This is a genomic window from Acidimicrobiia bacterium (assembly GCA_036396535.1).
Lineage (GTDB): Bacteria > Actinomycetota > Acidimicrobiia > Spongiisociales > UBA5794 > DASWKR01.
In genome coordinates, this window is the sequence record DASWKR010000030.1 from 55,659 (window position 1) to 158,770 (window position 103,112).

Below are 103,112 nucleotides of genomic sequence, written 5' to 3' on the forward strand. Positions count from 1 at the left end.
AGCGGCTGATCGCCGAAACCGCCGTCACCGAGACGACGATTCGCTTGCTGTCGTCGATCGGCCATCCCGTGACCGACCCGCAGGCCGCCCACGTCGAGGTGGCCGGTGACGTCGACGACGCCGCCGTCATGACGATCGTCCGGGAGTGCTTCGCCGACTGGAGCGGCGTCCGGGATCGGATCATCGCCGGTCGGTACGAGCTGTACTGAGCCGACGGCGGTGGATCGCGCCGATGCCGCAGGCCTCGACGGCGACGACCCCCTCGCATCGTTTCGCAACGCCTTCGTCATCGCAGACGACGATCTCGTGTATCTCGACGGGAACTCACTCGGCAGGCTGCCGGTCGCCACCCTCGACCGGATCCACGAGACGGTCGCCGACCAATGGGGGGTGGGACTGGTTCGAAGCTGGCACGATTGGATCGCGCTGCCACAGCAGGTGGGCGATGAGCTGGCACCCATCATCGGTGCAGCCCCCGGGGAGGTCCTCATCAGCGATCAGACCTCGCTCAACCTCTTCAAGCTGGCGAGCGCCGCCGTGACGGTCGAGAGGCCCGACATCGTCACGGATTCGACGAACTTCCCTTCGGACATCTACGTGCTCGACTCCGTCGCTCGAGCAGCAGGGGGACGCCTGATCGTCGTCGATTGCGACGACGTCGAGGGACCGTCGATCGACCGCATCGAGCAGCACCTGAGCGAGAGTGTCGGCGTCGTCGCCCTGTCCCACGTCGCCTTCAAGTCGGCGGCCATCGCCGACATGGCGACCATCACGGCCGCGGCGCATCGGGCGGGAGCGCTGGCGCTCTGGGACCTCAGCCACTCTGCCGGCGCCGTCCCGGTCGCCCTCGACGACTGCGAGGCGGACCTCGCCGTGGGGTGCACGTACAAGCACCTCAATGGCGGCCCGGGGGCGCCCGCATTCCTCTATGTCGCCGAGCGCCTCCAGCGGACGCTCCGCCAGCCGATAGCGGGCTGGTGGGGGCACGCAACCATGTTCGAGTTCACGCTCGACTACCGGCCGGCCGCCGACCTGCGGCGCTTCGCTGTGGGAACTCCATCGATCGTCGCGCTGCGTGCCGCGGCGGTCGGCATCGGGCTGACCGCCAAGGCCGGCGTCGAAGCCATCAGGGCGAAGAACACCAGCCTGACGTCGCTCCTCGTCGAGAGGTACGACGCCCGGTTGGCGCGCATCGGCTTCACCCTCGGCTCTCCCCGGGATGCTGCCGCCCGCGGCTCACACGTGAGCCTGCGCCACGGTGAGGCGAGCCGCATCACCCAGGCGCTCATCGAACGGTCGATCGTCCCCGACTTTCGAGCTCCGGACAACATCCGGATCGGAGTCGCCGGCCTGTACACCACCCACGTCGAGGTCTGGGACGCCGTCGAGGCACTGGCGCAGATCGTCGAGCGCCGCGAGTACGAGCGGTTCGCCGCCGACATCTCCGGCGTCACCTAGGCAGGCTCAGATGCCGGCGATGGCGCGGATGGCCGTCCGCGGACCGTACTTGGGCGGCCTGATGCCGGAGCGCTTCACGAGGACGATCACCCGTCGCCGCACGCCGGCGAACGGGGCGAGCAGCTCGAGCATCCGCTCGTCCGTCCCGCGCGGCTCGCCGGCGAGCACCCAGGCCACGTCGTTCGGGAGGTGGTAATCGCCGACCATCACGGCGTCGCGATCTCCCCACGCGATCCCCATCGCCTGGGCAGCGGTCCACGGCCCGATGCCGCGCACTGCCAGCAACCGGCGCCATGCCGCCTCGCGGTCGAGCGACACGATCTCTTCGAGCCGCCTCGCTCTCCTCGCCACCTCGATGAGGATCGAGGCGCGGGATCGCTCGACTCCCAGCGGGTGCAGGTCGGCGTGACTCAGACTTGCGATCACCTCGGCGACGGGAGGCAGCAATGCGCCCGCCGGCCCCGGGGCCGGCTCTCCCCACCTGCGAACGATCCCCCGGTACGCCGCCTTCGCCTCGTGGCCGGTCACCCTCTGGCCGAGGACGGCCGGGAGGAGTGTCTCGAAGACGGTGCCCGTCCTGCCGAGGCGCAGCCCGGCGGCGCGCCTGTTGAGCTGGCGCACGATACCCGTCGGGTCGAACGACTCGACGTCGTCGTCGAGCCCGACGAGCTGAGGCAGCGAATCGAGACGCCACCGTGCTCCCGGTCCCCACGCCTCGGCGGCGAGCCTGCCTCCATCGAGCTCGAGGTGCACCGTCGCAGGCCCCTCCGGCGTGTGTCCCGTGAGCCAGGCCCGGCGTGGCGACGCTCGCGCCGTCCTGGCGGCCTTCATCTCCAGGGCGCGCACGGTCGCCTCGAGGTCGAGTGGGACATCGACCGGCAGCGTCCGCTTCACGACGCCGACGCTAGCCCAGGAAGGGGGCCGTGGCCTACCCGCCTCCTCAAGCCCACTCGTGCCGGAGCCGATGACTGCCCGAGACTTCCGGAGGGGAACCATGACCGACGGCAACGACACCCCGATGAGCAGCAGCGACCTGCTTCGCCAGGCCCGGGACGAGTTCATGGGCAGGACCGCCTCCGATCGAGAGGGCACCGAGACCACCGCCGCCGAGCCGGCGAGGCGGGTTGGCGCCGCCGACCAGGATGCGCCGGCGGAACCACTTACGACGATGGGCCGTAACCCCGCTCCCACTCCGGGCGCGACGGAGAAGCGCCAGACAGACCGGGTACCGGCGCCAAGCACGCTCGGCACTCCGGAGCAGGTTCCCGCCAAGAGTCGCACGGGGATGCGGCTCCTCGCCCGACTCATCGTCCCGGCCGTCATCTTCGGCGGGATATTCATCTACAACACGATCGACGAGACCGAGACCGTCGAGTCGCTCACGGCCGGTGACTGCCTGCTCGAGCCGGAGGCTGAGGAGATCACCACCGTCGAGGCGCGCGGATGCGGCGACTCGCACGCATACGAGGTCTTCTCCGTCGTCACCGACCCGTCACCCACCTCAGCCTCGTATCCCGGCGTCGAGGAGTTGCTCGAGTCGATCATGGTGCAGTGCCTCGACCGCTTCGAGGGATACGTCGGCACGGCGTATGCCGACTCCGTCTACTGGGCGAATGCCATCTATCCGACCGAGGAGTCGTGGCAGGACGGAGACAGGACGGGCACCTGCCTCCTCTTCGAGGCGAACGCCCAGGGCGACGCCGTCATGCGCACCGGAACGCTGCGCAGCGCCGGACGCTGACGCCTCCCCGGACGGGTGCCCCCAACGCCCCACGGCATACTTTCAATCCGACGGCCACCCGACGAACATGACGAGCCGACATGGCTGACCTTCTGATCGTCGGAGCGGGGACCATCGGCATCGCAGCTGCCCAGGCAGCACTCGAAGACCGGGTCGTGCTCGGCGTCAGCGGCGTCGTCGATCCCGATCCGGATGCAAGGGCACGAGGCGCCGCCGCCCTCGAGACCTCGGGCTACGCCAGCACCCTGGAGGTGCCACTCGCCAGGGAGGGCGACAGGGCCCTGCTCGTGTTCTCTTCTCTCGTGGAGGACGTCGCCCCGGAGATCCTCCGGCTCACCTCGGCCGGCTACCACGTCGTGAGCACTTGCGAGGAGCTCGCATGGCCGCCGAGGCACATCTGGGAGGCATTGCACACCTCGGCTAGATCGACGCGGCGGGTCATCATCATGACGGGCGCCAACCCGGGCTTCGTCATGGACCGGTTGGCCCTCCTCACGGCTGCGGCCAGCCGCCGGCTGAAGTCCGTGACGGTGCGCAGAAGGGTCGACTCGGCGACGAGGCGTGACACGTTCCTCCCGAAGACGGGTCACGGTCTCGACAGGGCTGCCTTCGATGCCGCCGTGGGAGCCGGCACCGTCGGACATCGAGGGATCATGGCCTCGGCTCGGCTCCTCGCCCATACGCTCGGGTGGCCCACGAACGATGTCGCCCAGGCGATCGAGCCGCTCCTCGGCGATGACGGCCTGGCGACCGGCTTCCACCAGACGGTCCTGCTCCGAGCCGACCGCAGGACGATCGACATGGAGCTCACCATCGGCTGGGAGCTCCAGGGAGCCGGGGACACGATCATCGTGGAAGGAGAGCCGCCGATCCTCCTCGAGATCCCGGGCGGCTACCTGGGCGACCAGGGCGCCATCGCCCAGATCCTCTCCGCATTGCGCCGATGCGCCGAGCTCGAGCCGAGCTTCTATAGACCCACGGACCTGCCGCTCCGCTTCGGGTGACCCGGGGCGGCCAGGAGCCGCCGGGCCGCTACCGTTCGCCGATGCGTTCCCGAGCCCTCATCGCTCCGGCACTCGGCGCCTTCCTGATCGTCTCGCTCCCGATCGCCGCATTGGCGCAGGACGCTCCGCCGCTCTGCGACGAGTACGAGGGCATCGTCTGCCAAGGCTGGTTCACGGACGACGCCGGCATCGTCGACGACGACCAGCGGATCGAGGACGCCATCGACGCGGTGATCGGGCGGTACGGCAACGAGATCGCGCTCGTCGTCGTCGACGACAGCAGGGGGCGGTCGACGGCGGAGCTCGCCTTCGGCCTCGGGGAGGCTTGGGGCGTCGGCTCGAGCGCCGACGACGGCATCGTCGTCCTCGTCGACCTGTCGGCGCGCCGCACCGAGATGGTGTACGGACCAGGGGTGTCACTCGACGCGGAGCGGATCACCGGCTCGGGCAATAGCTTCTTCGGGACGGGCGACTTCGAAGGAGGGCTCCTGGCGATCGTCGGCGGGCTCCAAGCGGGGCTCGCCGAGTTCCACGAGGGCGGCTCCGGCGCAACGACTACCGAAGGTGGCACGGTACCGCCGCTTCCGGAAGAGGAGCCTTCGAACGACGGACCCTCCAGCGGGACGGTGGCGATAGCTCTCGGCGCCGCCGCACTTCTCGTGGGAGGCGCAGGCGCCGGAATCGTCAGGCACAACAGGAACGAGCGCGTCGAACGACAGCGCCGCGAGATCGTCGACGGTGAGCTCGACAGGCTCGAGCCGGCCGGGCAGGAGCTGCTGCGGCCAGAGGACTACCGGATCCCGTACGCGGGAGGCCCTCCCAGCGCCTCGACGGGCGCCGTCCTCGACGTGCTCGCCTCGATCGACGGCGGAGGGACGTCTTCCGACGTGGTCGCCCTCCGGTCTGCGTGGGCTTCCGGTCTCGTCGGCGTCCTCGACTCCCCGCGCCTGCGGGCCGAGTCGGATACACCGCTCGAGCTGGCCGCCTCCCAGGAGCGGCCCATCCTCGAAGGCGCCGTCCAGCAGGCGTCCGAGGACGCCCTCGACGTGCCCTCGACCCAGGAGGAGCTCTTCGACGTGCGGCGGGCCGAGCTGCGGCGAATCGTCGACGCGCTGCGGCCACACAGGGTGGCGGCGGCCCGCCGTCGGGCCGGCGAAGCGCTGCTCGACCGCGCCGTGGAGACGCCGATCGGCACGGTCGCCCTGACCGACCTGGGTACGCGGTTTCTTCGGGTGGCTCCCGTCCTCCTCGCCGAGGCGTCGATCTCGGACTCCGTCGCCGAGCTGAACGAGGCATATCAGGCCGCCGAGGTGAAGGCAACGAAGCTGGAGACGCTCTACGGCAAGCTGCCTTCGTCGACGACCCGGCCGGCCGTGGCCGCCGCCCTCGCCGACCTCGAGGATGACCCGGAGAGCGCGGCGCGACGCTATGAGGAGGTGCGGCAGCGCCTCGAAGATGAAGGCGAGTCGTTGAAGGCGGACGGTCTCGCGGTACCGGCAATCGCCGCTCTCCTCCTCCTCAACAACGACAGCGAGAACATCGACGAGTTCCTGGCGGCCTACAAGTCCAATCGCAATGGTGGGCACGCGCCCGACGAGGCGGTCGAGCTTGCGCTCGCCGGCCTGACCCGTCCCGAGGACATCGACTTGGCGCGGCGCCAAGCGAAGCGCCTCGGGATCCCGATCTCGATCGCCGTTGCCCTGCTGCGGCGGCGAGACGACGGCCCCGAGGTGTACGAGGCGATCCTCGATGCCCTGGCTCGCGAGGGAGTGACGGGCGACACCCGCAAGACGATCGCCGGCATCCTGACGATCTCGCTCGAGCCGGCCCAAGCGATGCGGCGATGGATCGAGGCCCGCGCCGCACTGGGCGATCTCGGCTTGGAAGGCGCCTACGCCGACATCGCGGCGGCCTTCGGAGCTTCCGATCCGCGTGGGGCGCGCCCGTTCGCCTTGGCGTACGCCGCACAACGCCAAGCCTTGGCGCGCAGCTCGATCGACGACGCCGACCGCTTCGCGCCGGAGCTGGCACACGAGGGAACCCGGCGGCAGACCGACACATGGACGGGACAGCCGATACCGCCGGGGCTCTTCGACTTCGACCCGTTCACCCTCCTCTACTTCCACTGGGTGATCACGAGAGGGCACTCCGGGAGCTTCGGGTGGGAACCGATCTACCGTGACCAGTCCTGGTCGAGCGATCGCCGTTCCTGGTGGGGAGGCACAGGCGGATTCGGGGGCTTCGGTGGAGGCGGTTTCTCGGGCGGTGGCGGCGGAGGGTCGTCCTGGGGCGGCGGTGGCTGGGGGGGCTCGGGGGGCTTCGGTGGCTTCGGCGGGGGCGGGTTCTCCGGTGGTGGTGGCGGCGGGAGCAGCTGGTAGGCGAGTGGCCGATCGCATCACCAGCCCGTCGAACCCCCGCATCAAGTCGCTCGCCCGGCTGGCGAAGCGCTCGGAACGCGACGCCACGGGCCTCTTCCTCATCGAAGGAGAGCGGGCCGTTCTGCGCGCCATCGAAGCAGGCGTCACCATCGAGCAACTCGTCGTCTGCCGCGAGTTGATGCGAGGGCCGGGTGCAGTCCAGCCATCCTTGCCGGCACCCACGATCGACGTGGGTCGCGATGCCTTCGCCAAGCTGGCGTACCGGGCGCATCCGGACGGGATGCTCGCCGTGGCGAGGCAACCGGACGTCGCCATCGAGTCGCTGGCGCTGGGCGACGCTCCGCTCGTGCTCATCGCCGAGGCCCTCGAGAAGCCGGGCAACCTGGGGGCGATCCTGCGGGCGGCGGACGCGGCGGGCGCCGCCGTCGTGGCCGCAGACCCGGCGACCGATCTGTTCAACCCGAACGTCGTTCGAGCCTCCCAGGGAGCCCTCTTCACGGTACCGGTCGCGGTCGCATCCCCTCCGTCGGTCATCACATGGGCGGCCGGCTCCGACATCGATCTGTACGCAGCGTCGCCCGACGCGACCACCCGTCTGTGGGATGTCGACCTGACAGGCGCAACCGGCATCGTCGTCGGGAGCGAGCACCGGGGTCTGAGCCCGGCCTGGGACGGCGTCGCCACCCCGGTGTCGATCCCGATGGCCGGCGACGGCGACAGCCTCAACGCGGCGACCGCGGCCGCGCTACTCCTCTACGAGGCCGTCAGGCAGCGCGTCATCGCCTGACACGACCGAGATCGCATCGTCCCTCTCGCACCATCGGCAAACGACCCGTTCGATGCTCGACGCCAGCGTTTCCTCGTCCTCGAACGCGACGTCTCCACCCAACGTGAAATGGGCGAACCGCCTGCGCCGCACGGCGTCGTACACGTCGAAGCGCGTCCGGTTGCCGCAGGCGTCGCAGCGGTATGCGGGCAGCGAGCTCACAGTGGCGATCGTACCCGTGCCGCCCGAGAAGCCGGCAGACGCACCAGGGCCGAAGGCACGGTCCTTGCTATCGAACATATGTTCGATCTACGATTCCCGGCTGCTTCCCCATGGCGAACGGTGACGATCGGCATCCAGCGCACATTCGACGACCTGGGCGCACCACTCTTCGGCGTCCCGTTCTGTGTGCTCGACCTGGAGACGACGGGGGGATCGCCTGCCGAGTGCGAGATCACCGAGGTCGGCGCCGTGAAATACCGGGCCGGCGAGCTGGTCGGCACCTTCCACTCCCTCGTGGACCCCGGCATGCCGATCCCGCCCACGATCACAGTGCTCACCGGGATCACCCATGCGATGGTCGTCGACGCCCCCAGGATCGCCGAGGTCCTTCCTGCGCTCCTCGAGTTCATCGGCGAGTCCGTGATCGTCGGCCACAACGTCCGGTTCGACGTGTCATTCCTGAACGCCGCCGCAGAGCGACTCGGGTACGGGCGGCTCACCAACCGGACGGCGGATACCCTCGGTCTGGCGAGGCGGCTGGTGGGTGACGAGGTGCGCGGCCTCGGCCTGCAGAGCCTGGCGACGCACTTCCGCTCCCCGGTGCGCCCGGTCCACAGAGCGCTCGAGGATGCCAAGGCGACCGCCCACGTCTTCTTCGAGCTCCTGGAGCGGGCGGGGACTCTCGGGGTCACCCACCTCGAGGACCTGATGCGGCTGCCGACTGCGAGAGGGCGGCCCCACTACGACAAGATCGCCCTCACGGACGGCCTGCCTCGCCTCCCGGGGGTCTACATCTTCCGGGACAAGGACGGCGCCCCCCTGTACGTCGGGAAGGCCAAGAACCTCCGATCCCGGGTTCGGGCATACTTCTACGGCGATCCACGGCGCTCCGTGACCCAGATGCTCCGCAACCTGGCGAAGGTCGAGCATCGCGTCTGCGAGACGGAGCTCGAGGCCGAGGTCGCCGAGCTGCGGCTCATCCACGCCCTGACACCTCGGTACAACCGGCGATCGCGACGCCCCCGGTCGACGTATTGGGTCAAGGTGACCCGCGAGAAATATCCGAGGCTCTCGATGGTGAGGACGCTGCGATCCGACGGACTCGCCCACATCGGCCCCTTCCGTTCGAAGCACACCGCCGAAGCCGTGCTCACGGCGATCTGGGACGCCGTCCCGATCCGCCGTTGCATCGGGAAGTCGGGAAAGCGATCGGCAGCGTGCCAGTTCGGCCAGCTCGGAGTGGCACTGTGCCCGTGCGACGGGAACGTCGCCGACGACGTGTACTCCGAGGTCGTCACGACGGTCGTCGAGGGCCTCACCCGCCGGCCGGACCTCCTGCTCTCTCCGCTGGCGGAGAAGATGCTCGGCTACGCCAGGGGCGAGCGATTCGAAGAAGCGGCCGTCGTCCGGGATCGCCATCGGGCACTGGCGCACGCTCTCGACGCCAGGAGGCGCTGGCAGGCGCTCATGGAAGCGGGCAGGGTGTCTGCGGAAAGCGTCACGGGCGAAGGCGCCCACATCGAGCAGGGCAGGCTCGTGGCCGCCTGGCAGGCCCCCGATCCGCCTCCGCTGTTCACAGTGTCGGCGGACCTGCCGGCGGCCGCCGAGGTCGGCCCGTCCATCGCCGCCGCCGAGGAGGCCGCCCTGATCTGGGGCTGGCTCGACACTGCCGGAGTCCAGATGATCGACTCGACCCGTCCCCTGTCGTTGCCGAGCTCCCGTGTCGCCAGGCTCGGCGACTCCCGAGCGGGGTGAGTGAGGCTCCCGGGTAGCCTGCCCTCATGCGCTTCATCGTCCGTCAGGGCACCGACCCGATCGCACGGGCAGACGCCGCGCTGCTGACCGCCATGGGGCTTCCGGGCGGCGGCATCATCAACTGCGGCAAGAGCCACTGCCTGGTGCGGCCGGGCGACGTTCCATCGACGAACGCCATGACCCTGGGCCCACACACACTCGGCAACTGCGGCCTCGGCCTCGGGGACACGGTCGACGCCAAACGAGCCATGCTGCCGGAGGCGCATCGAGTGACGTTGTCGCGCACGGACACGCAACTCGATGGGCGACACCTCGCCCGCTCTATCCAGGGGATCCCCGTCACCAAGGGCGACACCGTCGTCGTTCGCACCGCCTACGGCGACGACCCGGGAGCGACCGAGGTCGAGCTCGTGGTGGTCGACGTCGAGCCTGACCGGGCGGGGACCGTCGGATCGGCGACCGTGGTCCACCTCGAAGGCGAGGAACCGCCCTCGCGAGCCGAGCTGGCTGACGGACGGCCGCCTGGTGAGACGCCGACGACTGCCGAGGCTCTGCTGGCGGGGCTCGATACCGAGCTCGAGGTCCTCACCGGCTGGATCGCCCTGCTGACGTCCCCGAGCGACCTCCCGGCCGCTTGGGGTCTCCCGAAGGTGGCAGGCGTGCTCCTCGAAGGGCCGAGCGGGGGTGGGAAGTCGGAGCTCGTGGCCGCAGCCGCCGAGCGGGTAGGGACACCCGTTGTCGAGGTCTCGCTCGAACTGGTGTTCAAGCCCGACAAGCTGCTCGAGCGCCTCGAGCAGACCGTGACGGCCACGACGGGCCCGGCCGTGATCTTCCTCGATCGCCTCGACTCCGTCGCAGGTGAGGACGCCATGTTCCGCACCCAGGTGTCCGCCGTGCTCCGGTGGTTCCTCGACGCCGTCGCCGCCAAGCCGAGGGTGGCCACAGTTCTGGCGATCTCGGCCGTTTCGAAGCTCTCACCGGTCATCGCCCAGTCACAGCTCGTACCGAGGACGCTTCTCGTGCCTCCCCCCGATCTGGATCGCCGCAGGCGGCTCTTCACGGCAGCCCTGGCGAGAGTCCCCTCAGGCGAGGTCGACTTCGAACAACTCGCCTCCCGCACCGCCGGATTCTCGGCCGCCGACATCATCGCGTGCGTCGTGCATGCCTCCGCCCTGATCGCCCCGAGCGGCGGGCGTGTGGATCAGGCGCTCCTGGAGCGCGCCATCCAGGACACGACTCCTTCCCTCGGGACGGCCTCACTCGGCGAGATCCCGAGCTACGGATTCGAGCGCGTCGCCAATCTCGACGAGGTGAAGGAGCGGCTCACCGAGTCCGTCATCTGGCAGATGACGGAGCCGGAGCGCTTCGAGCGCCTCGGCATCGAACCGTCACGGGGACTGTTGCTCCACGGCCCGCCCGGAACCGGGAAGACGTTCGTCGTGCGTGCGCTCGCCCACGAATCCGGCGCGGCGTTCTTCACGATCAAGGGCGCCGAGCTCCTCGACAAGTACGTCGGCGAGTCGGAGCGAGCCGTACGCGAGGTGTTCGCCAGAGCGCGCGCCGTCGCTCCCGCCATCCTGTTCTTCGACGAGATCGATGCCCTCGCCCCTGTCAGGGGGAGCTCGACGAACTCCGTCACCGACTCGGTCGTCGCCGCCCTCCTCACAGAGATGGACGGCGTCTCGCAGCGCGGCGACGTGTTCGTGATCGGCGCGACGAACCGCATCGATCTGGTGGACGCCGCCCTGCTCCGACCGGGGCGGCTCGAGACTCATCTCTTCCTCGGGCTCCCGGAAGCCACCGCCCGCAAGGCGTTCTTCGACATCCAGGACGTCCCGTTCGCGGAAGGCGTGGAGGTGGCTCGCCTCGTGGCGGCGTCCGAGGGGCTGTCGTTCGCCGACCTCAGCGGCCTGCTCCGCGAAGCGGCGCTCCAGGCGCTTCGTCGCGACTCGCGGGCGATGTCGGTCACCCCTGCCGATGTGGAGTTCGCGCTCGAGCGCTATGCGGGGGGAGCTGTGACTGTCGCCGGATCGCCACCGTCGGATGGTTGAGGCGTCGCCACGGCGTCGTCACCGGACGTCCCGCCTCCTTCGCGCCCTCGGCGCGCCAGGCGGAGGATCAGCCACGCCAGCGGCACGACCCACACGAACGGGATGACCCAAGCGACTATGACGATGGCCAGGCCGACGATGCTCGCCAGCACGGTCCAACCCGCGCTGATGCCCTCACCGAAACCGGGCAGGCCGCCAGGATCGACCGCGTCGACGGTGATCGACTGGGTATTGGCGACGTCGCGACCTTCCAGGGGCTGACCGTCTTCGTCGAGAGGGGTGGCGGACACCCTCGTCTGGGACCTCATGGTGCGCTCGACCGTGACCTGATGCGCGACGACGAAGCTCTGACCGGGCTCGAGCGGATCGTCCGGATCTCCGAAGACTGGGACGAGATCGCCGAGCTCGACGTCGAGCGCCGTGTCCCGTAGCTCGAAGCCACCCAGTGGGGTGTCACCCCTATTGACGACCTCGAAGCAAAGGGTCGCCTCTTCCCCCTCGTCGACCGTGATCGCGCCGTTGCCCGGGCACGACTCCCCGTCGTCGCCTCCTCCCGGGTAGGCGGTGATCTCGAGTCGGATCGACGGATTGCTGAGCGCCTGGGTGAGCCGGACGACGATGGTCGCCAATGCGACCTGGTCGCGGACGGTGCGGAGCTCTCCCCGCAGCGTCTCGAGCGTGGTCTCACGGGCCAGCAACTCGCTCTCGATCCGGGCGACTGCCTCGATGCCCTGTGCGTCCGCCAGCAGGGCCCTGAGGCGCTCGACGCTCGTCTCGGCCGTGCTGATTCGGCTCTCGAGATCGACGATGCGCTCGGTGACGTCGTCGGCGGTCACTGTCTGGTTGCGAACTTCGCCGAGCGATCCGAGCCTCGCCAGAGTCTCCTGGAAACGCTCGGGATCGACCTTGAACGTGAGGATGCTCTCGGCCTCGGCGCCGCCCGTCGTCTCCTGGCCGAATAGGAAGCCGTCGACGGACTCGATGATGCGAACCGCCTCGAGGCCGGCCGCTGCGACGTCCGAGGTGGCGATGGTGACCGCCGCTCTGTAGATGATGACGCGGCCGACGTCGCGAGGCTGCGATGCGAAGATGATCGACCCGTCCTCGGCCGTTTCCCCGCCGTCGCCGTCCTGGACGGCCCCACCGTCGTCGAGGGCTCCCTCATCACTGGGGGCCTCCTCGCCGCCTCCACTCGGTGCGCTCGTGGTCGCGCTCCCTGCGACTGTGGTCACGGAGGACGAGTCGCCCCCGGAACATCCGGCGAGGAGTGCGATGGGAAGGATGAGCAGGATCCCGATTCGGATGAGGCGGCCGTTCGATGATCTCGTCATGGATCCTCCTGCCATCTCAGCTGGGACGCACGCGGCTGCCGCCGTAGTTCCCGGCCCGCCGGCATCTCGGCCGATGGTCTTGGAGCCGCAGTAGATCCACCCACGCCGGTCCGTCCACGATGCGAGAAGATGGGCGAAAAGGACGCCGACAAGCACGGACGCCGCGACGTTCGATGCATGTCTCATTCTGCCATGCCCGGGTCAGGCTACCGCGGCCATGGCGTCTGCGAGCGTGAAGCGACCCTCGTAGAGCGCCCGGCCGACGACTGCGGCTTCGACGCCCGCGGCAGCGAGTGCTTCGAGGTCCTCGAGGCTGCCGACGCCGCCAGAGGCGACGACGGCAAGAGCAGGAGCGAGGCGACGGACGCGCTCGAGGAGCGCCAGATCGGGGCCGCCCATGAGGCCGTCGCGCTCGATCCCCGTCACCATCATGCGGACCACGCCCTGATCGGCGAGCCGACCGGCGATCTCGTCGGCCGGTCGCCCGTCGTCGAGCCAGCCGCCACCCTTGGCGCGGCCGTCCCGCACGTCGAGAGCTGCCACGACGGCTTCGCTCCCGACGGCCGCAACGGCCTCGTCGATGACGGCCGGGTCCCACACTGCCGCTGTTCCCATGACGACGCGCCCCGCCCCGGATGCGACGGCGCCGGCGGCCGCCGCCGCGGTCCGAACGCCTCCGCCGAACTGGAAGGGAACCCCGGCGTGGGCAAGCGATGCGATGAGAGCGGCATCGCAGATGCCACTGCGCGCCCCGTCGAGGTCGACGACGTGGACCATCCGGGCTCCGGCGACGGCCCAAGCCCTCATCTGGGCAGCCGGATCGTTCCCATACAAGGTGACGCCCCGGAAGTTCCCTTGCGAGAGCCGCACGACTCTGCCGTCGAGCACGTCGATGGCGGGCAGGATCTCCATGGACGTTCACTCGATTCTGTTATATTGTGTTAACATGCTACAACACCGCGACGGCTTCAGACACGAGAGCGCAGGCCGATGACGGCGTCACCCTCATCAGACGATTGGCGGAACGACGACACCGCAGCGCTGTTCGACGCCATCGTCGACCTCGCCGACCGCGACGAGGCCGCCGCCTTCTTCCGCGATCTGTGCACCCGCCGGGAGCTCGAAGAGATGAGTCAGCGCTGGGCGGTTGCCCGCCTGCTCGAGAACGGGCTCCCATACCGCGAGATCCACGAGATCACCGGCGTCTCCACGGCAACGATCACCCGCATCAACCAATGGGTGCAGCACGGCACGGGAGGCTACAGGCGGATGCTCGAACGCGCCCGAGAGGAGAGACGGTGACGCCCATCAGGATGGCCGTTCCCAACAAAGGGAGGCTCGAGGATCCGACGGCCTCACTGCTCGCCCAGGCAGGGCTGCGGTACGAGAAGACCGACCGAGCATTGAGCGTGCCGGTGCGCGGCGCCAACGTGGAGTTGCTCTTCGTGCGCGCCGAGGACGTCTGCGAGCTCGTCGCCGACGGTGTCGCCGCACTCGGTGTCACGGGCCTCGACCTAGTCATGGAGAGCGAGCTCGGGCTCGACGTCGTATGCGAGCTCGGATACGGGAACTGCACCCTGACCGCGGCGGCTCCCAACGCCTCGGAGGTGGCAGGCGTCGAGGACTTCGCAGGACTCAGGATCGCCACCTCTCACCCCAGGTCCACCAGCCGCTTCTTCGCCGGCAAGGGAGTCGACATCACCACCGTCCCGCTGACGGGTTCCGTCGAGGTTGCGCCCAAGCTCGATGTCGCAGATGCGATCGTCGACCTCGTGTCCTCGGGGAGCACCCTGCTCGTCAACGGCCTGCGCCCGGTCGTGACGCTCCTCGAGTCCGAAGCCGTCCTCGTCGCGACCGCCGATCGCCGGGCCGACGGCGGCGACACCGCCAGGGTCGTGACGATGCTGCGCGCCGTGGTAGCGGCCCGCCGCAAGCGGTACGTGCTCATGAACGCTCCGGCGGACGCCCTCCCCCTGATCGAGGAGATCATCCCCGGCCTCGACGCTCCGTCCGTGGTCCCCCTGGCAGGGAGCGACCACGTCGCGGTGCACTCCGTCGTCGACGCCGACCGCTTGTGGGACGTGCTCCCCCGCCTCGAGGCCGCCGGCGCCTCAGGGATCCTCGTGCTGCCGATCGAGCAGATGATCCCGTGACGATGGAGATCCGCCTCGTCGACCTCCGCTCGGCGACTCGCTCCGAGCTCAACGCATTCTTCAGCCGGGCCGCCGTGCCGGACCACGCCGTCCGGGCGGCGGCTTCGAACATCGTGTCGAGCGTCAGGTTCGGCGGCGACGCCGCGGTCCTCGACGCGGCAGAGCGCTACGGAGGGGGACGCAAGGACGGTTCGATCCGGGTGCCCGACGAGGAACTGCGGGCGGCACTCGACTCGCTCGATCCCAACGTTTCCGCAGCGCTCGAGACGGCGGCTTCCAACGTCCGGGCGTGCCACCTTCCGCAGCGCCCGACCGACTCGCAGGTCCAGGTGGGTCCCGGTATCTCGATCCGGCGCGTCTGGACACCGCTGCGACGGGTCGGGGTGTACGTCCCGGGAGGAGGAGCCGCCTATCCCTCGTCGCTTCTCATGGGCGTCATTCCGGCACGAATCGCCGGTGTCGGCGAAGTGGTGGTCGCCTCGCCGGCCGACCAGGGCGGCAGGCACCCCCAGGCGGTCCTGGCGGCAGCCGCCATGCTGGAGGTCGACGAGTTCTACTCGATCGGGGGCGCCCAAGCCATCGGTGCCCTCGCATACGGAACCCAGACCGTCGCCGCGGTCGACAAGGTCGTTGGACCGGGCAGCGTCTGGGTCACCGCAGCCAAGCTGGCCATATACGGCGAGTGCGCAGTGGACCTGCCGGCAGGCCCGAGCGAGGCTCTCGTCATCGCCGACTCGACCGCCGACCCCGTCGTGGTGGCCGCCGACGTGCTGTGTCAGGCCGAGCACGGCGAGGACTCGCCCGTCGTCCTGGTCACGACGGCCCCGGCGGTCCTCGGGCGAGTGCTCGACTCGATCGAGAAGCAGCTCTCCCGGCTCGAGAGGGCCCAAATCCTGCGAACCGCCCTCTCGAAGCACGGCGCCATCGTCCTGGCGCCCGACATCGACGCTGCCGTCGAGTTCGCCAACCGATTCGCCCCCGAGCATTGCAGCGTGCACACGGCCGACGCGCCGTCCGTCGCCGAGCGGATCGTCGCCGCCGGGTCGGTGTTCGTAGGGCACTGGTCACCAGAATCTGCGGGCGACTACGCCAGCGGGGCCAACCACATCCTCCCGACAGGAGGCCTCGCCAAGGCGCACGGTCCCCTCGGCGTCGAGGACTTCGGGTCGTGGCGCCAGATCCAGGAGCTCACCGAGCAAGGCCTGGCGTCGCTGCGCGGCACGATCGCCACCCTGGCCGCCACCGAAGGGTTGACCGCCCATCGAAACGCCGTTGAGATCCGGTTCGGAGACGGCACATGAACGCACCGAGATACGAGTGGCAGCCGACGTCGGAGGAGATCGCCGAGCGCGCCGGCATAGCTCCATCCGAGGTCGAGCGGATGGACCAGAACACGTCGCCCATCCCGACCGGGTGGGCACTCGACGTCGTCGCCGCTCCGAGCAGCCGCCTCAACGAGTATCCGGCGGCCAGCTACTCGGTGATATGCGAGGCGGTCGCCGCACTCACGGGCCTCGAGCCTGACAACGTCGTGCCGGGGGCCGGGGTCGACGAGCTCATCCTGCTGGCGGGACGGGCCTTCCTGAAGCCTGGATCGAGGGCGGTGATGGCGGCGCCGGCGTACCCGCTCTACGAGATCGCTTCGCTCCAGGTGGGCGCCACCGTCGTCGAGGTGCAAGCTGCCGGTCCGGGCTTCGACTTTCCGACGGGCGCCGTGGTCGAGGCGGCCCACCGGGCCGACGTCGTCTGGCTCTGCACCCCCTCCAACCCTCTCGGCAACCGTGTACCCGACGAGGCGGTGGACGCCGTCGTCACGGCAACCGAAGGCGTCGTCGTGCTCGACGCCGCCTACGCCGAGTTCGCCGGCGACGGGTGGGCGAGGCGGGTGCGCCGGCACGGCAACCTCCTCGTGATGCACACGCTGTCCAAGGCATACGGGCTCGCCGGGGCGCGAGTGGGGTACGCCATCGGTCATCCTGACCTGGTGGCGGCCATCGATGGTGTCCGCCCTCCGGGGAGCATCGCCAGCCTCTCGGTCGAGCTCGCCGTCGCCGCACTGCAGGACGGCAGACGTGTCACGGAGCTGGTCGGCCACGTCGAGTCCGAGCGCGAGCTGCTCACCAAGCGGCTCGAAGAGGTGGGGCTGCGGGTGCTGCCTTCCGTCACGAACTTCGTGCTGTGCGAGGTCGGCCGACGAGCGCATGACGTCGAACGCCTCCTCATGGACCGCGGCATCGTCGTCCGCAAGTTCCCGACAGGCGGGCCCCTCGCCGACTACCTGCGATTCACGGTCCGCACGCCGGCGGCCCACGACCGGCTCGTTGCCGCGCTGACCGAGATCCTCGACGCCGGAGGCGACACATGACCCGGAGTGCCGAAGTGTCACGCAAGACTCTCGAGACAGACGTGCGCGTCCGCCTCGATCTCGATGGGACGGGTACGGCACAGGTGGCCACCGGCGTCGGGTTCTACGACCACCTGCTCGGCGCCCTGGCCCACCACGCCATGTTCGACCTGGAGGTCACGACGGCCGGCGACCTGGACGTCGACGAGCACCACACCGTCGAGGACGTTGCGCTCGTACTCGGCCAGGCATTCGCCGAGGCGCTCGGCCAACGGGCAGGCATCGCCCGCTACGGCGATGCCACAGTGCCGATGGACGAGGCGATCGGCACCGCGGTCGTCGACGTCGGGGGGCGACCATACGCGGTGCTCGACCTCCGCTTCCACGGTGAGCGGATCGGGGCGCTCGGAACCCAGATGATCCCGCATGCGATCGAGTCGTTCACCAGGGCCGCCGGTGTGACGATCCACCTCACTGCGGACGGTGCCAACGACCACCACATCGCAGAAGCGGCGTTCAAGGCGTTGGCGAGGGCGCTTCGTGCTGCCACAGCTCTCGACCCGCGTCGCCACGGGGTCGCCTCGACCAAGGGCGCCTCGTGACTCGCCTGGCAGTCGTCGATCACGGGGCAGGGAACATCGTTTCAATCGTTCAGGGACTCCGGAGGGCGGGCGCAGACGTCGTCGTTGCCGAGCACCCGGGCGAGATCGGGGACGCCGCCGGGTTGGTCCTGCCGGGCGTCGGCCGCACCGGCGCGGCGATGGAGCGCCTCGAGCACGCCGGGTTCGTCGGAGTGTTACGAGCTTGGGAGCGTCCACTCCTCGGGATATGCGTCGGCATGCAGCTCCTCTTCGACGCCTCCGACGAGGACGGCACCCCGTGTCTCGGCATCGCACCCGGCGAAGTGGTTCGCCTCGACGACGCTCCACTGCTCCCCCACATCGGATGGAACGACGTCGCCCTGTCCGGCGACCGTCTGTTCACCGGGCTCGGCGAGACGGAGCCGTTCTATTTCGTGCACAGCTACGCCCCCGTGCCCACCACCGCGGGGATGGTCATCGGCACCGCCGAGTACGGAGCCCGGTTCGCGGCGGCGATCCGTCACGAGAACGTCGCCGGGGTGCAGTTCCACCCGGAGCGGTCCGGCCGGGCGGGCCTGCTGGTTCTCCGCAACTTCGTCACCGCCGCCGAGGAGGCTGCTGCCCGTGCTGCGTAGGAGGGTCATCCCGTGCCTCGACGTCGCCGCGGGGCGCGTCGTCAAGGGCGTCCGGTTCGTCGACCTCGTCGACGAAGGCGACCCGGTCGAGCTCGCCGCACGATATGTCGAAGAGGGTGCCGACGAGATCTGCTTCCTCGACATCACCGCATCGAGCGAAGACCGAGCCACCATGCTCGACGTCGTGCGCAGGACGGCAGGGTCGGTGTTCGTACCGCTCACGGTCGGGGGCGGCATCCGCAGCACTGCCGACATGCGGGCCGCCCTTCGAGCCGGGGCGGACAAAGTCTCGGTCAACACCGCGGCGGCCGACCGTCCAGACCTCATCGGCGAGTGCGCCGCCGAGTTCGGTACACAATGCGTCGTGGTGGCCATCGACGCCAAACGCACGAGCGGCGGGGGCTGGGAGGTGCACACCAACGGAGGCAGGACGCCGACCGGCAAGGATGCCGTGCTGTGGGCGGCGATCGCTGCGGAGCGAGGCGCCGGTGAGATCTTGCTCACCTCGATGGACCGTGACGGCACACACGACGGATACGACCTCGAGCTGCTCGACGCCGTCCGGTGCGCGGTCACCGTCCCCGTCATCGCCTCGGGTGGCGCCGGATCGGTGGCGCATTGCGTGGCGGCCCTGCGGTATGCAGACGCCGTCCTGGCCGCCTCGATCTTCCACAGGCGCGAGATCGGCATCGTCGAGCTGAAGCGCGGGCTCGCCGGCGCCGGAATCCCGGTGCGGGAGGTGGCATGACGAGCGAACGCATCGAGCCCGGCGCCGTGGCGCTCGTCCCGATGGTCGTCCAGGACGCCGACACCGGCACGGTGCTCATGGTCGGGTACGGCAACGACGAGAGCCTGGCGGCGAGCGTTGCCAGCGGGCAGGTCCACTTCTGGAGCCGCTCGAGAGACGAGTTGTGGCGCAAGGGGGCGACCTCCGGCAACACGCTCGAGCTCGTCGGGATGCTGCACGACTGCGACGGAGACGCCGTGCTCGTCCTCGCTCGACCGGCAGGACCGACCTGCCACACCGGTTCCACGAGCTGCTTCGAGTCTGACGGGCCACCATTCGCCGCCCTCGGCAGGCTCCATGCCACGATCAAGCAACGCCTCGTCGAGCAGCCCGACGACTCGTACACGGTGGGACTCGTTGCGGGCGGCGTCGACGCCGTCGGCCGCAAGCTCATCGAGGAAGCCACGGAGGTGCTGATCGCAGCGAAGGACAACGCCGCGGGTGACTCCGATGTCGGCAGAGTGGCCGAAGAGGTCGCCGATCTCCTCTACCACCTGCTGGTGCTGATGGCCGAGCGCGCCGTCGAGCCGGGGCTCGTCGCCAACGTCCTCGACGAGCGGTCGCGTTGAGTCATCGCAGAGTCGCCTCCCGGTGGAACCGCCCGCCGTGCCGCGACGTCTGAGCGTCATGCGATCCGTCGCCGCCCTCGTGGTCACCGCCGCGCTCCTCGGAGCATGCACAGTCGAGAGGACCACCGAGACGATCCCTGGCTACCCGGTGTCGGGCATGGTCTTTGCAGGTCCAACGTGCGCCGTCGAGACCGATCCGCCAGATCCCGCATGCGCGGCGCGCCCCGTGGCCGGTGCCCATCTCGTCATCATGCAAGGAGACACCGAGGTCGGCGAGGTCGTCACCGATTCAGAAGGTCGCTTCTCGCTGGACCTGCCGGAGGGTGACTACGTCGTCGTTCCTCAACCGGTGGAGGGTTTCCTCGGCACAGCCGACCAGGTGAGCTTCACGGTCGGGGCCGGGCTGAACCCTGAGGTCCAGATCGCCTACGACACCGGCATCCGCTGACCCGCTTAGCCTGTCGCCATGTCGACCCGAACCCGATACGTGGCGCTTCTGCGCGCCGTGAACGTCGGAGGCCGCAGGGTCGCCATGGCGGACATCCCCCACCTCTTCGAGTCTCTCGGCCACGCCGACGTCACGACATATCTGCAGAGCGGCAACGTGTTCTTCACGAGCGGAGCCGACGAGGAGCCCACCCGGCGTGCGCTCGAGATCGAGCTGGCGGAACGACTCGGCTTCACGATCGATGTCGTGCTGCGCAGGGCCTCCGAGCTGGCGGCTGCCATCGCTCGGAACCCGTTTCCGGGCGCCGCGGCCGAGCCGACGACGCTCCACGTGGCCTTCCTGGTCGCCGCCCCGACCGGAGAGGCCGTCGCCGCAGTCGAGCCCGACCGCTCCCCTCCTGATCGATTCGAGGTGCGAGGGCGGGAGATCTTTCTCAACTATCCACACGGCTCGGGTCGCTCGAAGCTCACGCTCGACTGGCTGGAGAGGCAACTCGCGGTGCGCGGCACGGCCCGCAACTGGAACACGGTGACGGCCATCGCCGACCGTCTCTGATCGAGGGGCTCTTGCCCCACAGCAGCGTCCTGACCTTGTCTCTCTGAAGGCAGCGGGGGCCTCCGCGTGCTGCCTCCGACCAGCGAGGTCGAGCTTGGCTCGCCGTACACTCCTCCGATGCGCCGCCTCACGCTCTCTCTCGTCGTGTTGCTCGCCGCCTGCGGCGCCAGCTCACAGAGCATCGACGACATCCCCGAGCTGCCTGCCGTCTCCACTGCGGACCTGACGAGCCTCCTGGCGGGCTCCGACCTCCCGGTGATTGTGAACGTGTGGGCGTCGTGGTGCACTCCGTGCCGCTCAGAGGCCCCGTTGCTGGCGGCCGCCGCCGACGAGTACGGGCCGGAGGTGCGATTCGTCGGCCTGAACGTCCGCGACAGCCAGACCCAGGCGAGAGAGTTCGTCGCCGAGTTCTACCGGGGAGCTGCCATCGAGAACGTCTACGACAGGGAGGGTGGCGTTCCGGTGGACCTCGGTGGCAGCCGCGCCGTGCCGTTGACCTTCTTCTTCGCCGCGGGAGGAGAACTGGTCGTCCTCCACAACGGCGTCATCGACGAACGAACGCTCGCCATCCAGATCGACGAGCTCCTCAGAGGCTGATGGAGTTCACTCTGCTCTTCGCCGCCGCGGTCGGCCCTGGTGCCGCCTGGATCGTGCTGCGCTTCGGGGAGCCCCACGACGAGGCCGAGGCTTCCCGGCGGGAGCTGTGGGACACGATGCTGACGGGGATCATCGCCGGTGTCTTGGTGGGCCGCCTGGCGGCCATGCTGACGGCAGGCGTGAACCCGATCACCCACCTCGGTGACGTCGTCGTGATTCGCGGTGGGGTCGCCACCGGATGGGCGGGGCTCGCCGGCCTCGTCACGATCGGCGTGGCAGCATGGCGACGGCGCCGGCCGAAGCTCCCCGACGCACTCGCCCCGGCTGCGCTCACCGGTTTGGCCGGGTGGCACGCAGGTTGCGTGTTGCGGAGCGCCTGTCTGGGCACGCCGACGTCGCTCCCTGTTGGATGGGCGCAGCCGGGCAGCGAGATCGTGCGGCACCCCGTCGAGCTCTACGCGGCCGCCTTGCTTTTCTTGGCTGCGGCGCTCGTCTCGATCTGGCGCCGCCGCGCACCTCTCTTCGCCCCGGCAGGCGCGGCGCTGGCGGCCGCCGGGATGGCGCGCCTCGTCACCGAACCGCTGCGCCCCTCATTGCACGGCGGGCCCGTCGCGTGGTACGCCGGGGCGCTGGCAGCGGGAGCGCTCGTGGCAGCGGTGGCGCTCGCCCGCAGATCGGCGAAGCACGACCGCGAGCCGCCGCCACCGCGACGGTGAGCGTCAGGGTCTCTCGGCGCGGTAGATGCGCACTTCGACGCGCTCGATGGTCACGAGGCCGTCTCCGATCATCGCCTCCAGCTCTGGAAGGATCGCCTCGATCTTGGGTGCGGTGTCGACGCACTCGATGACGATCGGCAGGTCCTCGGACAGCCGGAGGATGTGGGCCGTGTGCAGCCTGCTCGACTTGCCGAAACCCTCGATCCCCCTGAGTACGGTGGCGCCCGCCAGCCCGGCACGACGCAACGTGGCGACGATCGCCTCGTAGAGCGGACGTCCCTCGTGGCTGTCCGATTCGCCGATGAAGATCCGGAGAAGGCGGCTGTCGGATGCGTCGTTCACGTCGAGCTCTCTCTCATCGAGTCAAGTAATAGCCGAACGCGGCTGCCCCGACACCACTGACGAGCGGGACGAGCAGGTTTGCGAGTGCCGCAGGCCTCCAAACGGGGAGCGCTCCGAGGCGAACCGTCTCGACCATCCACGTCGAGAACGTGGTGAAGCCCCCGAGGAACCCTGCGACGACGACGAGCGGCAGCGAGCCGGAGTGGAGCCCGCCGGTCGCCAGTCCGATCCCGAGGGCGCCGAGTACATTGACGGCGGCGGTGCCGAGCGGGAGCGCCGACTGCGATCGTCTCTGGACCGCCCCGGTGAGGACATACCTGGACAGGGCGCCGACCGACCCGGCGACCACGGCAAGCACCGTGTTCATCTCGTCGTACGCCCGATCTGCTCGCCTGCAGCAGCCATGATCAGCCCGCCGGCGGTCGAGGCGAGGACATACCCGATCCCGACTGCCGACCGCCCCGCCTCGACGAGTTGGACGACTTCGACACCGAACGCCGAGAACGTCGTGAAGGAGCCGAGTCCGCCGATCGCCCAGAACCGCAACCCCCACCGTGAGCCGGCCGCACGCTCCCGCCTCGCCAGGTACCACCCGAGCAGGAGCGATCCCGCCAGGTTGACGGCGAGCGTTGTCGTCGGGAACGCTCCCGCAGGTGTCGCGGCCAACGCGCCGGCCGCCGTCCTCGCAGCGGAGCCGACCAATCCCCCACCGATCACTGCGAGCGGGATCGAGGCGCGCTCGAGAGTCGGTCTCCGTCTCTGCTGGTCCTCTGCTGGCATGGCCTCTGCGAGTCGACCTGGTTCTTGCAGGAGCCATCAGCCGTTCGGCGGTCGAAGGCGAGCTCCATCGCCTGGCGGCGAATGATAGAGCCGTCACCCCCGGCGCGTTCCCTCGTCAGCCCTTCCGCTTCCTCCGGAGCAGCTTGCCGAACGTCTCCTCCTCGGGATGGACCTCGCGGTGGCGCGGTGGCGCCGGTTGGTCCGGCGGGGCCTCCCGGGAAGGCTCGTCGGTTCGGATCGCCTCGACGGGTGCCCTGCTTGTAGGCGTGAGGGTTTCCTTCCACACGGCGAAATCTCCGCTCGAGACGATGAGCCTCCTGAGCACGATGTCGGCCATGAAGAGAACGAGGGCCGCCGCCACGAGCCACGACCAGATCTCCGTGGCTGCCGCGCCGGCAGCGGGGGCGGGGTCGAACACGTCGGCGGCGGCCGGATCCACCCGCCCCTCAGTTACGTCGGTCACGTCGAGCGCCAGGCCGGGGTCCGGATCCCGGAAGGCGAACTCGTCGGCGTAACCCGCCACGACGCCGTTGCTACCCGATGCGAGGGTGCCGCTGGCGTTCTCCACCTGCACCGCCACCCAGTAGGCGCCTCCCTCGGTGACCGGAACGCGTCCCGCGAACGTCGACTCGCCCGTGCGCTGCAATGCGATGCTCCTCACGTTCCCGGTCGAGTCGCGCACGTTGGCGATGGCGACGGCGTCGAGCGGGACGTCGGCCTCGTACGTGATGTCGAGCCCCCCTCCCGAGAGCCGCACTTCGGGCGGGTTGTCGAGGCCCGGCGGCAGCACGTCGCTGACGACCTTTCCCCAGAAGTCGACGAACCCCTGCCACGGCAGCCAGTCGACCGACCATCGCGCCGTAGCATCCGACGTCCAGGCGGTCGCCCTGCCGAGCCCACGCTGCCAGGAGGCGAGCAGAGGGTCACCCGGACCGACTTCGAGCGGGATCGATGCCGTCGACTTGGCCCGCGTCAGGACGTATCCGAGCAGCGGCGGCGCCTCGGTCAGCCCCGCCGTGACCTGGGAGGCGGCCCCCAGCGTCGGGAGAAAGGCGCCCTCTGCGATGAGGGGCCTCGACACTCGCAGCGTCTCTTCGACGAAGATCTCGGGCACGGATTCGAGGTCGCGCCCCGGGTAGAACTGGCCGCCACCGAGCGACGCCATGCGCCTGAGCGACTCACCGGAACCCTCACCGGTGCCGAGCACGGACAGCGTGATCCCCGCCTCGGCGATCTCCTGGGCCACCGTGAGCACCTCGACGTCGTCGCCCCACCCGTCCGTGAACAGGACCATGTGCTTGATCTCCTCGGGCGCATCCCGCAACTCCTCGAGGGCAACCCGCAGTGCCTGGGCGATCTCCGTGTCACCCTCTGGTGTGAGTGTCGCCAGAGCGGACGCCACCGTGTTGGCGTCCGGCCTCGGCGCAAGCGGCAGCGCCCAACGCGTGCCCGACGTGAACGCCAGGACGCCCACCCGATCCTCCGGCTGCAGCGCCCCGATCGCCAGTCCGGCGCCCGCCTGGGCTATCGACGTCTTCGTGTAACCGAGCTGTCCGTCGGGGTTGTGACCCAGCGCAGGGTCGCCGCAGTGGCAGTCCGCCATCGACCCGGACGTGTCGATCACGAGGACCTCGGCGATCGGCTGGCGCCTGATGAGATCGTCCGGATCGCTCGTGACGGGCAGCAGTTCCTCGAGGGCGCTGTTGTGGTAGTCGCCGAGGCCGTAAGACTGGTCGCCGCCGACGACGACGAGGCCCCTGCCGAGCTCCTCCACGAATGCAGCGAGGTCGGCACTCTGCTCGTCGCCGGGGTTGGGGACGTTCACGAGCACGATCCCGTCGTAGGTGAGGAGGTCCTCGGGACCTGGTATGGCGTTGAGGGTCACGGCCCGCATGCCGGACGCCTCGAGCGCTCTCGCCACGTCTCCCCCTTCGCCGATCTTGCCTTCCACCACGGCGACCCGGGCGGGCCCAAGCACCCTGACGAGCGCCTCGGCTTGGTCGTTCTCCGGGATCTCGTCTGCGGGCGTCTCGATCGACGCCCTGACGCGCAGCGGCCCGGATTCGGTCGCCGGGATCTCGACCGTGAAGCGGTTCGTACCCGGCACGAGATCGACATCGAGACGGATCGGCTCACCTCCGGCTTCCACGACGAGCACCGCCGGCCCCGCGATGGACGACTGCACGGTGATCTCGACCGGGACTTCCTCTCCCTCTCTGGCGGTGACGGGGGTGTCGACGCGGGTGATCAAGGCGTCCGAGGATCGACCGGTCTCCAGCGTCAGGATGTCGACCGCGATGCCCGACTCTGAGATCTCTCGGGCTGCCTCTCGGGCGTCGCCCGACGTCTCGACGCCGTCGGTGAGCACGACGATGCGCCGCGACCCCTCGGTCGGGAGCACTGCCGCAGCCCCCCGGAGCGCGACCCCGAGATCGGTGGCCGTGTCGTCGACGACCGTGTTGACGCCTTGGAATGCCGGGTCGCTCGAGAGCGCCTGGTCCAGGCGGATCTCCCTGCCGAAAACGGCCACCGCGGTCCGATCCTGCGGTCCGGCGAGTGCGAGCGCTTGCCGCACGTAGACCTCCTGCGCGGCGCGGGCCTCAGCCGTGATCGACGCCGACCTGTCGAGGAGGAACAGGACAGACTTCTCTCCCGACGTCCGGACGATGAGTGGTTGCGTCAATGCGAGAACGAGCAACACCACGCCAGCGGATCGGACGAACGTCGCCACACGGTTCTGCCTGCTCGGCACCGAGCGGCGACCGTGACGGGCGACGAGCACGACGGCCCCGAGCGCCGGGATGAGCACCAGGAGCAGCCAGGGCTGTTGGAGCCTCATACGGCCGCTCCCGCGCCGGAACGCCTGCGCCACGGGCTCGGCCTGCCGTAGGCGACCCACCACTCGACGAGGACGACCAGCAGCAACAGCGCCAGGATCCACGGCGCCCACTCCCGCAGCAACGTGGCGTCCTGCGCATCTGCCGTATCGTCGGCGGTCGTCGCGATCTGCCTGGCGGACCCGGGAGCCTCGGCCGCCGCGAACTGCCGGACTGCCCTCTCGTGTTCGACGAGCGCACCGGAGGCGTCGAGGTAGTCCACCTGGTACGTGCCCGGCGCCGCAGTGTCGGCGAACTCGACGACGTTCCCTTCGAGTGACACGGAGGTGCCGTCGGGCTTCGTCACAACCGTCGATCCGTCGGGAGGCGGCGCCAGGCTGAGCGGCGTGCCGGCCGTCGCCGTGGCGGCGCTGCCGAGCCGGTTGCCTCCCAGGAAGTCGAGGATCCTCGCACCGAGTATCGGGAAGGTGACGTCCACCGGGAGGTTCGATCGGACCACGTCGAAAGTGAAGTAGACGACCCGGTGCCCGTTGACCTCACCGAGCATGACGATCGGCACATCGCCTGCCGTCACCAGTCGCAGCCATCCGGGCCCGAGGTCGAGGAGTTGCACCTCGCCGATGGCGAGGCTCGTGAGGTCGACGTCCTCGAGGATCGGCTCGCCCGGACGCTGAAAGGTGATCACCGGGTTGTCGAGCCGGCCCGTGACCGTGATCCCTTCCGGCGGCGGGTCGGGGGCGATGATCCATGCCGGGCGGTCGATCTCCGCAGCCGAGCCACCGTCGATGACGACGACGTCGGGTGGCTCGCCCACGGCCGGGTGGACGCCGGGGAGCGCCCCGAGCAGCGCATCCAGGAAGGGAGATCCTTCGCCCGTCACTGTGACCGCCAGGTCGCCGGCGCCCGAGAGGATGAGAGCAGCGCGGTCGTCGAGCGGGTTGGCGTCGTCCGCCTCGACGATCACCGCCTCGACCGTCTGGCCGATCCCGGCGTCGACGGGAACGACGCGCTGTTCCCGCTCCGCCGCCGCCAACTCGATGTCGACCGACCCGACCTCGAGGCCGTCGACCAGCATCTGGACCGAGATCGATTCGGTCCTACGGGAGAAGCTCGACACCTCGAGGAACATGTTGGCGGCACCCTCCCCGGGCACGCCAGTTCCGAAGGCGGTGATGGCGACGTTGTCGCCGACCTGGTCGAACAGGATGTGACTGGCGTCGCTCACCGGCTCCAGGAGCGCCCCTTCGACCCCGCCGTCGCTCAGCAGGAGGATCTTCGTCGGGCGATCGGGGGTGGCGAGGCCCCGCGCCAGCCGCAGTGCTCCCTCGAGGTCCTCTCCGCCACCCCCGACAGCCAGGCCGTCGATGGCAGAGAGGACGGTTGCGGGGTCTCGGGAGAAGGCCGTCACGACACGGGGGCGCGGCCCGGCGTCGACGACGGAGATGAGCTGGGCGTCCGAGGCGTCGTCGGCCAGGCCTCTGGCCTCCGCCTGGGCCGCTGCGAAGCGGCCGGCCGTCGCCATCGATCCGGACGTGTCTATGACGAGCACGGTGTGGGGACCGAGCAGCGTTGCTTCCCTGAAGAACGGCCGGGCGAGCAGGAAGGCGAAGCCGAGCAGGGCGAGGATCTGGAGCACGAGCGCCGCGGTGACCTTGAGGCGCTGCCAAGGAAGGGAGGCGGAGACGTACTGTTCTTCGTCCTCCCACATGCGGATGCTCGGCACCTCGAGCCTCTGCCTCCTGCTCTTCAGCATGTACAGCACAACGAGCGGGATGACGAGTGACGCCAGGGCAAGAGCCAGGGGTGCGAGCAGGCTCACGTCAGCCTCCCAGCGGCGACGAGCTCACGGAGCGCCGCGGTCAACGCTTCCGGGCCGGCGAGGACTGTTACGTAGTCCATGCCCGAGCGCCGGGCCCTCGCCGAAGCCTCTGCAACGAACGACTGCATCCGCTCGCGGTACCGCGACACGGCGGCTTCGCTGATCGAGACGGGGAGCTCTGCCTTCGTCTCGATGTCCCGCAGCGTGAGGTCGCCGCTGAAGTCCGGGTCGAGCTCTGAAGGGGAGAGCACGTGGAGGACGACACCGCCGCCGAGGCTCCCGAGGAGGTCGACGGCCGCCTCCCAGCCGGGCGCCAGGAGGTCGCTGACGAGGACGACGGGACCGCGGTGGGCGCCGGCAGCCGCCATGAGATGAGCCGCTCCAGGGAGGTCGGTACCTCCCTCGGGGCTCAGCGATTCCAGGAATCCCTCCATCTGCGGCCAGCTCGACACGTGACGGGCCCATGGGCCGCGCAACGAAGGGCGGTCGGAAGCCGGGACGGTGACGAGGCGCACCCTCTCCCCGGCGGCCAGGCCGAGGAAGGTGATCGCAGCAGCGAGCCGCTGGGCGGTTGCGAACTTCTCGCCGAACTCCATCGACGACGACGTGTCGACGACGATCTGCAGTGGCATCTCGTCCTCGGCCTCGAAGAGGCGTACGAGCACCACGCCCAGCCTCGCCCACAGGTTGTAGTCGATGCGCCGGAAGTCGTCCCCGGGGTTGTACTCGCGGTAGTCGGCGAAGTCGAGGCTCTCGCCGAGCTGCTTCGAACGGTGTCTCCCGCTCCACATGCCACGAAGGCGCCTGCGGTTGGTGAGGCTCAGCCGCTCGAGGCGGGCACGTAGCTCGGGCTCGAGGAGCATCAGTTCGTAGGGATCGGGGCCGGATTCGCCTCGAGGAGCTCGTCGATGATGGAGTCTGAGATGACACCGTCGGCGGCTGCCTCGTACCCGAGCACCAGCCGGTGTCGCAGCGCCAGCTTGGCGATCTCGCGGACGTCTTCGCCCGACAGGTTGAGCCGCCCGTCGATCAGCGCCCGCGCCTTCCCGCCGAGCACCACCGCCTGCGCGCCGCGCGGGCTGGCGCCGAAGCGAACGTAGCGACGGACGAGGGGGGTCGCTGAGTCGTGCCCCGGGTGGGTGGCGGTGATCAGTGTGGAGGCGTATCGCAGCACGTGGGTGGCGGCAGGCACCTGTCGAACGAGACCGAGCATCTCCTTGAGCACCTGATCGTCTGCAAGGGCGCTCACCTCGACCGACTCGTCGGCAGTCGTCCGTTGCAGGATGCCGACCATGTCGTCCGTCGAGGGAAACGGCACGAGGATCTTGAAGAGAAACCGGTCGAGCTGCGCCTCGGGAAGCGGGTACGTTCCCTCCATCTCCAGCGGGTTCTGCGTGGCCATCACGAAGAACGGCCTCGGCAGCGGGTGGGTCGTCCCCCCGAGGGTGACGCGGCGCTCCTGCATCGCCTCGAGAAGGGCCGATTGGGTCTTCGGGGTCGCCCGGTTGACTTCGTCTGCGAGGACGACATTGGCGAAGATCGGGCCCTCGTGGAACCGGAACTCCCCCTCGCGCAGGACGTTGGTTCCGACGATGTCGGCCGGCATCAGGTCGGGTGTGAACTGGACGCGGCCGAACTCGACCGAGAGCGCCTCACCGAGCGTGCGCAGCAGCAGCGTCTTCCCGAGGCCGGGGACGCCTTCGAGCAGCACATGTCCCTCGCACAGCAGGCCGAGGAGAACGGCGCGCACCAGATCGTGCTGGCCGACGATGACCTTGCCGATCTCGGCCTCGATCGCTTCGACGTTTTGGGCGAACGTTTCCGGGTTCATTGGCCGCCTAACTCCGTGAAGTAGATCCGAACGATGTCCTGCAGGCTGCTCGGTATCGACATCCGGTCGAGAGCTCCGAGTGCCTGCTGCTGATAAGCCGTGAACCTGTCGGTGTACGGGACGAGCGGGAGGTTCTGCAGTCCTTGCCCGGAGGTGGTTCCCTCGACGTTGCCGGTCGGGTCGTTCCCGTCGAAGTCGACACGCTGCTCGTCGCCCTGCGTGAAGCCCTGGGGGTCCAGCACGTTGGAGCGCCCGGGATCGTGGGCCGCGTCGCCGTCGCCGGCTCCGAGATCGGGATTCCCTGCCGAGCCGGTGCCCCCGCTCACCGGGTTCGGGTTGTTGACGCCTCCCGCGCCCTGGCCTCCGCCACCTCCTTGGCCCTGACCCTGACCTTGGCCCTGGCCCTGACCCTGGCCCTGGCCCTGACCTTGACCTTGGCCCTGACCCTGCCCTTGGCCCTGACCCTCGCCCTGCTGGGCGTCCCGTGCATCGGCGAGCTGGCGCTGGCCGTCGCGCACCGATGCCTGGGCGTCGGCGGCATCGGACGCGGAGCCCACCCTGTTCTGTGCCCCCCTGAGCTGGTCGAGAGCAGCGTCGGCGGCGGCCGACGGGTCACCGTTGCCCTCGAGCGCCCTCGCCAGGTCTTCGAGGGATCCGGCGAGATCGGGAGAGGCGCCGGCCACTTGGTTGGCGAGCTCCCTGAGGCGCGCCGCCGTCGCCCTGCGCTCCTCGTCTGACATCGAGTCCGCCCGGCTCTTCACGTCCTCGAGCTGCGCCTCGGCGTCGCTGCCCTGGCCGATCGGGTTCTGCCGCAGCTGCTCGTCGAGTCCTGCCAGGGCTGTCTTGATGGGGAGCGCCTCCGGGTCGGCCGCTTCTGCGAGGTCCTGTCTGGCGTCACCGAGACGGCGGATCGCCTCGTCCAGGTCGTCGGCCTCCCGCAACTCTTCGGCGGTCCGCCTCAGCTCGTCGGCGATCTCCTCGTCGTCGATCTCCTCGGCGGCCTCCTCCAGTTGGCGGGCGACTCCGTCGACCGCCTCGGCGACCTCGGCCCTGCGCTCTTGCTCGGCATCAGCTGGCGACGCCGGTATCGCCAACACGAGGGCGGCGACGACGGCCAACACGGTGAGCATGACGAGGCGCCGGTTCGGGAGCACCGAACCGAACCCGGCGAGGGTCCTGGCCTCCGACCATGCCGCGCTGCGGCTGATCTGCTCCGTTTCGATGGCTGACAGCATCTGGCGGCGCGACAGCTCCAGTGCCGTGGCGAGCTGATCCTTGCCCCCGAGGCGCTGATCGGCGACGACGGCGGCGAGGTGCGTGCTCGGCGGTCTCGCCAACGTGTATCCGGCGGCGAGCAGGACGGCGGCGCCGCCCGCGATGAAGACGGCAAGCTCGGCCCAAGGGATGACGACCCAGCGAGCGACCCCGAGGATGAGCGCCCCGCCGGCGGCGACGACGCCGATGGCCGTAACTGCGCGGCGCAACAGGCGAGCTGCTTGCAGGCGTCGCCGCGCCGCTCCGACGATGCGGTGGATCGAATCAAGCGGCAACTTGGGTCCTCCTTCGGCGCACGGAGCGGACACGGCCCCGCGGGACCTTGACATGACGGGTGGCGAGGTACAGAGCCCCCGCCGAGACGAGCAACTCGAAACCGAGGGTGATTGGCCAGGCTTGCACCCTGATCCGATCGGGAGTGCGTGTCGTGATGGCACCGACGCCATCCCCGCCCGGGAACGGCAAAGGCTGGAATCCGCGGCCGAAGCCGCCCTCCACCGCGACTCCACCCTCGAAGAAGCCGCCCCCGAACGGGCTGGTCAGCTCGTTGAGCTGTGAGGCTCCGAACCCCTGTCGCTTCACGAGCACGGCCCGGAAGGGCAGATAGGGGGAGGTGACCGCCTCGGCTCGGAACTCGATCGGGTTCGACGAGGCGTCTACCAGCCCCACGATCGGGTTCACGAGCGCCGAGTAGAGCTCGCGGCCGCCATCGCGCGGTACGCCGTTCTCGAAGCGGGTGGCGCCGAGGTCTTCCGGGGCGAGCAGGAAGAACTCGGCGACGAGGAGGAACAAGGTGCCGAACACGATGCCGACGGTCCAGATGTAGGAGCCGAGGACGGCTCCTTGGACGCTGCGGGCTCTGGCGGACACCCACATCGAAACCGCCCCGATCATCACGGCGGTGGCGACCACCATGAGCATGCCCATCGCCACGTTCGTGAGCGTCACGCCTCCGAGCAACACCGGGATCACGAGCAACGGCGTGGTGGCGACGAGCAGGAGGAGCACGTATGCCAGTGCCGACATGAGCTTGCCGAGCACGATCCGCCAGGCGCTCAGCTGCGACACCTGGAGGAGCTGCAGGGTCTGACGCTCCCGCTCACCGACGATCGTCACGCCGGCCTGGCCGGGCACGACGAACACCACGGCGATGACGAGGCCGAGAAGCAAGGCGTGCAGGATGAACCTGCCCATCGAGGCCGAGGCGAAGATCGAAGACAAACCGCTGAAGCCGAAGCCCTCGAGCTGAGACTGCGAGGCGCTCCTCGCCGTGATGTACGCCAGGAACGTGAGGGCCCCGGCGGCGAGCACCCACACGCTGAGGAGTATCGGAGACCGCAGGGTCCGCCACCGCTCCTGGAGCTCTCGAATTGCCACCGGGTTCATTCGATGTCTCCCTCCTCGACCGGAGCCTCGTCGGGTCGCGCAGCCCCGGCTACCGGGACGTTGGTGAGCTGCATGAACAACTCCTCGAGCCCGGCGCTCTGGACACGCCACTCGACGACCGGGACGCCCGCTCCGACCACTTCGGAGAGAAGCGCCGCCGAAATCTCGTCTCCTCCGGAGAACGAGAAGCTCACCTGGCCGCGCTCGACGTCGAGATCGCTGAGGTCCTCCTTGGTCCGCAGCAGCGCCTCGGTGCGCTCGACGTGCATCTCCGCCACCCTGGCGATGACGCGGCGTTGGCCGAACAGCTTGGAGCGGATCTCATCGACGCTGCCCATCGCCAGGACGCGGCCGAGGTCGACGATGGCGAGGTGCGAGCAGATGCCCTCGAGCTCGGAGAGGATGTGCGACGAGATGACGACGGTGCGACCCATGCGGCTCAATTCGGAGATGAGCTCGCGCAACCCGACGCGCGCCCTCGGATCGAGCCCGGACGCCGGCTCGTCGAGGACCAGCAACTCGGGGTCGTGGATGAGCGCCCTGGCGAGCGACAGGCGCTGCTTCATGCCTCGCGACAGCGAGTTCACGTCTGCGTCCGCCTTGTCCTCGAGGTCGACGAGGGCCAGCAGGTCGGCGACGACGGCGGCTCTGGCGGCCGAGCGCACGTTGTGCGACGCCGCGAAGAACTCGAGGTACTCCCGCGACCGCAGCCCCTCGTACACGCCGAAGAAGTCCGGCATGTAGCCGACGTGGCGGCGGACGGCCCTCGGATCGCGCTCCGGGTCGATGCCACCGATCCTGACCTTGCCACCGTCCCGCTGCAAGAGCGAGGTCATGATGAGCATCGACGTGGTCTTGCCTGCGCCGTTCGGGCCGATCAGCCCGAGGGTGGCCCCTTCCGGCACCTCCAGGTCGGCGTCCTTGAGGGCGTGGACCTTGCCGTAGCGCTTCTCGACCGACTGGAACTCGACGATCATGCCGTGCTCCACGTGAGCTGGTAGCGGTTGAGCTGGATCGAGAAGTCCCCCTCGAACGGGTCTCTGTCCTCGGGCGCCTGCGCCCGGATCACGAGCTCTCCACCGGGCGACACGAAATGCGAGATGTCGAACGGCTCACCCCACTCGATCGTCGCGTAGTCCCCGGAGGTCCAATCGAAGGCCGACGCCCGCGGGAACTGCCCCGTCGCCGGGTTGACCGTGCCGCGGGCGGGCGCGCCGGTTGGGACCTCGTAGACGAAGTAGACCTCTTCGGCGCCGTATGCGTAGATGTCGTCGTAGTAGCCCTCGATGGACGAAGCGCCGACAACGTCGAGGAGCCTCGGTCGCACGCTCGTCTCGACGACGTCACCCACAGACACCTCGAGCCGTTCGACCATGAGGGTCGTGCCTTCGGCGGATCCCGACGACCCGTCGAGCGCCATGGTGTGCCGGGCATCGTTGGTGAACCCGTAGAAGTAGACATCGTCGAGCCTGATGCCCTTCTCGAGGTGCTCGGCGTACGCCGCCAGCGACGAGACGAGCTGGTAGCGGTTGTCGGAGAAGCCGTTGACGAAACCTGTTCGGTTCACGGCTTCGGAGATGACGGGTTCGTAGAGGACCCGGCGGTTGGACAGCCTCACGTCGACCGAGGCCGTGGCGCCGGGCGCCAGCTCGTCCTTTCCGGAGTATCCGGCGCCGTTGATGATGACCCCCCACGCCCAGTACGACTGGCGGCTCGTGTTCGTGACGCTGACGATCCGCTGGTTGCCCTCGCCCCCTACCGAGACCTCGAGGTCGGCGGGATCGCCGCCGTCCCACGACGCCTGCGCAACCCCGGCGCCGAGATCCTCGAGCTCGAACTCGAAGCCGTCTCTCCCGTCGTCGCGGCGCTCCGGGACCCCGGGCAGCCCGCCGACCTGCGCGGCGGCGGGCGTCGCCTCCCAGCCCTCCGGCAACGTCAGGTCCCTCGTACCGCCCGTTGCCACCTGGACGACGAGGGCGGTCTCGCCGCGGATGGTGGATCCATCGTCGACCACGACGGAGGCGTGGGTGATCGTGAAGTCTTTGAGCTGCGAGCGCCCGATCGCCCAGAACCCGGCTACGAAGGCCACACTCAGCAACGGCACCGTCACCCAGGCCCACTCGGGCTTGCCGAAGCTGCGCAGCAACAGGAAGTTGACCGGACCGACGAGGACGACGAACACGAGTATCCCTGCGAGCAGCCACGGGAGGGCGGGCACGGACGCCTCACGGCCGACCGCCGCCGCCGAGACCAGTGAGAACGGCGCGGCAGAGTCGGCCTCGTTCCGGACCAGCCCGAGCGGTGGCTCCGGGCGGAGCAGCACGCTCCACTCGTCTGCGGTCACCTCGGCGAGGTTCGGCGTCGCCCCGACTTCGCCCCGACCGACCCGGGTCACCTCGACAGGAGTCCCCGGCCAAACCACGCCGGCGCCTGGTGCTGCGAAGACGTCCGCCGAGGCCGACGCGGCGATGATCCGACCGCCGTCCTCGATCCACGACTCGATCTTCGAGAGCGCCGCGCTCGACAAATCGGCTGCCGCGTCGGGACCGATCACGAGATACGAGAGCACGCCCGGTCCCGCCTCGAGGGTCGCAGCCGACAGCCTCACCGGTGTCACGGTGCGTTCGACGGTGCGGGGCTCGGCCGACCGCAGCGTGGTCGCGATGTCGTCGGCGCCGAGAAGCCCCACGAGAAGCTCCTCGCGGGGCGCAGTGACCCGAACCGTCTCTTCGAGCAGGGTCTCGTCCTCGCCGTCGTCGTTCACCCTGACGAGTGCGACGTCGACCTGGGTGCGATTGCCCGGAGCGCCCCCCTCGATGAAGTACTGCTTGACGCCGCCTGCGGGGACTTCGATGTCCGTCCTCACCGTCGTCCCACCGGACGAGACGTCGATCCGACCGACGAGCAGTTCCTGCGACGTCAAGTCGACGGTGACGGGAAGCGTGGCCGATGGGTCGACGAAGCCTTCCATCCCGACAGAGAGCGCCATAGACCACGGGCCGGCGGGCTCCTGAGCGCCGGACACGGAGGTGGGAGCGGCGACGAAGGTGAGAGCGAGGATGAGCGACGAGAGCCTGACGAAGGTTCGCACAGGCATCAGACGCTTTGCGCCAGACGGCGGTTCCCACATTCGGGGAACGCTAGCGACGCGGCCGATGCAGACTCGCCACCGTGCCGGGCCTCGTCAGGTCGTCGATGCGACGACTCGATCGAGCTTCTGGCGCAGTTCCTGCTCGCCGAGCGCACCGAACCACATGTCGATGATGCGACCGTCGTGGATCAGGAATGTCGTCGGCTGACCGAACACCTCGTACAGCTCCCAGATCGAGTCGTCGTAGCCCCAGGCCAGATTGTCGCTGAACCATTCGGGAGCCCGCTCTCGGCTCGCTTCCTCGGTGCTCCGCCCCGCCACTGCGACGAACTCCACGGAGTCGAGATAGTCGGCTGCTACCTCATCGACGACGGGCAACTCCCGCCTGCAGGTCGTTCACCACTCAGCCCAGAAGACCATGTAGACCGGCCTCGCCTCCCGCGCCAGGTCGAACGTCGAGCCGTCGCCGAGGACGAGGGTGAAGCTCGGTGCAACCGGTCCGTCAGGCTCGGCGTCCGTCGTCGTATCAGGGGCAGGCGCCGTCGGCGAGGTCGACGAAATCGTGGCGGGGCCCCCGCCGCACGCCGCTGCGAGCAGGGCGAACACCGCCACGATCCTGACGAAACGGCTCATGCCGTGACCATAGGGACGGTTCATGTGCTCGACCCGCAATACGGTCGATGTTCAGGAAAAGTTCAGCGCCGCCAGCACCTTCTTCGCCTCATGGGGCACCGTTGTCGCCGCCGGGCCCTTCGTATGTCAGCGCCCGTTCGAGGACGGCGGCGGCGTCCCCGCTGTCGACCGATTGGGCGGCCAGGGCCATGGCCTCCGTGAAGCCGTCCGCCAGGCCACCCGCCACGATGGCGGGCGACGCGTTCACCAGGGCGATGTCGCGGTGAGGGCCCTTGGCTCCCTCGATGACCGACCGGGTGATCTCGACGTTGCGGATGACGTCCCCGCCCCGGATCTCGTCGAGTGTCGACCTGCGAACCCCGAAGTCCTCAGGCGTGAACTCGGCGTGCGTGATCTCGCCGTCTTTCAGCCGGTAGATGAAAGAGGGGCCGGTCGTCGTGAGCTCGTCGAGCCCGTCCTCGCCGTAGTACACGAAGGCGTACTCCAGGCCGAGATTGTCCAGCACCTGGATCATGCGCTCCGCCATCTTCGGATCGGACACGCCGATGGCGGACCGCGACGCCCGCGCCGGATTGCACATCGGCCCGAGGAAGTTGAAGACGGACCTGACGCCGAGCTCACGCCTCACAGGTCCGGCGTGACGCATCGCCGGGTGGTACGCAGGTGCGAACAAGAAGCCGAACCCGACGTCGCGGATCATCGCGGCGGTTGTCGCCGGACCGTGGTCGAGCCGCAGACCGAGCGCCTCGAGCAGGTCGGCAGACCCGGTGTCCGAGGATGCGGCCCGGTTGCCATGCTTGGCGATCTTGACGCCTGCTCCTGCTGCGATGAAGGCGGCCGTCGTCGAGATGTTGAACGTGCCCGCCCGGTCGCCGCCTGTGCCCACGAGGTCGACCACCGGCTCGCCGACGTCGATCGTGACGGCGGCGTCGTACATCGCCTCGACGAGTCCGGTCATCTCGTCCGCGGTCTCACCCTTGGACCGCAGCGCGACGATGAACCCGGCGATCTGAGCGGGTGTCGCCTCGCCTGACATGATCTCGTTCATCGCGGCGCGGGCGTCATGCCTGCTGAGGCTCTCGCCAGCAATGAGTCGAGTGAGGAGATCAGGCCAGGGGAAGTCCGACATGCGTCGAGCAAGATACCAAGTGCGGTCGGTCGGCGGCACGAGAGCGCCGACCCCACCACTCAGTGTTGCTCGATCGGAAGCACCATGGTGAGCGCGATCGTCATCCTGACGTCGTCGACAGCCACGAAGAGAGGATCGGACGGATCGAACTCGAACTCGATCGAGCTGATCGTCTCTTCGCTGCTCTGCGTGTAGAACGTGATCTCGGTGTCGATGCCGTCGACGCAGCCCTGGCAAGACCCCTCCCCGAGTCGGGCGCGCAGCTCGTCGAAGTCGGTGGCTGCGATGGCGGCTGCCAGGCGATCGACAACCTCCACCGGGATGGTCCCCGAGATCTCGGCGGAGTCGACGGGTGGAAGTCCTGTGGTGTTGGTCTCGTCCGATCGGTGCACGGCCACCGACCCGTCGTTCCAGATCACGTAGATGGCGCAGTTGGGACCCATCTGCACGCACCCGCCGGAGTCTCTGATCACTGCAACCGGTGCGGCGGTGACGGTAGATGTCGTCGTGACCGGCGGGACGGTCGTGGTGGCCGGCGGCTGGGTGGTGGTAGGAGCGGCGCCGCCGCCGCATGCCGTGATGAGGAGGGACACAAGGGCGAGGGTTCGTCTCATGCCGTGTCGGACGGCGCCCCGGCCGGTCTGGTTCCAGGACGCCTCAGCGCCGCAGCCTGCTCCGGCGCTCCTTGTCGGTGAGCCCTCCCCAGATCCCGAAGCGCTCGCGCGCCTCCAAGGCGTATGCGAGACATTCGGATCTGACCGGACAGGTGAGGCAGATGGAGATCGCCACGTCGGATTCCTCCTTCGTGGCTGGGAAGAAGATGTCGGGGTCCTTGTCGCGACAGGCGGAGAACACGACCCAAGGGCGCTCATCGGTGACCGGGGCCGCCAGAATGACTGGGGGGATCTCCAGCGTGTCTGTCATCGGGGTGGCACCTCGAGGTGTCGAGACTGAAGACACAGTCACCCATTAAGACGAACTGATCGGGGCTTTGGTTCCCGCGGGCCGAGCGGAAGCCTCTCCTCACGAAACGGGCTCGCTCCGCATCGCTACAATGCCCTGCTCAGACGGAACATCGGCACGGTTCGAACACGTAGCTAGGAGGCGGTCCTGCTCTACTTCGCCTATGACGCGCGCATCGCACCCGACCGCATGGCCGAGGTCGCCCCGGGCGCCACATTCGAGTTCATCGCCCATCTCCCGGAGTGGGGAATCGACTTCCCGATCAGAGACGCCCAGTGGGGCGGAGGGCTGCCGACGGTCCGCGCCGGGATGGGGAGCACGGTGTGGGGTGCCGTGTTCTCGGTGCCCGACCGTGAGTTCGGGGTCCTCGACCGCGTCGAGGCTACGGAGCAGCGGGTTTGCGAGACGGTCGAGGCGATGGACCGCAACGGAAAGCGCCACAAGGTGAGGGTGCACCTCCACGCCGAGACCGGAGAGCACTATTCCCCCTCGGTCGACTACCTCAAGCTCATGCTCGAGGGATCGAAGCATTGGGGGCTTCCATTCGGCTGGGTCGCCGGGCTCGAGGAGCACCTCCAGAACGGCTCCTGAGGTGTGGCGAGGCCGTTCGGCTTCATCGCCACACCCGATGCCCAGACCGATTGCTTCCGATCGTGACGGTTGATCGCTCGGGCGGATTCCCGAGCCTCTCCGGCGGCGCCCTCCTGATGGGCGCCATCACCGCCTTGGGGTTCGCCTTGTGCTCCTACCTGCTCCTGGGCGTCCTCGGGCTCGTGACGAGCGAAGGCGGGCGCGGAATCCTCGTCTTCGTGCAGTACGTCTCTCAGTTGCTGGCGGGCTACGTGGCGGGGAGGCTGGCTCCGGCGTGGCGATTGTTCCACGGCGGCGTGAGCGCCCTCTGCTTGCTCGTCGTCACCGTGGCGATCAGCGTCGCCCGCGATCCCGTGGGCGCCTTTCCCTTGTTCGTCCTGCTCGGGGTCGTCGCCATGGTCATCGGCGCTGCCGGGGGCGCACTCGCCGAGTGGCGGATCGTCGATCGTGACGAGGGCGCATGACACCGGGCTGGAACTGGCCGTACGTGAGTATCGTTTCGACGGTCGAGTCCGGGAGACGGCCGCGGCCGCGAGGCCGAGGAAAGTCCGGACTCCACAGGGCACGGTGCTGGCTAACGGCCAGGCGGGGCGACCCGACGGACAGTGCAACAGAGAGCAGACCGCCGATGGGCTTCGGCCACAGGCAAGGGTGAAACGGTGGTGTAAGAGACCACCAGCGCCTCGGGTGACCGGGACGGCTCTGTAAACCCCACCGGGAGCAAGGCCAAGCAGGGACAGGGTGGCCCGCCCGTCACGTCCCAGGTGGGCCGCTCAGATAGATGGCCGTCCTCGACAGAATCCGGCTTACACCCGGACTCGGCGCCGTGAGCCCGGAGCTTCGAGCTTCGGGCTCACCGCTTCCGGTCAGCCTTCGCTCACACCGGCGGTCGCCATCGGAGGTGCGTCGACCGCATCGTCCGACACGTACCACAGCGCCAGGTAGCCGGCGGGGGTGACCGCCCCGTTCGTGAGAGCAGTGATCTGGACGCGCACGTCGACGACGCGGCCGGCTCCTCCATGCATCCGCACATCGACCTCACGTATCGACGTTCCGGCGCGCCGCGACAGGATGGGTTCCCACAAGTCGACGTCGTCTGCGACAGTCAGATCCGTGACCTTCTGCCCGACGAGCCCTTCGCCGTCGAGGTGCATCCACTCGGCAAGCGACGGCTCCGCCAGCCTGATCGTCCCTGCGGTGTCGAGCACGGCGAGGCCAGCCGCCGACTGGGTCACCGTCGGCTGGGTCGGTTCGGCGTCCTGTCCGAGCTCCGTTGCCTTGCGACGGATGGCGAATCGAATCGACCTGGCGAGCTGGTCTGGTGTGACGACCCCTTTGGTGAGGTAGTCCTCGGCTCCCTCGTCGACGGCAGCCAGGGCCAGCGAGTCGTCCTCGTGGGCGCTCAGCACGACGATCGGGACGTCGGGGTAGGCGCCGTGGACGGCCTTGACACTGTCCAGGTGGTCGGCGTCGGGAAGGATGAGATCGAGCAGAACGCAGTCCGGCCGCTGCTCTCCGAGCTCCCGGAGGGCGGTGTCGAGCCGCATGGCCGTACGAACGGAGTCGCCGTCCGGCCAGATCTCGGACAGCATCGACTGCACGAGGCGAATGTGCAGCGAGTTGTCCTCGACGAGCAACAGATCGGGCATCGAGTCGTTCACACGATTCGAGTTCTCCGTCATCAACACCTACTCGTTCTGCGCTCCACGGGAGCGTGGGGCGGGTTCCATTGTTTGTCGGTTGCCGTCGCCGTCAGCTTGAGGTGCGATGAGCCGGAATGACGGCGGGCCCCTTCCGGGGCCCGCCGTCGATCTCGAGTGGCTCTGGTCCGCTCAGGTCAGTTCCCGCTCGCCGATCTCGACGGTGATCGCCTTGTACACGATCCAGCCGAGCGCTGCTCCGATGAACGGAGCCGTCACGTAGATCCAGAAGTCTCCGAACTCGCCGCCCACGAGAGCCGACCCGAGAGACCGTGCCGGATTCACGGAGGCGCCCGTGAGCGGAGCGGCCGCCAGGTGGATGGCAACCAGCGTGAGCGAGATGCCGAGGAATGCCGTGTTCCGGTTCGCCTCGCTGGCGGTCACCTTGAGGATCACGCCGACGAACAGTCCGGTGAGCAGTATCTCGAGCATGAACGCCCCTCCCACGGAGGCTGCCCCCGGCCTGGTGACAGTTCCGGCGACAGCGTCCTGACTGGACGCCCCGAGGATCGCCACCATCGCGATCGAAGCGCCCCCAGCCTGGCTGATGACGTATTGGATGAACGTGTTCGTGTCGATCCGTTTGTCGAGCAACGCCCCCAGGCTCACGGCCGGATTGAAATGACCGCCCGAAACCTCACCGAAGGCGTAAAGCCCCACCAGCAGAGCAAGTCCGAACCCGAGCGAGAGGACCGTCAGGTCCCCTTGTCCGGCGAGAATGCTGAGACCGCCGATGAACACGAGGGCAAAGGTGCCCATGACCTCGGCGATCCACGTACGAGTGCTGTCGGACATGGAGTTCTCCTTCTGTCCGTCGGGAGCAGCCGACCTGCTCCGATCTTCCCTCACACGTTCGACTCTGGTCGATGACAACTGGTTTCCCAAGGATCATGCCGAGTCGACCGCCTCCTGCAACACGTCGACGGCCTCTTCGACGTCGGCGGCCGCATCCGGCTGCGACGCGACCAGCTCGAGCGAAGGGAGCACCGCATCGGCGATGACCTCGAACAGCACGGCGCGGGCCTCCTCGGTTCCGGTCAACTCGGGGAGGGTCCCGAACTGCGTGCTCAGTGCGCTCGCGAGCGTTCCGACGAGGTCGACCTGCCATTGCCCGTTCGAGGCGAGACGGGTGACAATCCTGGCGGCGCCCTGCGTCCCGGTCACATCGACGAATGCGAAGCTCCTGCCGTCGGCAGTGATCTCCTCGAACTCACCAACCTCGACTGCAGCAAGGCTGCCTGCGTCGAACTCGTCGAACGCCTCGCGAAACGAGCGCCAGTACTGGTCGGCGAGGTCGTCGGGGAGTCCGCCGGTCGCCGCGGCTGCGAGCTGATCTGCGTCGAACCCGTTCTCGAGGGCGACGACGACGGCCTCGCCCCTCCGTTCGACGACCCGGTCGATCTCGGCGAGGTCTGCCTGCGCAACCGCCTCCAGCCAGACACGCACCGCAGCCGTCGGAAAATTGGCAGGGACTTGCGACGTCGTTGTCGGGCGCTCGGCGCCTCCGCACGCCCCGCTGGAGAGCGCCACAACGGCGACCACCGCAAGACGCCGGATCCGGCGCGTGCGAGGCACGTCTACGTGGGGGGTGCCGCGTGCTGCGCGCTGCAGCGTGGCGCCGGCTCGCATCGGCGCAAGGGTAGGAGGGTGCAGACGAACCTCCAATCGGTCGGCCTCCCGGCGTTCGAGCGCCGGTCATCGCCCGATAGGAACCGCGATGACGCCGTCCGCCAGGAAACGCCGCCTCACCTCACGGCCACCGAGACCTCCTCTCACGTACAACCACGCCAGGTATGCGGCGCCGAGCAGCTCCTCGATCCAGACGATCGGGTTCGTGAGGAGGCTCCCGAGATAGGTCCCGGCTGAGGCGGCGATGTTCGGCGAGAAGTCGAGTCCGAGCATCGGCCACCACAGCGTCTCGGGGTCGCTCCACATCCCGTCGAGGAAGAGGTGGACCAACATGCCGACGGCGAGCGGCATCCACCTCTTGCGGGGCCTCCCTCGCCTCGTCGCCATCAGCACGGCGATCATCGCTACGGTCGCCGCCAGCAAGCAGTGCGCGATGAGCCTGGTCGATCGGAGCGAGTCGAAGAAGATCAGGGCGACCGGCTTGTCGACGAGGTCGGGCAGGATGGCGCCGACGAAGAGGAGCCTGAGGTCCATTCGCTCGTCGCGGAAGGCGTATCGGACGATGGCGGTCGTGGCTCCGAGGTGCCAGAGCAGCATGTGTCAGGGGACGAGGATCCGCCTGCAATGGATGCAGCGCGGGGGGTCGGATCGTTTCGCCTCGAGCTGCTCCGCTTCGGTGAGCACCAGGTGGCAACCGCCGCAGGTGCCCTCGGTGAGCCGGCCGACGGCGACCCCCTCCTTCGAGCCACGCAGCTCGTCGTACAGCTCGAGCAGGTCGTCGGCGATCAGCGGGATGATGTCTGCCTTCTTCGCCTCGCGGTCCGCCAGCTCGGCATCGATCACTTGCCACACCTCCGAGATGGACGCCTCGAGGCCGGCCTTGTCTGTATCGGCAGCCACCTTGTGGTCGCCGATCTCGGCGACCAGCTTCTCGCCCTGGTCGCGCTTCTCCATCAGCTCGAGGATCTCGTCCTCCATCTCACCGTTCTTGCGGACGAGCATCGCCACCTGCTGCCTCAAAAAGTCGGCATCCCGGGCGCTGAGACCGCCTGCATACAGGCGGTTCTGCTCTGCCGCCAGCTTCGTCTCGGCAAGCTCGAGCTCTCCAGAGGTCTTGTCGAGCGCGAGCGTCGTGTCTCGGAGCGCCGCATTGGCTGCCTGGTGCTCCTCAGCGAGTGCCGCCGCCTTGGCCGCAGCGTTGCGATAGCGCTCGAGCTCTGGAAGCGAGGCACGCTCATTGAGTAGCCGGTCGATCTGGAGATCGACCTCCTGCAGTTCGAGGAGGTCGGCGAGGCTCTCCAGCTCCCGCATCAGGCCTGCCTCCACGGTGTCACTTCGATTCCTGTCAAGTCGACGACGTCGTCGTGCATCTCGCAGATGGCAGCGTACAACGCCGCGATGCCGGGTCTTTCTGTCTCGACGTGGCCCGGGTCGATGATCCTGAGGCCTCGATCGAGAGCGGCGCGGGCTCGGTGGTGGATGACGTCTCCCGTCACCAGGACGTCGACTCCCGGAGGCACCTGCGAGATGAGTGACGACCCGGACCCCGGGACCACTGCGATCGTGGTCACCACGTCTGTGGGGTCTCCCGCAACGCGAATCGCACCGCCGATGCGATCGGCAACGACGGCTGCGAGATCACCGAGAGTCGCCGGGGCGCCCAGCGATCCGCACCTGCCCACGAAGGAGGCGCTCGGCTTGACATCGACGACCCGGTACGCCGGATCGGCGTCGGGGTGTGCGGCTGCCATCGCGGTGACGACTCGATCGACTGCCGGCGCCTCGACGAGCATCTCGACGTTGACGGTCGGCTCGTCACCCCCGCCGGCAGCGGCCACCGGTGCGATGCCGAACGGGGCGGCCGGAGTCGCCCCGGCGTCTGTCATAGCCGCCTCGACGGCGGAGGCGGCGGGAACGGGGACGATCACCGTCACGGCGCACGAGTCCGCCGGCCACAGCGGCCCGAACCCGGTGACTTCCTCGAGGCTGAGAGACGCCGCCAGGGCGTCGGCGGCGCCGCCCGGAGCGACGTCGAACGCGGTGTGGACGACAGCGACGGCAACGCCGGCCCTCACGAGGCGAAACGCCCTGCCCTCAGGGCGCCGGCCTGCCACGAACGTCGCCACGTCACCGAAGAGCAGCGGGTGGTATGCGACGGCGAGGTCGACCGGATCGGACTCGAGCGCCGCCACGACGCCCTCCGTGAGCTCGTGGCAGACGGCCACCTTGGCGACCGGCGCCCCCGGGTCTCCGAGTTGAAGGCCAACGGGATCCCACCCCGCTGCCTTGTCGAACGGAACGACGCGTTTCAACGAGGCCAGCAGGTCGCCTACCGTCTGAGTCACACGGCCGATGGTAACGACGTCGGACGTGGCGCCGTTCACGGAACGTTCAGGAACACCGCGCCACCGGCGCCGGTTCTCGTGACCGATCACACAAGGAGCTGAACATGGTGTTTGGACGCAAGGCTGCCGAGATGCCGACGGCCGAGACCGCCCTCCCCGGTCGCCCGACCGAGATGCCCGTTCCGGATTCTCACTACGTGAACGGCAACCGCATCGTCCCCCCCTTCCCCGACGGGATGGAGATCGCCTACTTCGGGATGGGCTGCTTCTGGGGCGCCGAGCGCATCTTCTGGGAGACGGACGGGGTCTATGCAACGGCCGCCGGCTATGCCGGCGGGTTGACCCCGAACCCGACATACGAAGAGGTCTGCTCGGGACGAACAGGGCACACGGAGGCCGTGATCGTGGTGTACGACCCCATGACGGTTGGCTACGAGGAGCTGTTGGCGGCGTTCTGGGAGAACCACGACCCGACGACCCCGAATCGCCAGGGCAACGACGTCGGCACGCAGTACCGCTCGGCCATCTACTGGACGAACGAGCAGCAACGCAAGGAAGCGGAGTCCAGCAGGGACGCCTACCAGGACTCACTGACCGCAGCGGGCTTCGGATCGATCACGACGGAGCTCGAGCAGGCAGGACCGTTCTACTACGCCGAGACCTACCACCAGCAGTACCTGGCGAAGAACCCGAACGGCTACTGCAACCACGGCTTCTGCCAGGTGAGATACGAGAGGGCGGAGGCCTGATGTCGTCCGCTACGGGGGCGGAAACGCCTTAACCGCATTTCGACGGGTTCTGAACCTACCGTTAGTGTTTGTCCAGCTACTTTGGGCAGTAGCGCATCTCATGGGACGGTAGAGAAGCGCACCAGACCGTCGAGTGGGAGACGTTCGATGCGCCACCAAACCCGGGCCGGGGTGTCCACCGCGACGCTCGTCCTCACGCTCAGCCTGCTCACCGGAGTCCCCGCGGCCCAGGCCGGCGCCAAGTGCGCCGGACTCGCAGTCACCATCGCCGGTACGGCGGCCTCCGACACCATGATCGGTACGGCGGGAGCCGACGTCATCCATGGGGGCGGCGGGAACGACGTGATCGCCGGAAAGGGAGGCGACGACGTGATCTGCGGGGGCGCGGGCGACGACGAGATCTCAGGCGGCCGGGGCGACGACCTCCTCGTTGGTGGCGCCGGCGCAGACGCCATCTCGGGCGGAGACGGCGAGGACGACATCGCCGGCAGCGCCGGTCCCGACGTGTTGAACGGTGGCGGGTCGCCCGACACGATCGCCGGCGGCAAGGGCGCCGACATCGTCAACGGTGGCCGCGGCGCCGACACCGTCGCGGGCGGGTCGGGCAACGACACGCTCCGAGGTGACCGGCACAACGACGTCATCAGGGGCGGCGGCAACGCCGACAGGCTCGTCGGCAACGCCGGGTCCGACTGGCTCAATGGCGGCAACGGCATGGACAAGGCCATAGGCGGCCCGGGGGCCGACGATTGTCTCTCGGCGATCAGGCTCGACCCGTGCGAAGGCCCCGAGTACCTGAAGACGTTCGACAGCGTCGATCCGGCAGGCCCGAAACCGTTCGAGAACTCCGAGGAGTTCAGCGTCAGCATCAACTCCCGGGTCGGCTCGACTTGGGACAAGCTGGCGCCGATGCAGGCCCAGCACGGCGCCAACTGCGACCCGCCACCTGAGACTCACAAGGTCACGAAGTACGGCGACGCGGTCTACAACTGCCGCTTCCACATGATGACCGCCGTCAGCTCCGGTAAGAAGAGCCTCCACAACTATGCGGTGGCGATGTTCTCGCCGAACCGGACGCTCGACTTCTCCGGCGGTGAGGCGACGATCCGCTTCGACGTCTCGACGTTGCGAGCATCGAAGCGCGATTGGTTCGAGATCTGGATCACGCCCTACGAGGATCTGTTGCGCATTCCCGTTCAGAAGGATCGCCCGTCCATGCAGGGCACGCCTCGCAACGGGATCATGATCGCCCTCAAGTCGTTCACCGACATCGGGTCGGTCGACGTGAAGGTCGTGAAGGACTTCCAAGTGACGGACATCGACGGGCCGGTCGAGTGGGTCGGCTACGAGAACTTCCTGACCCCGTCGGCCACTGTTCGCTCGACGTTCGAGATCAAGCTGTCGAAGCAGCGGATCTCCGTCGGCATGCCCAACGAGAGCTTCTATTGGATCCCCAACAAGCAGATCCCTGGAGGCCTCGGCTTCGACAAGGGCATCGTCCAGTTCGGCCACAACTCGTACGACGTCTTCGAGTGCGACGACGGGTGCTCCGTAGGGCCGAACACATGGCACTGGGACAACATCTACCTGGCGCCTTCCGAGCCCATCACGGCGCTTCCGGCCAACCGACGCCACGTCGACTCCGACACCCCGTCCTACGTCACCTTCCCGCGTAAGGCACCGGCCGGCTCGCAGCTCCAGTTCACCGGGGTCGGATTCGACCTCGAGGTGAGCTTCGACAACGGGGCGACGTGGAAGGCGGCCAAGCTGGCCCACAACCGCAGCGCCGAGCATTGGAAGTACAAGAACTACTCCATGGGCGTCCCGAAGGGGACGAAGCGGGTGTACTTCCGGGGCGCCGACCCGTACGACGGCCATTGGCAGATCCAAGACATATCGATCCTCAACCGTGCAATCCCCCCTGGGGCTGCCGAAGCCGAGGCGCCGGTGGCAGGCGTCGATCGTCCTCCTGTGCCCGGGCTCGAGGTGGCGGCCTCCGCCGGGGCCTTCAGTGAGCTCCCGACGCCAGCAGTCACGTCACCGGCGACGGTCGATCGGCGGCGGACCGCCGTCCGCACCTGGACAGGACTGCTCAGTCCGTGAAGATGAGATCGTCGATGAGCGACTCCTCGACGTAGCCGCCCTTCGGGTGGAACCGGTAGTGGACGAAGTCCTTCTCGAACTCGAGGTTGATGCCTGCCGGGCCCGATCGGTTCTTCTCGATCGACACGACCACCTGGCGCTTGAACCCTTCGGCCCGCACCGGGTCGTACGCCGTGTGGCGCTTCGACACCGCCGCGTACTTCTCGTTGACGATGAGGATCGTGTCGGCCTCGTAGGTGAGCGCGGCCGCCGAATCGAGGTGCTGGGCTCGAACCCTGCGGTGCGCGAGCGACGCCTCAGCGCCGGCGACGACGGCGACCACGGCGACGTCGAAGTCGACTGCCATGTCCTTGAGGGCAACGGCTGCGACCGACGGGGCAACCGGGACCTTCTGCAGGTAGTCGACGAACAGCACGGCACGCTCTCGGCCGTAGGCGTCGAGGTGGGCACGGATGTCGTCGAGGCCGGTCCGAGAACCGGAGGCAGCTTGCAGCCACATGTCCTTGGCGTACTCACGGACCCTGGCGTGAGCGGCCCTGACGAGCAGGTTGCCCGCCGCCGCCTCACCAAGCTCGATCTCTCCGTTGGCGAGTGCCCAGAGCAGCGCCCTGATGTCGCGGGTCGAGCCGCTGCCTTCGGCTGCGGCGAGATCCCCGAGCTCGGAGAGCAGCAGCCTGCCGAGCATCGTCGCCTCGTCGTGCTCGTAGCACACGTACATCGCCCCGGCGCCACCGCCGGCGACGCGGCGCGCCCATTGCATGGCAAGGATCGTCTTGCCGACGCCGGGGAGGCCACTGAGAAGCGTGAGCGTTCCGGTGCGCAGCCCGCCGCCGAGCGCCTCGTCGAGCGGCTCGAACCCGGATGGAACGACGCTCGAGCGGGTCTGCCTGGCGGGCAGCTCGAGAAGCAGGTCGTCCACGAGGACGGCCTCGCCGCGCCTGTGGAGCCCGTTCCCCGAGACGTCGCCGACGATCTCTTTCAACTGAGCACATCCCTCCACACGCGAACGGCCGCCGGTCCGAGGAGCACGATGAACAACGAGGGGAAGATGCAGACGACGAGTGGGAAGACGATCTTGACCGGGATCTTGAGCGCCCGCTCCTCAGCGCGCTGCTTGCGTCTCATCCGCAGCTCGGAAGCCTGAATGCGCAGCACGTTGGCGATCGGCAGGCCGTATTCCTCGGACTGCACGACCGCTCCGATGAACGTGTTCAGGTCGAGCACGTCGTTGCGGGCTGCCAGGTTGCGGAGCGCCTGGGTCCGACTCGCCCCGAGCTGCATCTCCTGGAGTGCCCGTCGCAGCTCGGCCGCCATCGGTCCGCGCCCGGCGCGCGCCGTGCGGGCGATGGCTCCCTCGAACCCGACGCCTGCCTCGACACTCATCGTGATGTGATCGATGGCGTCCGGAAGCTCCCTGAGAATCTGGTCCTGACGCTTCTTGGCCGAGCCGTCGAGGGTGAAGTCCGGCAGCAGGTACGCCAGGCCGCCGGCTCCGAGAGCGAGCAACGGCCCCGCCAGGTACCACCCGGCGGTGGCGGCCGCCGCCGCGCCGAGCACCTTGACGACGAGAACCCGCTCGATCGGCCAACGGTCCTCGAGGCCGGCGAGCACGATCCGGTTCTCGAGCCTGTCGACCACTCCGGCAGGTGTGAAGGCTCTCAGGCGACCGGCCACGGCGGCGAGCGCCGGCCGCACGACTCGCTCGCCTGCGCCCTGCTCGAGGATCAGCGCACCGAGGTCGGTGACCCGCTTCTCGCCGCGACCGGCGCGGCGGGCGAAGATGCTGCTCGATTCGGCTCCCCGAGAGATCGAAACGAACAACAACGGGATGGAGAGCGCCACTGCCGCGGCTGCGATGATCACTTGGACTGGCGGCATGGCTCCTCCTCTCTCAGTACACGAGCCGAATGATCCGGCGCATCCACGCGATTCCGATGAGCATCAGCCCGACGCCGCCGGCGATGAGGATCTTGCCGATGCTGGAGTCGGTGAGCTCTGCCAGGTACGTCGGCGCGATCGCGGCGGTGACCACCGCGACGAAGATGGGAAGCACCACGAGGACGATGGCCGAGATGCGCCCCTCGGCCGACAGCACTTCGATCTGGCGTCGTATCGTCTCCCTCTCCCTGATCGTGGCCGCCACCTGCTCGAGGAGTTGGGCGAGGTCGCCACCGATCTCGCGGTGGATCGTGATCGCTTCCGACGCCCACGCCAGGTCCTCGCTGCGCACCCGCTTCGCCATGGCGTCGAGCGCGTCTTCGAGGTCGCGTCCCAGTTGGACTTCGAGGCGCACCCGGTTGAACTCGGTGGACGAGGGCTCGAGGTTCTCCCTGGCGACTCCCTCGATCGCTTGCAGGAGCCCGAAACCTGCCCGCAGGCCGCCCGCCATCAGCTGGAGTGCGTCCGGAAGCTGAGCTGCGAACGCCTTGGCCCTCCGGCCGGCGGCCACGCTGAGAAGCCCGAACATGGCCGTGACCCCGACGACGGTGACGAAGACGCCCCCGAACACCCCGGCCCACAGGTCGCCGAGCAGGTAGGAGACGAGGCCGGCCGCCACGACGAGCAGCGCGAACTCGCCGATGCGGAGGTTGAGGCCCGCTTGTTCGATCAGCCCGGTGAGCCGCGACGTGAAACCGCCGCGGCCGAGCGCCTGCTCGGCGAGGAGCGTCGCCCGGTTCGTGATGTCGGAGAGCATTCCTCCGCTGCGAGCCCGGGAGAGGCCGAGAGCCTGGATACCTGCCAGCCCTCCGGGGCGGGGCCGCACCAGGTAGGTCACTCCGAAGATCGCCAGGAACACGGCGGCTGCTCCCCCGAGGAACACGGGTGTGGACTGGAGGAACCCGATCGTCACCGGGACCCCGGGCCGCAGCGCCACGGGCAGCGTTGTCGGTGGTGCGGCGGTGACCGGAGGGCTCGGGTCCGTCGGCTCCACGACGGGCGGCGCAGCGGGGAACTGCGCAGGAACAACGGTGAGCGCCCGGAAGTCGCCGGCTCGCACCGCGATGTCGATCTCGGTGAGGCCGTGGCTCTGAGCCTGGAAGGACAGCCGGTACTGGTTGATGAGATCGGAGGCGATCTCCCCGAAGATCCCATCGAGGGCTGAGGAGTCGGTCGCCGGGACAATGATGCCGAGGGTCGAGGCCCGCAGCCTCTCCAGGGCGTCGTCGTCGTTCTCGTCTGTCTGCAGCTCGATGGCGACAAAGCGTGGCTCCACGCGCACCAGCCCGACGAGGGCCTGTTCGATCGTCGCCGTCGACACGGTGTCGCCGCCGTCCGACAGCAGGATCACCGTGCGTCGAGCCTGCGACGCGGTGTCGAAGAGCTCCGAAGCCGAGAGGAGGGCGTCGTACAGCGCCGTCTCACCGCTAGCGGTCACTGAGTCGACGCCCGCCTTGAGCTCCTCGGGATCCTCGGTGAACGGGACGATCACCGACGTCACACCACCAAAGCCGACGAGAGCCATCTCGACCCCGGAAGGCATGCTGTCTGCGAAGTCCCGGACCGCCGCTTGGGCGCTCACGAGCGGTGCGCCCGCCATGCTCCCTGAGGTGTCGAGCACGAGGACCACTTCGAGCTCGTCACCGGCGAGCTGCTGCACCGAGATGGGTCGGGCGTCGCCGTTCTCCCCGACGAACCAGTCCGCGAGCGGGATGTCCTGACCGATGAGCTCCTGCGGCACGGTGACCGTGATGACGACGTTCGGGTAGTCCGTGGCGTCGACCGACTCCACGGGGAGGTCCACGACCGGGCCCTCCTCCTGGGCAAGTGCGCTCGCCCCGGGAGACAGCACGATCGCTGCCAGCAATGCGGCAGCGGCGCAGCGCCTCACCGACGGCTCCCGAGCAGGTCTCTCAGGGCGTCGTCCGGCGTCCCGAACAGGTGCGGATTGACCTTGATGCCGTAGTCGAGGAGCTTGTCCGTGAATTGCGGCCGAATCCCTGTGGGCCGCAACGTCCCGAGGTAGCGACCTTCGTCGTCGGCGCCGGCGGCGTAGTCGAACTCGAAGATGTCCTGGAGCGTGACCACGTCTCCCTCCATGCCGACGACCTCGGCGATGTGGGTGACCCGCCTCGTGCCGTCGCTGAGGCGGCTGATGTGGACGATCACGTCGATGGCAGACGAGATCTGCTCCCTGATCGCCTTGTCCGGCAGCTCGACGCCCGCCATCAGCATCATCGTCTCGAGGCGGGCGACCGCGTCGCGGGGGCTGTTGGCGTGGACCGTCGAGAGTGAGCCCTCGTGGCCCGTGTTCATCGCCTGCAGCATGTCGAGCGCTTCGCCGCCCCTGGCCTCGCCGACGACGATGCGGTCGGGCCGCATGCGGAGCGCGTTGCGGACGAGGTCACGGATCGTCACCTCTCCCCTGCCCTCCACGTTCGGCGGCCTCGACTCGAGGCGGATCGTGTGGCGCTGCTGGAGCTGGAGCTCGACCGCATCTTCGATGGTGATGATGCGCTGGTCGTCCGGGATGAAGCTCGAGAGCACGTTGAGCAGAGTCGTCTTGCCGGTGCCGGTCCCGCCGCTCACGATGACGTTGAGACGACCTTCGACCGAGTTGCGCATCAGCTCCATGGAGTTCGGGCTCAGCGTGCCGAGCTGCAACAAGTCGTTGGCGGTGAACGGATCCTTCGAGAAGAGACGGATCGTGAGCACGGGCCCGTCGACCGACAGCGGCGGGATCACGGCATTCACTCGTGAACCGTCAGGCAGCCTGGCGTCGACCATCGGCGAGGACTCGTCGATGCGCCTCCCGACCTGGCTGACGATCCGATCGATGACACGGCGCAGGTGTGCCTCGGACACGAACCGGACGTCGGTCTCGATGATCTTGCCGTTGCGCTCGATGTAGATCGGGTCCTGGGCGTTGACCATGATCTCGGTGATCGTCGGGTCGTTGAGGAAGAGCTGGACGGGGCCGTACCCCAACAGGTCGTCCCGCACCTGGACCGCGAGTTGCTTGCGCTCGTCCTGGGTGAGCGGCGCGCTCTCCTCGTCGATGATCCTGCTCAGCTCGTCGGCGACGAAGATGCGGAGCTCGTCGTCCGTGATGCTCGAGTCGTTGATCCGCGAGCCCAGCTTGGCGAACAGCGCAGCCTGGGCACGGTTCTTGATGTGCGAGAGCGGGTCCGACGTACCGTGCCCCGTCCTCTCGGCACCGCGAGTCGTCAAGTCACGGTCGCCATCGAGCCCACCCGCCTTCTTGAGACGCTCGTTCAGCTTCATCCTGACCTCCTACGCCTGCCGAAGCCGCCCTGCACGGACGAGTCATCCGGCCCAGTCGAGAATCGATCCACCACATCGAGAAATGCTCGGGCCACCGGTGTCTTGGCGGCGCCCTCCACCAGAGGCACGCCTTCGTTCATGGAGCGCGGCACGAGACGTGAGCTCGGGAGCCTGGCGTCGATGCGCAGGCTGAGCGTCGCCTCGACGTCGCTCAACGTCAGCCCGACCTTGCTGTCGGCCCTGTTGATCACGAAGTGGCGCCGCCCCCTCAGCTGCAGGATGTCGAGGGCATCGATCACCTTCCTCATCCCGCGCACGGCAGACACGGACATGTCGCAGATGAGCACCAGGTCGTCGGCCATCTCGAGAGCAGCCAGCGTCACCTCGTTGAGGCCTGCGGCTGTGTCGATGATCACGTACTCGAACTCCTGGGAGAGGAGTTGCAGGGCCCTCGTGACGGTCGACTCTTGGATCAGGTCTCCTTCGGCGGGCGAGTCTGGAGCGCAGAGCACGTACAGGTCTCCGCCGGGTCGAGGTGTGAGGAACACCTTGAGGGTCGTCAGGTCGAGCCGTCCCGACGAGGCGGCGTCGCTGATGGTGTGCTCGGGCGTCAGCAGCAGCGCGTTGGTGACGTCGCCGAACAGCAAGTCGAGGTCGACGATGGCGACCCTGCCCGGATGACGCTCGGCGAGGCCCACTGCGAGGTTGACGGCCAGAGCCGTCTTGCCGCTGCCACCCTTCGGGGCGATGACGCTGATGATGCGTCCGGTCTTCGTCGTCGGGATGATGTCCTCGACGAGATTCGTCTTCGTCCTCGTTGCCTTGCCGGCTGCCCTGTCGAACACGGTCCGCAACTCGGACTCCGGGGCGTCCGGGGCGACGATGTCTCGCACCCCGGCACGTAGCGCCCTTTGCCAGATGTCCGGGGTCGGCTCGGCGACGACAATGACGCTGATCTCCGGCCTGTCCCTGTCGATGAGGGCCGCCAGATCCAATGCCCGATCGGTGTCGATGCCCGGCCCGAGGGCCACGACCTCGGGAGTACCCCTGGTCAGGTCGTTGACGAGGCGCTCGAGATCCCCGGTGGTGTCGCCGACCCGCGTGACCTCACCATTGACGGCGCCGCCGAGGAGGCGACGGACGCGCTGCTCGAAGCCGGAGCTGTCGCTGGCGAGAACGAAACGGCTCATCGGTAGATCGTGCCCCTTGTTTGCACTCGGGTGCCGGCCTCGCTCGCGGTCGGGCTCTCCCGTGCAAGCCACACGAATCCGAACTCGGACGTGAAGACGATCTTCTCGGCGTCGGGCGCCTGGACCGCGAGCGTCACCAACAGGTTACCGGTTGGCGCCTGCTCGGCTGACAGGTTCTGGCCGGTGGCCGTCGCGACCGTGGCCGGCTGCGCTTCGGCGGTCTGCACCCTGGCCACGAGGGCCTTGTGGATGACGATGTGGCTCGTGTTCGGCGTGTTCAGCACCACGGGCGGGACGCTCGGGTCCGTCGGCTGGATGAACTCGTTGAGGTCGTCTTCGCCGGGCTCGACGGCGTCGAGCGTGAAAGGGTTGAACGAGGCGATGAAGGCGACCAGGTCGCCGGCCCGGAGAGTGCCGCCGACGGCTCGCTCGACGGGGAGTGCGACCGTCACCTCGAGGAGCCCTTCCGGGACCTCCACTTGAGAGGTTCCTGCCGCGCTGAACTGGTCGACTGGGACGAAGCGTGCGCTCGTCACCTGCTCACCGACCACGAGATCGGATGCGGCAACCAGGTCACCGAGATCTGCGAGGTCGTCGACCGCCCCGGGGACCTGGGCGAACGCCGGATACTCGGCAAGGCTCACGTTCGATGCGATCGCCGATGCGGGGGTTCCGGCGACGATGGGCTGGTCGACGCGCAAGACCCTGACGACTTCGAGGTCCTCGCGGGCCCGATCGTCGGCACCCTGGACGTAGTTCACGATCAGGAACGTGCCTACCGCGGCGAGCAGCAGCGACACGATCACCCCTACCACACGTCTGTTCATCGAGCGAGCGCCCCCTTGGTCTCTGTCATCCAGTGAAGCCGAAGACGACCACGCCCTGGTTTGGCCCACCCGGCACGCCTTCGACCACTGCTCTGAATAGGTATCCGCCGACGCAGCGCACGCTGCCGTTGCCGCACGGCGAGTTCTCCTTGTACTGACCGCCGAAGTTGTAGCCGGTCACGAAGAAGCCCACGTAACCCTCGATGTGGTAGCGAGCATTGCTACCTCCGAGTCCGTTGACATCGTCGAACCACGGCACGAGGAGGAACTTCTGGTAGAAGTTGTCGCGGAACCAGCTGGCGGAGCACACGGTGTTGTTGCCGGGCACCCCCGGCGGCGAGGCGCCGGGGTCGCCATCCGCCCATCCGTCCCCGTCGGTCATGATGGCGCAATCGGGGGCCGATCCCGGGTCCGGGTCGAGCCAGCCGAACCCGCCGGGCAGCCTGCCGTCGCCGTCGGCGTCCTGTCCCGCCTGGGCATTGCAGTCGTCGGCGTTGTTGGTACCCGAATGGAACTGGTACATCACCGGTCCGTAGCTCGGAGGGGGTGATGGGAAGAACCCGGGCCACAGGTCGAGGTTGTTGACGTCGCCGTTCATCGGCGGCCGATTGAGCTCGCACGCCGAAATCACGAGCGGCAGTGTGTCGAGCCCTTCCGGACCGCCCCACGCCGCCGATGCCTCGGCAGTCACGGTTGCGCCGTTGAACCCGATGAACTGGGCGAAGATCGGCTGCAGGACCGTTCCGCCGCCGCTCGTCTCGGTCGACGTGATCACTCGGATCGTGCCGGCGAAGGCGTTGAGCTCCAGCTCATCGATGTCGGCAGCCCCATCGTCGGCGTTCAGGTCGGCATATGCTGCCGCCGTCGCATTGGCCGCTCCGAAGTTGCACGGCAGGCCGCGGGCGCAGTCCTCGGCGATGGCGATGACGGCGGCGTCGGCGCCGTTCTGGAGCGAGCGACGCTCCTCGTAGAGGGCCCCGGTGTCGATGGCGAAAGCGGCGAATCCGAGAAGCATCACCATGCTGAGGGCGACGAACAGGAGCGTGGCGCCGCGCTCGTCCCGCACGATCTGCGAGCTCACCCTCCGCATCGCATCGACCCTTGGCTCGACATGCTGATCGTCTTCGTTCCGAACACCGGGATGTCGAACGTGAACGGATAGGTCAGCGTCACGCTCGTGGGATCTCCCGGAACACATGCCGTCGAGGAGAAGCCGAGTGACGCCGCGTCGAGCCCGGTTGCGGCTTCCTCGGCGCGTGTCTCGGCCTGGCCGGCGTCGCCGGTGATGGCGAGGACCCGGACGCTCTCGCGGGCCGCGTGGGTGACGGTGACCTTGGTGTTGTAGGCGCGGCCGAAGGCGATGATCCCGAACACGAGCATGAGAAGCAGCGGGAAGGCGATGGCCGCCTCGACGAGCGCCGCGCCGCGCTCGCTGCGGCACAATCGTCCCGGCCATCCGCGCGATCGTGCGCCTCGCCGGCGCGTCCCAATGTCTTCCACGTTGTGCCTACTCTCCCCGCCGCCAAGCCCCTGCTGCAAGAAATCGATCCGAATGGTGACTGGATCAACCCGGCCCGTCATCATCATAATTGATGATTCCCGAACTGCCGATGGGCGCGGCGACCCATCCTGCCTTACGTGCCATGGCGATCGCCTCGACCTGACTCTTGACGCCGAGCTTTGTGAGTATGGCCCGGATATGGGTCCTGACCGTTGCTACGGAGACTACCCATGCCTCGGCGATCTCGGCTGCGGACCCTCCTTCGCAGATGGCGGCGAGCACTTCCGACTCGCGTTTCGTGAGCCGTTGGAACGGAGACAGCCGGGCGGTCTCCGCCGACCTCGATTGGCGCAGCATCGCCAGCAGCTCGAAACGCTCCGGCTCGCTGACGAGTGACCTGACCTTGTCGAGCGAACGGAGGGCGCCGACCAGCTGCGGCACCGGGATGTCCTTGGACAGGAAGCCGACCGCGCCGGCCTCGATGCACTCTGCAACCGTGCGGTCGTCCTCGTGTGCGGAGAGCATGACGACCCGGGCGCCCACCTCGACACCGGTCGTGATCAGGGGAAGGGCGCTGCCGAGCGTGCCGAGGTCGAAATCGAGCAGGCAGATCTCGGGTCGCACGTCGTACATCGCGGCTCGCACCGACTCGAGCGAGTTCCCGAAGACGGCGACCGCATCGAACCCGGCGGCCCGCAACCCGTCCACGAGCAGGCCGGCGACGAGGCCGTGGTCCTCAACGACCAGAACACTGGGCCCGCCTGCGCCTTCCATGTCGCGGCACACGGTACCGGCAGGCCACCCGACCGAGCGTGCACCGGGGCCGGACCGAGGTTCGCCCGCGGTATCGTGCGCCGCCGAGACCCGACCCAGAACCGCGAAGCCGGAGGCCGTGATGGCACAGATCTACTACGAGAGCGACACCGATCCGACGAGGCTGAACGGCCGCACCGTCGCCGTCATCGGGTTCGGCAGCCAGGGCCACGCCCACTCGCTGAACCTGTGGGACTCCGGCGTGTCGGTGGTCGTCGGGCTGCGCGCCGGCTCGGCAAACGAGCGGAGGGCCGAAGAGGCGGGCTTGCGGGTGATGTCGCCTGCGGAGGCGGCACGTCAGGCGGACATCGTCATGATGCTCGTGCCCGACCAGCACATGGCGGCGATCTACGAGGAGTCGATCGCTCCCAATCTCGAGGCGGGCGACGCCTTGTTGTTCGCGCACGGCTTCAACATCCATTTCGGGGCGATCACTCCTCCGGACGACGTCGACGTCGCCATGGTCGCCCCGAAGGGTCCCGGGCACCTCGTCCGGCGCACGTACGAGGAAGGGTCGGGCGTCCCGTGCCTCCTGGCCGTGCACCAGGACGCCACCGGGTCGGCACACGCCCTCGGTCTGGCCTACGCCTGGGGCATCGGTGGAGCGCGGGCGGGCGTGTTGGCGACGACGTTCCAGGAGGAGACCGAGACCGACTTGTTCGGCGAGCAGGTGATCCTGTGCGGTGGGACCGCCGAGTTGATCAAGGCAGCCTTCACCACCATGGTCGAGGCGGGCTACCAGCCCGAGTCGGCGTACTTCGAGACTCTCCACGAGCTGAAGCTGATCGTCGACCTCATGTACGAGGGGGGGCTGTCGTGGATGCGTTACTCGGTGTCGGACACGGCCGAGTACGGTGACTACACCCGGGGCCCGCGCATCGTCACGGCCGAGACGCGAGCGGCGATGCAGGAGATACTCGCCGAGATCCAGAACGGCCGGTTCGCCGAGGAGTGGCTCGCCGAGAGCCGCGCCGGTGCGCCCAACCTGCTGGCGATGCGCAAGGCAGAGCAGGATCAGCCCATCGAGACGGTCGGCAAGGACCTGCGCAACATGATGCCGTTCCTCACCCCGAGGTTCCCCGGCCGGGAGTGATCGCCCAGTCGGGCTCTCGAACTCTGGGAGCCGCCGATCGGATCATCTCCACCTGCAGACGCCGCCGGAGCCACCAACGAGCCGAGGGGCTCTCGACCTGTTGGTCGGGGGCCCCTCGTTCCAGCCGGGCTGTTCGGGTGCTCAGCTCGTTGGCGGAGTCTCGTCGAAGTTGTAGAAGGTGCAGGTGACGTCCTCGCCGGCCGCCGTCACGATGCCGTCGACGCTGTCGACGCCGTCGGAGGCACCGTTGTCAGTGGCTCCGGTGCACCCGGCGCCGAGGAGCGTCCACGGATTTGCCAGCGTCTCGACGAGGTCGATGGTGGCGTCGCCCGGCGTGATCGTGAAGGCGACCGTCCCGTCGGCCGCCGTGTCGCCGCTTGCCGGGTCGGAGGCGCCGCCCGTCACGTTCGGGGTGAAGGTCCAGCCCTCGCCCGGCGACTGATCGCCGGTCGTGCCGAGATCACCGTCGCCGTCGATCACCTTGTTGACGGTGATCGTGCTCGAGCAAAGCTCGCCGGCCAACTCGGCCAGGGTCTCGGCAAGGGTGTCGAAATCGGTGGTGTAGACATCGCTCGGGCTGCTGGCGATCGCCTCGAGCTTGTCGACTCGCAGACCGTCACCGATGCCGATGGCGATCAGGCGGATGCCGGCGGCCTTGGCCTTGTCGGCCTGCCTGATTGCCTTCCGGAGCGCCTTGCGGCGGTTGAACTCCTCGGTGCTGCTCACCTTGTTCGGCCGTCCGTCCGACGCGAACACCATGACGTCTGGAACGTCACCGTTGGGGAAGAGCCGCCGCGCCTTCCTGATGCCGTCCTGCCAGTTCGTCAGACCGCCTCTCGTTATGGCGTCGAGGGCGTCGCTGAGGGCAGTCGTGTCGCTCGTGAAGTCCTGCATCACTCGGCCGTCACGGTCGAAGTCGACGACGGCGAGCTCCGACGGCGTCGCCGGCAAGAAGGCGTCGATCATCGTGGTGAAGGCGTCCTTCATCGTCGCCAGCTCCGTCTGGTCGATGCTGCCTGAGCTGTCGAGCACCATTGCCAGGTCGGTCCCGCACGACCCGTCGTCCTGAGCGTTCGCGTCTGTGATCCGCAAGCCGCCATCGGCCACGATGAATATCGAGACCGCCACTGCCAAGGCCATGAGAATCAGCGCGGCGCTGCGGCCGCGCGTCGAATCTGGGCGCGCTCTGGAGTTCATGTGTTGCCTTCCTAGTCCTGCCCAGCGAAGCCCTTCGCCGAGTCACCCGCACCCAAGCGGTGCTGACACTACCCAGTGTGGCGACCTATGTGCCAGGCGTGTTCCCGAAGTTTTTCCCGAATCGCTGCGGAGACTTTGTCGCTCGCAGCATCGGCGCGCCCCGAACGGGACCCCCTCGCAGCCGCGCACTCGCAGGGTTACCGTGCAGCGCGATGGCACGGCTGCGAACCGCTCACGAGCTGATCGACCCCGACGCACCGACATCGCCGATCGTCACGAGCGAGATTCGCCGCCCGACTGGAGTCCCGTCGGCCCGCCGGAGCCGCCGAGGGAGGCAGCCAACCAGGCGGCGGCGCGGCACTGAGACTTCCCTGCGCACGCGGCGCTCAACGGTGCCGCGACGGTCGAGACACGACCGATGAGCGCCGCCCCAATCGTTGCCGACGCCTTCTCGGCCGGCCTGGACATCCTCGTCGCGTTCGTGGTGGCAGTCGTGGCCACCAGCCTCTCCCTGCGACTCCTCGCCATCCGCCGGGGATGGGTCTCGGCGATGCTGTCGGGCCTCATCGGTTGGGGAGTGGCCTGGTCCCTTGCTCTGTCTCTGTCCGGCTGGGATTGGGGCTCCGAGGATCTGCTGCTGCACACGATCGCCATCGGCATTCCCGCCACCATGGCGGCCGCCGTCGGCCTCGATCTCGTCGCTCGACCCGGTTCGCTCGCCGTCGGTGAGCGGGCCGCGCTCTTCGTCGTGCCCCGGCCGCTGCGGACTCTGCGCCGGAGGATCGAGGTCCTCAGGCGATACCGTGAGCTCCTCGGGCTTGCCCGCAAGGAGGGATTCGGCCCGTCTCTGTCCGGCGCCGACCGGGGACTGCCCGTCGATGCGATCGGCATCCGACTGAGGCGCGTGCTCGAAGAGGCGGGCGGGGTCTACATCAAGCTGGGACAGATCGCCGCGACCCGCGTCGACCTGATCCCGCCCGAGATCTGCGCCGAGCTGGCCGAGCTGCAGAATCGTGTCACTCCCGTCGCCGCCGAGCTGATCAAGCCGGTCCTCGAGGCAGAGCTCGGGACCGGAGTCGACGCCGTCTTCGCCGAGTTCGACTGGGAGCCGCTGGCGGCGGCGTCGATCGGCCAGACCTACCGGGCCCGCCTCCACTCCGGCGAGCACGTCGTCGTCAAGGTGCAGCGACCGGGCGTGGAAGACGTCATGGAGCGCGATCTGGCCGCCCTCGCCCTGCTGGCGGACATGGCCCAGCGTCGCACGCTCCTCGGCCAGGGGATTCGGTCGGGCGAGGTGCTCGAGCAGTTCGCCAAGAGCCTGCGCGCCGAAGTCGACTTTCTCGGCGAGGTGGACGCCATGATCGACATGGCCATCATGCTCGGTGAGAGCTCGCCTGTGCGGATCCCGAAGGTGTACGAGGGCCTGTGCACCCGCCGCGTGCTCGTTCAGGAGCGCTTCGAAGGCATCACACTCGCCGACACGGCGGAGCTCGACGCATCGACCATCGACCGCGATGCGCTCGCCCACCAGTTGCTTGCGACGACGATGGATCAGATCCTGCGCATCGGCTTCTTCCACGCCGACCCACATCCCGGGAACATCTTCGTGCTCGCCGACGGCTCTCTCGGCCTCATCGACTTCGGCGCCGTCGGCCGGCTCGATCCTATCCAGCGAGAGGCTGTTCGCGACATGTTGATGGCGATCGCCCAGAGCGACGTTCGCCTCCTGCGTGAGAGCCTCGAGCAGGTCGCCGACGTCCACGACGCCCTCTCGCCTGACCAGCTCGAGCGAGCTCTGGCTCGCCTCCTCGCCGAGACGATCCGACCGACCGGCTCGCTCGAGCCGACCGTGCTCCAAGAGCTCGTGAGGACCGTCTCGCAGTTCGGTCTGCGCCTCCCCGGCGAGCTCATCCTCATGTCGAGGGCGCTCGTGACGCTCGACGGCACGCTCCGGGTCGTCGCGCCGGGCTTCTCCCTCGGAGCGGCGGCGGCGGAGATGATGACGACCCCAACGGCGCGCCAGTACCTCGATCCGCAGGGAATGCTCCGCGAGTGGGTGCTGTCGGCGCTGCCCCATATCGGTCATCTGCCGGCCCGCGTCGACCGCGTCCTCAGCCTCGCCGGCCGGGGGGACCTTCGGGTCCGAAGCGTCATGGACGAGGACGGAGGCCGCCTGCTCCGAACCCTGGCCAATCGCGGGCTGCTCTCGCTGATCGGCTCGGTGTTCCTGGTGGCCGCTTCTCTGCTGCTCATCTCCGACGACCCAGGTCCGATCGTCGCTTCAGGTGTCGGGTTGTTCGACGTCTTCGGGTACGGCGGCCTCCTCGCCGGCAGCGTCCTTCTCCTCAGAGTGGTAGCGGCGGTGGTCCGCGACGGGACCACCTAGTAGTCCGGTATGGCTGTCCGGTCAATCGAGGGCGCCAGCCACACGGAGCAAGAGGTGGGCCTGACAGGACAGCTCTCGAACACCTTCGCGATCCGTGAGGCAGTTCCGATGGAACTGCAGACGGACTCGCCCCCGGCGAGTCTGTGTGGGCGTTGACGGACTCGAACCGCCGACCTCTTCCTTGTAAGGGAAGCGCTCTAGCCAGCTGAGCTAAACGCCCCTGGGAACGGGACATGGTACCCGGCAGCCCGTCCGTCCGTGTTCTGATCGGCCCGGCTCGGCGCGACCTGAGCGACTCCTCCGGGCGGCCCGCTGGCATACTGGCCGACCCATGCCGCCTCCCGTCGCCCGCGCCCTCGTCTTCTTCACCAGTGCTGCGGTCCTCGTTCTGGAGATCATGGCAGGACGACTCATGGCGCCGTTCCTCGGGGTGACCTTGGAGACGTTCACGGGGATCATCGGCACGGTCCTGGCAGGCATCGCCCTCGGGAGCTGGGTCGGCGGACGGGCCGCCGACCGTTACGACCCGCGGGGGCTCCTCGGACCGGTTCTCGTCGTCGGGGGGCTCGGGGCGGTGGCGGCGCCGCCGATCGTCGACGCCCTCGGGCCGGCGATGCGAGCCGGTGGGCCGATCGAGATCGTCCTGCTGACCGTGCTCGGCTTCTTCCTCCCCGCCGCGGTGCTGTCGACGGTGACGCCGATCGTCGTGAAGATCAGGTTGCACGACCTCGCCGAGACGGGCTCGGTCGTCGGGTCGTACTCGGCGACCGCCACGGCCGGCGCCATCTTCGGGACGTTCGTCACCGGGTTCCTGCTCGTGGCGACGCTGCCGAGCCGTCCCATCCTGTGGGTCGTGGGTGGCCTGCTCGTCGGAGGAGGGGTGGCGGTGACGGCCCGCCCCTCCAGGTCATCCGGACTTGTGAGGCTGCTCGTCGTCGCCGTGCCGTCGGTCGGGCTCCTCCAACTCGTTCCTTCGCCGTGTGACACGGAAACGGCCTACTACTGCGCCCGGATCACCACCGAGCCGGACCGAGCGACGGCCCGTGTGCTCTGGCTCGACACATTGAGGCACAGCTACGTCGATCTCGCCGATCCCACATACCTCGGGTTCCGGTACGCCCGCCTCTTCGGCGACGTGTTCACGACCCGGCTGCCCCAGGGGGCCGTCGACGGCCTCTACGTTGGAGGTGGCGGGTTCACCCTCCCCCGCTACCTCGACGCCCTCCATCCAGGGGGGCGCCACCTGGCGCTCGAGCTCGACCCGTCGCTCGTCGACCTCGCGCAGAACGAGCTCGGTCTCTCCCTCGACGGACCGATCGAAGTCGCCATCGGCGACGCCCGGCTCACCCTCGAGGACGCACCCGACGATGGCTTCGACGTCGTGATCGGCGACGCCTTTGGCGGCCCCTCCGTGCCGTGGCACCTGACGACCAGAGAGTTCGTCTCGGCCATCCGGACGAAGTTGCGCGACGGCGGCATCTACATCCTCAACATGATCGACTACCCACCGCTCGGTTTCGCCACGGCCGAGGCAGCCACCATCGCCTCCGTCTTCGACCATCTGCTGGTGCTCGCCCCACGCGAATATCTCGACGGAGAGGACGGGGGCAACTTCGTCATCGCCGGCTCGGATGCGCCGTTCGACGCCACGGCCATCTCCGCGCTGAGCCGCGACCGCCAGGAGCCGGCCATCGCATTGACCGGCCCCGACGCGGTGGCCTGGATCGGCGGAGCCGACGTGCTCACCGACGACTTCGCTCCCGTCGACCAGCTCATCACCACGCCGTAGCGTTCGAGCACTCCTGGGCAGTCCCTCCGTCGAGCGGGAGGAGCGTCGTCAGGCTCTGGCTTCTTCGATGGCGGTCCAGACAGCCTTGCCGAGGGTGAAGGGCATGCCGGCGCCCACGACCGCGGCGCCCACGGCCCTCACGCCGTCGAACAACTCGAGGACTGCGATGAGCACGGAGCCGCCCGCGATCTCGCGTACCTCGGCGGCGAGGAGCGTCGGCGGCGAGACCTCACCGATGATGCTGGCGACCGACGACACGATGGCGCCGTTGAGCGCCGACTGGCTCCCGTCGACGTGTACCTCGGCCGTTCGACCGACGCTGTCGATGGCGCGTACCGTGACACCAGTCGCCGTCTCTTCGATGGCGATCCGCTCGAGGCGGAGAGGACCGGAGGTCTCCCTGAGCGGAGTGAGGCTCTGCAGATGTGCCGGGGGCGGCGTGTCGTGAGCGTCGGGGATGAGCGTTCCGAGACCTCGGCCGAGGCCCGCCTTCTTGCCGTTGCCGGGGAGGGGGGGTGCGTCGGCAGGATCAGGTGTCTCCAGCCCGGCGTCGACGAGGAGGCGGCGAACCTCGACCGACACGTCGTCTGCGCCGCTCGTGCCGTCGAGCCAGACTCTGATGCGGGGTGCCCGTCCGTCGCGGGCGGTCACGAGCGCCCCTGCCACGCCCGGAACGGCCTGCAGTGCGTCCCGAAGCGCGGCGGCGCCTACGGCGGTGGACTCGAAGTCGCTCACAGGATGTTGAAGCTACCCCAGGCATCGAGGATCCGCACGTCGGGAAAACCGTCCTTCCGTGTGCTCGTCACGACTCGATCAGGCGGGAGCGCACCATGATGCAGGCGTTCGCCAGATAGTCGAAACCCTCTGTCTGCAGATATGTGAGCACGGCAGGATTCTCCGCCCCCGGCTGGACCCACGCCTTCGTGTAACCGAGTGATCGAGCTTGTCGGAGGACGTCGAGCGTGACGGGCGGCGGGACCACGTAGTCGACGATCGTCGGGGCGGTCGGCAGATCTGCCAGGGTCGGGTAGGCGATGTCGCCGTCGACGGTGGCCCGATTCGGGTTGACCGCCAGCACCCGGAAGCCCTTTCGCTTCAGATCGCGGTAGATGGTGTGCCCGTACTTCGACGGATCGTCCGTTGCGCCGACCACCGCCACCACGGCGTCAGGCTCATGCAGCAGCTTTGCGATGTCTTCCATGGCGGCCTCAACGTCGCGAGACGACAGAATCATCGGAGCCTAGGAGATCTAGGAGGGGTCGATCGGGGATGCTTCCTCATGCGACCGCTGCCGCCGCCCGATCATCTGTCCTGACGATGCCCATCCGTAGGATCGCAAAGACATGACCGAGCCGATCGACCCCGACCTCGTGCAAGAAGGCACAGCCGTGAGCCGCTTCGCATGGCAGTCTCTCGGCCTCGTCGTCGGCCGAGCCGCGGCCCTCGCCACCCTGTTCGTGATCGTGCGCCACCTCGGCACCGAGCGGTACGGCGTGTTCGTCGTGCTGCTCGCGATGCTGGAGGCGGCGATCCTCCCATGGAAGCCGACGGCACAGCAGGGCGCCTCGACCGCCCTGGCGCGCGGCGGGAGCCGCCGCAGCTGGATGGCGACGATGACCACCTGGTGGTTCGTCGGCTCGGCGATCCTCGTCCCCATCGCCTGGTGGTTCGAGAGCTGGCAGGCCGCCGTCGCGCTCCTGTTCGCCTCGGCGGCCAATGCCCTCATGACGGAGCCGACCCCCCGTCACATCCTGGCCGGCAGGCAACGCATCATCGCCTTGGCGGTCCTCGTCAGCCAGGTCGTCCGGCTCATCATCATGGTCGGCATGGTCACCGCAGGTGTGCTCACCCCGACGTGGGCGATCACCATCCATGGCCTCGGGTACATCGCGGGCGCCTTCGTGCTGCGCCTCGACTACCGGGGAGGCGGAGAGCCCGTCGGGCTGCTCGCCAAAGAGGTCGGCGTCGAGGCTCTCAGATGGATCGAGGCTCACGGGCCGATCGTCGTCGTCGCGGCGCTCCTCGGCCTCGACACGGCGGGAGGCTTCGACCTGCTCCTCAAGTCGGCGTCCGCCGCGGCGCTCGTGATCTCCGGCATCGGGATGATCATGCTGCCCGAGATGGTCCGGGCACGAGAGCCGATCGCACAGATCATCACCCGCGGCATCCGGTTGCCGACGGTGATCTCGATGGCGATCGGCGGCTTGTTCGCGGCGGCGGCCTTGCCGGTGCTCGAGCTGCTGTCCGGTGCCGATCTCGATCTCGGACCGGCACCTGCTCTGCTGGCGGTCATCATCGTTCTGGCGCCGTGGATGGGCGTGTCGGGCGCCGCCCTCGTGCCGCTCGGGGCGACGGGATGGCTGCTCCCCAGCCAAGCCGCCCTCGCCTCTGCGACGCTCATCGCCGCCTTCACGGCGTCGAGCGGCGTCTTCTGGGCGGCTGCGGCGATCGCACTCGCCAATGTCGCCGGAGCCTCCATCCGCTGGCTCGGGCTGCGGTCGCGCCACGCCGCTCCATCGCTCTCCGACCTCGTGAGAAGCCCGTCCGTCGAGAGGGCAGGTGGGTGACGAGATGGGCAGGCGGGCTCAGATCGCCGTGAAACATGGCCTCGACCGGGTCGCCGCCGCTGTCCTGCTCGTCGTGCTCTCGCCGCTTCTCGGGATCGTCGCCGCCGCGGTCAAGCTCGGAGACGGCGGGCCGGTGCTCTTCCGCCACTCCCGGCCGGGCCGAGGCGCAGCTCCCTTCGAAGTCTGGAAGTTCAGGACGATGGTGGTCGACGCCGACCGCCTCCTCGACGATTCAGGCCGGGCGACCGAGAACCGGGTGACCCCGGTCGGACGCATCCTCAGGGCGACGAGCCTCGACGAGTTGCCCCAACTGGTGAACATCGTGCGCGGCGAGATGTCGTTCGTCGGCCCCCGACCGGCAATCCAGGAGCACCTCACCCGGTACACAGACGAGCAGATGCGGCGCTTCAGGATGCGGCCCGGCATCACGGGGCTCGCCCAGATCTCGGGTCGCAACACGCTGCCGTGGTCGGAGCGGATCCGGCTCGACAACCAGTACATCGACAACTACTCGCTCGCCATGGACGCCAGGATCCTCCTGGCGACCTTGCGGGTCGTGACCACACGCGAAGGGATCGCTCCCGATCGCAACCCCGGCGAGGTGGACGATCTCGGCCCACCCCGCCCGGCATCAGATCAGCCGTAGAACATGCGAAGCGCCGCCTCGAGGTCGGCGAGGTGGCGGTGGTCGCGCAGCGCAGGGACGGCAGGCTCGAACCGTTTCGGCGGAGAACCGACGGCGGTGACCTCCGCCCCATTCGCTGTGAGGAGGTCGGCGACCGAAGCGACGACGGCACCGGGCTCGGCACACATCGTCTCGTAGTCGACGCGGAGGAGATTGCCGGCGCCGATCTCGGAAGCACCCTTCTCGATGGCCTGGTCGACGTGGAACACCTGGGCGGCCACCTGGACCCACCACGGCTCGGAAGCAAGGTCGGCGGCTGCCGCCGGCTTCATCGATACCCAAGCGTCGAGCGAGCCACCGTAGACCTGGCGCATCATCGCGATCGAGATAGCAGTGTCGCGCGGGTCCCGCCTGGTCCACAGGTAGCAACTCAGCGGCAAGGTCGCCGACATCTCGCGCATGTGCCACGCCACGAGAAACGCCTTGAAGACGATCGGCTCGCCTGCGGCCTCGAGCATGTTCGTGAGGACGAGCCTGACGCGAGCCCAGTCGACGACCCTGGCCGGATCCTCCTCCATCGCCTCGTAGCCGAGCAGCTCTCGCCAGAAGGCGCCGAACTCGTGAGGCTCGGCGATGCCGTCCGTCGCCCCAAAACGTGACTCGTAGGTGGATTCGACGCGCCTCCCGAGCAGCCGGCGTGAAAGCTCGAGGCCGATCGTCGGCGCCCGCCAGAAGACGGCCGCCAGCCGGTCGATCCGGGTGACGGTGAGATGAGAGGTGACGAGCTGGGTCGCCAACGTCGTGCCGGTCCTCGGCACCCCGATCACATGGAGCGGGGGGATCCTGTCGGGCAGATCCGGGGTATACGACTCCTCGACGGCGGGGCCGAGGATGTCATTGAGGCGGCGGACCATCGACTCGAAGCCAGGCTGCCAAGCCTCGTGGGGGTTGGTCATCGCAGGCCTGCCGCAGCGCTGCGGTAGAGCGGGAAGAACCCGGACGTCGACGCGTCGGCAGGGTAGATGCCACTTCTCCGCAGCAGCTCTTCGTATCGGGCTTCGTCCGCGACGATGCGAAGCGTCCGGAAGGCTGCCCTGCGAGGCGAGAAGCTCGCCTTGAACTCGAACAATGAGTCGTGCTCGCCTCCGAGGCCACCTCCGAGGTGCAGCACCTTGCGACCCTCATCGGCGAAGAGCCGGCGAGCGAAGTCGATCGCCACCCGCGTCGGCGAGGCAGGCCCTCCAGACCGGATCGCTGCAGAGAGGTGGTACTGGACGATGTCGCCGTGCACGAAGAAGAGCGCCCCTGCGGTGATCTCGCCGTCCGATTCGACCACGACGAGTCGTGCCAGGTCACCGAGGGCGTCGCGCAATCCGCTGAGATGCTCGAGCGTGAAGAAGTACTCGGATGCCGCCTCGAGGCGGTCCATGGTGGCGACGTAGATGGCGTGGAATCGCTCCAGGGCAGCGTGCTCCTCGGCGACGCGAGCAACGTGGCCGGCGCGGCTCGTCCGCCGCAGCAGGTTGCGGGTCGTCGACGACATCAGCTCGACCTGCTCGCCCTCCGGCAGCGTCAGGTCGAGCCACACCGTCTCACCGTGCTCGACTTCGACGACCGCCGCCCCGAGCGCACGTTCCGGAGTCAAGAGCGGATGGCCGCGGATGAAGGCGGTGCACACGTTCCGCTCCCGGAGCAACTCGACGAGGCGGCCGGCGAGCAGCGCTCGCCTTCCCGGATCCGCACCCGATGTCGTCACCGGGCCGGGATACCCGTACGGCGAGACGGCGTCGACGACACCGTCGGAATCGGGGATCTCCCTGATCACGAGGGGAAGCAGCAGCATGGCATCGTCTGCTTCGACGAGCGCCGCCGACGGGACACCGCCCAGGCGAACCGCCTCGAGCGTCACGTAGCCGGGGAGGTGGTAGACGTCGTGGTCGACGATGTCGAGCGCCTCCTGCCAGCGCCGATCGGCCGGCGTGAGCAGCTCGGCACTCATCGCCGCGGTCACCTTCGGCCCATCATCCGGTGGCGTGGGCCATCACCTTGGCGACGGCCGCGGCAGCGTCGCCCATGTCGCCCTCGGTGAGGGTCGGGTGGACGAGGAACATCAGGCTCGTCTCTCCGAGCTGGCGAGCGACCGGCAATCGTCGCGGTGGGCGCAGCTCCTCGGCGAACGCCGCTTCGAGGTACACCTCGGAGCACGAGCCGACGAAGCACGGCACACCCTCTGCATTGATGGCGGCCATGATCCGGTCGCGGTCCCAACCGGATGCGAGGCGGTCGCGCCTCACGTGGGTGTAGTACTTGTAGTAGGACGGTTCCACGCCTTCGGCCGGCGCCGCCATGCGCAGCGCAGGCTGCAGCTCGACGGCGGCGTCGAGAATCGCCGCGTTGCGCCTGCGAGTCGCCACCATCGTCGCCAGCCGGCGCAGCTGGATGCGGCCGATCGCCGCCTGGCTCTCCGTGAGCCTCCCGTTCGTGCCGAACCCGGTGTGCAGCCAGCGGAAGCCCGGGGGGTGCTCGGCGTAGACCAGATCGTGGTTCTTGCCGTGGTCCTTCAACGACCACATGGCGTCCCACAGGTCAGGGCGGCTGGTCACGACCATGCCCCCCTCGCCGGCCGTAGTGATGATCTTGTCCTGACACATCGAGAAGCAGCCGACGCTGCCGAACGTCCCGACGAGACGGCCGGCGACCTTGGCACCGTGCGCTTGGGCACAGTCCTCGATGATCTCGAGCCCCCGTTCCTCGGCAAGGGCTGCGATCGCCGGCATGTCGGCCGGCCACCCGCCGAGGTGGACGACGACGATCGCCCGTGTCTCAGGTGTCAGGGCTGCCGCGATCGTCTCGGCGGTGAGATTGCCGCCGATCGGCTCGACGTCGGCGAACACCGGTCGAGCCCCGGAACGCGCCACGGAGGAGATCGTTGCCACGAACGTCCTCGGTGGGACGATGACATCGTCGCCCGGCCCCAGCCGGAGCGCTTCGATGGCGACCTCGAGGGCGACGGTTCCATTGGAGAGCGCGATCGCGTACGGGAGATGGTGATATGCGGCGAACTCCTCCTCGAAGGCACGCCCTTCGCCACCCGTCCAGTAGTTGACCCGCCCGGAAGCGAGGACTTCCCCCGCCGCGGCGATCTCCTCCTCGTCGTAGCTCGGCCACGGCGGCATCGCCGAAGTCCGCACCGGGGTTCCTCCGACGACGGCCAACTCGTCGAGGGCAGCGCGCCGCGTCACGACATCATCCCCGGCGTATGAGCATCGATACCCGAGGCGACGATTCGCCGAAGTGCCTCGACGACATCGTCGCCGGAGCGCGCCGTGCCCAAAGCCGACAGCTCGGACGGATCGAGCGGCGGGACCCGGTATCGCCACAGCAGCTCGTGTGGCTGGTCGAGCTTCTCGTCGTCCGCCGAGAACAGGATCTCATGGAGCTTCTCGCCGTTGCGCAGCCCGGTGTACTCGATGCTCGGCGGGATCCCGGGTGAGACCTCGGCGGCGAGCAGGTTCGCCAGCTCCACGATCCTGACCGGCTCGCCCATGTCGAGAACCATCACGTCTCCGGCCGAACCGATCGCCCCTGCCTGCACGACGAGCTGCACCGCTTCGGGGATCGTCATGAAGTAGCGGGTCACGTCCGGGTGGGTGACCGTGATCGGCTCACCATTGGCGATCTGCTCTCGGAACGTCGGGATGACCGACCCAGCGCTCCCGAGCACGTTGCCGAACCGGACCGACATGTAGATCCCGGCACCGCCGTCTCCGTAGTGGGCGGTGAGGCGCTCGGCGACGCGCTTCGTCAGCCCGAGGACGCTCGTCGGGTCTGCCGCCTTGTCGGTCGAGATGTTGACGAACCTGGTGACGCCGGCGGCCCTCGCCGCCTCGAGGATGTTGCGCGTCCCTGTGACGTTCGTCTTCACGGCTTCGAACGGGTGGCGCTCGAGGAACGTCACGTGCTTGTGGGCTGCTGCGTGGAACACCACATCCGGCCTGACGTCCGTGAACAGCGCTTCGATCGTGTCCCGGTCGCGAATGTCGGCGAGCAGGAGATCGGGCGAGTCGAGGAGTGCCCGGCCCTCGAGGCTGAGCTGCAAGGCGTGGAGGCTGTTCTCGGCGTGGTCGAGCATCAGGAGCTCAGCCGGCTCGAAGCGGCGCACGGTTGCACACAGCTCGGACCCGATCGACCCTCCGGCGCCCGTGACGAGGACCCGTTTGCCGGTCAGGTACGAAGCGATCTGGTCGAGATCGAGTGCGATCTCGGCTCGGCTGAGGAAATCGCTCAACGTGACGTGTCTGATGTCCTTGACGGCGACCGGCTCCGTCAGGAACTTGCCGAGGCGAGGGAGGATGCGGACCGAGAGTCCGGCACCCCTGCCGATGTCGGCGATCTCGAGCGCGGCGGCATGGGTCGCCGACGGCATGGCGATGAGGAGCACCCCGGCGTCGTGCCTCGCCGCGGCGGCGGCGATGGCGTCGCGCCCACCCTCGACCCTGAGGCCCATCAGCCGCATCCGATGTTTCGTCCGGTCGTCGTCGAGGTACGCCATGGGGAGGAGGTCGGACTCGGGGTCTTCGCGAAGCGCTCTCACGACCTCTTCCCCGGCCTCACCGGCTCCGAACACGATCACGCGCTGCGACCGCACGTGCGGCGACCGGCGCCGCTGCTCGACGAGAAGCCTCACCAGGTACCGGAAGGCGAGTGCGCCGACGAGCTCGTAGGCGCCCGCCGCCAGGATCGTGCTGCGTGGAACGAGGAAGTCACCCGGGATGAGCCACACCGCGACGATCAGGGTGAGGACGACGACCCCCGTCGTGAACGCCACCCAGGCGACTTCGTCGAACGAGCCGAGCTTGCGGCGCCTCCCGTAGATGCCGACGGCGTATCCGGCGACCACGTGGATGACCACAGCTCCGACGACGGCGAGGCCGATCGGCGGCCAGTCGATTCCTCCGGGCAGGAACTCGAGCCTGGCGAAGGCGGCGGCCGGCATGACGACGACCCACAACAGCACATCGACGAGCGGGATCAGCGCGTAGCGATGCTCGAGGGCCCAATCACCGATCCGGGACCTTCCCGAGGCGGCGGCGTGCCCATGGCCGGCTCTCGGTTGCTGTTCTGTCATCCAACCACCATCGGCGCTTTCGGGGTGCCACCGAAGGTTAACGAGGGCGAGCGCAACCGCCTGTGATGGCGGCGAGCGGTTCAGTCTGCCGTCGGACCGTACCGCTCGTAGTAGTGCTCCGTACGCGGCTCCTCGGCATAGGCCGAGTCCTCACGGAGATCGATGACGATCTCGATGACGTCGTCGTCAACCATCCCGGTCGCAGACGAGGGGCGGGTCTCGTACTTGCTGGCGCGCTGCGCGGGGGTTTCGAAATACTTGCCCTTGGTGCGGCGCGGGGCGACGTCGATCGGATCCGACAGGTGCTTCACCGATCGGTCGATCGGCTTCTGCGGTCTGACCATCACCACTCCCCTAGTGCCCGATTGAATCGTAATCACGAGGGCGGGCCGTCACCAGCGGTTCCTTCCTCGTCTTGGGTGCGCGTCGTGCGTCTCGCCGCGGCCACGAGGAGCACTCCCCCGCTGAGGAGGAGGAACGCCGGCCACAACCATTCCTGTTCGAAGATCGAGCCGTCGGCGATGACGAGCCGCAGCCCCACCGCCAGGAACCCCATTCCGAACACGAACGAGAACGGGTCGAATTCGTGTCGTTGCATCATTCCTCCTCGACGTCTATCTGACCGATACCGACCCTGAGGTCGAGCACGACGTCTCCGTCGCCTCCGAGATCGATCGTCCTATCGAAGTCGAACCCGTTCCGGGAGAACCAGTCGAGCTCCAGAGCCCCGACTCCCACCCGCGTTACGAGGACCGGGTCGAGTCCCTCCGGGAGCAGAACGAGCAGCTTCCCGAATCCCAGCGAGGCGTGCACGACGCCTTGCGACTCGAGATCGAAGTCGCGCAGGTCGAGCCGCATCTCGCCTGCGAGCTGCTCGTATACGGGGCTCGTCTCGGCCGAGGGCACCCGGTACGTCAGGTCGCCGACGTTCCCTCGCAGCGGAACCTCGACGATGAAGGCGGCGGCCGCCACCGGCAAGAGGACGAGGCCGAGTGCGATGAGCGACCTGGCCCGCCCGAACCACGTGCCGACGAGGAGTCCTGCTCCGAGAACGATGAAGCCGGCGCCGATGAGGTCGCGCAGGTCACGGTCGAGGTCGGTGTTCGCCGCCACCGCGCTCATGATCCCGAACACGATGAGCACGATTGCGACGGTGTAGAGACCAAGCGGCGACCTCGCTCTCGGCGGGCGCGCCGGTTTGGCGCTGCCCGATGGTGGGGTCGGTCCGGCCGGCCCTCCGTCGGACCCATCGCTGCCCACCAAGGGCTCGACCGCCAGGCGACCCACGGCATCCGGCTCGTCCGGGGCCGACCCTTGCTCGGCGTTCGAGTCGACGCCTTCCTCGTCTGGGCCCGTGCCGGGACTCGGGGGACCGTGGGTCGGGGGACGCCGCAGCGGCGCTTCCCCGCGATACAAGAGGAGCCCCGCCAGTACGAGCACCCCGGCGAACAGGAGCTCGCCGCGAACCAGGCCGGTCCAGCCGACGACGATCAAGGCTGCCGTCGCGATCAGCCCGATCCCAACCCAGCGGCCAGGTTGATCGATCTCGCCGATGGTCCGGTCGAGGATCGACTGCCGCTCCCCTTCGTCGGGAAGCGTGAGCCACCCGGCGGCGTAGAGCACGATCCCGAGGCCACCTGCGAACGTCAGCAGGGTGAACGCCAGCCTGATCCAGCCGACGCCGATGTCGTACTTGACGGACAGCCCGCGTGCCACGCCGGCCACCCAGCGGTTCTCGTTCGGGCGCTCGAGCCGAGCCACCGGTGAGTGGCCGCTCCGCGATGTTGATTCGGTCATCATGTCCCGATCGTGCAACACGGGCGGCCATGGAACCATCGGGTGATCCCCTGAAGCCACCCTGAGAGGGGGCGGAGATCTCAGGGACAACCCTGGTTGTTGCCCTGCTGGGCCTGTGACAACATCGGAGCGATGCTTGGCGACCCACCGGCGACGATCGACCGGGCAACCCGCTGGTTCCGAGACGGACCTCGACTGCCCCTGTACCGCAGCCACGACGACAGGATGTTCGCAGGGCTCGCCGGCGGCATCGCAGCGGCCCTCGGGATCGGGTCGAGCTGGGTGCGCGCCGCCTTCGCCGTGTTGGCCGCGGCCGGCGGGGCCGGGCTGTTCGTGTACCTGCTCGGCTGGGCGGCGACGGTCGGCACGACCTCCGAGGCGGTTTCCGCGGCTGCCTCTCCTCGCAAGAAGATGGCGCTCGGCCTCATGTTCCTCGGTCTGCTGCTGCTGCTTCGCGGCGTCGGGGTCTGGTTCGACGATGCGGTCACGCTGTCCGTGGCGCTCATCGCCTTCGGGACGGCCTCGGTGTGGGCCCGCTCGGCGCCCGGCTCGAGAGCGAGGGGCGGTTTCTCGTCGGCTCCGACGCGCAGCAGGGTCGTCGTCGGGCTGTTCCTGCTCGTCGGGGGCATCGTCGGCTTCTTCGCATCGGTCGAAGCCCTCTCAGATGCCACACCGGTTGTGATCGCCGTCTCAGCAACCGCAGGCGGCACCCTGCTCCTGTTCGGCCCCTGGCTGTGGCGGATGGCCGGCGAGCTGACGGACGAAAGGCGCGAGCGAATCCGCAGTCAGGAGAGGGCCGAGATCTCCGCCCACCTTCACGACAGTGTCTTGCAGACTCTCGCCCTCATCCAGCGATCGGACGACGCCAAGAGGATGGTCACGCTGGCAAGAGCCCAGGAACGTGAGCTGCGGAGCTGGCTGTACGGGGGGCCACAATCGGGGCCGGACGGGTTCCGAGCTGCTTTGGAGGACGCCGCCGCCAGGGTCGAGGGTCTCTACGACCTGCCGGTGGAGGTCGTCGTCGTCGGCGACACCCCGCTCACCGGCGGGCTGCGGGCGGTGATCCACGCCGCAACGGAGGCGGCCAACAACGCTGCCCGCCACTCGGGCGCCCAGAGGATCTCACTCTTCGCCGAGGTACTCCCGTCCGGCATCGACGTCTTCGTCACCGACCAGGGAAGAGGCTTCGATCCGGCAGCAGTTCCCAAGGATCGCAGGGGCCTCACCGAGTCGATCGTGGCGAGGATGAAGCGCCACGGCGGATCGGCGACCGTGAGCAGCGCGGCGGGGGAAGGAGCCGAGATCCACCTCCACATGCCCCTGGAGGTACACCCATGACTCGCATCTTCATCGCAGACGACCACGAGCTGTTCCTCACCGGCGTCAAGACGGAACTCGGATCACAGTTCGACGTCGTCGGGTCGGCGAGCGACGTCGACGCCGCAATCGACGGCATCCGGACGCAGGCGCCCGACGTGGTGCTCGTGGACGTCCACATGCCGGGTGGCGGCGGGCACGCCATTGTCAGGAATGTCATGGAAAGCAACCCGGGCGTCCGGTTCCTGGCGCTCTCGGTCTCCGATGCGCCCGAGGACGTCATCGCGATGATCAGGGCGGGAGCCCGAGGCTACGTCACCAAGTCGATCGCCCCTGCCGACCTGGTCGATGCCGTTGCGCGGGTCGCGGCCGGCGACGCGGTGTTCTCGCCCCGCTTGGCGGGCTTCGTGCTCGACGCCTTCGGTTCGGCCATCCCCCGACCGCTCGATCCGGAGCTGGATCTCCTCACGCCCCGTGAACAGGAGGTGTTGCGGCAGATCGCCCGCGGGTACGCATACAAGCAAGTCGCCCGGAGGCTCTCCATATCGGTGAAGACCGTCGAGAGCCACGTCTCGTCGGTACTCCGCAAGCTGCAGCTCTCGTCACGACACGAGCTGGCACGCTGGGCGAGCGACCGCCGAATCGTCTGACTAGTCCGTCCGGGCGCCGCGCCAATGGCGTTCATCGCCGCTCGGCGCCGCGCCGAAAACCTCTGGATGACCGTCGGTGAGACCTCGAAAGTGGGCCGGACCGCCCACTTGGGCCGGACCTTGGCCGCAGTCGCCGTGGCGGCCGCCATCGCGGTGGTGCTCTTCTCTTTGGCGCTGGCGTTCTCGAACGCCAATGCCGCCAGCCTCGTCGCCCGGAACTCCGAGCGGCTCCACTGGGCGAACTCGGCGGCCGGCTCGGTGGCGATAGCGAGGGCGTCGCTCAACCAGGCGCTCGTCTTCGCCGTCGACAACGATCTCGGCGTCGCATCCAACCGGGCGAAAGGCACCGCCATCGACGAGGCGACCACATCGATCGCCGCCCTGGACAGATGGATCACATCCGCTCCTGTGGAGCTCGAGTCGGCGCAGGACAGGGTGGCAGCCCTGAGGTCATCGGCCGAGACGGTTCTGGCATCGATAGGGGTCGGCGACCTGCGGAAGGCGGCCGACGAGCTCGAGGCCGCCTTCGAGCCGCTCTACGCCACGACCGTCGAGGCGCTCGAGGAGGGCCAGGCCCGATTCGCCGCTGAGGTCAAGGAAGCGGAGTCGGCGGCCGGCCGCACCGGGCGCGCCACCCAGCTCCTCGTCACGTTGCTCATCCCTTCTGCAGCGATCGTGCTCCACCAGGTGATCGTCCGCAGGCAGTACAAGCGGCGCAAGCGGGAGATGGACCTGCGCCTCGACGGTGAGCGCCAGCTGAACAAGGCGAAAGACGAGCTGATCGCAGGCCTGTCACACGAACTGCGCACCCCGTTGACCTCGATCTTCGGGTTCAGCGAATACCTGCTCGACAGCGAGGAGCCGAGCCATGAGGAGGTCGCCGAGCTGGTGGGCGTCATCAACAAGGACTCCGCCGAGCTGCAGCGGATGGTCGACGACCTGCTCACGGCGGCAAGGATCGACGCCGGAGCGCTTGCGATCGCTCCGGAGGCGACCGACCTCGCCGGCGTCGGCGAAGCAGTCGCCACCCGCATGCGCCGGTCGGGCACCAACGCCACGGTGTACGGCAGGGGGGCGATCGCCTGGGCGGACCCGAGCAGGGTGCGTCAGATCCTTCGCAATCTCACATCGAACGCCCTGCGCCACGGCGGGCCGCGCATCGAGATCAGCGTCGACGACGGCGACGGTTCCGGGTTGGTGTCGATCACCGTGTCGGACAACGGCGACGGCATCGACGAGGCGGCCGAGAAGAGGATGTTCCAGCGGTTCGTCCATGACGGCCACGAGACCCTGCTCTACGGCAGCGTCGGCCTCGGCCTGGCGGTCGTCAGGACCCTCACCGAGATGATGGGGGGCAGGGTCGAGTTCGCTCGAGACCACGGGTGGTCACGATTCACCGTGCGCCTCCCTGCTGCGCCTCCGGACGCCGTGCCAACCCACGTCGAGGCGTTCCGGACCGGGACACACGCCGAGCGTGACGCGCCCGCCACGAGCGGGCCGGCCGATCCATACGACACGGAGCGGCTCGTCGCCAGCGCCAACCGGCCCGCCGCCCGAGAATTGGTGGTCTCGTTCGATGAGGCCTGAGAGACTCGCAGTCTCGGTCGTCCTCACCTTGGCGTGGCTGACCACGGCGGCCGCCTTCGCTTCGGCGTCGTCGCTCACGACCGAGACGATCTGGGTGAAGGACGACTTCGACTCGCAGGGGTACTCCGGCAGCGACGGTCCCGACTCGTGGGGCCCGAACTGGGAGGAGCTCGGCGAGTCGAACGGTCCTGGCAACGGCAGCGTCGGAGTGTGGTCGGACTCCCCCTGCTGGGACACATACTGCCTCAAGATCGGCGGGCCGGAGACGGTCGTCGACGGTTTCGGGGTCTACCGCCCGATCGACTTGGGCGGGATGGACCACGGCAAGCTCTGCTTCGACCTCAGGCGGTACATCCTCGACGACGACGACGACGAAGACGAAGAAGAAGATGTCGACTCGCTGTTCGACCCGCGCCGCGGGACCCTGTACGCCAAGATCTCAGGTGATGGGGGCATGTCCTGGTCCACGTTGGCCACCTTCAACATGCCACCCACCGACGGCACGGCGCTCCACCTCATGTACGACATCGATGAGTACCTCGGCGAGGACACGGTGATCAAGTTCCTCGCGAGCGGGACTGTCGACGGCTATTGGGCGATCGACAATGTCGAGATCCAGGCCGAAGGCGACGGCAACGTCACCACGACGACCATCGCGAGAACGACCACCACCACCATCGCGAGTACGACCACCACTACCACCATCGCGAGTACGACCACCACGAGGCCGCCGGTCACGACGACGACCAAGCCGCCCCAGGAGACCACCACCACGACGACACCACACGAGACGACGACCACGGAGCCGCTGGTCACGACGACCACCAAACCGCCCGCCGCCTCGACGACGACCCAGGCGCCGGAGAGCACGACGACGGAACCGCCCGCGGACACGACCACGACTACCGCCGCCCCACCTCCCAGCCAGCCACCTGGCGATCCCGGCGACCCCGGCGGGGGTGACGAGGTCGTCACCAACCCCGTCGAGGGCGAGATGCCTCACATGCTCGCCGGACCGGCCACCGGCCCGGTCGACCACCCGGGCCCGATCACGCAGCTCATGGCGACGATCACGTCGAGCGCTGCGACCCTACGGACCCACCTCGTGCCTGCCCTGGTGCTCGGCATCCTCCTTGCGCTCGCATCGGTCGCCGGAATCGGCGGCCGCGAGAAGCGAGTCGACGAGCAGCCGGAGGCCTGAGGTCGGCTGCCGCTGGGTCCGATCCATAGAATCGGATTCATGACCCGGTCGTTGCTCGATCACCTCGCTGCCGAGACCGACGCTCTTCGCGACCGGGGGCTCTTCAAGGAGGAGCGGGTGATCGCCTCGCCGCAGCGGGCCGTCATCCAGCTCGAGGACGGCTCGACCGTGATCAACTTGTGCGCCAACAACTATCTCGGCTTGGCGGACGATCCAACTCTCGAGCGGGCCGCCCAAGACGAGATCGCCGAACATGGATACGGCATGGCGAGCGTTCGATTCATCAGCGGCACGCACACCGTGCACAAGGCGCTCGAGCGGCGCATCAGCGAGCTGCTGCGCACCGAGGACACGATCCTGTACTCGTCGTGCTTCGACGCCAACACGGGACTGTTCGAGACGATCCTCGACGAGCAGGACGCAATCATCTCGGATGCGCTCAACCACGCCTCGATCATCGACGGCATCCGGCTGTGCAAGGCCCGTCGCCTCCGATACGCCAGCGACGACATGCGAGATCTCGAGGCGAAGCTGGCAGAGGCGGCGGACGCCAGGTATCGCCTCGTCGCCACGGACGGGGTGTTTTCGATGGACGGGAAACTCGCCGACCTGCCGGCGATCTGCGACCTCGCCGAGGAGCACGACGCTCTCGTGATGGTGGACGACTCGCACGCCGTGGGGTTGATCGGCCCGAACGGAGGCGGCACGCCCGACCTCTACGGGCTCACCGATCGCGTCGACCTCGTCACCGGGACGCTCGGGAAGGCGCTCGGCGGAGCTTCCGGCGGATACACGTCGGGCAGGCGCGAGATCGTCGCCTGGTTGCGGCAGCGCTCCCGGCCGTACCTCTTCTCCAACTCGCTCGCCCCGGTGATCGCGGCGACCTCGGTCGTGGCGCTCGACATCGTGCGCGACCGGCCCGAATTGCGAAAGCGCCTGGCGGACAACTCGGCGTACTTCCGCGCCGCCATGGGAGCCGCCGGCTTCGAACTGGCGGGGGCTGGGCATCCGATCATCCCGGTCATGCTCGGCGACGCGGTGCTGGCGACCGAGATGGCGTCGCGGCTGCTCGACCGGGGAATCTATGCCGTCGGGTTCTCATTCCCGGTCGTACCCGAAGGGCAGGCGAGGATCAGGACGCAGATGTCGGCGGCGCACACCGCGGAGCACCTCGACGCGGCGATCGCAGCATTCGTCGACGTGGGCCGCGACCTGGGAGTCGTTGCCTGATGCGGGCGCTCGTCAAGGCGAAACCCGAGCCCGGCATCTGGATGGAGGACGTACCCGAGCCGGCCGTCGGCCCGAACGACGTGCTGATCCGGGTGTCCAAGAGCTCGATCTGCGGAACCGACCTGCACATCGTGGCTTGGGACCCGTGGGCGCAGCGCACCGTCCCGGTGCCAATGGCGATCGGCCACGAGTTCGTGGGGGAGATCGTTCGCTTCGGGACCGAGGTCGAGCGTCTCGCGGTAGGCCAACGCGTCGCGGGCGAGGGACACATCGTGTGCGGCGTATGCCGAAACTGCCGAGCAGGGAGACGGCATTTCTGCCGCAACACCGTGGGTGTGGGCGTCAACCGGCCGGGGGCATTCGCCGAGCTCGTGTCGATCCCGGCGACGAACGCCTATCCCCTCCCGGACGACATCCCCGACACGATCGGCAGTGTGCTCGACCCACTCGGGAACGCGGTGCACACCACCCTCGAATACGACCTGGTCGGCGAAGACGTGCTCGTCACGGGAGCAGGGCCGATCGGGATGATGTCCGTCGCCGTCGCCAGGCACGTCGGCGCCAGGTTCGTCGTCGTCACGGACGTCAACCCATACCGGCTCGGGATCGTGGCCTCGATGGGAGCCGACCGTGTCGTCGACGTCCGGACCGACGAAGTCTCGGCGGTCATGTCGGATCTGGGGATGGCGGAGGGCTTCGACGTCGGCCTCGAGATGTCCGGGGCCGGGCCCGCCCTGCGTCAGATGCTCGACGTCATGAACAACGGCGGAAACGTCGCTCTTCTCGGCATCCCGACCGAGCAGCACGCCATCGACTGGAACAGCATCATCTTCAAGGGGCTCACCCTCAAGGGCATCTACGGGCGGAAGATGTTCGAGACCTGGTACAAGATGATCGCCATGCTGCAGACCGGCCTCGACATCCTCCCCGTCATCACGCACGAGTTCCCGGCCGACCACTACGAGGAGGCGTTCGCCGTGGCCTCCTCGGGCGAAGCCGGCAAGGTCGTGCTCGACTGGACGTGAGCACCGGGCCGGCCGAGTAGTGGGCTACGCCGGGTTGCCGACCCCGCCCTGGCAGTTGGCGGCCGGCTCGGGAGCGGTTCGGTCCGTGTAGTACCGGATGAACTGGCGCAGAGTGACGTCGTCGTAGGCGTCGAGCTTCAGGTTGACGCCCCACGCCGTCGCCCTCAGCTCGGTGTCGAGTCCGGGAACGAGGCTGACGATGAGTTGCGGCCGGTTGCGCGTCAGGCTCCGCAGGGCGTCGACGTCGGCTTGCGCCACATCGTCGCGGTAGGTGATCCACACCGCCCCGTGCTCGAGTGCGTGGACGGCGTTCTCGGCGGGCACCTCCGAGTCGTAGAAGCCGCAGTTGAGCCAAACGGGGTTGTGCGGTCCGCCTGCAGGAACGGCGTCGTCGTACGGGATCTCGCCTTCGACGTGCTCGCCCGTCCCTACCGCAAGCTCCTGCACGCCTGCGGGCGGGCCGTCCGGGAGGTCCTCGTCGCCCCCGCCGAGGAACACGCCCCCGAGGATGACGAGCACGAGTCCGAGCCCACCGAGGTATGCCAGCCGCTTCGGCCACGGATTGGGTCGACGCGCCGTCTCGACGGTCGGCAGCTGGGTTCGCCGCTTCTGGGTGGTCGTGGGCGTGCTGCCCTTGCGCTTCGGTGTGTTGCTCACGCTCGATCCTCTGCCTGGTCGTCGACGGGACACAAATTAGTGGCTGACACGAGATGTTCCTGCTGTCGACATCTGCAACACGACTTTCCCCCTGGCGCGGCGCGCCTCGATGGTCCCCAGTGCCTCCCTGAAGTCCTCGAGCGGGTAGACGTCCGTCACCCGCGGCGACAGCCGGCCCGAGTCGACCATCGTGAAGAGCTCCGCGAAGTTCTGCCGAGACCGGTCCGGCTCCCGGCCGACCCACGCCCCCCAATAGACGCCGACGATCGAGGCGCCCTTCAGCAGAGCGAGGTTCAGCGGGATGCGCGGGATCTCCCCGGCGGCGAATCCGATGACGAGGAGCTTGCCGTCCCATGCCGTCGCTCGAAGTGCCTGCTCGGCGAGCGAGCCACCGACCGGATCGAAGACGACATCTGCGCCATGACCTCCCGTGAGCTCCTTGACGCGATCGCGCAGGTCGTCTTTCGTGTAGTCGACGGTCTCGTCTGCGCCGACTTGCCGTGCGAATTCGAGCTTCTCGATCGTGCTGGCGGCCGCGACGACCCTGGCGCCCATCGCCTTGCCGATCTCGACGGCGGCCGCGCCGACGCCTCCGGCCGCGCCGAGCACGAGGAGGGTCTCGCCCGGCTGCAACCCCGCCCGCTGCTTCAGCGCGTAGTACGCGGTTCCGTAGGCGATGACGAATCCTGCCCCCTGCTCGAACGACATCGAGCGGGGCATCGCGAGAAGTTGGTGGACGCCTGCCACCGCCTTCTCGGCAAACGCCCCGCTCATCGACGTCCCGTCCGAGGCCGTGGTGAGCATCACCGGATCGCCCGGCGCGAACTCGGTGACCCCGTCGCCGACCGCCGAGACGACGCCGGCAGCCTCGCCGCCGGGCACGAACGGCGGGTCGAGCTTCTCTTGGTAGAGGCCTTGGATCATGAGCAGGTCGGGAAAGTTGATGCCGGCGGCGCGTACGTCGACGAGCACCTGCCCCGGTCCGGGCTCCGGGTCAGGCAGATCTTCGAGCATGAGGAGGTCCGGCGGACCGAGCTCCCTGCAAACGATCGCTCTCACGCCGTGACGATCATCGTCAGCCAGTCGGCCGCGAGAGCCGGTCGATCCTCTCCCTCTATCTCGATCGTGCAGCCGTACGTGACCACGACCCGCCCCGGGTCGCGCTCGGCGACATTCTTGACCGTGGCCGCCAGCCTGATGCGCTTGCCGACCTTCACGGGCGCGATGAACCGCAGCTTGTCGAAGCCGTAGTTGACGCCCATCACCGCTCCCTCGACGTCGAGCCCGATGTCGTCGATCAGCGGCACGAGGAGGGACGTCGTCAGGAATCCGTGGGCGATCGTCGATCCGAACGGGGTCAGGGCGGCGCGCGCCGGGTCGACGTGGATGTACTGGTGGTCTCCGGTCACGTCGGCGAAGCGGTCGATCATGCCCTGGTCGATCGCGAGCCAGTCGGAATGCCCGAGGTCGGTGCCGGCCAACCCGGCGAGCTCGTCCTTCGTGACCGCCCGCCCCATGAGGCTCCTCCCGTCGCTGTCCGGGGAGGATACCGGAGCTCCCTCTTCCCCGTTCTTGCGTCCCTGCGTCGCACATGTGCGACGGCGGGACGCAAGAGCGGAAGGCGGCGCCTCGCCGTCAGGCCGTCAGGGTGGGTGCCGCCGCCTCGAAGACCGCTCTGGCGTACGCAAGGACGTCGGCGGCACCTCCCGGCCGCCCGGCGACCTGGTCGAAGTACAGGATCGACCCCTCCCAGCCGTCGCGGTGCCAATCCGCTCCGGACGGCAGCGCCACTTCCCCGAGGGCCGACTCGAAGGGCCACGGGTTCGAGTAGAAGTAGGCCCGACCCTCCGGATAGAACCCGAGATTCAAGGTGGCCGGGTGCGCGGAATCGTCGGCCCCGGCATCCGAGCGAACCGTCCTCGTCCCGATCCAGTCGAACGCCAGGTCGAATCCGTGTGGCCAGAGATGGATCGGGGAGACTGCGCCCGGCAGCTCCGCCAGGTGTCGCTCGAACACGTCCCGCACACCGAGCAGCGTCGTGAAGCTTGCGGCGGCCACTTCTGGGTCGTACGCCCTCGGGCCGTCGTTCGTGAACCTCTCCCTGTCGTAGTCGCCTTCGAGGCCGAGATCGGCCGCGGAGGCGAGGATCGCCTCTGCCATCTCGGTGCCCGTCATCCCTCGGCGCATCGACCACCTCCCCGCCTCGCCTGTGGAGGTCGCCAGGACGACGTCGTCGCTGGTGAAGTCGATCCTCGCCGCGGCGAACCCGCCACCGGGAAGAGCCATCTGCGCCGTCGTGAGCCCGGTCGGGCCCAGGGCCAGTCCCGTGTGCCACCACAACGGATGCGGATTGGCGTGGACGCGGGGCAGCGCTCCGACCGCCCTGGCGTAGGCGTGCAGCGAGGCTCTCGTGGGTTCCAGGTCGCTCGGCAGAGACGGTAGGGCGTCGATCGCCATTTGCAGACTCCCTTTCCATCGGCGTCGCCGTCTTGCAGCGCCCCGGGAGGGCGCTTCATTCCAGCGCACATCGCAAGGAGGCATGGCAGCATTGCTCCGTGACCGATCCAAGCACGACGCCCCGCCGGCTACGCCGGGCGATCGCTCGCCCAAGGGTCGCGGTGTCCTATGTGAGGCGCTCACTGAGGAACAGGCGGATCAGGAAGCGCACCGCGAGTCATCCGGAGTTCTATCGAGCCGTGATGGCCGACGACGTACGCAGGAAGACGGCGAAGGGAGCAGTCGGAACGGCGGACCCGCAACAGTGGCTGGCACTCGGCCAGAAGCAGTTCCAGTTCCTCACGTCTCACGGCCTGGAAAGGCACCACCGGCTGCTCGAGATCGGGTGCGGCAACCTCAGGGCAGGCTGGCGGCTCATCGAGTACCTCGATCCCGGCAACTACACCGGGGTCGACATCTCGCCCGAGATCCTGCTCGCCGCATACGAGACGATCGCCGAGCGCCAACTCCAGGAACGCTGGCCGCGGATCTTCGTGGTCGACGGCACCAACCTGGATTTCCTGCCCGACGCCTCCCATCACGCGGCGCACGCCCACAGCGTGTTCACGCACACCCCGATCGACGTCGTGAAGTCGTACATCGAGTCGGTCCGCCGCATCCTCGAGCCGGGCGGCTTCTTCGACTTCACGTACCACCACACGGACGGTCGGATGTCCTCGAAGCTCGACGAGGACTTCTACTTCCCGACTGCGATGCTGCTCGACATCGCCGACGACCGCGGCTTCGACGGATCGCAGCTCACAGACTGGGACTACGTCCAGGAGAAGATCCGTCTCGTGAAGCGCTGACGGGCAGAGTCGGGGCCGTGGTTTACGCTTTCCGTGTGCCTCCTCGTCGCCTCTTCCCGATGCTCTTGCTGCTGGTCGGCGTCGCTTGCGCCCCAGGCGAGGCGGTGACCCTCCCGCCCGAGGCGTCGACCACGTCCCAAACGACCATTCCCCCGACGACCACGACGACCACCACCCTTCCGCCGACGACCACGACGACAGTGCCGACCTACACGTTGACCGGCGAGGTGCGAGGAGGCGGCTGGCCGCTCATCGACACCGTCGTGACCGCCGGAGGCAAGTCGGCGACGACGATCTGGGACGGCTCGTTCTCCCTGGCCGGCGTGCCGGCCGGGCCGGTCACGATCTCGCGGCACGGCTGGATGCCGGAAGAGGTCGAGTGGAACGGCACCGTTGAGCTCGACGTCGTGCTCGAGCAGCGCATCGTCAAGGCGGTCCGGGTCGTGCGAACCACCGCCGCCAGCCGGGACGAGTTCGACGCGCTGCTCGACCTCATCGACGGCACCGCAGTCAACACGCTCGTCTTCGACACGAAGGACGAGACCGGGTACGTGCTGTATGAGTCTGACGTGGGGTTCGCCCACGAGATCGGGTCGATTCGCGACCTCTACGATCCGAAGGAGTTAGTCGCCCGAGCGAAGGACGCCGGGCTCTACACGATCACCCGCATAGTGACGTTCGAGGACGAGGTGTGGTCGAGAGCGAGGCCCGAGGACAAGATCGCCGGCATCTGGATGAACCCCCTCAGGAAGAGGAACTACGAGTACCCCATCCAGCTCGCAGAGGAGGCGTGCGCCCTCGGTTTCGACGAGATCCAGTTCGATTACCTCCGCTTCCCATCGGGAGAGTCCGCCAAGATCGCCAAGCGTGACCACCCAACGACGGGTGAGGAGCGGGTCGCCGCCATCCGGGCCTTCCTGGCCGCCGCCCGGGAGCGAGTCCACGCCGCCGGGTGCGCCTTGTCGGCCGACCTCTTCTCCATCGTCATGTCGGCGCCGGACGAACAAGGAATCGGCCAGAAGCCGGAGGAGCTGTCGACCGTGCTCGACGCGGTCAGCCCGATGATCTACCCGAGTCACTACTCGGACGGCTGGCTCGGATTCGCCGACCCCAACGAGCACCCGGCGGAGGTGACCGGCGAGGCCCTCGACACGGGCGGCCCGCGGCTGGCACCGGGCACCGTCCTCCGCCCTTGGATCCAGGGCTTCTGGTGGACCGACGCCCAGATTCGCGAGGCAGTGGACGCCGCCGAGGCACGCGGGCTCGGCTGGCTCATATGGAACGCCGCAGGAAACTACGAACGAGAGTGGCTGGGAGAGGCCGAGCAAGACGAGTGACGGCCACCGGCGTTGAGCCGGAGGATCGACGAGCGTCCCGCCGGGACCGAGTCGAGGGGGCCCAACGGTCGGGGCAACCGGCGCCCACCCCACCGCCCGGCCGGCTTGACGGTTCAGACGGTTCGGTCGGCGATGAGGTCGCGGTACCAGCGGAAGCTCGCTTTCGGGGTGCGCTCCAGGGTGGAGTGATCGACCCAGACGATGCCGAAGCGCTGGCTGTAGCCGAGGGCCCACTCGAGGTTGTCGAGGAGACTCCACACGAAGTAGCCGGTGACCGGAACACCGAGCCCGGCGGCGGACTCGACGGCTGCGATGTGAAGTCGCAGGTACTCGGAGCGCCGCTCGTCGTCGACGACGCCGTGCTCGTCGGGGCCGTCCGAATAGCTGGCACCGTTCTCGGTGATGACGATCGCCGGGGGCGAGTACACGGTGTCGAGGTGCGACAGGTAATCGGTCAGAGCCGACGGAGTGATCGCCCATCCCATCTCGGTGTGACCGGGAGGAGGATTCGGACCCGGAGGCACGCCCGAGTCCTCCGACTCGTCGTCGGGAGCCGAGATGCCGATGCTCGTGTAGTAGTTGAGCCCGAGGAAGTCGATCGGCTGAGCGATCGTCTCCATGTCGCCTTCGACGACGAAGGGCAACTCGCCGACGAACCGGCCTCTGTCGCGGTATGTCGCGACGATGTCCTCCGGATACCCCAACCCGAACACCGGGTCGAAGAACCAGCGGTTGCGGAACCCGTCGAAGTGCCGCTGCGCCGTCCGATCGGCCTCTGAGTCGCTCGCCGGGTACGACGGCCTGCAGTCGATGGCAATGCCGATCGAGGCGTGCGGCACCGTCGAGCGGAGGGCCTGCGTGGCGAGGCCGTGCGAGAGCAGGATGTGGTGGCCCGCCGCCAGAGCGGCTCCCCAGTCCCGGATCCCGGGGGCGAAGACACCCTCGAGGTGCCCCAGGAACGTGGCGACCCACGGCTCGTTGTGCGTGATCCACGTCCGCACCCTGTCACCCAGCGCCTCGCCCACGACCGCGGCGTAGCCTGCGAACGCCTCGGCCGTGTCTCTCGCAGGCCATCCGCCGCGGTCCTGGAGGACCGCCGGTAGGTCCCAGTGGTACAGCGTCGGCCACGGCTCGATCCCGTTGTCCAGCAACGCGTCGACCAGGCGCTGGTAGAAGTCGAGGCCATCATTGCTCACCTCGCTCGCTCCTGCGGGGAGGATCCGGGTCCATGCGATCGAGAAGCGGTACCCGGTCACCCCGAGGTCGGCCATGAGCGCGATGTCGTCTCGCCAGCGGTGGTAGTGGTCGCATGCGACATCGCCTGATTCGGGGATCCTCCCCTCGTCTGCGAAGCGGTCCCAGATCGACTCGCCCTTGCCGCCTTCGTTGCGCCCGCCCTCGATCTGGTAGGCCGAGGTGGACACGCCCCACGTGAAGTTTCCGGGAACGGACATGCGCGGCGACGGTAGCGGCTTCCCGCGAGTCGACTGCGATCGCCCTACGAGGACCGTCGATCAACTATCGTGCAGCCGTCCGCAGCCGTCGTGATGCGTGCACGGCGCCGCGGCACAGTCCTCCGACCCTCAAGGGAGACATGGCTACAACTGACGACGTATTTCGCGCCCAAGGCACGGTGGTCGAGACTCTGCGAAACGCGACGTTTCGGGTGAAGCTCGACTCGGGACACGAGGTGACGGCCCGCGCATCCGGGAAGATGCGCAGGGGAAGGCTCATACGCATCATCCCCGGCGACAAGGTCGAGCTCGAGGTCTCGGTGTACGACCCGACGAAGGGTCGAATCGTGTGGCGCCACAAGTGACGGCCTGAGCGAGCCGCCGAGGGGAGATTCCGTGTACGTCGTCAAGCGAGTGTGGAAGATCAAGCCGCGCGAGGGAAGGCTGGCGGCGACGATCGCCAAGGAGATCGGCGACCTCTACGTGAGGGCAGGACGCCGCTCCGACGTCAGGGTCTACTTCAACACCACCACGATGCCGGGGAAACGCAACCGGATGTACATGGAGTGGACGACGGAGACCCTCGAGTCGCCGTACCGGGGTGACCTCGAGCCGGTCCCGGGCGTCAGTGAGCTGGGCGCCAAGCTGCGGGACCTGACGACGGACACGTGGATCGAGATCTACGAGTTGATGACGCCCGACAAGGCCGCCGAGCTGACCTGACATGCCGTCCCCACTGGCGTCGCTGTGGGGCCTCGATCCCGGGATCACGTTCCTGAACCACGGCTCGTTCGGAGCTACGCCCCTCTCCGTGCTCGAAGCGCAGGTAGCCCTCCGGACGAGGCTCGAGAGCGAGCCGGTCCGCTTCTTCCAACGGGAGCTCGAAGGCCTTCTCGACGGCGCCCTGAGCGCCATCGGAAGCTTCGTCGGAGCGCAGGCGAAGGATCTCGCCGGCGTCGCCAATGCCACGTCGGGCGTCAATGCCGTGGTCAGATCGCTGCTGCTCGAAGAGGGTGACGAGCTCCTGGTCACGGACCACGCGTACAACGCGTGCCGCAACACACTCGACTGGGTGGCGGCCCGGTCCGGGGCACGGGTGGTGGTCGTGTCGATCCCGTTCGAGTCGTGCGACGACGATTCGATCGTCGCCTCGATCGTCTCCGTCGCCACACCGAGGACCCGTCTCGCCCTGATCGACCATGTCACCAGCCCGACGGCCGTCGTGCTTCCCGTTGCCCGCCTCGTCTCCGAGCTGGCAGCGCTCGGGATCGACACTCTCGTCGACGGAGCGCACGCCCCCGGGATGGTGCCGGTCGACCTCACGTCGATCGGGGCGGCGTACTACGCGGCCAACTGCCACAAGTGGATGTGCGCTCCCAAGGGAGCCGGGTTCCTTCACGTGCGAGCGGATCGCCAGGATGGCCTGGTGCCACCAGTCGTCAGCCACGGCTTGAACAGCGACCGGTCGGACAGGTCCCGCTTCCGGCTCCTCTTCGACTGGACCGGTACCGACGACCCGACGGCGCTGCTGGCCGTCCCGGCCGCCATCGACGCCGTGGCTGCGATGAAGCCGGGAGGCTGGGACGTAGTGCAGGTCGCCAACCGGGACCTGGCGCTCGCCGGGGCGGGACTCATCGCCGAGGCGGTCCCCGGCGCCGGGAGCCCGCCGCCGGCGTTGGTCGGGTCGATGGTCGCGATGACGCTGCCGATACCGGCTGCGCCGGGATACGCTCCCCATCCACTCCACGACCGGCTCTTCGCCGACCACGACATCGAGGTCCCGGTGTACTCGTGGGGCGGTGCGACCGTGTTGCGGATATCGGCGCACCTCTACAACGCCATCGACGACTACGAGCGACTCGCCGCCGCCGTCGGCAACGAGTTGGCGACGACCGCGGCTCGAACGGCGTGACACGCCCGTTGCGCGTCGGGGTGCAGCTCCCGGAGGTCGAGCGAGTAGTTGCCTGGCCCGAGGTCCGCGACATGGCGTTGGCAGCCGAAGCGGTCGGGTTCGACTCGCTGTGGGTCGGCGACCATCTGTTGTATCGAACGGAGGACGGCACGCAAGGACCGTGGGAGGCGTGGACTGAGCTCGCCGCCATCGCCGCCATCACGACCGGCGTGCAGCTCGGCCCTCTCGTGGCCGCCACCAGCTTCCACGCCCCTGCGATGCTCGCCAAGAAGGCGGCGACCGTCGACGAGATCTCGGGGGGCCGACTCATCCTCGGCCTCGGCGCCGGGTGGAACGAGACCGAGTACGCGGCATTCGGCTTCCCGTTCGACCACCGGGCCGCCCGCTTCGAAGAGGCGTTCACGATCATTCGCACCCTGCTGCGTGACGGCTCGATCGACTTCTCGGGCGAGTACTACACGGCACGCGAGTGCGTGCTCTACCCGAAGCCTCGGCCGGGCGGCCCTCCGCTGATGGTCGGCTCGATCGGGCCACGGGTCCTGCGGGCCACACTCCCCCACGTCGACATGTGGAACACATGGCATGCCTGGTACGGCAACACCGTCGACGGCCTGCGCTCCGTGGTCGTCGACGTCGAACGGGCGGCGACCGATGCAGGCAGGCGTCCTGGTGAGGTCGAGATGACGGCGGCGATCATGGTGCAGATGCCGGGTGGGACCGGCCGCAACCACGGCAGCCCTGGGAGGCCGACGTCTGTCGCCATCGCGGGACCGCCTGCCCACCTCGCCGAGCAGATCGCCGCCTTCTCGTCCATCGGAGTCGGTCACGTCCAGCTCGTCGTCGATCCGATCACAGTGGCATCGATCGAGGCGCTCGGCGACGTGCTCGCCCTCCTCGACGACTGATCCCGTCCGCCTTCCGTTCTTTCCGTTCCGGCGTCCCCACATCGCAGTGACGCGACGGGGGGACGCAAGAACGGATGAGGACCGAGCGGGCACTACCCTTCGGGTGTGACATCCTTCGAAGAGGAGCGGATCGCTCTGTTCCTCGACTACGAGAACCTCGCCATCGGGGCTCGCGATCAGCTCTCCGGGCTCAAGTTCGACTTCAAGCCGGTCGCCGACGCCCTCGCCGAGCGCGGACGCGTCGTCGTGCGCAAGGCGTATGCCGACTGGTCGTACTTCGACGAGGACAGGCGCATGCTGACCCGCAACCACGTCGAGCTCATCGAGATCCCGCAGCGGATGGGCTCGGTCCGCAAGAACGCAGCCGACATCAAGATGGCGGTCGATGCCATCGAGCTGGCGTTCGAGCGCGGCTACATCACGACGTTCGTCATCTGCACCGGGGACTCGGACTTCACACCGCTGGTCGACAAGCTGCGCGAGCTCAACAAGCGGGTGATCGGTGTCGGCGTCAAGCTCTCCACCTCGACGCTGCTGCCCCCGGCCTGCGACGAGTTCCTCTTCTACGAGTCCCTCGAAGGCGTCGACATCCCGGAGAGGCGCGCCGAATCGCGCCCGAAGCGAAAGGACGACAGACGGCCGAGGCAGGAGGAACAGCCCGCCGAGGCCGTCGAGACCGGCTCGCGGAGCGTCGACGACTTGGCGGTGACGATCGCCCAGACGGTGTCGGGCCTCGACCGCTCGTCCGGCGGCACGGTGCTCGCTTCGACCCTCAAGCGCACCCTCCTGCGCAAGGACCCGACGTTCAACGAGGCCGACTACGGGTTCAGGGCGTTCGGTGAGCTGCTCCGTCACCTCGAAGAACGCAACGTGGTCGAGCTGAGTGAAGGACCCGCCAAGGGCGACCCAGAGGTCGCCCTGCCCGAGAAGGGCGGCGAGCAGGAGGCGTTCGCATTGCTTCGCGACGTCGTCGCCAAGCTCGAGAAGGGCAACGGCAGGCCGATGCTCTCCGGGTTGAAGAACCAGATCCGCAAGCAGCGCCCCGACTTCAGCGAGAAGAAGTTCGGTTACCGGGGATTCCTGCAGTTCGCCAAGGCCGCCCAGACCCAGGGAGTCGTCGACCTCGAGTGGGACGACGACGCAGACGACTACGTGCTGTCTGCTGTGTGACCGGCGAGCCGCGCCGGCGAGAGGTTGCCCGCGGTGAGACCGAGCTCGACGAGGTCGTCGGGCAGCTCCCCGCCGGCAACGAGAGACGCAGTCGCCCGGCCGAGTGCCGGGGCGGTCTTGATCCCGTACCCCCCTTGGCCTGCGAGCCAGAAGAAGCCGGGCGCCTCGACGTCGAAGCCGGCGACGGGGCGACGGTCGGCTACGAACGACCGGAGCCCCGCCCACGCACTCTTCACATGCCTGATCTCGAGCGTCGTCACGGCGTTGATCCTGTCGATGCCGAGCGCCACGTCGAGCTCGTCATGCCGTACGTCGTGTGGCTCCATCGGCGTCTCGTCGGCGGGCGATGCCAGCACGTGGGGTCCCTCGGGCTTGAAGTAGAAGGCATCGCCGATGTCGACCACCATCGGCCAGCCGCCGTGGTCGACGCCGGGATCGAACGTGAACACGGTACGCCGCTTCGGCTGGAGACCCAACGGGCCCACCGAAGCGAGGCGGGCGACCTCGTCACACCAGGCGCCTGCGGCGTTCACGACGACCGGGGCGGCGACGTCGTCGCCTCGACCGATGCGCACGTGCCACTCCGCTCGTCCCGATTGGATCGCTTCCACGCGAGCCGACGTCCTGATGTCAGCGCCCCGGTTCCGCGCCCCGGCGAGGAACCCGGCGTGCAACGCGTGCACGTCGATGTCCATCGAAGTCGGGTCAACGACACCACCGACGACGGTGTCGCCGCGCAGGACGGGGCACATGGCCGTCAACTCGGCCCCGTCGATCGAGAAGACCTCCGTGACCAGCCGTTGAAAGTCCTCCGTCTCGGCGTCGATCAGCGGACGCTGCGCCTCGGTGGCGATGAACACAGTCGGGCGCGGCGACAGGATCGGGGACTCCGTGAAGCCGGAAGGAGGCGAGGTCATGAAGGGCCTTCCCGCTCGGGCAAGTCGGCGAACCACGTCGTCCCCGTAACACTCGGTGAAGAGGGCAGCGGAGCGCCCCGTCGAGTGGCGGCCGCACGTCGCTTCCATCTCCAGGAGCACGACCCGGCGGGACGCGGCCAGCTCGAAGGCGGCCGCGGCACCTGCGATTCCCCCGCCGATGACTATGGCGTCGAAACGGTCGGCCATCTCACCAGGCTATTCGGCCGGCACGGTCTGGAAGCAAATCGACAGGGGTATGGTGAACGTGTGAGTGCGCAAGCTCGTGTTCCGGGCCGAGCCGCGGTCGCCGCACTCGCCCCCACCAGGCGAGGTGCACTGTGAACGTCCCGAAGCCCCAATTCGCTCGACTTCTCATGCTGTCTCTCCACGGGTACGTCGCTGCCGAGCCGGAGCTCGGCAAGCCGGATACCGGCGGCCAGGTGGCGTTCGTGCTCGAGCTCGCCAAGCAGTTCGTCGAGTTCGGATACCACGTCGACATCGTCACCAGGCGGTTCGAGGGCCAGCCCGAGGTCGACGAGATCGACCCGGCTCTGCGGGTCCTTCGCATCCCGTATGGGGGCGACGACTTCATCCGCAAGGAAGACATGCACGAACATCTCGACGAGTTCGTTCGCAACTTCCTGGCCGCCGTCGGCGACATGCAGCTCATGTACGACACGATCAACTCCCACTACTGGGACGCCGGGTGGGCGGGCCAGATGATCGCCGAGGAGCTCGGCATCCCCCACGTCCACACGCCGCATTCGCTCGGGGCGTGGAAGAGGGAGGAGATGGAGGGCGACCCTGAGGACATCGAGTCGAACTACCGGTTCGAGGAGCGGATTCGCAAGGAGTTCCTGGTGTTCCGCCGTTGCGACCACGTGATCGCCACCACGAACCTCCAACTCGAGGTCCTGCGAGACCATTACGAGGTGCCCGACTGGCATATGACGATGATCCCACCCGGAATCGACGAGTCCCGTTACACCCCCGTCACCCAAGCGGAGATCAAGAAGATCCGCTCCGCGGTCGGGTTCGCGGACAACGACGTCTACACGGTCGGCCGCGCCGCGGCCAACAAGGGCTACGACCTGCTCATCCAGGCACTCCCCGAGCTGCAGGAGGAGACCCCTGACGCCCGCCTCCAGCTGGCGATCGGGGCCAACAACGCCACCGATCGCGAGAAGGTCGAGAAGTGGAAGTCCCTGGCCGGCGAGCTCGGCGTCGCCGACTCGGTCGTTTGGGTCGGCTACGTCGAGGATGACGAGATGGCCAACTACTACCGGGCGGCACCGGTGTTCGCCTTACCCTCCAGGTACGAACCGTTCGGGATGACCGCCGTGGAGGCGATGGCGTGCGGAACTCCTTGCGTCGTCACCATCCACGGAGGGCTCGAGGAGATGTTCGACTTCGGGTCTCACGCCCTCTTCGCCGACCCCACCAGGCCCCGCGAGTTCGGGATGATGCTCAGCATGCCGCTGCGCTACCCGCAGCTGCGGGAACGACTGTCGATCGCCGGAGCGAGGTTCGCCCGCCGGATGTTCGGATGGAAGGGCATCGCCAGGAGGACGATCGCCGTGTTCGATCGTTACCGAGGCGGGGTGTGGCCCGAACAGGGGTGACCGCCTTCCCGCCAAGTGGGCTCGGCGATGGGAACAACAGCACCCGTCTGCTGGCTGCCGACCTCGACGGCACCTTCCTCGGTGACGATCGCGCCATGCACGAGCTTTGGGAGGACCTCGATGCGTTCGGCATCACACTCGTGTTCGCCAGCGGGCGACACCTCCCGGCGATCGAGTCTCTCTACGACGAGTGGCGGACCGACCGCAGGGCCGACGTCTGCCTGTGCATGGTCGGAACCGAGGTCTGGTGGCTCGAGGATGGCGAGTACCGTTTCGACGACGAGTGGGATGCCCACCTCGACGACGGCTGGGACCGGGCCGCCATCGGAGCCGCTCTCGTCGGCCTGCCGCGCCTGCAACCGCAGCCCGACGAATGGCAGTCGCAGCACAAGCTCAGCTTCTTCGTCCCGTCACACGTCGAGGCGGCAGAGGTCGAGCAGGCGCTGACGGATGACGGCCACCACGTGAAGGTCGTCTGGAGCTCGGACTGCTACCTCGACATCCTGCCGCACGACGCCGGAAAGGGTGGGGCGCTCACCTACGTCGTCGGCCGCCTGGGGATCGATCCGCAACACGTCGCCGCCGCAGGCGACACCGGAAACGACCTCGACATGATGCGAGCGGAGCTCGGCTTCAACGCCATCGTGGTCGCCAACGCCACCCAGGAGCTGCGGGCGATGGGCGGCTCGCACGTATACCGCGCCGCGGCGCCTCACGCTGCCGGCATCAGGGAGGGTCTTGCCGCCCTCGGCTGGCTGGCGTGACGCCCCGGCCGGTCGATGGCAGCTCGAGCCGAACGAAGGGCCGGTTGCCGAATCGAGCCACCTCGACGAAGCCCGCCGCCTCGAACATGTGGAGCGTCCCGACGTAGAGCCCGGCTGCGCCCGGATCGGTGACCGCCAGGTCGATCGGGTAACCCTCGAGGATGGTGGCGCCGTTGTCCCCGGCGAACTCGATCGCTGCGTCGAGCAGCACCGTCCCGACCCCGTGGCCTCTCGCCTGAGGATCGATGTAGAAGCAGTTCACGACCCACGATCGGCGGTCGTCGATCCGACGGAAGGTCCTCGCTCGGTCGCTCATCATGCGCAGGTATCGCTGGCGTGGGCCCACGGCGCACCATCCGACGGGCGTGTCGTCGTCGAGGGCCAACAATCCGGGGGGAGGATCCTCACGCTCGACGAGGTCGTGGAGCATGGCGCGACGCTCGGCGGGCGGTGTCGCCTCCCACGGCCTGCTCGTGAGCAGCCACCACGTGCACCAGCAGTTCGAATATGCGCCGTTGTCGCCGAACAGCTCGAGGAGACGGCCCCAGCGGGACCGGTCGACGGGCACGATGGTCAACTCGCTCATCGGCCGGGCAATGTACCGGCTCAGAAGACGGAAGTCGTCGCTTCGTCGGGAGGGAGAGCGGCGAACAGGCCAGTCGATTCGCCGATCAGCGAGGCCCCGCACCGAACCGTCGACCCGATCTCGATCCTGCCTACGCCTCGCCGCGCCAGCGCCTCGCCGAGCCTCCTCCACGATTCGTGATCGATCGTCGCTTCCGCCTCGAAGTCAGACCGTCCCGGAAGGAGATAGCGATACTCGTGCCTCTGGACGACGACCCGGTGGGCGAGGCCCGAGTCGTGCAATGCGAGGACGATGACCGCGAATCCTGCGGTGATCGCCACGCCGGCGAGCGATCCCCCGAAGATCGTCCCCTGATGGTTCACGTTCGGGAGCAACGGCGCCGCCAGAACGACACGGCGCGATCCGGCTGAGACGACCCGGATGCCCATCGCCTCCGATATCGGGATCGATGCGTGCAGGTACTCCGTCAGCTCCTGCGGCGTCATCGGTGCAGTCAACCAGAGAAGGCCCCAACCCGGCGACACGGCGCCCGCGCTCGGCGTAACGTTGACTCGGCGGGTCGGGTGTCGACGTGGGAGTGTGTGCATGAGACCTGGACAGATCGTTGCGGCCGTGTTCGGAGTCATCATCGGGCTCGTGGCCTTGGCGCTGGTGGTCGGCGGGGCCGTCCTGGCGTGGGCATACGGCACGCAGCGTGACGCCGACGGATTCCTCACGAGCCCGCGCTACGAGCTCCATACCGACGGCTATGCCCTGACGTCGGTCGACATCGACCTGCACGCCCTACCGACGGCGGGACCGTGGTCGCCGAGCGGCTCGCTGGCGACCGTCCGCGTCGACTTCGATGCGGCGGACGGCGCCCCCGTTTTCGTCGGCATCGGGCCGAGCGACGACGTCTCCGACTACCTGGACGGCGTTGCTCGCGGCGTCGTGGTGGACCTCGGACCCGATCCGACGGACGCCGACGTTCGTGAGGAGCAAGGCGGGGCACCGGTGGCGCCTCCCGCCGACCAGGCGTTTTGGGTCACGGAGACCGAGGGTGGCGGGGCCCAGCAGGTCACGTGGGACGTCGAGTCCGGTGACTGGACGGTCGTCATCATGAATGCGGACGCCTCGGCCGGCGTCACGGGCGATGTCCGCGGCGGGGCCGAGATCGGTTTCCTCGGCGGCCTGACTGTTGGTGTGCTGGTGGCCGGCGCCCTCTTCGCCCTTCTGGCGACCGTCCTCCTCGTGACGGCGACACGCTCTCGTGAGGCCGTGCCTGCGGCCGAGCCGGGTGCCCCGCCTGCCGGGGCCCTGGCTGCCGGTCCGTACCCGGTCACGCTCCAGGGCGACCTCGACGCCGAGCTGAGTCGCTGGATGTGGCTCGTGAAGTGGTTCCTGGCGATTCCCCACTTCATCGTCGTCGGGGTGCTCAGTGTTGCCGCGGTTGTGCTCACGATCGTTGCGTGGTTTGCGATCATCTTCACCGGCCGGTACCCGCGGGCGATATTCGACTTCAACGTCGGAGTGATGAGGTGGGGCTGGCGCGTCGGCTTCTATTGCACGTCCGCGATCGGCACCGATCGGTACCCGCCGTTCACGCTCGATGACGACCCGAGCTACCCGGCTCGCTTCGACGTCGCCTATCCGGAGAAGCTCTCACGGGGTCTCGCACTGGTGAAGTCGTGGCTGCTCGCCATCCCTCACTACGTCATCATCGCGATCTTCACGAACGGGATCTTCTGGTGGACGAGCGACGTCGGTCGCGAGGGTGGAGGCGTCCTCCGATTCGGCGGAGGGCTCATCGGGCTGCTCGTCCTCGTCGCCGGCGTCATCCTGCTGTTCTCCGGGAAGTATCCCCGTGGGCTCTTCGACTTCATCATGGGCCTGAACCGCTGGGTGTACCGGGTGGTGGCGTACGCGGCCCTGATGCGGGACGAGTACCCGCCGTTTCGACTGGACACCGGGCCATTCGAGCCTGCAGGCGAGCCGGCCGCCACCCGGGCGGCTCCCTGACGGACACGAGCGAGGTCGCGGGCCGCGCACGCGGCGGGCCGATCACGAACAGGCCGGCGCCACGGGCTCGGTGACGCCCGCCCGATTTCCGAAACGAGAGGAGCGTGAGCATGGCAGGTCGGAACGACCCGTATGGCGGGTTCAACTTCCTCGTGGAGATCGACGGGATGGTTGCCGCCGGGTTCTCCTCGGTCTCCGGCATCGGAGTGGAGATCACTCCCATCGAGTACAGGGAGGGATCGGACAAGAGCCACGGGGTGCGCAAGCTCCCCGGTCTCGCCAAGTATCCGAACATCACGCTGAAGCGGGGCGTCACCGTCAGCCGCGAGCTGTGGGATTGGGCGAAGACGGGGATGACGGGCCCGGTGCAGCGCCGCAACGGATCGATCATCCTTCTCGACGAGTCCGGACAAGAGGCCATCCGGTGGAAGTTCGTTGAGGGCTGGGTGTGCAAGTACGAAGGGCCGGCGCTCACCGCAGGCAGCAACGAGGTCGCCATCGAGTCGATCGAGATCTGCCACGAGGGCATCGAGCTGGACCAGTGACAGAACCCCTGGTTCTCCTCGATGTCGATTTCGGGGAAGGGGTCTTCGAGATCGTGCTCGTCAACGTCGGCGATGCGGTGGCCTATGACGTGAGTGTTCGCTTCTCGACGAAGCTCCGCGGCGTCGCCAGTCGGGCTCCCCTCAGTGAGCTCCCGATCTTCTCGGGACTCGGGATGCTTCGACCAGGCAAGGAGATTCGGGTGCTCTTCGACACCGCGGCACGCGTGTTCGCCGGAGAGCGAATCGTGTTCACGGCCGCCGTGACGTGGTCGGACGGCACAGGCTCGAAGTCGTCTGCCGAATACACCCACGACCTCGACGTCTACCGAGACCTCCCGCAAGTCGTCACCAGGTAGCCGGCTGGCCGATGGGTGAGAGGCGGATCAAGGGAGCTCGAGCGTTACCGGCTCGCCCCGGAACCTGAGGGAGATGCGCAGACGCTCCCACGCCGCAGGCAGCCGCGGCTCGGTCCTGATCTCGTCGCCAACGACACGCACTCCTGCGAAACCGCTCGTCACCGCCAGCCAGACGCCGGCTGCACAGGCGAGGTGGACCCCGTCGCCCGCATTGCCGGCCAGGTCTGCGAGGTCGAGGTCCGCCGAGCGAGCGAAATACCGCCACGCATCGTCGGCGAGACCTATCCGCGCAGCAACGGCTGCCTGGACCGCCGCCGAAAGGGACGAGTCGCCCGTCGTGAGCGGGTCGTAGTAATCGAAGTCGGCCCGCTTCTGCTCGGTGGTCGATTCCTCGGGCAGCACGAAGTGCGCCATGACGACGTCTGCCTGCTTGAGAACCTGGTGTCGATAGATGACGAGAGGGTGGAAGTGGAGCAGCAGCGGATACTTCTCGGCCGGCGTCGACCAGTCCCACGATTGGCGCCCCATGAAGTCGGCGTCCTGAGCGGTCACGCCGAGGTCGTCGTCGATAGGGACGAACATGGCGTCGGCGGCCGCGGCCCAGGCGGCGAGCTCCTTGCCGTCGAATGCGACGTCGGCCGCCAGGTCGGAGAACCGCTCCGGCTGCTCGGCCTTCATGCGCTCGACGACCTCCACGGCGAACCGAAGGTTCATGCGAGCCATGAGGTTGGTGTACGCGTTGTCGTCCACGAGGGCGGTGTATTCGTCCGGGCCTGTCACCTGGTGGATGTGGAATATCCCGTCTCGATGGAATCCGAGCCCGGCCCACATCCGGGCGGTCTCGATCGCCATCTCGACGCCGCACTCCCACAGGAGCTCGTCGTCCCCTGTCCAACTGAGGTAGGTGCGCACACCTTGGACGACGTCGGCGTCGATGTGGTACTGCGCCGTGCCCGCCTCGAAGTAGGCGGACGCCTCCTCGCCCGAGATGGTCCGCCACGGGTAGAGCGCTCCGGGGACGCTCAGCGTCTCGGCCCGCCGGCGCGCCTCGGGGAGGATGCTGTGCCGATAGCGGATCACTTCACGAGCCGCTCCCGGGTTGGTCGCCGACAGGAATGCGAGAGCGAACACGTCCATGTCCCAGAAGTAATGGCCCTCGTAGGCCTGCCCCGTGAGACCCTTCGCTGGGATGCCGAGGCCGCTGACGAGCGCCGAAGCCTGGATGAGCTGAAAGATCGCCCAACGCAACGCCTGCTGGCCGATCGGGTCACCGTCGATCTCGATGTCGGCGGTCGACCACAACCCGGCGAGGGCCTCGACCTGCTCGCGCAGCAGAGCCTCGAAGGAGCCGGGTTCCGGCAGGGAAGAGACGGCGGCGGCACCGACGTCACCGCGCTCGTAAGCGGCGGCCACCGTGACTGCGACGGTGTCGCCGGGCGCCACATCGAGCTCGCCCCGACGGATCACATCGTCGGCGTCGGCGACCTCCCACGGGCCTGCCTCGAGGTCGCCTTCCACGCGCACCGCCGTCGCCAGACTCATCGACGACCATGTGGTCCGGTGCACCATCGAGACGACGTCTTCAGTGACGGATGCCTCGATGCGCTCGAGGATTCGCCTGTTGAACGAGCGTCCTCTGCGCGGGTCCGTCTCGACAGCCTCGATGACGAAGTGCTCGCGGTCCTGCCGATTGATGACGTGCGACGTCACGGCGATCCGTCCTGCCGCTCGAGGCGTGACCGAGACCCTCTGCGCCATGACGCCCCGTCTCCTCAGCGACACGATGCGCTCCCAGGTGGCAGCCAGCTCCGGCCACGCCGCTGTGGTCGTGAGCACGCCCGTGCGGAAGTCGAGCCGCCTCACGATATCGGCGTCCCCGAGGTCGAGGAGCTCGCCGTTCCAGGCCACCGTGAGCACCGTCGCGTCGGGGATGTACACGATCGTCTGGCCGACGTGGGCGTAGCCGTACGCAGTCTCCGGGTAGACGATCGGCCAGGTCTCGTAAAAGCCGTTGAGGAGGGCGCCCGGCTCGTGGGCTGGATGCCCCTGCTCGAAGCCACCGCGCACACCCAGGTTGCCGTTGCCGAGTGCGAAGAGCGACTCGTCGAGCCCTGCAACGGTGGGGAGACCCACCCTCGTGATCGCCCATTCCTCGGGTTCGAATGGATGGTCGGGCCACGAAGCCGAGGTCACGGCACGAGCTCGCCGAGGTCGGAGACGACGATGTCTGCCCCGGCGGCATGAAGCGCATCCGGGTCGCCGTGCCTGTCGACACCCACCACGAGCCCGAAACCACCCGCCCTTCCTGCTTCGACGCCGCTGATCGCATCTTCGACGACGACGCACCCGGCCGGAGGAGTGTCGAGACGTCTCGCCGCCTCGAGGAACGGATCGGGCTTCGGCTTCCCCCGCAGGCCCACCTCGGCTGCGACGATCCCGTCCACCCTGGCGTGGAACCTGTCGAGGATGCCGACGGAGCGCAGGACCGCTTCACAGTTCGCAGAGGCGGACACCACGGCGATCGGCATCTCGAGCTCGGCGAGGTGGTCGAGGAGCGCCAGCGAGCCCGGATACACGTCGGCGCCCTCGTCCTCGAGCACCGACTCGAAGAGGTCGTTCTTCAGGTTGCCGACCGCGCAAACGGTCTCGTATCCAGCCGGATCGCTCGGTTCTCCCCACGGGAGGTCGATCCCCCTCGAGTCGAGAAAGCTGGACACACCGTCGAAGCGGGGCTTGCCGTCCACGTAGCGGCGGTAGTCCGAGTCGATGTCGAAGGGCTCCAAGCCCTCCTCGTGCTGCTCCAGGAATGAGTCGAATGCCCTCCGCCAAGCTGCCGAGTGCACCTTGGCTGTAGCGGTGAGCACGCCATCGAGGTCGAACAGCACTGCTCGGTATCTTTGCCAGTCGACGATCGCCATGGTCGGCCGCAGGCTACCGGGCCGCGCCCGACCGGACCGCGCCCGACCGGACCGCGCACGACCGGTCGGTACGACGTGCCGGCGGACTCCTCGGCTCGACTCGGACCGCGATACCCGTCGATCCACGGCTCACGGATATGGGGCGAGCGACCCTTGACCACTCTGCGTGGTGATCCATACACTCCCACACGAGAGAAGGGACGCCGGTGCGACGAGCGCTCATAGTCACCGCAGCCGTGCTGCTGGTCTCCTCCGTTTCCGTGGCGGCTGCCTCCGCCAAGCCGAATCCGGAACGATCGTGGATCGTCACGCTCGCCCCGGGTGCCAAGGGCAACCGTAAGGCAATGGTCGACGCCGTCGACGGCGAGGTGGACCACGTCTTCAAGAAGGTCCTGAACGGCTTCTCGTTCCGCGGCACCGAGGCGGCAGCCCGTGCCATCGCCCGCAACCCGGCGGTGCAGAGCGTCACGCCGGACGGCGTGATGCGGATCGCAGAGCCCGCCCCGGACGGTATCGCCAGGATCGCGGCGAGCGCCGCCCACGCCGCCGGGTACGTGGGTGAGCAACCAGACGGGACGCCCGTGCGGATCGCGATCGTCGACACCGGGATCATGGCCACCCACCCGGACCTCGCCGCCAATGTCGACGTCGACCAAGGGATCAACTGCATCGACCAGACGAAGAGCCCGGCGGACGACCACGGCCACGGCACACACGTCGCCGGCACGGCCGCCGCCGCCCTCAACGGCGTCGGCGTTGTCGGCGGAGCGCCGAGCGCTTCGCTGGTCGCCGTGAAGTCCATCAACGCCGCAGGCTCCGGCACGGACGCCGAGATCATCTGCGGGCTCGACCACATCCTGGCTCTCTATCAGGCGGACGGCATCCCGACCGTCGTCAACATGAGCCTCGGTGAGGCGAGAGCTGAAGGGGCGGGATGTGACTCCTCTCCCCTCCACCAGGCGATCTGCCGGCTCGAGTCGGCGGGGATCGTTGTCGTCGCCGCGATCGGCAATGACTCGTCCGACGGGTCCAACTTCTTCCCAGCCGCCTATCCCGAGACGATCGCCGTATCTGCTTTCGTCGACCTCGACGGCACCCCTGCCGCGACCGGCTGCGACTTCCGGATCGACGTGTTCTTCCAATGCGACGAGACCCTCGCCTCGTTCAGCAACTACGGGTCCCGCGTCGACGTGACCGCCCCCGGAACCTGGATCACTTCGACGACGCTTGGTGGCGGCTACGGGGACAACTCCGGGACGTCGATGGCTTCCCCGCACGTTGCCGGTGTGGCTGCCCTTCTCCTTGGAGCCAATCCCGGGCTGCTCCCCGGTGAGGTGAAGGACATCCTGCGCGACACGGGCGAGTGCCCGGACGGTTCCGAAGCGGGGGCTGCCACGTGCGCCGGGCACGGCCAGTGGCAGATGAGCGCCTTCTTCGGGGGCACCAACCCCGACCCCGACGGGATTCCCGAGCCATTGGTGAACGCCATGCGCGCCGTGGACGCGGCCGCCGGAGCCGTACCCGGCGACGCCCGCCCGACCGTCGCCATCGCATCGCCTGCTGGCGGAGCCGTCGTCTCCGGCGCCGCCTCGCCCATCACGGCGACTGCCACGGACGACAACGGCGTGTCGCAGGTCGAGTTCCTCGTCGACGGCGCGTCGATCGGGGTCGACACGTCCGAGCCATACGAAGCGACCTGGGACACGACGGCGGCACCGGACGGGCCGCACACGGTGGCCGCCACTGCGACCGACACGGTCGGCCAGACGAGGACGGCCCAGGTCGAGGTCGTCGCCGACAACGCTCCGCCCGCCGTCGCCATCACCTCACCGGTGCCCGGCGAGGCCGTCTCGGGGACGTTCACCGTGACGGCTGACGCGTCCGACCCCAGCGGAGTCGCCCGGGTGGACTTCGCCGTCGACGGGCAGGCCATCGGAACGGACGACGCGGCGCCGTTCTCCGCTGCGTGGGACACGACCGGCTTGCCCGACGGGCCGCACGCCGTCACGGCAACGGCCGTCGACAACACCGGAGCTCAGGCGTCGGATCAGGTTTCCGTGACGGTGGACCAGAGCGTCCCGTCGCACGCTGCGGTTGGGTATCTGGGGTTTGGGTCTGATGGGCGGTGGGGTCAGGACGGGTTCTCTGCGTCGTCGGCTGCGAAGTCGTTCTCGTGGCCGGGCGCCGACAGCTTCGAGGTGTCGATCGACGTCGAGGTGGGTGCCC

103 protein-coding genes, 1 tRNA gene, 1 other RNA gene and 1 riboswitch (1 of these 106 only partly in view) are annotated in these 103,112 nt (G+C 68.4%); of the genes, 49 read left to right on the forward strand and 56 right to left on the reverse strand.

Annotated features, from left to right (window positions below):
* Positions 1-209, forward strand: partial view of a methionine adenosyltransferase gene (locus tag VGC47_05000; protein HEX9854652.1) — the 3' end only. It extends 943 nt beyond the left edge of the window; the window shows 209 of its 1,152 coding nt (coding positions 944-1,152); the start codon falls outside the window, past its left edge; the stop codon is at positions 207-209.
* A 10-nt stretch (positions 210-219) separates the two neighbouring features.
* On the forward strand, positions 220-1,458 hold the full coding sequence (gene kynU / locus VGC47_05005; GenBank protein HEX9854653.1) for a kynureninase: 1,239 nt from the start codon (positions 220-222) through the stop codon (positions 1,456-1,458).
* 6 nt (positions 1,459-1,464) lie between these two features.
* On the opposite strand, the gene VGC47_05010 is transcribed toward kynU, so the two are convergent.
* Positions 1,465-2,352 carry a DNA-3-methyladenine glycosylase 2 family protein gene (locus VGC47_05010; GenBank protein ID HEX9854654.1) on the reverse strand — a complete coding sequence of 296 codons (888 nt, stop codon included), beginning with the start codon at positions 2,350-2,352 and terminating at the stop codon, positions 1,465-1,467.
* Positions 2,353-2,452: 100 nt separating this feature from the next.
* On the opposite strand from VGC47_05010, the gene VGC47_05015 reads away from it, so the two are divergent.
* The 4 genes from VGC47_05015 (at position 2,453) to VGC47_05030 (ending at position 7,368) form a co-directional block, all read left to right on the forward strand.
* Positions 2,453-3,199 carry a septum formation family protein gene (locus tag VGC47_05015; GenBank protein ID HEX9854655.1) on the forward strand — a complete coding sequence of 249 codons (747 nt, stop codon included), beginning with the start codon at positions 2,453-2,455 and terminating at the stop codon, positions 3,197-3,199.
* 80 nt (positions 3,200-3,279) lie between these two features.
* The gene (locus VGC47_05020; protein ID HEX9854656.1) at positions 3,280-4,203 is read left to right on the forward strand and encodes a hypothetical protein; all 924 of its coding nucleotides are present in this window, start codon (positions 3,280-3,282) and stop codon (positions 4,201-4,203) included.
* 41 nt (positions 4,204-4,244) lie between these two features.
* The gene (locus tag VGC47_05025) at positions 4,245-6,581 is read left to right on the forward strand and encodes a TPM domain-containing protein (GenBank protein HEX9854657.1); all 2,337 of its coding nucleotides are present in this window, start codon (positions 4,245-4,247) and stop codon (positions 6,579-6,581) included.
* Between the two features lie 4 nt (positions 6,582-6,585).
* Positions 6,586-7,368, forward strand: coding sequence for an RNA methyltransferase (locus VGC47_05030; protein ID HEX9854658.1), 783 nt, complete (start codon positions 6,586-6,588; stop codon positions 7,366-7,368).
* Here the strand turns inward: VGC47_05030 and VGC47_05035 are convergent.
* Positions 7,327-7,569 (reverse strand): hypothetical protein, encoded by a 243-nt coding sequence (locus tag VGC47_05035; protein HEX9854659.1) that lies wholly within the window; start codon positions 7,567-7,569, stop codon positions 7,327-7,329. The genes VGC47_05030 and VGC47_05035 overlap by 42 nt on opposite strands.
* A 120-nt stretch (positions 7,570-7,689) precedes the next feature.
* Here VGC47_05035 and VGC47_05040 point away from each other — a divergent pair, with 120 nt between their 5' ends.
* Both VGC47_05040 and VGC47_05045 read left to right on the forward strand, forming a co-directional pair.
* Positions 7,690-9,324 (forward strand): DEDD exonuclease domain-containing protein, encoded by a 1,635-nt coding sequence (locus VGC47_05040; GenBank protein ID HEX9854660.1) that lies wholly within the window; start codon positions 7,690-7,692, stop codon positions 9,322-9,324.
* 26 nt (positions 9,325-9,350) lie between these two features.
* Positions 9,351-11,375 (forward strand): AAA family ATPase, encoded by a 2,025-nt coding sequence (locus VGC47_05045; GenBank protein HEX9854661.1) that lies wholly within the window; start codon positions 9,351-9,353, stop codon positions 11,373-11,375.
* Here VGC47_05045 and VGC47_05050 read toward each other — a convergent pair.
* Together VGC47_05050 and VGC47_05055 are read right to left on the reverse strand one after the other, a co-directional pair.
* Positions 11,324-12,706 carry a DUF4349 domain-containing protein gene (locus VGC47_05050; protein HEX9854662.1) on the reverse strand — a complete coding sequence of 461 codons (1,383 nt, stop codon included), beginning with the start codon at positions 12,704-12,706 and terminating at the stop codon, positions 11,324-11,326. The genes VGC47_05045 and VGC47_05050 overlap by 52 nt on opposite strands.
* Before the next feature lie 201 nt (positions 12,707-12,907).
* Positions 12,908-13,618 carry a HisA/HisF-related TIM barrel protein gene (locus tag VGC47_05055; protein ID HEX9854663.1) on the reverse strand — a complete coding sequence of 237 codons (711 nt, stop codon included), beginning with the start codon at positions 13,616-13,618 and terminating at the stop codon, positions 12,908-12,910.
* A gap of 78 nt (positions 13,619-13,696) precedes the next feature.
* Between VGC47_05055 and VGC47_05060 the strand changes: the two genes are divergently transcribed.
* The 12 genes from VGC47_05060 (at position 13,697) to VGC47_05115 (ending at position 22,091) form a co-directional block, all read left to right on the forward strand.
* Positions 13,697-14,008 (forward strand): YerC/YecD family TrpR-related protein, encoded by a 312-nt coding sequence (locus VGC47_05060; GenBank protein ID HEX9854664.1) that lies wholly within the window; start codon positions 13,697-13,699, stop codon positions 14,006-14,008.
* Entirely contained in the window at positions 14,005-14,859 is an 855-nt protein-coding gene (gene hisG, locus VGC47_05065; protein HEX9854665.1) for an ATP phosphoribosyltransferase, read from the forward strand. The genes VGC47_05060 and hisG overlap by 4 nt, the downstream gene beginning before the upstream one ends.
* A gap of 2 nt (positions 14,860-14,861) precedes the next feature.
* The gene (gene hisD, locus VGC47_05070; GenBank protein ID HEX9854666.1) at positions 14,862-16,160 is read left to right on the forward strand and encodes a histidinol dehydrogenase; all 1,299 of its coding nucleotides are present in this window, start codon (positions 14,862-14,864) and stop codon (positions 16,158-16,160) included.
* Positions 16,157-17,224, forward strand: a complete 1,068-nt coding sequence (locus VGC47_05075) for a histidinol-phosphate transaminase (GenBank protein HEX9854667.1) — start codon at positions 16,157-16,159, stop codon at positions 17,222-17,224. The genes hisD and VGC47_05075 overlap by 4 nt, the downstream gene beginning before the upstream one ends.
* Positions 17,221-17,805, forward strand: coding sequence for an imidazoleglycerol-phosphate dehydratase HisB (gene hisB, locus VGC47_05080; GenBank protein ID HEX9854668.1), 585 nt, complete (start codon positions 17,221-17,223; stop codon positions 17,803-17,805). Before VGC47_05075 ends, hisB begins: the two co-directional genes overlap by 4 nt.
* Positions 17,802-18,419, forward strand: coding sequence for an imidazole glycerol phosphate synthase subunit HisH (gene hisH, locus VGC47_05085; protein ID HEX9854669.1), 618 nt, complete (start codon positions 17,802-17,804; stop codon positions 18,417-18,419). The genes hisB and hisH overlap by 4 nt, the downstream gene beginning before the upstream one ends.
* Positions 18,409-19,167 (forward strand): imidazole glycerol phosphate synthase subunit HisF, encoded by a 759-nt coding sequence (hisF, locus tag VGC47_05090; GenBank protein ID HEX9854670.1) that lies wholly within the window; start codon positions 18,409-18,411, stop codon positions 19,165-19,167. The genes hisH and hisF overlap by 11 nt, the downstream gene beginning before the upstream one ends.
* On the forward strand, positions 19,164-19,775 hold the full coding sequence (gene hisIE, locus VGC47_05095; GenBank protein HEX9854671.1) for a bifunctional phosphoribosyl-AMP cyclohydrolase/phosphoribosyl-ATP diphosphatase HisIE: 612 nt from the start codon (positions 19,164-19,166) through the stop codon (positions 19,773-19,775). Before hisF ends, hisIE begins: the two co-directional genes overlap by 4 nt.
* A 37-nt stretch (positions 19,776-19,812) precedes the next feature.
* Positions 19,813-20,223 (forward strand): carboxypeptidase-like regulatory domain-containing protein, encoded by a 411-nt coding sequence (locus VGC47_05100; protein ID HEX9854672.1) that lies wholly within the window; start codon positions 19,813-19,815, stop codon positions 20,221-20,223.
* A gap of 18 nt (positions 20,224-20,241) precedes the next feature.
* Complete coding sequence (locus tag VGC47_05105) at positions 20,242-20,778, forward strand: DUF1697 domain-containing protein (GenBank protein HEX9854673.1); 537 nt, start codon at positions 20,242-20,244, stop codon at positions 20,776-20,778.
* Between the two features lie 117 nt (positions 20,779-20,895).
* Positions 20,896-21,375 carry a TlpA disulfide reductase family protein gene (locus VGC47_05110; GenBank protein ID HEX9854674.1) on the forward strand — a complete coding sequence of 160 codons (480 nt, stop codon included), beginning with the start codon at positions 20,896-20,898 and terminating at the stop codon, positions 21,373-21,375.
* Positions 21,375-22,091, forward strand: a complete 717-nt coding sequence (locus VGC47_05115) for a prolipoprotein diacylglyceryl transferase family protein (protein ID HEX9854675.1) — start codon at positions 21,375-21,377, stop codon at positions 22,089-22,091. Before VGC47_05110 ends, VGC47_05115 begins: the two co-directional genes overlap by 1 nt.
* Before the next feature lie 3 nt (positions 22,092-22,094).
* On the opposite strand, the gene VGC47_05120 is transcribed toward VGC47_05115, so the two are convergent.
* The 16 genes from VGC47_05120 to VGC47_05195 form a co-directional block, all read right to left on the reverse strand.
* Entirely contained in the window at positions 22,095-22,433 is a 339-nt protein-coding gene (locus tag VGC47_05120) for a DUF190 domain-containing protein (GenBank protein HEX9854676.1), read from the reverse strand.
* A 13-nt stretch (positions 22,434-22,446) separates the two neighbouring features.
* A complete protein-coding gene (locus VGC47_05125) occupies positions 22,447-22,800 on the reverse strand; it encodes a CrcB family protein (GenBank protein HEX9854677.1) in 354 nt (117 codons plus the stop codon).
* Positions 22,797-23,213 (reverse strand): CrcB family protein, encoded by a 417-nt coding sequence (locus tag VGC47_05130; GenBank protein ID HEX9854678.1) that lies wholly within the window; start codon positions 23,211-23,213, stop codon positions 22,797-22,799. The genes VGC47_05125 and VGC47_05130 overlap by 4 nt, the downstream gene beginning before the upstream one ends.
* Before the next feature lie 20 nt (positions 23,214-23,233).
* Positions 23,234-23,294, reverse strand: a riboswitch (Fluoride riboswitch).
* Positions 23,295-23,328: 34 nt separating this feature from the next.
* On the reverse strand, positions 23,329-26,052 hold the full coding sequence (locus VGC47_05135; GenBank protein HEX9854679.1) for a VWA domain-containing protein: 2,724 nt from the start codon (positions 26,050-26,052) through the stop codon (positions 23,329-23,331).
* On the reverse strand, positions 26,049-27,869 hold the full coding sequence (locus VGC47_05140) for a VWA domain-containing protein (protein ID HEX9854680.1): 1,821 nt from the start codon (positions 27,867-27,869) through the stop codon (positions 26,049-26,051). Before VGC47_05140 ends, VGC47_05135 begins: the two co-directional genes overlap by 4 nt.
* Positions 27,866-28,732, reverse strand: a complete 867-nt coding sequence (locus tag VGC47_05145) for a DUF58 domain-containing protein (protein HEX9854681.1) — start codon at positions 28,730-28,732, stop codon at positions 27,866-27,868. The genes VGC47_05140 and VGC47_05145 overlap by 4 nt, the downstream gene beginning before the upstream one ends.
* Complete coding sequence (locus VGC47_05150; protein ID HEX9854682.1) at positions 28,732-29,700, reverse strand: AAA family ATPase; 969 nt, start codon at positions 29,698-29,700, stop codon at positions 28,732-28,734. The genes VGC47_05145 and VGC47_05150 overlap by 1 nt, the downstream gene beginning before the upstream one ends.
* A complete protein-coding gene (locus VGC47_05155) occupies positions 29,697-31,250 on the reverse strand; it encodes a hypothetical protein (GenBank protein HEX9854683.1) in 1,554 nt (517 codons plus the stop codon). Before VGC47_05155 ends, VGC47_05150 begins: the two co-directional genes overlap by 4 nt.
* Positions 31,240-32,361 (reverse strand): hypothetical protein, encoded by a 1,122-nt coding sequence (locus VGC47_05160; GenBank protein ID HEX9854684.1) that lies wholly within the window; start codon positions 32,359-32,361, stop codon positions 31,240-31,242. Before VGC47_05160 ends, VGC47_05155 begins: the two co-directional genes overlap by 11 nt.
* Complete coding sequence (locus VGC47_05165; protein ID HEX9854685.1) at positions 32,358-33,338, reverse strand: ABC transporter ATP-binding protein; 981 nt, start codon at positions 33,336-33,338, stop codon at positions 32,358-32,360. Before VGC47_05165 ends, VGC47_05160 begins: the two co-directional genes overlap by 4 nt.
* Positions 33,335-35,458 carry a hypothetical protein gene (locus tag VGC47_05170; GenBank protein HEX9854686.1) on the reverse strand — a complete coding sequence of 708 codons (2,124 nt, stop codon included), beginning with the start codon at positions 35,456-35,458 and terminating at the stop codon, positions 33,335-33,337. The genes VGC47_05165 and VGC47_05170 overlap by 4 nt, the downstream gene beginning before the upstream one ends.
* Positions 35,459-35,545: 87 nt before the next feature.
* Positions 35,546-35,830 carry a hypothetical protein gene (locus VGC47_05175; GenBank protein HEX9854687.1) on the reverse strand — a complete coding sequence of 95 codons (285 nt, stop codon included), beginning with the start codon at positions 35,828-35,830 and terminating at the stop codon, positions 35,546-35,548.
* Between the two features lie 18 nt (positions 35,831-35,848).
* Positions 35,849-36,085 (reverse strand): hypothetical protein, encoded by a 237-nt coding sequence (locus VGC47_05180; protein HEX9854688.1) that lies wholly within the window; start codon positions 36,083-36,085, stop codon positions 35,849-35,851.
* A gap of 88 nt (positions 36,086-36,173) precedes the next feature.
* Positions 36,174-37,214 (reverse strand): anthranilate phosphoribosyltransferase, encoded by a 1,041-nt coding sequence (gene trpD / locus VGC47_05185; GenBank protein ID HEX9854689.1) that lies wholly within the window; start codon positions 37,212-37,214, stop codon positions 36,174-36,176.
* Positions 37,215-37,273: 59 nt separating this feature from the next.
* Complete coding sequence (locus tag VGC47_05190) at positions 37,274-37,828, reverse strand: hypothetical protein (protein HEX9854690.1); 555 nt, start codon at positions 37,826-37,828, stop codon at positions 37,274-37,276.
* 43 nt (positions 37,829-37,871) lie between these two features.
* Positions 37,872-38,138 (reverse strand): WhiB family transcriptional regulator, encoded by a 267-nt coding sequence (locus VGC47_05195; protein ID HEX9854691.1) that lies wholly within the window; start codon positions 38,136-38,138, stop codon positions 37,872-37,874.
* 228 nt (positions 38,139-38,366) lie between these two features.
* Here VGC47_05195 and VGC47_05200 point away from each other — a divergent pair, with 228 nt between their 5' ends.
* The 3 genes from VGC47_05200 (at position 38,367) to rnpB (ending at position 39,593) form a co-directional block, all read left to right on the forward strand.
* Positions 38,367-38,768, forward strand: coding sequence for a gamma-glutamylcyclotransferase (locus VGC47_05200; protein ID HEX9854692.1), 402 nt, complete (start codon positions 38,367-38,369; stop codon positions 38,766-38,768).
* Positions 38,769-38,830: 62 nt separating this feature from the next.
* Positions 38,831-39,232, forward strand: coding sequence for a hypothetical protein (locus tag VGC47_05205; protein HEX9854693.1), 402 nt, complete (start codon positions 38,831-38,833; stop codon positions 39,230-39,232).
* Positions 39,233-39,275: 43 nt separating this feature from the next.
* Positions 39,276-39,593, forward strand: an RNA gene (gene rnpB / locus VGC47_05210) — RNase P RNA component class A.
* A 41-nt stretch (positions 39,594-39,634) separates the two neighbouring features.
* On the opposite strand, the gene VGC47_05215 is transcribed toward rnpB, so the two are convergent.
* The 6 genes from VGC47_05215 to VGC47_05240 form a co-directional block, all read right to left on the reverse strand.
* Positions 39,635-40,450, reverse strand: a complete 816-nt coding sequence (locus VGC47_05215) for a response regulator (GenBank protein HEX9854694.1) — start codon at positions 40,448-40,450, stop codon at positions 39,635-39,637.
* Between the two features lie 150 nt (positions 40,451-40,600).
* Positions 40,601-41,263: an MIP/aquaporin family protein gene (locus tag VGC47_05220; protein HEX9854695.1), complete on the reverse strand. Its 663-nt coding sequence runs from the start codon at positions 41,261-41,263 to the stop codon at positions 40,601-40,603.
* A 93-nt stretch (positions 41,264-41,356) separates the two neighbouring features.
* Positions 41,357-42,097: a hypothetical protein gene (locus VGC47_05225; GenBank protein ID HEX9854696.1), complete on the reverse strand. Its 741-nt coding sequence runs from the start codon at positions 42,095-42,097 to the stop codon at positions 41,357-41,359.
* A gap of 66 nt (positions 42,098-42,163) precedes the next feature.
* Positions 42,164-42,694, reverse strand: coding sequence for a metal-dependent hydrolase (locus tag VGC47_05230; GenBank protein HEX9854697.1), 531 nt, complete (start codon positions 42,692-42,694; stop codon positions 42,164-42,166).
* Positions 42,695-42,697: 3 nt separating this feature from the next.
* Positions 42,698-43,408: a hypothetical protein gene (locus tag VGC47_05235; protein HEX9854698.1), complete on the reverse strand. Its 711-nt coding sequence runs from the start codon at positions 43,406-43,408 to the stop codon at positions 42,698-42,700.
* Positions 43,408-44,442: a Nif3-like dinuclear metal center hexameric protein gene (locus VGC47_05240; GenBank protein ID HEX9854699.1), complete on the reverse strand. Its 1,035-nt coding sequence runs from the start codon at positions 44,440-44,442 to the stop codon at positions 43,408-43,410. Before VGC47_05240 ends, VGC47_05235 begins: the two co-directional genes overlap by 1 nt.
* A gap of 104 nt (positions 44,443-44,546) precedes the next feature.
* Between VGC47_05240 and msrA the strand changes: the two genes are divergently transcribed.
* Together msrA and VGC47_05250 are read left to right on the forward strand one after the other, a co-directional pair.
* Entirely contained in the window at positions 44,547-45,191 is a 645-nt protein-coding gene (gene msrA / locus VGC47_05245; GenBank protein ID HEX9854700.1) for a peptide-methionine (S)-S-oxide reductase MsrA, read from the forward strand.
* A 147-nt stretch (positions 45,192-45,338) separates the two neighbouring features.
* On the forward strand, positions 45,339-47,294 hold the full coding sequence (locus tag VGC47_05250) for a calcium-binding protein (protein HEX9854701.1): 1,956 nt from the start codon (positions 45,339-45,341) through the stop codon (positions 47,292-47,294).
* Here VGC47_05250 and VGC47_05255 read toward each other — a convergent pair.
* From VGC47_05255 to VGC47_05295, 9 genes are all read right to left on the reverse strand, one after another.
* Positions 47,284-48,276, reverse strand: a complete 993-nt coding sequence (locus VGC47_05255) for a DnaB-like helicase C-terminal domain-containing protein (GenBank protein ID HEX9854702.1) — start codon at positions 48,274-48,276, stop codon at positions 47,284-47,286. The genes VGC47_05250 and VGC47_05255 overlap by 11 nt on opposite strands.
* Positions 48,273-49,172, reverse strand: coding sequence for a type II secretion system F family protein (locus VGC47_05260; protein ID HEX9854703.1), 900 nt, complete (start codon positions 49,170-49,172; stop codon positions 48,273-48,275). Before VGC47_05260 ends, VGC47_05255 begins: the two co-directional genes overlap by 4 nt.
* 13 nt (positions 49,173-49,185) lie before the next feature.
* Positions 49,186-51,123, reverse strand: a complete 1,938-nt coding sequence (locus VGC47_05265) for a VWA domain-containing protein (protein ID HEX9854704.1) — start codon at positions 51,121-51,123, stop codon at positions 49,186-49,188.
* Positions 51,120-52,517, reverse strand: a complete 1,398-nt coding sequence (locus VGC47_05270; GenBank protein HEX9854705.1) for a CpaF family protein — start codon at positions 52,515-52,517, stop codon at positions 51,120-51,122. The genes VGC47_05265 and VGC47_05270 overlap by 4 nt, the downstream gene beginning before the upstream one ends.
* Entirely contained in the window at positions 52,514-53,707 is a 1,194-nt protein-coding gene (locus tag VGC47_05275) for an AAA family ATPase (GenBank protein ID HEX9854706.1), read from the reverse strand. Before VGC47_05275 ends, VGC47_05270 begins: the two co-directional genes overlap by 4 nt.
* Complete coding sequence (locus VGC47_05280; GenBank protein HEX9854707.1) at positions 53,704-54,534, reverse strand: hypothetical protein; 831 nt, start codon at positions 54,532-54,534, stop codon at positions 53,704-53,706. Before VGC47_05280 ends, VGC47_05275 begins: the two co-directional genes overlap by 4 nt.
* Positions 54,535-54,559: 25 nt before the next feature.
* On the reverse strand, positions 54,560-55,615 hold the full coding sequence (locus VGC47_05285) for a Tad domain-containing protein (GenBank protein ID HEX9854708.1): 1,056 nt from the start codon (positions 55,613-55,615) through the stop codon (positions 54,560-54,562).
* On the reverse strand, positions 55,612-55,977 hold the full coding sequence (locus VGC47_05290) for a TadE/TadG family type IV pilus assembly protein (protein HEX9854709.1): 366 nt from the start codon (positions 55,975-55,977) through the stop codon (positions 55,612-55,614). The genes VGC47_05285 and VGC47_05290 overlap by 4 nt, the downstream gene beginning before the upstream one ends.
* Before the next feature lie 121 nt (positions 55,978-56,098).
* Positions 56,099-56,809 (reverse strand): response regulator transcription factor, encoded by a 711-nt coding sequence (locus tag VGC47_05295; GenBank protein ID HEX9854710.1) that lies wholly within the window; start codon positions 56,807-56,809, stop codon positions 56,099-56,101.
* A gap of 121 nt (positions 56,810-56,930) precedes the next feature.
* Here VGC47_05295 and ilvC point away from each other — a divergent pair, with 121 nt between their 5' ends.
* Positions 56,931-57,941 carry a ketol-acid reductoisomerase gene (ilvC, locus tag VGC47_05300; protein HEX9854711.1) on the forward strand — a complete coding sequence of 337 codons (1,011 nt, stop codon included), beginning with the start codon at positions 56,931-56,933 and terminating at the stop codon, positions 57,939-57,941.
* A 141-nt stretch (positions 57,942-58,082) separates the two neighbouring features.
* Here ilvC and VGC47_05305 read toward each other — a convergent pair whose 3' ends face one another.
* A complete protein-coding gene (locus tag VGC47_05305; GenBank protein ID HEX9854712.1) occupies positions 58,083-59,138 on the reverse strand; it encodes a vWA domain-containing protein in 1,056 nt (351 codons plus the stop codon).
* 418 nt (positions 59,139-59,556) lie between these two features.
* On the opposite strand from VGC47_05305, the gene VGC47_05310 reads away from it, so the two are divergent.
* Complete coding sequence (locus VGC47_05310) at positions 59,557-61,524, forward strand: AarF/UbiB family protein (protein HEX9854713.1); 1,968 nt, start codon at positions 59,557-59,559, stop codon at positions 61,522-61,524.
* Positions 61,525-61,670: 146 nt separating this feature from the next.
* On the opposite strand, the gene VGC47_05315 is transcribed toward VGC47_05310, so the two are convergent.
* Positions 61,671-61,744, reverse strand: a tRNA-Val gene (locus tag VGC47_05315).
* A 111-nt stretch (positions 61,745-61,855) separates the two neighbouring features.
* Here VGC47_05315 and VGC47_05320 point away from each other — a divergent pair.
* Positions 61,856-63,313, forward strand: a complete 1,458-nt coding sequence (locus VGC47_05320) for a fused MFS/spermidine synthase (protein ID HEX9854714.1) — start codon at positions 61,856-61,858, stop codon at positions 63,311-63,313.
* 48 nt (positions 63,314-63,361) lie between these two features.
* Here VGC47_05320 and VGC47_05325 read toward each other — a convergent pair whose 3' ends face one another.
* Both VGC47_05325 and VGC47_05330 read right to left on the reverse strand, forming a co-directional pair.
* Positions 63,362-64,048 (reverse strand): hypothetical protein, encoded by a 687-nt coding sequence (locus VGC47_05325; protein HEX9854715.1) that lies wholly within the window; start codon positions 64,046-64,048, stop codon positions 63,362-63,364.
* A 67-nt stretch (positions 64,049-64,115) separates the two neighbouring features.
* The gene (locus VGC47_05330) at positions 64,116-64,514 is read right to left on the reverse strand and encodes a CoA-binding protein (GenBank protein ID HEX9854716.1); all 399 of its coding nucleotides are present in this window, start codon (positions 64,512-64,514) and stop codon (positions 64,116-64,118) included.
* Between the two features lie 142 nt (positions 64,515-64,656).
* Between VGC47_05330 and VGC47_05335 the strand changes: the two genes are divergently transcribed.
* Both VGC47_05335 and VGC47_05340 read left to right on the forward strand, forming a co-directional pair.
* Positions 64,657-65,880 carry a hypothetical protein gene (locus VGC47_05335; protein ID HEX9854717.1) on the forward strand — a complete coding sequence of 408 codons (1,224 nt, stop codon included), beginning with the start codon at positions 64,657-64,659 and terminating at the stop codon, positions 65,878-65,880.
* Positions 65,873-66,526, forward strand: a complete 654-nt coding sequence (locus VGC47_05340; GenBank protein ID HEX9854718.1) for a sugar transferase — start codon at positions 65,873-65,875, stop codon at positions 66,524-66,526. Before VGC47_05335 ends, VGC47_05340 begins: the two co-directional genes overlap by 8 nt.
* Here VGC47_05340 and VGC47_05345 read toward each other — a convergent pair.
* The 7 genes from VGC47_05345 to VGC47_05375 all read right to left on the reverse strand — a co-directional run bounded on the left by VGC47_05345 (position 66,517) and on the right by VGC47_05375 (position 73,394).
* Positions 66,517-67,461: a sulfotransferase gene (locus VGC47_05345; GenBank protein ID HEX9854719.1), complete on the reverse strand. Its 945-nt coding sequence runs from the start codon at positions 67,459-67,461 to the stop codon at positions 66,517-66,519. The genes VGC47_05340 and VGC47_05345 overlap by 10 nt on opposite strands.
* A complete protein-coding gene (locus VGC47_05350; GenBank protein ID HEX9854720.1) occupies positions 67,458-68,504 on the reverse strand; it encodes a GNAT family N-acetyltransferase in 1,047 nt (348 codons plus the stop codon). Before VGC47_05350 ends, VGC47_05345 begins: the two co-directional genes overlap by 4 nt.
* A gap of 22 nt (positions 68,505-68,526) precedes the next feature.
* Positions 68,527-69,747, reverse strand: coding sequence for a DegT/DnrJ/EryC1/StrS family aminotransferase (locus VGC47_05355; protein HEX9854721.1), 1,221 nt, complete (start codon positions 69,745-69,747; stop codon positions 68,527-68,529).
* On the reverse strand, positions 69,744-71,633 hold the full coding sequence (locus VGC47_05360; GenBank protein ID HEX9854722.1) for a nucleoside-diphosphate sugar epimerase/dehydratase: 1,890 nt from the start codon (positions 71,631-71,633) through the stop codon (positions 69,744-69,746). Before VGC47_05360 ends, VGC47_05355 begins: the two co-directional genes overlap by 4 nt.
* An 80-nt stretch (positions 71,634-71,713) precedes the next feature.
* Positions 71,714-71,977: a hypothetical protein gene (locus tag VGC47_05365; GenBank protein HEX9854723.1), complete on the reverse strand. Its 264-nt coding sequence runs from the start codon at positions 71,975-71,977 to the stop codon at positions 71,714-71,716.
* Positions 71,978-72,009: 32 nt separating this feature from the next.
* Complete coding sequence (locus tag VGC47_05370) at positions 72,010-72,231, reverse strand: hypothetical protein (protein HEX9854724.1); 222 nt, start codon at positions 72,229-72,231, stop codon at positions 72,010-72,012.
* A complete protein-coding gene (locus tag VGC47_05375; GenBank protein HEX9854725.1) occupies positions 72,231-73,394 on the reverse strand; it encodes a PspC domain-containing protein in 1,164 nt (387 codons plus the stop codon). The genes VGC47_05370 and VGC47_05375 overlap by 1 nt, the downstream gene beginning before the upstream one ends.
* A gap of 168 nt (positions 73,395-73,562) precedes the next feature.
* On the opposite strand from VGC47_05375, the gene VGC47_05380 reads away from it, so the two are divergent.
* From VGC47_05380 to tdh, 6 genes are all read left to right on the forward strand, one after another.
* Positions 73,563-74,768 carry a PspC domain-containing protein gene (locus VGC47_05380; GenBank protein ID HEX9854726.1) on the forward strand — a complete coding sequence of 402 codons (1,206 nt, stop codon included), beginning with the start codon at positions 73,563-73,565 and terminating at the stop codon, positions 74,766-74,768.
* Positions 74,765-75,397, forward strand: coding sequence for a response regulator transcription factor (locus VGC47_05385; GenBank protein ID HEX9854727.1), 633 nt, complete (start codon positions 74,765-74,767; stop codon positions 75,395-75,397). Before VGC47_05380 ends, VGC47_05385 begins: the two co-directional genes overlap by 4 nt.
* A 108-nt stretch (positions 75,398-75,505) precedes the next feature.
* Entirely contained in the window at positions 75,506-76,984 is a 1,479-nt protein-coding gene (locus VGC47_05390; GenBank protein ID HEX9854728.1) for a HAMP domain-containing sensor histidine kinase, read from the forward strand.
* On the forward strand, positions 76,974-78,185 hold the full coding sequence (locus tag VGC47_05395; protein HEX9854729.1) for a hypothetical protein: 1,212 nt from the start codon (positions 76,974-76,976) through the stop codon (positions 78,183-78,185). Before VGC47_05390 ends, VGC47_05395 begins: the two co-directional genes overlap by 11 nt.
* Positions 78,186-78,224: 39 nt before the next feature.
* Positions 78,225-79,415, forward strand: a complete 1,191-nt coding sequence (locus tag VGC47_05400; protein ID HEX9854730.1) for a glycine C-acetyltransferase — start codon at positions 78,225-78,227, stop codon at positions 79,413-79,415.
* The gene (gene tdh, locus VGC47_05405) at positions 79,415-80,440 is read left to right on the forward strand and encodes an L-threonine 3-dehydrogenase (protein HEX9854731.1); all 1,026 of its coding nucleotides are present in this window, start codon (positions 79,415-79,417) and stop codon (positions 80,438-80,440) included. Before VGC47_05400 ends, tdh begins: the two co-directional genes overlap by 1 nt.
* Positions 80,441-80,464: 24 nt before the next feature.
* On the opposite strand, the gene VGC47_05410 is transcribed toward tdh, so the two are convergent.
* The 4 genes from VGC47_05410 to VGC47_05425 form a co-directional block, all read right to left on the reverse strand.
* Positions 80,465-81,097, reverse strand: coding sequence for a DUF3105 domain-containing protein (locus tag VGC47_05410; GenBank protein HEX9854732.1), 633 nt, complete (start codon positions 81,095-81,097; stop codon positions 80,465-80,467).
* 36 nt (positions 81,098-81,133) lie between these two features.
* Positions 81,134-82,156 carry an NADPH:quinone oxidoreductase family protein gene (locus tag VGC47_05415; protein HEX9854733.1) on the reverse strand — a complete coding sequence of 341 codons (1,023 nt, stop codon included), beginning with the start codon at positions 82,154-82,156 and terminating at the stop codon, positions 81,134-81,136.
* Positions 82,153-82,614, reverse strand: coding sequence for a MaoC family dehydratase (locus tag VGC47_05420; protein HEX9854734.1), 462 nt, complete (start codon positions 82,612-82,614; stop codon positions 82,153-82,155). The genes VGC47_05415 and VGC47_05420 overlap by 4 nt, the downstream gene beginning before the upstream one ends.
* Before the next feature lie 118 nt (positions 82,615-82,732).
* Positions 82,733-83,554 carry a DUF5996 family protein gene (locus VGC47_05425; GenBank protein ID HEX9854735.1) on the reverse strand — a complete coding sequence of 274 codons (822 nt, stop codon included), beginning with the start codon at positions 83,552-83,554 and terminating at the stop codon, positions 82,733-82,735.
* Positions 83,555-83,796: 242 nt separating this feature from the next.
* On the opposite strand from VGC47_05425, the gene VGC47_05430 reads away from it, so the two are divergent.
* Positions 83,797-84,402 carry a class I SAM-dependent methyltransferase gene (locus VGC47_05430; GenBank protein HEX9854736.1) on the forward strand — a complete coding sequence of 202 codons (606 nt, stop codon included), beginning with the start codon at positions 83,797-83,799 and terminating at the stop codon, positions 84,400-84,402.
* 35 nt (positions 84,403-84,437) lie between these two features.
* A complete protein-coding gene (locus VGC47_05435; GenBank protein HEX9854737.1) occupies positions 84,438-85,739 on the forward strand; it encodes a putative glycoside hydrolase in 1,302 nt (433 codons plus the stop codon).
* A 113-nt stretch (positions 85,740-85,852) separates the two neighbouring features.
* Here the strand turns inward: VGC47_05435 and VGC47_05440 are convergent, their stop codons facing one another.
* Positions 85,853-87,193, reverse strand: a complete 1,341-nt coding sequence (locus VGC47_05440) for a GH1 family beta-glucosidase (protein HEX9854738.1) — start codon at positions 87,191-87,193, stop codon at positions 85,853-85,855.
* Between the two features lie 140 nt (positions 87,194-87,333).
* Between VGC47_05440 and infA the strand changes: the two genes are divergently transcribed.
* The 5 genes from infA (at position 87,334) to VGC47_05465 (ending at position 91,180) form a co-directional block, all read left to right on the forward strand.
* On the forward strand, positions 87,334-87,558 hold the full coding sequence (gene infA, locus VGC47_05445) for a translation initiation factor IF-1 (protein HEX9854739.1): 225 nt from the start codon (positions 87,334-87,336) through the stop codon (positions 87,556-87,558).
* Positions 87,559-87,589: 31 nt separating this feature from the next.
* Positions 87,590-87,916, forward strand: a complete 327-nt coding sequence (locus VGC47_05450) for a hypothetical protein (GenBank protein ID HEX9854740.1) — start codon at positions 87,590-87,592, stop codon at positions 87,914-87,916.
* A 1-nt stretch (position 87,917) separates the two neighbouring features.
* Positions 87,918-89,105: an aminotransferase class V-fold PLP-dependent enzyme gene (locus VGC47_05455; protein ID HEX9854741.1), complete on the forward strand. Its 1,188-nt coding sequence runs from the start codon at positions 87,918-87,920 to the stop codon at positions 89,103-89,105.
* Positions 89,102-90,010, forward strand: coding sequence for an LLM class flavin-dependent oxidoreductase (locus VGC47_05460; protein ID HEX9854742.1), 909 nt, complete (start codon positions 89,102-89,104; stop codon positions 90,008-90,010). Before VGC47_05455 ends, VGC47_05460 begins: the two co-directional genes overlap by 4 nt.
* 105 nt (positions 90,011-90,115) lie before the next feature.
* Positions 90,116-91,180, forward strand: a complete 1,065-nt coding sequence (locus tag VGC47_05465; protein ID HEX9854743.1) for an NYN domain-containing protein — start codon at positions 90,116-90,118, stop codon at positions 91,178-91,180.
* On the opposite strand, the gene VGC47_05470 is transcribed toward VGC47_05465, so the two are convergent.
* Positions 91,159-92,304, reverse strand: a complete 1,146-nt coding sequence (locus VGC47_05470) for an FAD-binding oxidoreductase (GenBank protein ID HEX9854744.1) — start codon at positions 92,302-92,304, stop codon at positions 91,159-91,161. The two genes, VGC47_05465 and VGC47_05470, sit on opposite strands and share 22 nt — an antisense overlap.
* Positions 92,305-92,435: 131 nt before the next feature.
* Between VGC47_05470 and VGC47_05475 the strand changes: the two genes are divergently transcribed.
* Together VGC47_05475 and VGC47_05480 are read left to right on the forward strand one after the other, a co-directional pair.
* Positions 92,436-93,719, forward strand: a complete 1,284-nt coding sequence (locus VGC47_05475; protein HEX9854745.1) for a glycosyltransferase — start codon at positions 92,436-92,438, stop codon at positions 93,717-93,719.
* On the forward strand, positions 93,701-94,483 hold the full coding sequence (locus VGC47_05480) for an HAD-IIB family hydrolase (GenBank protein HEX9854746.1): 783 nt from the start codon (positions 93,701-93,703) through the stop codon (positions 94,481-94,483). The genes VGC47_05475 and VGC47_05480 overlap by 19 nt, the downstream gene beginning before the upstream one ends.
* Here VGC47_05480 and VGC47_05485 read toward each other — a convergent pair.
* Both VGC47_05485 and VGC47_05490 read right to left on the reverse strand, forming a co-directional pair.
* A complete protein-coding gene (locus VGC47_05485; protein HEX9854747.1) occupies positions 94,446-95,069 on the reverse strand; it encodes a GNAT family N-acetyltransferase in 624 nt (207 codons plus the stop codon). The genes VGC47_05480 and VGC47_05485 overlap by 38 nt on opposite strands.
* 20 nt (positions 95,070-95,089) lie before the next feature.
* Positions 95,090-95,554 (reverse strand): YiiD C-terminal domain-containing protein, encoded by a 465-nt coding sequence (locus VGC47_05490; protein ID HEX9854748.1) that lies wholly within the window; start codon positions 95,552-95,554, stop codon positions 95,090-95,092.
* A 100-nt stretch (positions 95,555-95,654) separates the two neighbouring features.
* Between VGC47_05490 and VGC47_05495 the strand changes: the two genes are divergently transcribed.
* From VGC47_05495 to VGC47_05505, 3 genes are all read left to right on the forward strand, one after another.
* On the forward strand, positions 95,655-97,067 hold the full coding sequence (locus VGC47_05495; GenBank protein HEX9854749.1) for a DUF4389 domain-containing protein: 1,413 nt from the start codon (positions 95,655-95,657) through the stop codon (positions 97,065-97,067).
* Between the two features lie 110 nt (positions 97,068-97,177).
* A complete protein-coding gene (locus VGC47_05500) occupies positions 97,178-97,612 on the forward strand; it encodes a phage tail protein (protein HEX9854750.1) in 435 nt (144 codons plus the stop codon).
* Positions 97,609-97,968, forward strand: coding sequence for a hypothetical protein (locus tag VGC47_05505; protein HEX9854751.1), 360 nt, complete (start codon positions 97,609-97,611; stop codon positions 97,966-97,968). The genes VGC47_05500 and VGC47_05505 overlap by 4 nt, the downstream gene beginning before the upstream one ends.
* 27 nt (positions 97,969-97,995) lie before the next feature.
* Here the strand turns inward: VGC47_05505 and VGC47_05510 are convergent, their stop codons facing one another.
* Both VGC47_05510 and VGC47_05515 read right to left on the reverse strand, forming a co-directional pair.
* The gene (locus VGC47_05510; protein ID HEX9854752.1) at positions 97,996-100,161 is read right to left on the reverse strand and encodes a glycosyl hydrolase family 65 protein; all 2,166 of its coding nucleotides are present in this window, start codon (positions 100,159-100,161) and stop codon (positions 97,996-97,998) included.
* On the reverse strand, positions 100,158-100,886 hold the full coding sequence (locus VGC47_05515; GenBank protein HEX9854753.1) for a beta-phosphoglucomutase family hydrolase: 729 nt from the start codon (positions 100,884-100,886) through the stop codon (positions 100,158-100,160). The genes VGC47_05510 and VGC47_05515 overlap by 4 nt, the downstream gene beginning before the upstream one ends.
* Positions 100,887-101,092: 206 nt before the next feature.
* Here VGC47_05515 and VGC47_05520 point away from each other — a divergent pair.
* Positions 101,093-103,112, forward strand: a 2,020-nt coding sequence (locus VGC47_05520; GenBank protein HEX9854754.1) for a S8 family serine peptidase, incomplete at its 3' end; no start/stop codon positions are given.

Bases quoted from the DNA above. Each gene is read 5' to 3' on its own strand.
- VGC47_05015 (HEX9854655.1), top strand. From the start codon at position 2,453: ATGACCGACGGCAACGACACCCCGATGAGCAGCAGCGACCTGCTTCGC.
- VGC47_05020 (HEX9854656.1), top strand. From the start codon at position 3,280: ATGGCTGACCTTCTGATCGTCGGAGCGGGGACCATCGGCATCGCAGCT.
- VGC47_05025 (HEX9854657.1), top strand. From the start codon at position 4,245: ATGCGTTCCCGAGCCCTCATCGCTCCGGCACTCGGCGCCTTCCTGATC.
- VGC47_05045 (HEX9854661.1), top strand. From the start codon at position 9,351: ATGCGCTTCATCGTCCGTCAGGGCACCGACCCGATCGCACGGGCAGAC.
- VGC47_05050 (HEX9854662.1), bottom strand. From the start codon at position 12,706: ATGACGAGATCATCGAACGGCCGCCTCATCCGAATCGGGATCCTGCTC.
- VGC47_05055 (HEX9854663.1), bottom strand. From the start codon at position 13,618: ATGGAGATCCTGCCCGCCATCGACGTGCTCGACGGCAGAGTCGTGCGG.
- VGC47_05060 (HEX9854664.1), top strand. From the start codon at position 13,697: ATGACGGCGTCACCCTCATCAGACGATTGGCGGAACGACGACACCGCA.
- hisD (HEX9854666.1), top strand. From the start codon at position 14,862: ATGGAGATCCGCCTCGTCGACCTCCGCTCGGCGACTCGCTCCGAGCTC.
- VGC47_05075 (HEX9854667.1), top strand. From the start codon at position 16,157: ATGAACGCACCGAGATACGAGTGGCAGCCGACGTCGGAGGAGATCGCC.
- hisB (HEX9854668.1), top strand. From the start codon at position 17,221: ATGACCCGGAGTGCCGAAGTGTCACGCAAGACTCTCGAGACAGACGTG.
- hisIE (HEX9854671.1), top strand. From the start codon at position 19,164: ATGACGAGCGAACGCATCGAGCCCGGCGCCGTGGCGCTCGTCCCGATG.
- VGC47_05105 (HEX9854673.1), top strand. From the start codon at position 20,242: ATGTCGACCCGAACCCGATACGTGGCGCTTCTGCGCGCCGTGAACGTC.
- VGC47_05110 (HEX9854674.1), top strand. From the start codon at position 20,896: ATGCGCCGCCTCACGCTCTCTCTCGTCGTGTTGCTCGCCGCCTGCGGC.
- VGC47_05115 (HEX9854675.1), top strand. From the start codon at position 21,375: ATGGAGTTCACTCTGCTCTTCGCCGCCGCGGTCGGCCCTGGTGCCGCC.
- VGC47_05125 (HEX9854677.1), bottom strand. From the start codon at position 22,800: ATGAACACGGTGCTTGCCGTGGTCGCCGGGTCGGTCGGCGCCCTGTCC.
- VGC47_05130 (HEX9854678.1), bottom strand. From the start codon at position 23,213: ATGCCAGCAGAGGACCAGCAGAGACGGAGACCGACTCTCGAGCGCGCC.
- VGC47_05135 (HEX9854679.1), bottom strand. From the start codon at position 26,052: ATGAGGCTCCAACAGCCCTGGCTGCTCCTGGTGCTCATCCCGGCGCTC.
- VGC47_05145 (HEX9854681.1), bottom strand. From the start codon at position 28,732: ATGCTCCTCGAGCCCGAGCTACGTGCCCGCCTCGAGCGGCTGAGCCTC.
- VGC47_05150 (HEX9854682.1), bottom strand. From the start codon at position 29,700: ATGAACCCGGAAACGTTCGCCCAAAACGTCGAAGCGATCGAGGCCGAG.
- VGC47_05160 (HEX9854684.1), bottom strand. From the start codon at position 32,361: ATGAACCCGGTGGCAATTCGAGAGCTCCAGGAGCGGTGGCGGACCCTG.
- VGC47_05165 (HEX9854685.1), bottom strand. From the start codon at position 33,338: ATGATCGTCGAGTTCCAGTCGGTCGAGAAGCGCTACGGCAAGGTCCAC.
- VGC47_05170 (HEX9854686.1), bottom strand. From the start codon at position 35,458: ATGCCTGTGCGAACCTTCGTCAGGCTCTCGTCGCTCATCCTCGCTCTC.
- VGC47_05180 (HEX9854688.1), bottom strand. From the start codon at position 36,085: ATGAGCCGTTTCGTCAGGATCGTGGCGGTGTTCGCCCTGCTCGCAGCG.
- trpD (HEX9854689.1), bottom strand. From the start codon at position 37,214: ATGTCGGACTTCCCCTGGCCTGATCTCCTCACTCGACTCATTGCTGGC.
- VGC47_05190 (HEX9854690.1), bottom strand. From the start codon at position 37,828: ATGAGACGAACCCTCGCCCTTGTGTCCCTCCTCATCACGGCATGCGGC.
- VGC47_05195 (HEX9854691.1), bottom strand. From the start codon at position 38,138: ATGACAGACACGCTGGAGATCCCCCCAGTCATTCTGGCGGCCCCGGTC.
- VGC47_05200 (HEX9854692.1), top strand. From the start codon at position 38,367: ATGGCCGAGGTCGCCCCGGGCGCCACATTCGAGTTCATCGCCCATCTC.
- VGC47_05215 (HEX9854694.1), bottom strand. From the start codon at position 40,450: ATGACGGAGAACTCGAATCGTGTGAACGACTCGATGCCCGATCTGTTG.
- VGC47_05220 (HEX9854695.1), bottom strand. From the start codon at position 41,263: ATGTCCGACAGCACTCGTACGTGGATCGCCGAGGTCATGGGCACCTTT.
- VGC47_05225 (HEX9854696.1), bottom strand. From the start codon at position 42,097: ATGCGAGCCGGCGCCACGCTGCAGCGCGCAGCACGCGGCACCCCCCAC.
- VGC47_05230 (HEX9854697.1), bottom strand. From the start codon at position 42,694: ATGCTGCTCTGGCACCTCGGAGCCACGACCGCCATCGTCCGATACGCC.
- VGC47_05235 (HEX9854698.1), bottom strand. From the start codon at position 43,408: ATGCGGGAGCTGGAGAGCCTCGCCGACCTCCTCGAACTGCAGGAGGTC.
- msrA (HEX9854700.1), top strand. From the start codon at position 44,547: ATGGTGTTTGGACGCAAGGCTGCCGAGATGCCGACGGCCGAGACCGCC.
- VGC47_05250 (HEX9854701.1), top strand. From the start codon at position 45,339: ATGCGCCACCAAACCCGGGCCGGGGTGTCCACCGCGACGCTCGTCCTC.
- VGC47_05260 (HEX9854703.1), bottom strand. From the start codon at position 49,172: ATGCCGCCAGTCCAAGTGATCATCGCAGCCGCGGCAGTGGCGCTCTCC.
- VGC47_05270 (HEX9854705.1), bottom strand. From the start codon at position 52,517: ATGAAGCTGAACGAGCGTCTCAAGAAGGCGGGTGGGCTCGATGGCGAC.
- VGC47_05275 (HEX9854706.1), bottom strand. From the start codon at position 53,707: ATGAGCCGTTTCGTTCTCGCCAGCGACAGCTCCGGCTTCGAGCAGCGC.
- VGC47_05280 (HEX9854707.1), bottom strand. From the start codon at position 54,534: ATGAACAGACGTGTGGTAGGGGTGATCGTGTCGCTGCTGCTCGCCGCG.
- VGC47_05295 (HEX9854710.1), bottom strand. From the start codon at position 56,809: ATGGAAGGCGCAGGCGGGCCCAGTGTTCTGGTCGTTGAGGACCACGGC.
- ilvC (HEX9854711.1), top strand. From the start codon at position 56,931: ATGGCACAGATCTACTACGAGAGCGACACCGATCCGACGAGGCTGAAC.
- VGC47_05305 (HEX9854712.1), bottom strand. From the start codon at position 59,138: ATGAACTCCAGAGCGCGCCCAGATTCGACGCGCGGCCGCAGCGCCGCG.
- VGC47_05310 (HEX9854713.1), top strand. From the start codon at position 59,557: ATGAGCGCCGCCCCAATCGTTGCCGACGCCTTCTCGGCCGGCCTGGAC.
- VGC47_05320 (HEX9854714.1), top strand. From the start codon at position 61,856: ATGCCGCCTCCCGTCGCCCGCGCCCTCGTCTTCTTCACCAGTGCTGCG.
- VGC47_05330 (HEX9854716.1), bottom strand. From the start codon at position 64,514: ATGGAAGACATCGCAAAGCTGCTGCATGAGCCTGACGCCGTGGTGGCG.
- VGC47_05335 (HEX9854717.1), top strand. From the start codon at position 64,657: ATGACCGAGCCGATCGACCCCGACCTCGTGCAAGAAGGCACAGCCGTG.
- VGC47_05345 (HEX9854719.1), bottom strand. From the start codon at position 67,461: ATGACCAACCCCCACGAGGCTTGGCAGCCTGGCTTCGAGTCGATGGTC.
- VGC47_05350 (HEX9854720.1), bottom strand. From the start codon at position 68,504: ATGAGTGCCGAGCTGCTCACGCCGGCCGATCGGCGCTGGCAGGAGGCG.
- VGC47_05360 (HEX9854722.1), bottom strand. From the start codon at position 71,633: ATGACAGAACAGCAACCGAGAGCCGGCCATGGGCACGCCGCCGCCTCG.
- VGC47_05365 (HEX9854723.1), bottom strand. From the start codon at position 71,977: ATGGTCAGACCGCAGAAGCCGATCGACCGATCGGTGAAGCACCTGTCG.
- VGC47_05370 (HEX9854724.1), bottom strand. From the start codon at position 72,231: ATGCAACGACACGAATTCGACCCGTTCTCGTTCGTGTTCGGAATGGGG.
- VGC47_05380 (HEX9854726.1), top strand. From the start codon at position 73,563: ATGCTTGGCGACCCACCGGCGACGATCGACCGGGCAACCCGCTGGTTC.
- VGC47_05385 (HEX9854727.1), top strand. From the start codon at position 74,765: ATGACTCGCATCTTCATCGCAGACGACCACGAGCTGTTCCTCACCGGC.
- VGC47_05395 (HEX9854729.1), top strand. From the start codon at position 76,974: ATGAGGCCTGAGAGACTCGCAGTCTCGGTCGTCCTCACCTTGGCGTGG.
- VGC47_05400 (HEX9854730.1), top strand. From the start codon at position 78,225: ATGACCCGGTCGTTGCTCGATCACCTCGCTGCCGAGACCGACGCTCTT.
- tdh (HEX9854731.1), top strand. From the start codon at position 79,415: ATGCGGGCGCTCGTCAAGGCGAAACCCGAGCCCGGCATCTGGATGGAG.
- VGC47_05420 (HEX9854734.1), bottom strand. From the start codon at position 82,614: ATGGGGCGGGCGGTCACGAAGGACGAGCTCGCCGGGTTGGCCGGCACC.
- VGC47_05425 (HEX9854735.1), bottom strand. From the start codon at position 83,554: ATGGCGATCGACGCCCTACCGTCTCTGCCGAGCGACCTGGAACCCACG.
- VGC47_05430 (HEX9854736.1), top strand. From the start codon at position 83,797: ATGGCCGACGACGTACGCAGGAAGACGGCGAAGGGAGCAGTCGGAACG.
- VGC47_05440 (HEX9854738.1), bottom strand. From the start codon at position 87,193: ATGTCCGTTCCCGGAAACTTCACGTGGGGCGTGTCCACCTCGGCCTAC.
- infA (HEX9854739.1), top strand. From the start codon at position 87,334: ATGGCTACAACTGACGACGTATTTCGCGCCCAAGGCACGGTGGTCGAG.
- VGC47_05455 (HEX9854741.1), top strand. From the start codon at position 87,918: ATGCCGTCCCCACTGGCGTCGCTGTGGGGCCTCGATCCCGGGATCACG.
- VGC47_05470 (HEX9854744.1), bottom strand. From the start codon at position 92,304: ATGGCCGACCGTTTCGACGCCATAGTCATCGGCGGGGGAATCGCAGGT.
- VGC47_05485 (HEX9854747.1), bottom strand. From the start codon at position 95,069: ATGAGCGAGTTGACCATCGTGCCCGTCGACCGGTCCCGCTGGGGCCGT.
- VGC47_05490 (HEX9854748.1), bottom strand. From the start codon at position 95,554: ATGACGCCGCAGGAGCTGACGGAGTACCTGCACGCATCGATCCCGATA.
- VGC47_05495 (HEX9854749.1), top strand. From the start codon at position 95,655: ATGAGACCTGGACAGATCGTTGCGGCCGTGTTCGGAGTCATCATCGGG.
- VGC47_05500 (HEX9854750.1), top strand. From the start codon at position 97,178: ATGGCAGGTCGGAACGACCCGTATGGCGGGTTCAACTTCCTCGTGGAG.
- VGC47_05515 (HEX9854753.1), bottom strand. From the start codon at position 100,886: ATGGCGATCGTCGACTGGCAAAGATACCGAGCAGTGCTGTTCGACCTC.